This window comes from Cupriavidus sp. H18C1, assembly GCF_049311595.1.
In the GTDB taxonomy this organism is placed as follows: domain Bacteria; phylum Pseudomonadota; class Gammaproteobacteria; order Burkholderiales; family Burkholderiaceae; genus Cupriavidus; species Cupriavidus cauae.
The window spans coordinates 1,954,088-2,068,053 of the sequence record NZ_CP186009.1; the positions used below are offsets into that span (position 1 = coordinate 1,954,088).

General features: G+C 69.8%; 92 protein-coding genes and 20 pseudogenes (2 of these 112 running past the window's edge). 59 read left to right on the forward strand and 53 right to left on the reverse strand.

Going from position 1 to position 113,966, the window contains the following annotated elements; all coding sequences use genetic code 11:
* From OJJOAM_RS24655 to OJJOAM_RS24670, 4 genes are all read left to right on the forward strand, one after another.
* Nucleotides 1–309: the 3' portion of a hemolysin family protein gene (locus OJJOAM_RS24655; protein ID WP_422650208.1), read on the forward strand. It extends 1,005 nt beyond the left edge of the window; 309 of the gene's 1,314 nt are visible here — the last part of the coding sequence; its start codon lies off the left edge, out of view; it ends in the stop codon at nt 307–309.
* Between the two features lie 95 nt (nt 310–404).
* Nucleotides 405–806 (forward strand): DUF6152 family protein, encoded by a 402-nt coding sequence (locus tag OJJOAM_RS24660; protein WP_422650209.1) that lies wholly within the window; start codon nt 405–407, stop codon nt 804–806.
* 19 nt (nt 807–825) lie between these two features.
* Nucleotides 826–1,359: a hypothetical protein gene (locus OJJOAM_RS24665; RefSeq protein WP_422650210.1), complete on the forward strand. Its 534-nt coding sequence runs from the start codon at nt 826–828 to the stop codon at nt 1,357–1,359.
* A 276-nt stretch (nt 1,360–1,635) separates the two neighbouring features.
* Complete coding sequence (locus OJJOAM_RS24670) at nt 1,636–1,767, forward strand: entericidin A/B family lipoprotein (RefSeq protein WP_149318142.1); 132 nt, start codon at nt 1,636–1,638, stop codon at nt 1,765–1,767.
* A 191-nt stretch (nt 1,768–1,958) separates the two neighbouring features.
* Here OJJOAM_RS24670 and OJJOAM_RS24675 read toward each other — a convergent pair whose 3' ends face one another.
* Nucleotides 1,959–2,261, reverse strand: a complete 303-nt coding sequence (locus OJJOAM_RS24675; RefSeq protein ID WP_422650211.1) for a phospholipase D-like domain-containing protein — start codon at nt 2,259–2,261, stop codon at nt 1,959–1,961.
* A gap of 124 nt (nt 2,262–2,385) precedes the next feature.
* Nucleotides 2,386–2,556 (reverse strand): annotated as a pseudogene (locus OJJOAM_RS24680) (phospholipase D-like domain-containing protein); the annotation flags it as partial.
* Here OJJOAM_RS24680 and OJJOAM_RS24685 point away from each other — a divergent pair.
* Nucleotides 2,522–3,037, forward strand: a complete 516-nt coding sequence (locus OJJOAM_RS24685; RefSeq protein ID WP_422650212.1) for a hypothetical protein — start codon at nt 2,522–2,524, stop codon at nt 3,035–3,037. The pseudogene OJJOAM_RS24680 and the gene OJJOAM_RS24685 overlap by 35 nt on opposite strands.
* Before the next feature lie 74 nt (nt 3,038–3,111).
* Here the strand turns inward: OJJOAM_RS24685 and OJJOAM_RS24690 are convergent.
* From OJJOAM_RS24690 to OJJOAM_RS24705, 4 genes and pseudogenes are all read right to left on the reverse strand, one after another.
* A pseudogene (locus tag OJJOAM_RS24690) lies at nt 3,112–3,771 on the reverse strand (phospholipase D-like domain-containing protein); the annotation flags it as partial.
* A 244-nt stretch (nt 3,772–4,015) separates the two neighbouring features.
* On the reverse strand, nt 4,016–4,657 hold the full coding sequence (locus OJJOAM_RS24695; protein ID WP_149318140.1) for a bifunctional 4-hydroxy-2-oxoglutarate aldolase/2-dehydro-3-deoxy-phosphogluconate aldolase: 642 nt from the start codon (nt 4,655–4,657) through the stop codon (nt 4,016–4,018).
* 100 nt (nt 4,658–4,757) lie between these two features.
* Nucleotides 4,758–5,693 carry a sugar kinase gene (locus tag OJJOAM_RS24700; RefSeq protein WP_422650213.1) on the reverse strand — a complete coding sequence of 312 codons (936 nt, stop codon included), beginning with the start codon at nt 5,691–5,693 and terminating at the stop codon, nt 4,758–4,760.
* Between the two features lie 72 nt (nt 5,694–5,765).
* Nucleotides 5,766–7,116, reverse strand: a pseudogene (locus OJJOAM_RS24705) (amino acid deaminase).
* A gap of 177 nt (nt 7,117–7,293) precedes the next feature.
* On the opposite strand from OJJOAM_RS24705, the gene OJJOAM_RS24710 reads away from it, so the two are divergent.
* The 8 genes from OJJOAM_RS24710 (at nt 7,294) to fghA (ending at nt 16,555) form a co-directional block, all read left to right on the forward strand.
* Entirely contained in the window at nt 7,294–8,217 is a 924-nt protein-coding gene (locus OJJOAM_RS24710; RefSeq protein ID WP_422650214.1) for a MurR/RpiR family transcriptional regulator, read from the forward strand.
* A gap of 2 nt (nt 8,218–8,219) precedes the next feature.
* Nucleotides 8,220–9,758 (forward strand): N-acyl-D-amino-acid deacylase family protein, encoded by a 1,539-nt coding sequence (locus tag OJJOAM_RS24715; RefSeq protein ID WP_422650215.1) that lies wholly within the window; start codon nt 8,220–8,222, stop codon nt 9,756–9,758.
* A gap of 65 nt (nt 9,759–9,823) precedes the next feature.
* Nucleotides 9,824–10,216 (forward strand): RidA family protein, encoded by a 393-nt coding sequence (locus OJJOAM_RS24720; RefSeq protein WP_422650216.1) that lies wholly within the window; start codon nt 9,824–9,826, stop codon nt 10,214–10,216.
* A 182-nt stretch (nt 10,217–10,398) separates the two neighbouring features.
* A complete protein-coding gene (locus OJJOAM_RS24725) occupies nt 10,399–11,760 on the forward strand; it encodes a GntP family permease (RefSeq protein ID WP_422650217.1) in 1,362 nt (453 codons plus the stop codon).
* Between the two features lie 276 nt (nt 11,761–12,036).
* Nucleotides 12,037–12,810, forward strand: a complete 774-nt coding sequence (locus OJJOAM_RS24730; protein WP_422650218.1) for an aldo/keto reductase — start codon at nt 12,037–12,039, stop codon at nt 12,808–12,810.
* A gap of 104 nt (nt 12,811–12,914) precedes the next feature.
* Nucleotides 12,915–14,321, forward strand: a complete 1,407-nt coding sequence (locus OJJOAM_RS24735) for an NTP/NDP exchange transporter (protein ID WP_422650219.1) — start codon at nt 12,915–12,917, stop codon at nt 14,319–14,321.
* 247 nt (nt 14,322–14,568) lie between these two features.
* Complete coding sequence (locus OJJOAM_RS24740; RefSeq protein ID WP_422650220.1) at nt 14,569–15,675, forward strand: S-(hydroxymethyl)glutathione dehydrogenase/class III alcohol dehydrogenase; 1,107 nt, start codon at nt 14,569–14,571, stop codon at nt 15,673–15,675.
* Between the two features lie 19 nt (nt 15,676–15,694).
* Entirely contained in the window at nt 15,695–16,555 is an 861-nt protein-coding gene (gene fghA, locus OJJOAM_RS24745) for an S-formylglutathione hydrolase (protein ID WP_422650221.1), read from the forward strand.
* Between the two features lie 94 nt (nt 16,556–16,649).
* Here fghA and OJJOAM_RS24750 read toward each other — a convergent pair whose 3' ends face one another.
* Nucleotides 16,650–17,642: a GlxA family transcriptional regulator gene (locus OJJOAM_RS24750; RefSeq protein ID WP_422650222.1), complete on the reverse strand. Its 993-nt coding sequence runs from the start codon at nt 17,640–17,642 to the stop codon at nt 16,650–16,652.
* A 203-nt stretch (nt 17,643–17,845) separates the two neighbouring features.
* On the opposite strand from OJJOAM_RS24750, the gene ybaL reads away from it, so the two are divergent.
* On the forward strand, nt 17,846–19,750 hold the full coding sequence (ybaL, locus tag OJJOAM_RS24755; protein WP_422650223.1) for a YbaL family putative K(+) efflux transporter: 1,905 nt from the start codon (nt 17,846–17,848) through the stop codon (nt 19,748–19,750).
* Nucleotides 19,751–19,772: 22 nt separating this feature from the next.
* Here ybaL and OJJOAM_RS24760 read toward each other — a convergent pair whose 3' ends face one another.
* Nucleotides 19,773–20,810: an AraC family transcriptional regulator gene (locus OJJOAM_RS24760; protein ID WP_422650224.1), complete on the reverse strand. Its 1,038-nt coding sequence runs from the start codon at nt 20,808–20,810 to the stop codon at nt 19,773–19,775.
* 237 nt (nt 20,811–21,047) lie between these two features.
* Between OJJOAM_RS24760 and OJJOAM_RS24765 the strand changes: the two genes are divergently transcribed.
* The 4 genes and pseudogenes from OJJOAM_RS24765 to OJJOAM_RS24780 all read left to right on the forward strand — a co-directional run bounded on the left by OJJOAM_RS24765 (nt 21,048) and on the right by OJJOAM_RS24780 (nt 25,915).
* Nucleotides 21,048–22,181: an acyl-CoA dehydrogenase family protein gene (locus tag OJJOAM_RS24765; protein WP_422650225.1), complete on the forward strand. Its 1,134-nt coding sequence runs from the start codon at nt 21,048–21,050 to the stop codon at nt 22,179–22,181.
* A 73-nt stretch (nt 22,182–22,254) separates the two neighbouring features.
* The gene (locus OJJOAM_RS24770) at nt 22,255–23,778 is read left to right on the forward strand and encodes a CoA-acylating methylmalonate-semialdehyde dehydrogenase (protein ID WP_422650226.1); all 1,524 of its coding nucleotides are present in this window, start codon (nt 22,255–22,257) and stop codon (nt 23,776–23,778) included.
* Nucleotides 23,779–23,818: 40 nt separating this feature from the next.
* Nucleotides 23,819–24,719: pseudogene (gene mmsB / locus OJJOAM_RS24775) on the forward strand (3-hydroxyisobutyrate dehydrogenase).
* Complete coding sequence (locus OJJOAM_RS24780; protein WP_422650227.1) at nt 24,716–25,915, forward strand: enoyl-CoA hydratase/isomerase family protein; 1,200 nt, start codon at nt 24,716–24,718, stop codon at nt 25,913–25,915. The pseudogene mmsB and the gene OJJOAM_RS24780 overlap by 4 nt, the downstream one beginning before the upstream one ends.
* Nucleotides 25,916–25,942: 27 nt before the next feature.
* Here the strand turns inward: OJJOAM_RS24780 and alaC are convergent.
* The 4 genes and pseudogenes from alaC to OJJOAM_RS24800 all read right to left on the reverse strand — a co-directional run bounded on the left by alaC (nt 25,943) and on the right by OJJOAM_RS24800 (nt 30,290).
* Nucleotides 25,943–27,213, reverse strand: a pseudogene (gene alaC / locus OJJOAM_RS24785) (alanine transaminase).
* Nucleotides 27,214–27,366: 153 nt separating this feature from the next.
* Complete coding sequence (locus OJJOAM_RS24790; protein ID WP_422650228.1) at nt 27,367–28,239, reverse strand: siderophore-interacting protein; 873 nt, start codon at nt 28,237–28,239, stop codon at nt 27,367–27,369.
* A 3-nt stretch (nt 28,240–28,242) separates the two neighbouring features.
* Entirely contained in the window at nt 28,243–28,899 is a 657-nt protein-coding gene (locus OJJOAM_RS24795) for a PadR family transcriptional regulator (protein ID WP_422650229.1), read from the reverse strand.
* Nucleotides 28,900–29,213: 314 nt separating this feature from the next.
* The gene (locus OJJOAM_RS24800; protein WP_422650230.1) at nt 29,214–30,290 is read right to left on the reverse strand and encodes an AI-2E family transporter; all 1,077 of its coding nucleotides are present in this window, start codon (nt 30,288–30,290) and stop codon (nt 29,214–29,216) included.
* 876 nt (nt 30,291–31,166) lie between these two features.
* Here OJJOAM_RS24800 and OJJOAM_RS24805 point away from each other — a divergent pair.
* Nucleotides 31,167–32,289 (forward strand): annotated as a pseudogene (locus OJJOAM_RS24805) (DSD1 family PLP-dependent enzyme).
* A gap of 256 nt (nt 32,290–32,545) precedes the next feature.
* Nucleotides 32,546–33,190, forward strand: coding sequence for a histidine phosphatase family protein (locus OJJOAM_RS24810; RefSeq protein WP_422650231.1), 645 nt, complete (start codon nt 32,546–32,548; stop codon nt 33,188–33,190).
* A 197-nt stretch (nt 33,191–33,387) separates the two neighbouring features.
* On the opposite strand, the gene OJJOAM_RS24815 is transcribed toward OJJOAM_RS24810, so the two are convergent.
* Nucleotides 33,388–33,789, reverse strand: a complete 402-nt coding sequence (locus tag OJJOAM_RS24815) for a tautomerase family protein (RefSeq protein WP_422650232.1) — start codon at nt 33,787–33,789, stop codon at nt 33,388–33,390.
* A gap of 178 nt (nt 33,790–33,967) precedes the next feature.
* Between OJJOAM_RS24815 and OJJOAM_RS24820 the strand changes: the two genes are divergently transcribed.
* From OJJOAM_RS24820 to OJJOAM_RS24830, 3 genes are all read left to right on the forward strand, one after another.
* Nucleotides 33,968–34,873 carry a LysR family transcriptional regulator gene (locus OJJOAM_RS24820; protein WP_422650233.1) on the forward strand — a complete coding sequence of 302 codons (906 nt, stop codon included), beginning with the start codon at nt 33,968–33,970 and terminating at the stop codon, nt 34,871–34,873.
* A gap of 201 nt (nt 34,874–35,074) precedes the next feature.
* Entirely contained in the window at nt 35,075–36,112 is a 1,038-nt protein-coding gene (locus OJJOAM_RS24825; protein WP_422650234.1) for a M14 family zinc carboxypeptidase, read from the forward strand.
* Nucleotides 36,109–36,876, forward strand: coding sequence for an alpha/beta fold hydrolase (locus OJJOAM_RS24830; protein ID WP_422650235.1), 768 nt, complete (start codon nt 36,109–36,111; stop codon nt 36,874–36,876). The genes OJJOAM_RS24825 and OJJOAM_RS24830 overlap by 4 nt, the downstream gene beginning before the upstream one ends.
* A 120-nt stretch (nt 36,877–36,996) precedes the next feature.
* Here OJJOAM_RS24830 and OJJOAM_RS24835 read toward each other — a convergent pair.
* The 9 genes and pseudogenes from OJJOAM_RS24835 to OJJOAM_RS24875 form a co-directional block, all read right to left on the reverse strand.
* Nucleotides 36,997–37,398 (reverse strand): annotated as a pseudogene (locus tag OJJOAM_RS24835) (hypothetical protein); the annotation flags it as partial.
* Between the two features lie 160 nt (nt 37,399–37,558).
* Nucleotides 37,559–37,864 (reverse strand): annotated as a pseudogene (locus OJJOAM_RS24840) (putative DNA-binding domain-containing protein); the annotation flags it as partial.
* Nucleotides 37,779–38,660 carry a DUF692 domain-containing protein gene (locus OJJOAM_RS24845; protein WP_422650236.1) on the reverse strand — a complete coding sequence of 294 codons (882 nt, stop codon included), beginning with the start codon at nt 38,658–38,660 and terminating at the stop codon, nt 37,779–37,781. The gene OJJOAM_RS24845 and the pseudogene OJJOAM_RS24840, both read right to left, overlap by 86 nt.
* Nucleotides 38,661–38,775: 115 nt before the next feature.
* Entirely contained in the window at nt 38,776–39,357 is a 582-nt protein-coding gene (locus OJJOAM_RS24850; RefSeq protein WP_422650237.1) for an EF-hand domain-containing protein, read from the reverse strand.
* Nucleotides 39,358–39,372: 15 nt separating this feature from the next.
* A complete protein-coding gene (locus tag OJJOAM_RS24855) occupies nt 39,373–39,765 on the reverse strand; it encodes a hypothetical protein (protein WP_422650238.1) in 393 nt (130 codons plus the stop codon).
* A complete protein-coding gene (locus tag OJJOAM_RS24860; protein ID WP_422650239.1) occupies nt 39,726–40,184 on the reverse strand; it encodes a DoxX family protein in 459 nt (152 codons plus the stop codon). Before OJJOAM_RS24860 ends, OJJOAM_RS24855 begins: the two co-directional genes overlap by 40 nt.
* Nucleotides 40,185–40,534: 350 nt before the next feature.
* Nucleotides 40,535–40,939: a cytochrome P460 family protein gene (locus tag OJJOAM_RS24865; RefSeq protein ID WP_265635259.1), complete on the reverse strand. Its 405-nt coding sequence runs from the start codon at nt 40,937–40,939 to the stop codon at nt 40,535–40,537.
* Nucleotides 40,940–41,265: 326 nt separating this feature from the next.
* Nucleotides 41,266–42,345, reverse strand: coding sequence for an alpha/beta fold hydrolase (locus OJJOAM_RS24870; protein WP_422650240.1), 1,080 nt, complete (start codon nt 42,343–42,345; stop codon nt 41,266–41,268).
* 168 nt (nt 42,346–42,513) lie between these two features.
* A complete protein-coding gene (locus OJJOAM_RS24875; RefSeq protein ID WP_422650241.1) occupies nt 42,514–42,834 on the reverse strand; it encodes a hypothetical protein in 321 nt (106 codons plus the stop codon).
* Between the two features lie 16 nt (nt 42,835–42,850).
* Here OJJOAM_RS24875 and OJJOAM_RS24880 point away from each other — a divergent pair, with 16 nt between their 5' ends.
* Nucleotides 42,851–43,222: a hypothetical protein gene (locus OJJOAM_RS24880; protein WP_422650242.1), complete on the forward strand. Its 372-nt coding sequence runs from the start codon at nt 42,851–42,853 to the stop codon at nt 43,220–43,222.
* 842 nt (nt 43,223–44,064) lie between these two features.
* Here the strand turns inward: OJJOAM_RS24880 and OJJOAM_RS24885 are convergent.
* The 6 genes and pseudogenes from OJJOAM_RS24885 to OJJOAM_RS24910 form a co-directional block, all read right to left on the reverse strand.
* Nucleotides 44,065–45,486 (reverse strand): hypothetical protein, encoded by a 1,422-nt coding sequence (locus tag OJJOAM_RS24885; protein WP_422650243.1) that lies wholly within the window; start codon nt 45,484–45,486, stop codon nt 44,065–44,067.
* A 421-nt stretch (nt 45,487–45,907) separates the two neighbouring features.
* The gene (locus OJJOAM_RS24890; protein ID WP_422650244.1) at nt 45,908–46,534 is read right to left on the reverse strand and encodes a LysE family translocator; all 627 of its coding nucleotides are present in this window, start codon (nt 46,532–46,534) and stop codon (nt 45,908–45,910) included.
* Nucleotides 46,535–46,709: 175 nt separating this feature from the next.
* Nucleotides 46,710–47,555, reverse strand: a pseudogene (locus OJJOAM_RS24895) (diguanylate cyclase domain-containing protein); the annotation flags it as partial.
* Between the two features lie 76 nt (nt 47,556–47,631).
* Nucleotides 47,632–48,198, reverse strand: a pseudogene (locus OJJOAM_RS24900) (histidine kinase N-terminal 7TM domain-containing protein); the annotation flags it as partial.
* Between the two features lie 218 nt (nt 48,199–48,416).
* Nucleotides 48,417–48,974 (reverse strand): annotated as a pseudogene (locus tag OJJOAM_RS24905) (TetR/AcrR family transcriptional regulator); the annotation flags it as partial.
* A gap of 292 nt (nt 48,975–49,266) precedes the next feature.
* A complete protein-coding gene (locus tag OJJOAM_RS24910) occupies nt 49,267–49,647 on the reverse strand; it encodes a hypothetical protein (RefSeq protein WP_422650245.1) in 381 nt (126 codons plus the stop codon).
* Between the two features lie 520 nt (nt 49,648–50,167).
* Here OJJOAM_RS24910 and OJJOAM_RS24915 point away from each other — a divergent pair.
* The 3 genes from OJJOAM_RS24915 to OJJOAM_RS24925 all read left to right on the forward strand — a co-directional run bounded on the left by OJJOAM_RS24915 (nt 50,168) and on the right by OJJOAM_RS24925 (nt 51,949).
* Nucleotides 50,168–50,527: a hypothetical protein gene (locus tag OJJOAM_RS24915; RefSeq protein WP_422650246.1), complete on the forward strand. Its 360-nt coding sequence runs from the start codon at nt 50,168–50,170 to the stop codon at nt 50,525–50,527.
* A gap of 192 nt (nt 50,528–50,719) precedes the next feature.
* On the forward strand, nt 50,720–51,451 hold the full coding sequence (locus OJJOAM_RS24920) for an alpha/beta hydrolase (RefSeq protein WP_422650247.1): 732 nt from the start codon (nt 50,720–50,722) through the stop codon (nt 51,449–51,451).
* A gap of 96 nt (nt 51,452–51,547) precedes the next feature.
* Complete coding sequence (locus OJJOAM_RS24925; RefSeq protein WP_422651053.1) at nt 51,548–51,949, forward strand: hypothetical protein; 402 nt, start codon at nt 51,548–51,550, stop codon at nt 51,947–51,949.
* 52 nt (nt 51,950–52,001) lie between these two features.
* Here OJJOAM_RS24925 and OJJOAM_RS24930 read toward each other — a convergent pair whose 3' ends face one another.
* Nucleotides 52,002–53,141, reverse strand: a complete 1,140-nt coding sequence (locus OJJOAM_RS24930; RefSeq protein WP_422650248.1) for an AGE family epimerase/isomerase — start codon at nt 53,139–53,141, stop codon at nt 52,002–52,004.
* Between the two features lie 151 nt (nt 53,142–53,292).
* Between OJJOAM_RS24930 and OJJOAM_RS24935 the strand changes: the two genes are divergently transcribed.
* Nucleotides 53,293–53,532, forward strand: a complete 240-nt coding sequence (locus tag OJJOAM_RS24935) for a hypothetical protein (RefSeq protein ID WP_149318102.1) — start codon at nt 53,293–53,295, stop codon at nt 53,530–53,532.
* A gap of 247 nt (nt 53,533–53,779) precedes the next feature.
* Nucleotides 53,780–54,082: a hypothetical protein gene (locus OJJOAM_RS24940; protein WP_422650249.1), complete on the forward strand. Its 303-nt coding sequence runs from the start codon at nt 53,780–53,782 to the stop codon at nt 54,080–54,082.
* A gap of 69 nt (nt 54,083–54,151) precedes the next feature.
* Here the strand turns inward: OJJOAM_RS24940 and mdtD are convergent, their stop codons facing one another.
* Nucleotides 54,152–55,600, reverse strand: a complete 1,449-nt coding sequence (mdtD, locus tag OJJOAM_RS24945; RefSeq protein ID WP_422650250.1) for a multidrug transporter subunit MdtD — start codon at nt 55,598–55,600, stop codon at nt 54,152–54,154.
* Nucleotides 55,601–55,796: 196 nt separating this feature from the next.
* On the opposite strand from mdtD, the gene OJJOAM_RS24950 reads away from it, so the two are divergent.
* Entirely contained in the window at nt 55,797–56,393 is a 597-nt protein-coding gene (locus OJJOAM_RS24950; RefSeq protein WP_422650251.1) for a lipocalin family protein, read from the forward strand.
* A gap of 34 nt (nt 56,394–56,427) precedes the next feature.
* Here the strand turns inward: OJJOAM_RS24950 and OJJOAM_RS24955 are convergent.
* Nucleotides 56,428–56,767 (reverse strand): annotated as a pseudogene (locus OJJOAM_RS24955) (hypothetical protein).
* 264 nt (nt 56,768–57,031) lie between these two features.
* Between OJJOAM_RS24955 and OJJOAM_RS24960 the strand changes: the two are divergent.
* Nucleotides 57,032–57,508, forward strand: coding sequence for a hypothetical protein (locus OJJOAM_RS24960; protein WP_422650252.1), 477 nt, complete (start codon nt 57,032–57,034; stop codon nt 57,506–57,508).
* 151 nt (nt 57,509–57,659) lie between these two features.
* Here OJJOAM_RS24960 and hpnA read toward each other — a convergent pair whose 3' ends face one another.
* Entirely contained in the window at nt 57,660–58,661 is a 1,002-nt protein-coding gene (gene hpnA / locus OJJOAM_RS24965) for a hopanoid-associated sugar epimerase (protein ID WP_422650253.1), read from the reverse strand.
* A 364-nt stretch (nt 58,662–59,025) separates the two neighbouring features.
* Here hpnA and ispH point away from each other — a divergent pair, with 364 nt between their 5' ends.
* The 6 genes from ispH (at nt 59,026) to OJJOAM_RS24995 (ending at nt 65,872) form a co-directional block, all read left to right on the forward strand.
* Entirely contained in the window at nt 59,026–59,961 is a 936-nt protein-coding gene (ispH, locus tag OJJOAM_RS24970; RefSeq protein ID WP_422650254.1) for a 4-hydroxy-3-methylbut-2-enyl diphosphate reductase, read from the forward strand.
* A gap of 46 nt (nt 59,962–60,007) precedes the next feature.
* Nucleotides 60,008–61,282 (forward strand): adenosyl-hopene transferase HpnH, encoded by a 1,275-nt coding sequence (gene hpnH, locus OJJOAM_RS24975; protein ID WP_422651054.1) that lies wholly within the window; start codon nt 60,008–60,010, stop codon nt 61,280–61,282.
* Nucleotides 61,283–61,288: 6 nt separating this feature from the next.
* Nucleotides 61,289–62,485 (forward strand): bacteriohopanetetrol glucosamine biosynthesis glycosyltransferase HpnI, encoded by a 1,197-nt coding sequence (gene hpnI / locus OJJOAM_RS24980; protein ID WP_422650255.1) that lies wholly within the window; start codon nt 61,289–61,291, stop codon nt 62,483–62,485.
* Complete coding sequence (hpnJ, locus tag OJJOAM_RS24985) at nt 62,482–63,903, forward strand: hopanoid biosynthesis associated radical SAM protein HpnJ (protein WP_422650256.1); 1,422 nt, start codon at nt 62,482–62,484, stop codon at nt 63,901–63,903. The genes hpnI and hpnJ overlap by 4 nt, the downstream gene beginning before the upstream one ends.
* Nucleotides 63,904–63,992: 89 nt before the next feature.
* Nucleotides 63,993–64,835, forward strand: coding sequence for a hopanoid biosynthesis-associated protein HpnK (gene hpnK, locus OJJOAM_RS24990; protein WP_422650257.1), 843 nt, complete (start codon nt 63,993–63,995; stop codon nt 64,833–64,835).
* A complete protein-coding gene (locus OJJOAM_RS24995) occupies nt 64,832–65,872 on the forward strand; it encodes a lysylphosphatidylglycerol synthase domain-containing protein (RefSeq protein WP_422650258.1) in 1,041 nt (346 codons plus the stop codon). Before hpnK ends, OJJOAM_RS24995 begins: the two co-directional genes overlap by 4 nt.
* An 11-nt stretch (nt 65,873–65,883) precedes the next feature.
* On the opposite strand, the gene OJJOAM_RS25000 is transcribed toward OJJOAM_RS24995, so the two are convergent.
* Nucleotides 65,884–66,621, reverse strand: coding sequence for an MlaC/ttg2D family ABC transporter substrate-binding protein (locus OJJOAM_RS25000; protein ID WP_422650259.1), 738 nt, complete (start codon nt 66,619–66,621; stop codon nt 65,884–65,886).
* Between the two features lie 104 nt (nt 66,622–66,725).
* On the opposite strand from OJJOAM_RS25000, the gene OJJOAM_RS25005 reads away from it, so the two are divergent.
* From OJJOAM_RS25005 to OJJOAM_RS25015, 3 genes are read left to right on the forward strand one after another with little or no spacing between them, the layout of a single operon-like run.
* Nucleotides 66,726–69,338: an MMPL family transporter gene (locus tag OJJOAM_RS25005; RefSeq protein ID WP_422650260.1), complete on the forward strand. Its 2,613-nt coding sequence runs from the start codon at nt 66,726–66,728 to the stop codon at nt 69,336–69,338.
* A 48-nt stretch (nt 69,339–69,386) separates the two neighbouring features.
* Complete coding sequence (locus OJJOAM_RS25010; RefSeq protein ID WP_422651055.1) at nt 69,387–70,448, forward strand: MlaA family lipoprotein; 1,062 nt, start codon at nt 69,387–69,389, stop codon at nt 70,446–70,448.
* Nucleotides 70,445–70,582: a hypothetical protein gene (locus OJJOAM_RS25015; RefSeq protein WP_422651090.1), complete on the forward strand. Its 138-nt coding sequence runs from the start codon at nt 70,445–70,447 to the stop codon at nt 70,580–70,582. The genes OJJOAM_RS25010 and OJJOAM_RS25015 overlap by 4 nt, the downstream gene beginning before the upstream one ends.
* Before the next feature lie 51 nt (nt 70,583–70,633).
* On the opposite strand, the pseudogene OJJOAM_RS25020 reads toward OJJOAM_RS25015, so the two are convergent.
* Nucleotides 70,634–71,242, reverse strand: a pseudogene (locus tag OJJOAM_RS25020) (hypothetical protein); the annotation flags it as partial.
* Nucleotides 71,230–73,240, reverse strand: a pseudogene (gene shc, locus OJJOAM_RS25025) (squalene--hopene cyclase). The pseudogenes OJJOAM_RS25020 and shc, both read right to left, overlap by 13 nt.
* A 398-nt stretch (nt 73,241–73,638) precedes the next feature.
* Between shc and OJJOAM_RS25030 the strand changes: the two are divergent.
* Both OJJOAM_RS25030 and OJJOAM_RS25035 read left to right on the forward strand, forming a co-directional pair.
* Nucleotides 73,639–74,889 carry a CaiB/BaiF CoA transferase family protein gene (locus OJJOAM_RS25030; RefSeq protein WP_422650261.1) on the forward strand — a complete coding sequence of 417 codons (1,251 nt, stop codon included), beginning with the start codon at nt 73,639–73,641 and terminating at the stop codon, nt 74,887–74,889.
* Nucleotides 74,886–75,731, forward strand: coding sequence for a citryl-CoA lyase (locus tag OJJOAM_RS25035; protein ID WP_422650262.1), 846 nt, complete (start codon nt 74,886–74,888; stop codon nt 75,729–75,731). The genes OJJOAM_RS25030 and OJJOAM_RS25035 overlap by 4 nt, the downstream gene beginning before the upstream one ends.
* A gap of 156 nt (nt 75,732–75,887) precedes the next feature.
* On the opposite strand, the gene OJJOAM_RS25040 is transcribed toward OJJOAM_RS25035, so the two are convergent.
* From OJJOAM_RS25040 to OJJOAM_RS25055, 4 genes and pseudogenes are all read right to left on the reverse strand, one after another.
* Nucleotides 75,888–77,216 carry a diguanylate cyclase gene (locus tag OJJOAM_RS25040; RefSeq protein ID WP_422650263.1) on the reverse strand — a complete coding sequence of 443 codons (1,329 nt, stop codon included), beginning with the start codon at nt 77,214–77,216 and terminating at the stop codon, nt 75,888–75,890.
* Between the two features lie 161 nt (nt 77,217–77,377).
* Complete coding sequence (locus tag OJJOAM_RS25045; protein ID WP_422650264.1) at nt 77,378–78,106, reverse strand: IclR family transcriptional regulator; 729 nt, start codon at nt 78,104–78,106, stop codon at nt 77,378–77,380.
* Nucleotides 78,107–78,347: 241 nt separating this feature from the next.
* Nucleotides 78,348–79,388, reverse strand: coding sequence for an isocitrate/isopropylmalate dehydrogenase family protein (locus tag OJJOAM_RS25050; RefSeq protein WP_422651056.1), 1,041 nt, complete (start codon nt 79,386–79,388; stop codon nt 78,348–78,350).
* A gap of 312 nt (nt 79,389–79,700) precedes the next feature.
* Nucleotides 79,701–80,900 (reverse strand): annotated as a pseudogene (locus tag OJJOAM_RS25055) (alpha/beta fold hydrolase); the annotation flags it as partial.
* Between the two features lie 429 nt (nt 80,901–81,329).
* On the opposite strand from OJJOAM_RS25055, the gene OJJOAM_RS25060 reads away from it, so the two are divergent.
* The 3 genes and pseudogenes from OJJOAM_RS25060 to OJJOAM_RS25070 form a co-directional block, all read left to right on the forward strand.
* Complete coding sequence (locus OJJOAM_RS25060; RefSeq protein ID WP_149318084.1) at nt 81,330–82,454, forward strand: TRAP transporter substrate-binding protein; 1,125 nt, start codon at nt 81,330–81,332, stop codon at nt 82,452–82,454.
* Nucleotides 82,455–82,470: 16 nt separating this feature from the next.
* Nucleotides 82,471–83,106, forward strand: a pseudogene (locus OJJOAM_RS25065) (TRAP transporter small permease subunit); the annotation flags it as partial.
* A gap of 371 nt (nt 83,107–83,477) precedes the next feature.
* A pseudogene (locus OJJOAM_RS25070) lies at nt 83,478–83,927 on the forward strand (TRAP transporter large permease subunit); the annotation flags it as partial.
* Between the two features lie 305 nt (nt 83,928–84,232).
* Here OJJOAM_RS25070 and OJJOAM_RS25075 read toward each other — a convergent pair.
* Nucleotides 84,233–84,487 carry a hypothetical protein gene (locus OJJOAM_RS25075; RefSeq protein WP_422651091.1) on the reverse strand — a complete coding sequence of 85 codons (255 nt, stop codon included), beginning with the start codon at nt 84,485–84,487 and terminating at the stop codon, nt 84,233–84,235.
* Between the two features lie 29 nt (nt 84,488–84,516).
* On the opposite strand from OJJOAM_RS25075, the gene OJJOAM_RS25080 reads away from it, so the two are divergent.
* Both OJJOAM_RS25080 and OJJOAM_RS25085 read left to right on the forward strand, forming a co-directional pair.
* Nucleotides 84,517–85,266: a TRAP transporter large permease subunit gene (locus OJJOAM_RS25080; protein WP_422651057.1), complete on the forward strand. Its 750-nt coding sequence runs from the start codon at nt 84,517–84,519 to the stop codon at nt 85,264–85,266.
* Between the two features lie 125 nt (nt 85,267–85,391).
* Nucleotides 85,392–86,426: an aldo/keto reductase gene (locus OJJOAM_RS25085; RefSeq protein WP_422651058.1), complete on the forward strand. Its 1,035-nt coding sequence runs from the start codon at nt 85,392–85,394 to the stop codon at nt 86,424–86,426.
* Between the two features lie 199 nt (nt 86,427–86,625).
* On the opposite strand, the gene OJJOAM_RS25090 is transcribed toward OJJOAM_RS25085, so the two are convergent.
* The 4 genes from OJJOAM_RS25090 to OJJOAM_RS25105 all read right to left on the reverse strand — a co-directional run bounded on the left by OJJOAM_RS25090 (nt 86,626) and on the right by OJJOAM_RS25105 (nt 91,150).
* Nucleotides 86,626–86,766: a hypothetical protein gene (locus OJJOAM_RS25090; protein WP_422650265.1), complete on the reverse strand. Its 141-nt coding sequence runs from the start codon at nt 86,764–86,766 to the stop codon at nt 86,626–86,628.
* A gap of 830 nt (nt 86,767–87,596) precedes the next feature.
* Complete coding sequence (locus OJJOAM_RS25095; RefSeq protein WP_422650266.1) at nt 87,597–88,259, reverse strand: TetR/AcrR family transcriptional regulator; 663 nt, start codon at nt 88,257–88,259, stop codon at nt 87,597–87,599.
* A complete protein-coding gene (locus OJJOAM_RS25100) occupies nt 88,259–89,911 on the reverse strand; it encodes an MFS transporter (RefSeq protein WP_422650267.1) in 1,653 nt (550 codons plus the stop codon). The genes OJJOAM_RS25095 and OJJOAM_RS25100 overlap by 1 nt, the downstream gene beginning before the upstream one ends.
* Nucleotides 89,912–90,070: 159 nt before the next feature.
* Complete coding sequence (locus tag OJJOAM_RS25105; protein ID WP_422650268.1) at nt 90,071–91,150, reverse strand: LysR family transcriptional regulator; 1,080 nt, start codon at nt 91,148–91,150, stop codon at nt 90,071–90,073.
* A 317-nt stretch (nt 91,151–91,467) separates the two neighbouring features.
* Between OJJOAM_RS25105 and OJJOAM_RS25110 the strand changes: the two genes are divergently transcribed.
* Together OJJOAM_RS25110 and OJJOAM_RS25115 are read left to right on the forward strand one after the other, a co-directional pair.
* Nucleotides 91,468–92,802, forward strand: coding sequence for an MFS transporter (locus OJJOAM_RS25110; RefSeq protein WP_422650269.1), 1,335 nt, complete (start codon nt 91,468–91,470; stop codon nt 92,800–92,802).
* Between the two features lie 217 nt (nt 92,803–93,019).
* A complete protein-coding gene (locus OJJOAM_RS25115) occupies nt 93,020–94,558 on the forward strand; it encodes a M81 family metallopeptidase (RefSeq protein ID WP_422650270.1) in 1,539 nt (512 codons plus the stop codon).
* A 113-nt stretch (nt 94,559–94,671) separates the two neighbouring features.
* Here OJJOAM_RS25115 and OJJOAM_RS25120 read toward each other — a convergent pair whose 3' ends face one another.
* From OJJOAM_RS25120 to OJJOAM_RS25130, 3 genes and pseudogenes are all read right to left on the reverse strand, one after another.
* On the reverse strand, nt 94,672–98,115 hold the full coding sequence (locus OJJOAM_RS25120) for an error-prone DNA polymerase (RefSeq protein WP_422651059.1): 3,444 nt from the start codon (nt 98,113–98,115) through the stop codon (nt 94,672–94,674).
* A gap of 561 nt (nt 98,116–98,676) precedes the next feature.
* The gene (locus tag OJJOAM_RS25125) at nt 98,677–99,003 is read right to left on the reverse strand and encodes a type II toxin-antitoxin system Phd/YefM family antitoxin (RefSeq protein ID WP_422650271.1); all 327 of its coding nucleotides are present in this window, start codon (nt 99,001–99,003) and stop codon (nt 98,677–98,679) included.
* A gap of 345 nt (nt 99,004–99,348) precedes the next feature.
* Nucleotides 99,349–101,059 (reverse strand): annotated as a pseudogene (locus tag OJJOAM_RS25130) (Y-family DNA polymerase).
* Between the two features lie 300 nt (nt 101,060–101,359).
* Between OJJOAM_RS25130 and OJJOAM_RS25135 the strand changes: the two are divergent.
* On the forward strand, nt 101,360–101,617 hold the full coding sequence (locus tag OJJOAM_RS25135) for a hypothetical protein (RefSeq protein ID WP_422650272.1): 258 nt from the start codon (nt 101,360–101,362) through the stop codon (nt 101,615–101,617).
* Between the two features lie 165 nt (nt 101,618–101,782).
* Nucleotides 101,783–102,085: a hypothetical protein gene (locus OJJOAM_RS25140; RefSeq protein WP_422650273.1), complete on the forward strand. Its 303-nt coding sequence runs from the start codon at nt 101,783–101,785 to the stop codon at nt 102,083–102,085.
* A gap of 209 nt (nt 102,086–102,294) precedes the next feature.
* Here OJJOAM_RS25140 and OJJOAM_RS25145 read toward each other — a convergent pair.
* A pseudogene (locus tag OJJOAM_RS25145) lies at nt 102,295–103,210 on the reverse strand (LysR substrate-binding domain-containing protein).
* Between the two features lie 209 nt (nt 103,211–103,419).
* Between OJJOAM_RS25145 and OJJOAM_RS25150 the strand changes: the two are divergent.
* From OJJOAM_RS25150 to serA, 3 genes are all read left to right on the forward strand, one after another.
* Nucleotides 103,420–104,694, forward strand: coding sequence for an MFS transporter (locus OJJOAM_RS25150; RefSeq protein WP_422650274.1), 1,275 nt, complete (start codon nt 103,420–103,422; stop codon nt 104,692–104,694).
* A 121-nt stretch (nt 104,695–104,815) separates the two neighbouring features.
* Nucleotides 104,816–105,541 (forward strand): hypothetical protein, encoded by a 726-nt coding sequence (locus tag OJJOAM_RS25155; RefSeq protein ID WP_422650275.1) that lies wholly within the window; start codon nt 104,816–104,818, stop codon nt 105,539–105,541.
* A gap of 62 nt (nt 105,542–105,603) precedes the next feature.
* Nucleotides 105,604–106,827 (forward strand): phosphoglycerate dehydrogenase, encoded by a 1,224-nt coding sequence (serA, locus tag OJJOAM_RS25160; RefSeq protein WP_150082361.1) that lies wholly within the window; start codon nt 105,604–105,606, stop codon nt 106,825–106,827.
* A 76-nt stretch (nt 106,828–106,903) separates the two neighbouring features.
* Here serA and OJJOAM_RS25165 read toward each other — a convergent pair whose 3' ends face one another.
* Together OJJOAM_RS25165 and OJJOAM_RS25170 are read right to left on the reverse strand one after the other, a co-directional pair.
* Nucleotides 106,904–107,215 carry a hypothetical protein gene (locus OJJOAM_RS25165; RefSeq protein ID WP_422650276.1) on the reverse strand — a complete coding sequence of 104 codons (312 nt, stop codon included), beginning with the start codon at nt 107,213–107,215 and terminating at the stop codon, nt 106,904–106,906.
* Nucleotides 107,216–107,494: 279 nt separating this feature from the next.
* Complete coding sequence (locus OJJOAM_RS25170; RefSeq protein ID WP_422650277.1) at nt 107,495–108,970, reverse strand: BON domain-containing protein; 1,476 nt, start codon at nt 108,968–108,970, stop codon at nt 107,495–107,497.
* A gap of 28 nt (nt 108,971–108,998) precedes the next feature.
* Between OJJOAM_RS25170 and OJJOAM_RS25175 the strand changes: the two genes are divergently transcribed.
* The 4 genes from OJJOAM_RS25175 to OJJOAM_RS25190 all read left to right on the forward strand — a co-directional run bounded on the left by OJJOAM_RS25175 (nt 108,999) and on the right by OJJOAM_RS25190 (nt 111,139).
* On the forward strand, nt 108,999–109,640 hold the full coding sequence (locus OJJOAM_RS25175; protein WP_422650278.1) for a CBS domain-containing protein: 642 nt from the start codon (nt 108,999–109,001) through the stop codon (nt 109,638–109,640).
* Nucleotides 109,641–109,759: 119 nt separating this feature from the next.
* On the forward strand, nt 109,760–109,948 hold the full coding sequence (locus OJJOAM_RS25180) for a DUF3008 family protein (protein ID WP_144833264.1): 189 nt from the start codon (nt 109,760–109,762) through the stop codon (nt 109,946–109,948).
* A 75-nt stretch (nt 109,949–110,023) separates the two neighbouring features.
* A complete protein-coding gene (locus tag OJJOAM_RS25185; RefSeq protein ID WP_422650279.1) occupies nt 110,024–110,656 on the forward strand; it encodes a DUF4142 domain-containing protein in 633 nt (210 codons plus the stop codon).
* 84 nt (nt 110,657–110,740) lie between these two features.
* Complete coding sequence (locus OJJOAM_RS25190) at nt 110,741–111,139, forward strand: BON domain-containing protein (protein ID WP_422650280.1); 399 nt, start codon at nt 110,741–110,743, stop codon at nt 111,137–111,139.
* Between the two features lie 137 nt (nt 111,140–111,276).
* Here OJJOAM_RS25190 and OJJOAM_RS25195 read toward each other — a convergent pair whose 3' ends face one another.
* A complete protein-coding gene (locus OJJOAM_RS25195; RefSeq protein WP_422650281.1) occupies nt 111,277–111,786 on the reverse strand; it encodes a hemerythrin domain-containing protein in 510 nt (169 codons plus the stop codon).
* Nucleotides 111,787–111,914: 128 nt separating this feature from the next.
* Nucleotides 111,915–112,352 (reverse strand): BON domain-containing protein, encoded by a 438-nt coding sequence (locus OJJOAM_RS25200; RefSeq protein WP_422650282.1) that lies wholly within the window; start codon nt 112,350–112,352, stop codon nt 111,915–111,917.
* Between the two features lie 377 nt (nt 112,353–112,729).
* Here OJJOAM_RS25200 and OJJOAM_RS25205 point away from each other — a divergent pair.
* Nucleotides 112,730–113,240 (forward strand): annotated as a pseudogene (locus OJJOAM_RS25205) (CinA family protein).
* Between the two features lie 188 nt (nt 113,241–113,428).
* Here the strand turns inward: OJJOAM_RS25205 and OJJOAM_RS25210 are convergent.
* A protein-coding gene (locus OJJOAM_RS25210) for an ATP-binding protein (protein ID WP_422650283.1) crosses the window boundary here: on the reverse strand, nt 113,429–113,966 show its final stretch. The gene runs 806 nt beyond the window's last position; 538 of the gene's 1,344 nt are visible here — the last part of the coding sequence; its start codon lies beyond the right edge, outside the window; the stop codon is at nt 113,429–113,431.

Consider the following 113,966-nt stretch of genomic DNA (forward strand, 5'->3'; position numbering starts at 1 on the left):
GACATCGCCGGCGACGAATGGGCGGTGCAGCGCGAGGACGGCTCGTGGCTGCTCGACGGCCTGATCCCGATTCCCGAACTGAAGGACCGCATCGGCCTGCGCCTCGTGCCGGAGGAAGACAAGGAGCGCTATCACACGCTGTCCGGCATGCTGTTGCTGCTGCTGGGTCGGCTGCCGCAGATCGCCGATTCGGTCAGCTGGCTGGACTGGAAGTTCGAGATCGTCGATATGGACGGCAAGCGCATCGACAAGGTGCTGGCCACCCCGCTGCCGCCGGAGGAAGGACCGGAGCCGGATACGACCGGCTAGCGGGGGCTATACTGGGCAGCGGACGGCGCCCCGCCGTCCGTTTCCATGGGTTCCGTCCGCTGCCCGCCCGCTGCCTGTTGTTACGGAGATCCGCCATGCCCCGCCTGTCTCGCACGTTCCGCCTGTTCCCGTCGATGCGCGCCGCGCCGCTGGCCGCGCTGTCCTCCGCCGCGGCGCTCGCCGCCCTGCTCGCCGGCCCGGCCGCCGCCCATCACGGCTGGTCCAGCTATGACGACAGCAAGCCCATCACGCTGACCGGCAAGCTGACCGAGGTCAAATACGAGAACCCGCACGCGATGGTGCGGATCGACGCCAACGGCAAGCGCTGGCTGGCCGTGCTGGCGCCGATCTCGCGGATGCAGGCGCGCGGGGCGACCGCCGACAAGGTTGCGGTCGGCCGCGAGGTCACCATCGTCGGCTATCCCAGCAAGGAACACGGCGACGAGATGCGCGCCGAGCGGATCGTGCTCGACGGCCAGACCGTCGAACTGCGCTGACTTCCCCGCATCGCGCGCCGTGGCATCGCTGACCGCGCTGGGCGCGACGCTGGCGGCGCTGCCGCTGTCGAGCGCGCTGCGCGCTTCCGCCTGGGCCTATCCGCTGGTCGAGATCGTGCACCTGGCCGGCATGGCGCTGCTGTTCGGCACCATTGCCGTGGTCGATCTGCGGCTGGCCGGGCTCTGGCGCAATCTGCCGGTCACGGCGCTGCTGCGCCAGGTGCTGCCGCTGACGATGGCGGCCTTCGTCGCGGTCGCCATCAGCGGCATCCTGCTGCTGCTCGCGCATGCCGACGAGCTGGCGACCAATCCCGCGCTGTATGTCAAGTTGGCCCTGATCGCCCTGGGTCTGCTCAATGCCCTGGCGTTTCATCTGTGGCCGTACCGCGCACTGCAGCGGGCGGCCGGCCCGGGCGAGGTCCGCGGCGGCGCGAACGTGGCGGACTGGAACGTCGGCGTCCGGCCGCCGCGCGCGGCGCGCACCGCAGCGGTGCTGTCGCTGCTGACGTGGACGCTGGTGATCGCGGCCGGACGGCTGATCGCCTACGTCTAGGGCGCGTCGCCCTGCCAGGCTCCCCCCGCGCCCCTCCGTACCCCTCGGCCCTTCCGCACCCCTCCGCACCCCTCCGCACCCGGCCGCACCCGGCCGCGCTTGTCCGCGCTTGTCCGTGCCCCTAGGTGCTCCATCCTTACCCGTTCCCTGCCGCTTCCGCGCCGATCCCGTTCGTCCACCCCGCCGGCCGTTACAAATAGCCACACTGCCCTGTGCGCAGCGGGCCGCACCAATTGTAAAATCGCCCCGTTCGCAACATCTCAAAAGGAGCGCAGTGTGAAAAAAGGTTGGATTTTCGGTCTGATGCTGGCTGTGCTGCTGACCGGCTGCAACACGATGGCCGGGCTCGGCCAGGACATCCAGCGCGGCGGCCAGAAGCTCGAAGGCGCGGCGGATCGTCACAAGTAAGCCAGGCGGGGTACCAGGGCAGGCCGCCAGCGAGCTGCGCGGCGGCCTGCCGGCGCCTCCAGCCATCGGTACCTTGCTGCAGCCGGCGCCTTGCAGCCGCGCCGCCTTGCTGCGACGGGCGCCTTGACACAACCAGCGCCTTGACGCAACCGCGGCCTCGACCCACCGGCGCCTTGCAGCAGCCCGGCGCCTTACAGCAGTTCTTCCGGCGTAAAAGGCGTCAGCACGTCGATCCAGAAGCGCTGCGACCAGGTCGTATCCGGCTCGGTATCGAGCACCACCGCCTGCTTGCCCTGCCCGTCCACCCATTGCAGCTTGTCGTCCTCCGACAGCTGCAGCCGCCAGCTGTTGACGCCGATCGCGCCCGTGAACAGCTGCGCCACCTGCCCCGCCAGCCGCTCGTTGCGCACGATGATGCCGGTCTCGGTGTTCTGCGTGATCGAGCGCGGATCGAAGTTCATCGAGCCGACGAACAGCGTGGTGCGGTCCACCACCGCGGCCTTGACGTGCAGGCTCGCCTGCGAGGACTTGAAATCCCCCCACCGCGCGCTGCTGCCGATGCAGTCGTGACTTCAGCTCGTGCAGCTCGATCCCGGCGCGCAGCAGGTCCTTCCGATAGCGCTTGTAGCCGACATGCACGATCGGCGAATCGGTCGCCGCCAGCGAGTTCGTCAGTACGCGTATCTTGACCCCGCGACGTGCCAGGCCGGTCAGCCATTCGACGCCGCGCTTGCCCGGCACCAGGTACGGCGAAATGATGATGATCTCCTGCCGCGCCTCGTTCATCATCCGCGCGACCTCGTCGGCCAGCGTATCGTCGCTGTCCGGCAGCTTGTCTGGCTCGACCTTGGCGGGGTTGTCGACCAGCACGCTGGCGCGCGCCCATTCGAAGTTCAGCTTGCCGCCGCGGATCAGCTCGCGCGCCAGGAAGCTCTTGTTCGGATCGATCTTCTGCGGCGCGGTCATGCCGCTCGCCTCCAGCCGCTTCTGCTCGGCCTCGCGCTGCGCGGCCTCGTCGACCAGCGCCTGCTCGGGCGCGGGCGGCGAAGTCGAACCGCTCGAACCGGTCGATCCGCCGGAGCCCGAACCACCAGAGCCCGATGCACCGGAGGCCGATCCGCCAACGCCCGATCTGCCGGAACCCAAGCCGGCCGATCCACCCGCCCCGTCCGTTTCCCGATTCCCGGCGGCCTGCACGCCCGAGCCCGGCGGCGTGCCCGCCGGCCCCGGCGCCGCCTCGTTCGGATTGGCCAGCGCCTCGACCGGATAGGCGTACTGGCTGTTCCAGTACTCGTCGAAGCCGGCCGACAGCCGGCGCACCGCGGGGCCGGCCACCACCACGTCCAGATCGACGAAGTTGGTATCCGGCGCGCGCAGGAAATACGCGTTGCCGATATTGCGGCCGCCGGTCATCGCCATCGCGTTGTCGGCGATGAAGACCTTGTTGTGCATGCGCCGGTTGACCCGACGGGCATCGCCGGCCACGCTGATGAAGCGGGTCAGCTTGGAGAAGCGCCCCGCCGGAAACGGATTGAAGTAGCGCACCTCGATGTTGGGATGGCGCGCGAAACGCAGGAAGGCCGGGTCCTTGCCGTCACTGTGCAGGTCGTCGACCAGCAGCCGCACATGCACGCCGCGCTCGGCGGCCGCGCGCACGCGGCGCAGGATCTCGCGCGACGATTCGTCGGCGGCGACGATGTAGTACTGCAGGTCGAGGGAACGGGTGGCGCGGTCGGCCAGCGTGATCAGCGTGCCGTAGGCGTCTTCGCCCGACGACACCAGGTGGAAGCCGGACAGTGCCGGGTCCGGCGTACTGCGCGCGACGACCTGGCCCAGCGGGGTATCCGCCCAGCCGGTAAAGGCGGTCGAGGGCCGGCGCGGTACATCCTGCGGCAGGCTGGCGCAGGCGGAAGCGCTGAGCGCCAACGTCACCGTGGCGAGCCAGCGCAGCCAGCTCGCCGTGCGCGGCCTCGCTCTCTCCCACGACACCGCAAACGCCGCCATGCCGACTCCATCAGTCCGGATGCTGTCAGCTTAGGTGTCGCCGCCGGCCCGGACAATCGGCCTTTGTCCGACAGCACGCCAACGGCCGTGCTGCGGCGCGAGGCGCGTCCGGCTAGCGCCTGCCGAGCGCCTGCCGAGCGCTTGCCCAGCGCCGGACGGACCCGGACGGGCGCCGCACGAGCGCGAAAGGCGCTCGAAAGAAGGATCGAAGGAGCGCCGAAAGAGCGCGGCAGGAAGCCCGCGCTCAGCTGCGCCGCAGGGCCGCGGCCTCTTCCGCCAGCGAGCGGATGCGCGCCCAGTCGCCGCTGGCGACCGCGTCCTTGGGCACCACCCAGGAGCCGCCGACGCAGACCACGTTCGGCAGGGCCAGATAGGCCGGCGCGCGCGCCGCGTCGATGCCGCCGGTCGGGCAGAAGCGCAGCCGCGGCAGCGGCCCGTTCAGCGACTTCAGCATCGGCATGCCGCCGGCGGCCTCGGCCGGGAAGAACTTCAGGAAGGTAAAGCCGGCCTCGAGCGCGGCCATCGCCTCGCTGGCGGTGGCCACGCCGGGCAGCAGCGAAATGCCGGCATCGCGCGCGCCTTCGGCCAGCCGCGGCGTCAGCCCGGGCGAGACGGCGAACTGCGCGCCGGCATCGCGCACCGCATGCAGCTGCGCGACATCGAGCACGGTACCGGCGCCGACGACTGCCTGAGGCAACGCGGCGGCGACCGCGCGCATCGCCTCGATGGCGACCGGCGTGCGCAGCGTGATTTCGAGCACCGGCAGGCCGCCGGCCACCAGCGCCTCGGAGACGCGCAGCGCCTCGTCGACGGAGTGGAACTCGAGCACGGGAATGACCGGCACGCCGGCCAGGCGGTCGATCAGCGAGGGAGATTGGCTGGGCATGGCGTTATCGGGAAGGAAGTCGGTACGGGTTGAAAGGAAGCGTCTCCCGCCGTCGCACGGCAACGCCGCACGGCAGGACGGCGAGCGCGGACCGGCGCCATCATCGGATCACCGAGACGGATTCGGCCAGCCGCGCCAGCACCGTTTCCGCCGAGGGAATCGGCGCGACCGCGCCATAGCCGGTGGTCGACAGCGCGGCGGCCACGTTGGCATAGCGGGCCGCCTCGAAGGGATCGTCGCCGGCGGCCAGCCGCGCGATGAAGCTGCCGCCGAAGCAATCGCCGGCGCCGGTGGCGTCGAGCGGCTGCACCGGGTACGCGGGCACGAGCGCGCGCGCATCGGTCGTCGCCACGTAGGCGCCCTCTTCCCCGAGCTTGAGCGCGACCAGTTTCACGCCGCAGCCGAGCAGATGGTCGACGATCGCGTCGCGGTCATCGAGCCCGGTCAGCACCGTGACATCGTCCCAGCTCGGCAGGCAGATATCGGTCATCCCGAGCGCTTCGCGCATGATGCCGCGCGCGCGGGCCAGCGACCACAACCGCAGCCGCAGATTGGTGTCGAGCGAAACCTTGACACCGGCCTTGCGCGCCAGCTCCATCGCCGCGAGCCCGGCATCGCAGGCGCTGTTGCTGATCGCCAGGCTGATGCCGGACAGATGCAGATAGCGCGCTTCGGCGATCGCCTGCTGCGGCAGATCGTCATGGCTGTAGCAGCTCGCCGCCGAGCCGGCGCGCAGATAGTCGAAGCGATGGCCGTGGTTGTCGTGGCTGACGAAGTAGACACCGGTCGGCGCCCGCGGGTCGGTGCGCACATGGCGGGTATCGACACGCTCCTGCGTCCACAGCGCCAGCAGGCGCTCGCCGAAGCTGTCGGCGCCGACCGCGCTGATGAAGCCGGTCTGTGCGCCCTGACGCGCGGCGGCGATGCAGAAGTTGGAGGTATCGCCGCCGAAGCCCTGCAGATAGCGTTCGGGCGCGTCGGGCTGCTGGTTGAACTCGACCAGCGCTTCGCCGAAGGCCAGGATATCGATGCTCATGGTGCGATCGCCGATACGGGAGAAAGGGAAACGGAAGGACCGGAGGACCGGAGGACCGAAAGACGGGAAACCTCAGAAGAAGGTCTGCACGATATCGACCACGCGCAGCTCGTCGTCCAGCACGGGAATATGCCGCCACTTGTCGAAGGTCAGGCAAGGATGCGAGATATCGAAGGCGATCATGTCGCCGACGCGCACGTCGTCGCCCGGCGCGATCCGCAGATAGGCGTGCTGGTCCATCATGCCGATGATCTCCCAGTGAGAAGGTATGGACGGCGTATCGCCAGGCGCGGTTCCCCGCGCGTTTGCCCCGCCCTTTGCGTCGTCCTTTGCGTCGTCCATTGCCCCGCGATCAGCCGAACCGGGACGGAAGTGCCGCGCGGGAATCGGCATGCCCGCATCGAAGGCAGCGTCGCGCTTGCCCATGCCGACGATCGCGCGGTCCGGCTCGGGGGATCGACTGCACATAGGCCCACAGCTGCAAGGCGGGAAGCAAACCCTCTCGCATCTTCCGTGCCACCGGGTTGCTGGCCAGGATGCGCTGCTGCGCCTGCCGGTAGATGCCGACGTCGTGGGTCAGATAGCAGCCGGGCCGCAGCACGATGTCGATGGGCGCGCCGATGTCGGCGCCGGCGAATTCCTCGGCCACCACGTCGTACCAGGCGGAGCCCGCGCCGGACAGCACCACCGGGCGGGATTCGGCACCTGCGCCGAAGCGGCCCTGCGCGGCCAGTTCGCGCGTGACCGCGACGGTGCGGCGCAGGAAGGCGCGGATATCGGCCTCCTGCTGCAGCACCCCCTCGTAGATCTCCACGCCCGCCAGCGTCAGCGCACCGGGCCAGCGGTCCAGCGCGTCCAGCACCTGCTGCTGTTGCGCGGCGTCGCGCACGCCGGTGCGCCCGCCTTCCACGCCCAGTTCCAGCAGCACCTGCAGGCGCTGGCCGCGCGCGCGGAAGAAGCCGCCGAGCTGGTCCACCAGTTCGGCCGAATCGACCAGGCAGAAGAATTCGAAATCGGGATCGCGCAGCAGGTCGGCGACGATCTCCATATTGCGCCGGCCCACCAGCTGGTTGGCCATCAGCACGCGCTTGACGCGGTGCGCATGGGCGGCGGCGGTCTGCTGCGCGGTCGCCAGCGTGATACCCCAGGCGCCGGCCTCGAGCTGCCGCGCGAACAGCTTCGGCGCCATCGTGGTCTTGCCGTGGGGCGCGAGCTTCACGCCGTACTCGTCCATGAACCGGCGCATCCAGGCCAGGTTGTGGGCCAGCCGGCTTTCGTACAGCACCGCGGCCGGCAGGCTCAGTTCCTCGTCCAGCAGGCGCCAGCCGGTGGCCGCCTCGGCGGGCGCCAGCGGCGCCTCCAGCTTGCCGAGCGCCTTGTTCAGCGGATCGATGATCCCGCTTTGGTACTTTATATCACGCATGCCGTTGTCCGCCTTTCCGCGCCCGGCCACACACGGTGGCGCGCTGTCGAAATTTCCGATTGACGTAATGATAGCGGCGAAATTACGATATTTCATCCCTGTTATAAAGTAACACGCCGCGGTGCCCCCGCCTCCCCGGAGGCCAGGCCCGACATCCGGCACCCCTTCGACAAGCCCATGCCCGCTGCCTTCGACATCCTGACCCGCATCGCCGAGCGCGGCCCGACGCTGCGGCTGGCCGAGCAGAAGGTGGCCCAGGTCATCCTGGAGGACGTCGCCGGCGCGGCCTCGGCCAGCATCAATGCGCTGGCGCGCAAGGCCGGCGTCAGCGAGGCCAGCGTGACGCGCTTCGCCAAGGCGCTCGGCTGCCGCGACGTGCGCGACCTGAAGCTGCGTCTGGCGCGCGCGACCGCGGTCGGCCAACGCTTCCTGCAGCACGAGCCCGATACCGCGGGCGCGGAAGCGGCCCCGCCCTCGCTGGCCGATCGCCTGCATGGGGATGTGGTCGCGGTGCTCGAGGCCAACCGCCAGCTGATCGACGAGGCCCAGATCGAACGCGCCGCGCGCCTGTTGCAGGAGGCGCGCATGGTCTACGCTTTCGGCATGGGTGGCGGCTCGACCTGGCTCGCCGACGAGGCGCGCTATCGATTGGCGCGGCTGGGCCGGCCGGTCGCGAGCTACCAGGACGCGGTACTGCAGCAGATGGTCGCGGCCACGCTGGTCAAGGGCGACGTGGTGCTGGCCTTCTCGGTCAGCGGCAGCGTGCCCGAGATGCTGGCGAGCTGCGATGTCGCGCGCGAATACGGCGCGCACGTGATCGCGGTGACCGCGCTGGGCTCGCCGCTGGCCGCGCGCGCCGACGTGCTGCTGCCCGTGCGCGCGCTGGAGACCGATTTCATCTTCAAGCCGTCGGCCTCGCGCTATGCGATGTTGCTGGTGCTGGACGTGCTGGCCACGCGGCTGGCGCTGCTGCAGCAGGACGACAGCCAGGAACGGCTGCGGCGGCTCAAGTACGTGCTGGACGCGCATCGGGGCAGCGGCGAGCGCAGCGAGCGTGGCAGCGCGGGGCTGCGCGACAGTCGTCAGCCGCGCGGAGACTGACCATGGCAGCGAGCTCGGACACCCTCTTCGCCTATGACACGCTGATCCGCGGCGCCACCGTGATCGACGGTTCGGGCGCCGCCGCGCGCGTCGCCGATGTCGGACTGCGCGACGGCCGCATCGCCCGCATCGTCGACATCGATCCCGACGACGATAGTGGCGAACGCATCGGCATCGACACCGCGGACGAGGTCATCGAGGCCGACGGGCTCGTGCTCGCGCCGGGCTTCATCGACGTCCACACGCACGACGACACCAACGTGGTGCGCCAGCCGGAGATGACGCCGAAGCTGTCGCAGGGCGTGACCACCGTGGTGGTCGGCAACTGCGGCATCAGCGCGGCCCCCGTGGCCCTGCGCGGCGAACCGCCCGATCCGATGAACCTGCTGGGCGATGCGAGCGCGTTCCGCTATCCGAGCTTCGCGGCCTACGTCGATGCCATCGCGTCCGCTCGGCCCGCGGTCAACGTGGCCGCGCTGGTCGGCCACACCGCGCTGCGCAGCAATCATCTGGACCGGCTCGACCGCGCCGCGAGCGCCGACGAGATCGCCGCGATGCGCGCGCAATTGCAGGAGGCGCTGGACCACGGCGCGCTCGGCCTGTCGACCGGCCTCGCCTATGCCAACGCCTTTGCCGCGCCGACCGAGGAAGTGCTGGCGCTGGCCGAGCCGCTGGCGCGCGCCGGCGCGGTGTACGCCACGCATCTGCGCAGCGAATTCGCCGAGATCCTCGACGCGATGGACGAGGCCTTCCGCATCGGCCGCCATGCGCGCGTGCCAGTCGTGATCTCGCACCTCAAATGCGCGGGCGTGGACAACTGGGGCCGCAGCGGCGCGGTGCTGGCCGCGCTCGACGCCGCGCAGCGCTGGCAGCCGGTCGGCTGCGACTGCTATCCCTATACCGCCAGTTCGTCGACGCTGGACCTCAAGCAGGTCACCGGCGACTTCGACATCATGGTGACCTGGTCCACGCCGCATCCCGCGATGGGCGGACGCCTGCTCGCCGATATCGCGGCCGAATGGCAGGTCGACCTGCACGAGGCGGCGCGGCGCCTGCAACCGGCGGGCGCGGTCTATCACTGCATGGAGGACGCCGACGTCGACCGCATCCTGGCGCATCCGGCCACGGTGATCGGCTCGGACGGGCTGCCCAACGATCCGCTGCCGCATCCGCGCCTGTGGGGCGCGTTCCCCCGCGTGCTGGGCCACTACGCGCGCGACCGCGAGCTGTTTCCGCTGACGATGGCGATCGCCAAGATGACCGGCCTGTCGGCCGAGCGCTTCGGCCTCGCGGGACGCGGCTTCGTGCGCGAAGGCCATTGGGCCGACCTGGTGCTGTTCGACGCCGCGACGATCCGCGACGCGGCCACGTTTACCGAGCCGATGCAGCCCGCAGAGGGCATCGCCGCGGTTTGGGTCAACGGCACGCTGTCGTGGTCGCAGCGCCGCGCCACCGGCGCGCGCGCCGGACGTTTCCTGCCGCGCGGCGAGACGGCCCGCGCCGCTGCAGACACCACCGCGGACACCATCGCGGACACATAAGCCCGCACGCGTCCTCCCCCTTTTTCAAGCTCACCGTTTCCCGTATTCAGTTCGAAGGAGTCTTCATGGATATCCAACGCTTTGGCGTCGAAGGCGGCACCGGCACCGGCGGCCAGCACATGCCGTTCGCACGCGCGGTCGCCGCCGACGGCTGGCTCTATGTGTCGGGCCAGGTGCCGATGGTCGATGGCGAGGTCGTCGACGGCGGCATCGTCGCGCAGACCCACCAGGTCATCAGGAACGTGCTGGCGATCCTGGCCGAGGCCGGCTACGGCCCGGAGCACGTGGTCCGCTGCGGCGTCTGGCTCGACGACGCGCGCGACTTCGCCTCGTTCAACAAGATCTTCAAGCAGTATTTCGGCGCCAATCCGCCGGCGCGCGCCTGCGTGCAGTCCAGCATGGTGGTCGACTGCAAGGTCGAGATCGACTGCATCGCCTACAAGCGTCCGGGCGGCTGATTCGGCTGAATCCGTCCGCCGAATCCGCTGCTTCGGCCGGTTCGCCAGTTCGGCGAATGTCGCGAGGCCCGCGGATACACGCGGATCCAGCCCACCTCCCTTCCCTTTTCCCAACCGGGCCGCGCCAGCGGCCTCTCATACGCCGCGGCGCCGACCGGCCCCGCGCACCCCAAGGAGACAACATGGTCCCAGTCACCGGAACCACGCTGTTGCTGTATGCGCTGATCGCCGTGATCGCGCTGGTCGTGCTGATCGCGCGATTCAAGCTGAACCCCTTCATCACGCTGGTGGTGGTCTCTGTCCTGCTCGGCTTCTCCGTCGGCATGCCGATGAACGAGATCGTCAAGTCGTTCGAGGCCGGCGTCGGCGGCACGCTCGGCCATATCGCGCTGGTCGTGGGCCTGGGCACGATGCTCGGCAAGATGATGGCCGAGTCCGGCGGCGCCGAGCGGATCGCGCGCACGCTGATCGCCTTCTTCGGCGAGAAGAACGTGCACTGGGCGATGGCGACCATCGCCTTCATCGTCGGCCTGCCGGTGTTCTTCGAGGTCGGCTTCGTGCTGCTGATCCCGATCGCCTTCAATATCGCGCAGCGCACCGGCACCTCGATGATCAAGGTCGGCATCCCGATGGTGGCCGGCCTGTCGGTGGTGCACGGCCTGATCCCGCCGCATCCGGCGGCGCTGCTGGCGGTGACCGCGTACGGCGCCGATATCGGCCGCACGATCCTGTACGCGCTGATCGTCGGCATCCCGACCGCGGCGATCGCCGGTCCGATCTTCGCGAAGCTGATGGACCGCCATATCAAGCTGCCCGCCGACAACCCGCTGGCCGCGCAATTCATCGAGGAGGCGGACGACACCGCGCCGGCCCAGGCGCTGCCGGGCTTCGGCATCACGGTGTTCACGATCCTGCTGCCGGTGATCCTGATGCTGATCGGCAGCGGCGCCGACCTGGTGACGACGCCCAAGACCTGGGCCAACGACTTCCTGAAGCTGATCGGCAACTCGGTGATCGCGCTGCTGATCGCCGCGCTGGTCAGCTTCTACACCTTCGGCAAGGCGCGCGGCTTCAATCGCGAGGCGATCCTGCGCTTCACCAACGAATCGGTGGCGCCCACCGCGATCATCACGCTGGTGGTCGGCGCCGGCGGCGGCTTCGGCCGCATCCTGCGTGACTCGGGCATCTCGAATTCGATCGTGGAAGTGGCCACCGGCGCCAACGTTTCGGTGCTGGTGCTCGGCTGGCTGGTCGCCGTGATGATCCGCATCGCGACCGGCTCGGCCACCGTGGCGATGACCACCGCGGCCGGCATCGTCGCGCCGATCGCGGCGAGCGTCCCGGGCACGCGCCCCGAGCTGCTGGTGCTGGCCACCGGCGCGGGCTCGCTGATCCTGTCGCACGTCAACGATGCGGGCTTCTGGCTGGTCAAGGAGTACTTCAACATGACCGTGGCGCAGACGTTCAAGACCTGGACCGTTTGCGAGACGATCATCTCCGTGGTGGCGCTGCTGCTGACGCTGGGGCTGGCCACCGTAATCTGATCTCCAGGAAAGGCCGCGGCGGCGGCTGTGCCAAATCGGCGCGTCTTACCTACAATGGCCGGGAAGTTGCCGGCTCGCCAGGAGACGCCATGCCCATCGATCGTCGCCGCTTCCTTGCCTGTTCCGCCGCGCTGGCGGGCACGCTGACGTCCGCCGCACGGGCCCAGCCCGGCCCCGCATCGGCATCCGCGTCCACAGCCCCCCGGCACCCCGGCCGCGGGCGGCAGCGCTGGCCCGCTGCGGCGCGCCATCCCCGGCACGCGCGAAACGCTGCCGGTGATCGGCCTGGGCACCGCCGACACCTTCGACGCGCCGACGCAGGGGCTGCCGCAAAGCCCGCTTTCCGAGGTGATGTCGCTGCTGCTGCGGATGCCGGGCGCCGTTCTCGATACCGCGCCCAGCTATGGTGCCGCGGAGGCCGTCACCGGCGAATTGTTGCGCCTGCACAATGGCCGCAGGCAGGTCTTCCTCGCCACCAAGATCTCGGCATCGAGCAGCAGCGCGCCGGCGCAATGGGCGCGCTCGCAGCAGGAGCTGGGCAGCGACACCGTCGACCTGCTGCAGGTCCACAACCTGATCGACTGGGAAGAGAACCTGCGTTTCCTGCGCCGGCTGCAGGAACAGGGCAAGACCCGCTATATCGGCGTCACCCACTATCGCGCCGATGCGCACGAGCGGCTCGAGCAGATCGTGCGCAGCGAGAAGATCGATTTCGTGCAGATCAATTACTCGCTGGGCGAGCGCGAGGCCGAGCGCCGGCTGCTGCCGCTGTGCCGGCAGCGCGGCATCGGCGTGCTGATCAACCGGCCGTTCCAGGATGGGCGGCTGTTCCGCGCGGTGCAAGGACGCCAGCTGCCGCCGTGGGCGGCCGAGCTCGATTGCAGCAGCTGGGGCCAGCTGTTCCTCAAATTCATCGTCAGCCATCCGGCGGTGACCGCGGCGATTCCAGCCACGTCCAATCCGCGCCATATGCGCGACAACCTCGGCGCGGCGCTCGGCCGCATGCCGGACGCGCAGCAGCGCGAACGCATCGCGGCGCTGCTGACCTAGCGCCCCGGCCCCGTACACGTCGGCCATGGCAGCCGCTCCGCCCCCCGCAATCGGGCCCCGGCCGCCTCGGCGCGCTCGGCATCCGCCCGGGCGAACACGCTGCCGTGGTCGCGGCATTCGGATTCTTCTTCTGCCTGTTCGCCAGCTACTTCATGCTGCGGCCGGTGCGCGAAACGATGGGCATCGCCGGCGGCGTGCAGAACCTGCAATGGCTGTTCACCGCGACCTTCGTCGTGATGCTGGCCGCGATTCCGCTGTACGGCCTGTGCAGCTCGCGGCTGCCGCGGCGGCGCTTCGTGCCCTGGGTCTATGCCTTCTTCATCGCCAATCTGCTGGCCTTCGCGCTTGCCACGCGCGCGCGGCCCGACGATGTCTGGCTGGCGCGGGTGTTCTATGTGTGGTTGTCGGTGTTCAATCTGTTCGTGGTGTCGGTCGCGTGGAGCCTGATGGCGGACGTGTTCCGGCCCGAACAGGCGCGCCGGCTGTTTCCGGTGATCGCGGCGGGCGCCAGCGTCGGCGGGCTCGCCGGGCCGCTGCTGTCGGGATGGCTGGTCGAGCCGATCGGGCTGACGGGGCTGATGCTGCTGTCCGCGGTGCTGCTCGCGGCGACGCTGCCGGGTTGCTCGTGGTTGTTTCGGTGGCGGGCGCGGGCGGGTGCCGGGGCCGGTGCCGGTGCCGGTGCCGGTGCCGCAACAGGGACCGCAACCGCAACCGCGACCGGGACCGGGGTTGGGGTTGACATTGGCGCGGGTGCCATCGCGCAGGGCACTGCCGCGGCGAGCGCCGCCACCGCGCACCATGCCGGTGCCGCGCGCGACGATCCGCGCGAACCCATCGGCGGCAGCCTGCTGGCCGGCCTGACGCTGATCGCCCGCTCGCGCTATCTGCTCGGCATCGCGCTGTTCGTGATCCTGCTGTCGACCGCCAGCACCTTCCTGTACTTCGAACAGGCCCGGCTGGTCGCCGAGACCTTCCCCGACCGCACCGAGCAGACGCGCGTGTTCAGCGCGATCGACGCGATCGTGCAGGCCGCCACCATCGCGATCCAGCTGTTCTTCTCGGGCCAGGTGGCGCGGCGCTATGGCGTGATCGCGCTGCTGACCGTGGTGCCCCTGGCCGTGGCCGGCGGCTTCGTGCTGCTGGCGATCTGGCCGGTGTTCGGCGTGCTGGCCGGCGTGATGGTGCTGCGCCGCGTCGGCGAATACGCGCTGGTGCGGCCCGGCCGCGAGATGCTGTTCACCGTGGTCGATGCCGAGACCAAGTACAAGGCCAAGAACGTCATCGACACGATGGTCTACCGCGCCGGCGATGCGGTCAGCGCCTGGGTCAAGACCGGCATCGACGCGCTGGCGGGTCATCCCGCGGTGGTGGCTCTTACCGGCGCCGTGCTGGCGCTGGTCTGGGGCTTGCTTGGCTGGTGGCTGGGCCGGCGCCACCAGGGCGCGGCCGACCTGCCGGCACGGGCGGCGACCTCCACCGCCGAGCCTGCTGCCCGCATGCCGGGCCGCTAGCCCTCGCATTCGGCCAAAATGGCGGCTTGCGGGGCCAAGCGGACAGCATTGCCATGCCGTCCGGATGCCGCAGGCATTACAGTGTCAGCCGAAACCGCGATGCCGCGCGGTACCGCCAGGTGCCGGTACTGCGTGGTGCCGGTACTGCGTAGTGACGGTACTGCGTAGTGCCGGTACTGCGGCCCGCGCCCACCACCGATCGAACCCCGCCACGCGCCCCGCGCGTCGCCACCTTAGGAAAGCCGCCATGAAAACCAAAGCCGCCGTCGCCTGGAAAGCAGGCGCCCCGTTGACCATCGAGGAAGTCGATCTGGCCGGACCGCGCGCCGGCGAGGTGCTGGTCGAGATCAAGGCCACCGGCATCTGCCATACGGATTACTACACGCTGTCGGGCGCGGACCCCGAAGGCATCTTCCCCGCCATCCTCGGCCACGAGGGCGCCGGCGTGGTGACCGAGGTCGGCCCGGGCGTGACGTCGCTCAAGCCCGGCGACCACGTGATTCCGCTCTACACGCCCGAATGCCGCCAGTGCAAGTTCTGCCTGTCGCGCAAGACCAACCTGTGCCAGGCGATCCGCGCGACCCAGGGCAAGGGCCTGATGCCGGACGGCACCTCGCGCTTCTCGCTCGACGGCAAGCCGATCTTCCACTACATGGGCACGTCGACCTTCGCCAATCACATCGTGGTGCCGGAGATCGCGCTGGCGAAGATCCGCGACGACGCCCCGTTCGACAAGGTCTGCTATATCGGCTGCGGCGTGACCACCGGCGTCGGCGCGGTGCTGTTCACGGCCAAGGTCGAGGCCGGCGCCAATGTGGTGGTGTTCGGCCTGGGCGGCATCGGCCTGAACGTGATCCAGGGCGCGAAGATGGTCGGCGCCGACAAGATCATCGGCGTCGACATCAACCCGAACCGCGAGGCGCTGGCCCGGCAATTCGGCATGACGCATTTCGTCAATCCGAACAAGGTCGAGAACGTGGTCGACCACATCGTGCAGCTGACCGACGGCGGCGCCGATTACTCGTTCGAATGCATCGGCAACACCAAGGTCATGCGCCAGGCGCTGGAGTGCTGCCACAAGGGCTGGGGCAAGTCGATCATCATCGGCGTGGCCGAGGCGGGCGCCGAGATCTCGACCCGTCCGTTCCAGCTGGTGACCGGCCGCGAGTGGAAGGGCTCGGCCTTCGGCGGCGCGCGCGGCCGCACCGACGTGCCCAAGATCGTCGACTGGTATATGGACGGCAAGCTGAACATCGACGACCTGATCACGCACACGCTGCCGCTGGAGCGGATCAACGAGGGCTTCGACCTGATGAAGCGCGGCGAGTCGATCCGTTCGGTGGTGCTGTACTAAGGCCGGAGGCGCGACGCTCATGCTCGAACTGCTCTCCGAGCACGGCTGCTTCGGCGGCGTGCAGCGCTTCTACCGGCATGCGTCGACCGCGGTCGGCCTGCCGATGCGCTTCTCGGTCTTCCTGCCGCCGGCGGCGCTGGCCGGTGTCGGCACGCCGCGGCCGGCGCTGTTCTACCTGGCCGGCCTGACCTGCACCGAAGAGACCTTCATGATCAAGGGTGGCGCGCAGCGGCTTGCCGCGCAGCTTGGCCTGATCCTGGTCGCGCCCGATACCAGCCCGCGCGACACCGGCATCGCCGGCGAGGCGGACGCATGGGACTTCGGCGCGGGCGCCGGCTTCTATCTGGATGCGACACAGGCGCCGTGGAGCGCGCACTGGCGCATGGAAAGCTATGTCGCCGGCGAGCTCTACGACCTGGTGGTCGGCGAACTCGGCGCCGATCCGCAGCGCATCGGCATCTTCGGCCATTCGATGGGCGGCCACGGCGCGCTGGTGCTGGCGCAGCGCCATCGCGAGCGCTTCCGCTCGGTGTCGGCGTTCGCGCCGATCGCCGCGCCGTCGCAATGCCCCTGGGGCGAGAAGGCGTTCAGCCGCTATCTCGGCGAGGATCGCGCGCAATGGCTGCAGTACGATGCCAGCGCGCTGATGCAGGCGCAGCCCTCCGCGCCCTTCCCCGGCGGTATCCTGGTCGATCAGGGGCTGGCCGACAAGTTCCTGGCCGATCAACTCCATCCCGAGGCCTTCGAGGCGGCCTGCGCCGCGGTGGGCCAGCCGCTGACGCTGCGGCGGCATCAGGGCTACGACCACGGCTACTACTTCATCGCAACGTGGATGGAGGACCATCTGCGCCATCACGCGGCGCAGTTGCAGGGCGCGTGAATCGGGCGGTGGAAAGCGCTTCGGAGCGGGGGCGTTTCGATGCTTGCGCGTTGGTGCTCGAGCGTTCGGTGCTTCGCGCTTGGCCGCTTCTGCGCTACGCCGCCGCGCCAAACCGCTGCCGATAGTCGCGCGGCGTGATGCCCAGATGGCGCAGGAAGGCGCGCCGCAGCGCTTCGTCCGAACCGAAGCCGCTGCGCGCGGCCACCGCCTTCAGCGGCAGCTCGCCCTGCTCCAGCAGGCGGCGCGCCGCTTCGAGCCGCGCCGATTCGATGAAGCCGGTCGGGCTCGCCCCGGTCTCGCGCGCGAAGACACGGCGGAAATTGCGCTCGCTCATCGCGGCCCGCGCCGCCATCTCGCTCATCGTGAACGCGCGGGTCAGGTCGCGCAGGATCCAGTCCTGCACCTCGCGCACGCCGGCGTGGCCGGTGGTCTGGCTGGCCAGATGCACGCTGAATTGCGACTGCCCGCCCGGACGCTTCAGGAAGACCACCAGCTCGCGCGCCAGATCGAGCGCGATCTCGCGCCCCAGGTCCTCCTCGACGATGGCCAGCGCCAGGTCGATGCCGGCCGTGACGCCGGCCGAGGTCCACAGCCTGCCCTGCCGCACGAAGATTGCATCGGGATCGACCGCCACCGCGGGATAGCGCTGCCGCAGCAGCGGCGCCACGCTCCAGTGGGTGGTCGCGCGCTTGCCGTCGAGCAGCCCGGCGGCGGCCAGGAAGAACGATCCCGAACACAGCGCCACCAGCCGGCCGATGCGCGGCGCCACCGCGCGCGCCCACGGCACGATCTCCCCCGCTTCCTTCAACGCCCCTTCGATATCGCGCGCGCCGACGATCACCGCGGTATCGGGCAGCAGCACCGTGTCGAGCCGCGCGGTGGCCTGCAGCGTCATCAGCGTGTCCGAAGGCACCGGGCCCACACGCGTCGAGACGATGCGGGTCCGGTAGGCAGGCGGCTGGCCGCGCCGGGCCAGCTGCAGGTTCGCATAGTCGAACACCGTCATCGGTCCGACCGCCTCCATGGCCTTGAAGCCGGGATAGACGACGAGATCGATCTGATGGGGTGCGGGGAACGGCTGGGACATGAAGCGGAAACGGCGGGCGGCCGGCGGGAACGACCCGCGCGAAGGACCGCGATCTTTGGAAAAAGAACGAAGGCAACAGTGTAAACGACGCCCCGTTGCCGCCCGTGCTGGCAGCCGGGCCACATCGGCTTGCTATCATGGACTGCAGACCGTTGCGCCACCGATCCATCGATCACCCCTGATCACTTCGCCGCGAGCCGCCCGTGCCCCATGAAGTCAGCCTGATCACCACCATCGCCGCCGGCCTCGGTCTGGCGCTCGTCTTCGGTTTCATCTGTGCCCGCCTCGGCGCGCCGGCGCTGGTCGGCTACCTGCTGGCCGGCATCGTGATCGGCCCGGCCACGCCGGGCTTCGTCGCCGACATGGCGCTGGCCGGCCAGCTGGCGGAGATCGGCGTGATGCTGCTGATGTTCGGCGTCGGCCTGCACTTCTCGCTGGAAGACCTGCTGTCGGTGCGCCGCATCGCGCTCCCGGGTGCGATCGTGCAGATCGCCTTCGCCACCGCGCTCGGGGCCGGCGTCACGCGGCTATGGGGCTGGCCGCTGGCCGACGCGCTGGTGTTCGGCCTGTGCCTGTCGGTCGCCAGCACCGTGGTGCTGCTGCGCGCGCTGGAGCAGCGCGGCACGCTGGAGTCGGTCAACGGCCGGATCGCGGTCGGCTGGCTGGTGGTCGAGGACCTCGTGATGGTGCTGGTGCTGGTGATGCTGCCCGCGCTGGCCGAGGTGTTCGGCACGGTGCCGTCCGGGCAGGCAGCGGCCATCGCGGCGGGCGGCAACGGCGCCGTGCAGCCCGATGCCGGCGCCTCGCTATGGGCGACGGTGGGCGCCACGCTCGGACGCGTCGCGATCTTTATCGCGCTGATGCTGCTGGTGGGCCGCCGCGTGTTTCCATGGCTGCTGTGGCAGGTCGCTCGCACCGGTTCGAACGAGCTGTTCACGCTGTGCCTGATCGCCGCCGCGGTCGGCATCGCCTACGGCTCGGCGGTGCTGTTCGGCGTCTCGTTCGCGCTCGGCGCCTTCTTCGCCGGCATGGTGCTGCGCGGCTCGGCGCTGAGCCATCGCGCCGCGCAGGAGACGCTGCCGCTGCGCGATGCCTTCTCGGTGCTGTTCTTCGTCTCGGTCGGCATGCTGTTCGATCCGCGCGTGCTGGTCGACGCGCCGCTGCAGGTCGTGGCCACGCTGGCCATCGTGATCGTCGGCAAGTCGCTGGCTGCGCTGGCGCTGGTGCTGGCGATGCGCTATCCGCTGAACACCGCGCTGACGGTGTCGGCGAGCCTCGCGCAGATCGGCGAGTTCTCGTTCATCCTGGCCGGGCTCGGCGTCACGCTCGGCATGCTGAGCCCGCAGGGACACAACCTGGTGCTGGCGGCCTCGCTGATCTCCATCGCACTGAATCCGCTGGTGTTTCGCACCGTGGAACCGTTGCAGCGCTGGATCCGCGGGCGTTCCGAACTCGCGCGCAAGCTCGAGCGCAGCGCGGATCCGCTGGCCGAGTTGCCGGCCACGGTCGATCAGGCGCTGCTGACGCGGCAGGTGGTGCTGGTCGGCCACGGCCGCGTCGGCCGCCGTATCGTCGGGGCGCTGCGCGCGCATGGCGTGCCGGTGGTGGTGGCCGACCAGAACCGGGAGATCGTCGAGGCGCTGCGCGAGCAGGGCGTGCCGGCGGTATCGGGCGATGCGGCCGAACCGTCCGTGCTGATCCAGGCCCATATCGCGCGCGCCGGCATGCTGGTGATCGCCACGCCCGATACCGTCGGCGTGCGCCGCATGGTCGAGATCGCGCGCACGCTGAATCCGGGGATCCGCATCCTGGTGCGCACGCACAGCGAGGACGAGGCCGCGCTGCTGCTGAAGGACCGCGTCGGCGAGGTCTTCCTCGGCGAGCACGAACTGGCGACGGCAATGGTCCGGCGCGTACTGGAGAGCGCGCGGCAGGACGCCGCTGCGGCCGTCGATGCCGGCGCGAACATCGGCGTGAACAACAGTGTGAACAACGGCACGAACATCGGCGCAAACAACGGCACGAACGACAGTGCGAACAACGGCGCGAACAACGGCGCGAACCGCGGCGCCGACACCGGCGACCGCCGCGCCGACGCGCCGCACTGACCCCGTCCGCGCCGCCGCGCCCTCAGTCCGCGGCGGCGTGCATGCCGCGATAGACCCCGGGCCGCAGCCCGGTCCAGCGCCGGAACGCGCGATGGAACGCCCCGGGCTCGGCAAACCCCATCTCCGCCGCGATCTCGGTGATCGGCAAGTCGGTATGACTGAGCGCCTCGATCGCCAGGTCGCGCCGCAATTCGTCCTTCAGCTGCTGATAGGTGGCGCCCTCTTCCATCAGCCTGCGCCGCAGCGACGAGGCCGACAGATGCAGCGCGGCCGCGAGCGCCTCGAAGGTCGGCCATCCATCCGGCCGCGACTGCCGCAGCAGCCGGCGCACGCGCGCCACCACGCTGCTGCGGTCCGAGTACTTGACCACCACGTTATGGGGCGCGTCGCGCAGGAAGGCCTTGACGCTGCGCTCGTCGTGCCGCACCGGGTGGTCCAGCCACGCCGCGTCGAAGATCAGCGCGGTGCAAGGCGCAGCGAAGGCGAGCTGGCGCGAGTACATGACGCGGTATTCCGCGCTGTAGTCGGGCTCGGGATAGCGGAAGGCGGCCAGCCGCACCGGCACCCGCCGCCGCGCCAGCCAGCACATCAGCCCGTGCAGCATGATCAGCAGCGTCTCCTGGGCGAACACGCCGGGACGGCGCCGCGACGGCTCGGTCAGCACCAGCGCGGCGCGCTCGGGGCCGGCGCCGGGCGCGGCGCCATCGTAGCGGCGCAGCAGCTGCACGCCGATATCGTCGAGCAGCAGGCCGAAGCCGCGCGCGACGCGGTCGAGCCCCTGCCCCACGGTGCGGCTGCCGGCCACCGCATGGCACAGCAGCGCGAAGCTGCCGGGCTTCATCGCGCGCGAGTCCTGGCCGAAGAACTCGTCGCCAAGCGCCGCCGATACCGCCAGCCACAGCGCGCTGTAACTGGCAGCGGACACGCGCGCCTGCGGTACCGCCAGCATCGCGGGCGCGATACCGGCGGCGCGCAGCACCGGCTCCGCATCGATGCCGTGCGCCCGCAGCCCGGAAATCGCATGGTGGACAAAGCAGATCGCGACGCTACCTTTTTCCATCGGCACGCGAGGCAGGAACGGGACGCAACAGCGAGGGCATGGAGACGATCCGTAGGGGTGGTCGGGATGCCGGCTGCCGCCGTGGCGGCAAGCGGCCGGCAGTGGCAAATCAGTTCAGCACAGTTGGCGGATTTTGGCATAGCGCGCGCCGGCATCGCCTTTCTACACTGCCGTCATTCGACGACCGCCACACGACGACCGCCCCACGACGCCCCCCAACTACGCGACCACAGCGCCATGTACAGCGAATACACCGAGCAGCAACGCATGATCCGCGACACCGCGCGCGCCTTCGCCGAGGAACGGCTCAAGCCCAACGCCGCGCAATGGGACCGCAGCGGCCAACTGCCCGACGAGATCGTGGCCGAGATGGGCGCGCTCGGCCTGCTCGGCATGATCGTGCCCGAGCAATGGGGCGGCACCTATACCGACTACATCGCCTACGCGCTGGCGATCGAGGAGATCGCCGCCGGCTGCGCGGCCTGCGCGACGCTGATGAGCGTGCACAGCTCGGTCGGCTGCGGTCCGATCCTGCACTACGGCAGCGAGGCGCAGAAGCAGCGCTATCTGCCGGCGCTGGCCAGCGGCGAGCTGATCGGCGCGTTCTGCCTGACCGAGCCGCAGGCCGGCTCCGAGGCCCACAACCTGCGCACGCGCGCACGGCCGACCGACGATGGCTGGGTGCTGTCGGGCAACAAGCAGTTCGTCACCAACGGGCAGCGCGCCGGCATCGCCATCGTCTTCGCGGCCACCGAACCGGAGCGCGGCAAGCGCGGATTGTCGGCCTTCCTGGTGCCGACCGGCACGCCGGGCTTTCACGTCCATGCCCCGGAGAAGAAGCTGGGCATCCGTGCTTCGGACACCTGCGCGATCACGCTGGAGGACTGCGTCGTGCCGCACGACGCGCTTCTCGGCGACACCGGCGAGGGCCTGCGCATCGCGCTGTCGAACCTCGAAGGCGGCCGCATCGGCATCGCCGCGCAGGCGATCGGCATCGCCCGCTCGGCCTTCGATGCGGCCTGCCGCTATGCCGCCGAACGCGTGCAGTTCGGCCGGCCGCTGCGCGAGCATGCGCCGATCGCCAACATGCTCGCCGACATGGCGACCGAGCTGAACGCGGCGCGCCTGCTGGTGCATCGCGCCGCGCGCATGCGCAGCGACGGCCAGCCCTGCCTGTCCGAAGCGTCGCAGGCCAAGCTGTATGCGTCCGAGCTGGCCGAACGGGTCTGCTCCAAGGCGCTGCAGATCCATGGCGGCTACGGCTACCTCGAGGACTACCCGGTCGAGCGGCACTACCGGGACGCGCGCATCACCCAGATCTACGAAGGCACCAGCGAGATCCAGCGGATGCTGATCGCCCGCTCGCTGTAGCTGGCCGCGTTGCGGCAGTTCAACCCTCGCCCTTTCTGACGACTTGCCCGACCAAACAAACGACGGAGACACCATGACCACACAGCCCGCCACCGACACCGCGGTTCCGACAGTCAAGCTGCTGATCAACGGCGAATGGGTCGAATCGGCCGCCACCGAATACCGCCAGGTCGTCAATCCGGCCACGCAGCAGGTGCTGGCGCGCGTGCCGCTGGCCACGCAGGCCGAGGTCGACGCCGCCGTCGGCGCGGCGCAGCGCGCCTTCGCCAGCTGGCGCCATACGCCGATCGGCGCGCGGCTGCGCATCATGCTGAAGTACCAGGCGCTGATCCGCGAGCACAGCAAGCGCATCGCCGCGATCCTGACCGCCGAACAGGGCAAGACGCTGTCCGACGCCGAGGGCGACATCTTCCGCGGCCTCGAGGTGGTCGAGCACGCCGCCTCGATCGGCACGCTGCAGCAAGGCGGCTTTGCGGAGAACGTGGCGGCGACCGTGGACACCTACACGCTGCAGCAGCCGATCGGCGTCTGCGTCGGCATCACGCCGTTCAATTTCCCGGCCATGATTCCGCTGTGGATGTTCCCGATGGCGATCGTCTGCGGCAATACCTTCGTGCTCAAGCCCTCCGAGCAGGACCCGCTGTCGACGATGGAACTGGTGGCGCTCGCGCTCGAAGCCGGCGTGCCGCCCGGCGTGCTGAACGTCGTGCATGGCGCCAAGGACGTGGTCGACGCGCTGTGCACGCATCCCGATGTCAAGGCGGTGTCCTTCGTCGGCTCGACGGCGGTCGGCACCCATGTCTACAACCTGGCGGGCAGCCACGGCAAGCGCGTGCAGTCGATGATGGGCGCCAAGAACCATGCGGTGGTGCTGCCCGACGCGCACAAGGAGCAGACGCTGAACGCGCTGGTCGGTGCCGCCTTCGGCGCGGCGGGCCAGCGCTGCATGGCGACCTCGGTGGCGGTGCTGGTCGGCGCGGCGCGCGACTGGGTGCCCGAGCTGATCGCCAAGGCCCGCACGCTGAAGGTCGGCGCGGGCGCCGAGCCTGGCACCGATGTCGGACCGGTGGTGTCGGTCGCGGCGAAGCAGCGCATCCTGGGCCTGATCGAGGCCGGCGTGAAGGAAGGCGCGACGCTCGCGCTCGATGGCCGCGAGGTCAGCGTGCCGGGCTATCCGGACGGCAACTTCATCGGGCCCACCGTATTTACCGACGTCACCACCGAGATGTCGATCTACACGCAGGAGATCTTCGGGCCGGTGCTGGTGGTGATCGGCGTCGACACGCTCGACGAGGCGATCGCGCTGGTCAACCGCAACCCCTTCGGCAACGGCACCGGCGTGTTCACGCAGAGCGGCGCCGCGGCGCGCAAGTTCCAGAGCGAGATCGACGTCGGCCAGGTCGGCATCAATATCCCGATTCCGGTGCCGGTGCCGTATTTCAGCTTCACCGGCTCGCGCGGCTCGAAGCTGGGCGACCTCGGCCCCTACGGCAAGCAGGTGGTGCAGTTCTACACGCAGACCAAGACCGTGACGGCACGCTGGTTCGATGACGAGACCGTCAACCAGGGCGTCAATACCACCATCGCGCTGCGCTGAAACCGGCAACGCACAGGAGACCTCGATGCAGCAGACCTCGATGCATATCGCCTTCATCGGCCTGGGCAACATGGGCGCGCCGATGGCGCGCAACCTGCTGAAGGCCGGCCACACGCTGACGGTATTCGACCTGAACGCGCAGGCGCTGGCCGCGTTGCGCGAAGCCGGCGCCAGCGGCGCCGATTCGCCGCGGCAGGCGGCCGCGGAAGCCGATATCGTGATCACGATGCTGCCGGCCGCGGCCCATGTGCGCGGCGTCTACACCGGCGAGAACGGCGTGCTGGCCGGCGTGCGTCCCGGCGTGCCGCTGGTCGATTCGAGCACGATCGATCCGGCGACGGTACGCGAACTGGCCGCGCTGGCCGCGCGCCAGCACAATCCGTTCGCCGACGCACCGGTGTCAGGGGGGCACCGGCGGCGCGCAGGGCGGCACGCTGACCTTCATGGTCGGCGCCGAGGCGGCGCTGTTCGAGCGGCTGCAGCCGGTACTCTCCGGCATGGGCAAGAACGTGGTCCGCTGCGGCGACACCGGCACGGGCCAGGTCGCGAAGATCTGCAACAACCTGATCCTGGGCATTTCGATGATCGGCGTGTCCGAAGCGATGGCGCTCGGCGCCCGGCTCGGCATCGACACCAGGGTGCTGGCCGGCATCGTCAACACCTCGACCGGGCGCTGCTGGTCCTCCGACACCTACAACCCCTACCCCGGCGTGATCGACACCGCCCCGGCCGCGCGCGGCTACAGCGGCGGCTTCGGCGCCGAGCTGATGCTCAAGGACCTCGGGCTGGCCAACGACGCCGCGCGCGCGGTGCGGCAGCCGCTGTTCCTCGGCGCCCTGGCGCAGCAGCTGTATCAGGCGATGTGCCAGCGCGGCGATGGGCAGCTCGATTTCTCGGGCGTGATTCGGCAGTACCTGGACGCCGAGGGAGGGTTGGCGTGAACGCAAGAGCCGAATCCCTGCCGCCGCGCAGCGAGGCCGAAGGCACCGACGAGGTCCGCTTCGAGGTCATCAATCGCGTCGGACTGGTGACGCTGAACCGGCCGCGCCAGCTCAATGCGCTGTCGTATCCGATGATCCTGGCGCTGCGCGAACGACTGCGGCAATGGGCATCGCGGGACGATGTCGTCGCCGTGGTACTGCGCGGCGCAGGCGACAAGGCGTTCTGCGCCGGTGGCGATATCCGCGCGCTGTACGACAGTTATCGCGACGACGTGGCGCGGCATGGCGGCAACGATGGCGAGCCGCTGTACCGCCGCTTCTTCGTCGACGAATACCAGCTCGATTTCGAACTGCACCGCTATCACAAGCCGGTGGTTGCGCTGATGGATGGCATCGTGATGGGCGGCGGCATGGGGCTGGCGCAGGCCGCGCGGCTGCGCATCGTCACCGAACGCGCGCGCGTCGCGATGCCGGAGACCGGCATCGGCCTGGTGCCCGATGTCGGCGCCAGCCACTTCCTGTCGCGCATGACGCCCGAGCTGGCGCTCTATGTGGGCCTGACCGGGGTGACGCTCGGCGCGGCCGACACGCTGCTGTGCGGGCTCGCGGATGTCGCGGTCGACAGCGCCGCCTTGGCGGACTTGGAGGCGACGCTGGCCAGCATCGACTGGTCCGGCAGCGCCTGGCCCGGCAACGGCGACACGGTGCTCGCAACCCTGCGCCGCGCGCTGGTCCCCGCATCGCCGGTCACCGCGGCCGACGCCCCGCTGCTGAAGATCCTGCCCGCCCTGCTGCGGCATTTCCGCCCCGACGCGACGCCGGCGGAGATCCTGCAGGGACTGGCAGCCGAACAGGATCCCTGCTGCGCCGACCGGGCCGACTGGGCCGCCAAGACCGCCACGCTGCTGCGCGGCCGCTCGCCCCTGATGACGGCCGTCACGCGCGAACTGCTGCTGCGCGGCCGCCGGCTGGACCTGGCCGACTGCTTTCGCATGGAGCTCGACGTCGTCAGCCACGCCTTCACCGACGGCGATTTCATCGAGGGCGTGCGCGCGCTGATCGTCGACAAGGACCAGACCCCGCACTGGCGGGTCGCCAGCCACGACGAGGTCGATGCGCAAGCGGTGCGGGCATTCTTTGAGTCGCCGTGGCAGGGCAAGCGGCATCCGCTGGCGCCGCCTGCCTTGACTTGCTGACTCTCCCGCTCGCGCGGGCGCGACGAATTACCCCTTCGCCCCGCCCCCGCGCGCCGGCTCATGCACGGCCGGCGCGACCAGCCCATCGGCGCGGAACATCGCCTTGATGCCCCGAACCGCCTGCCGAATGCGCGATTCGTTCTCGATCAGCGCGAAGCGGACGTAGTCGTCGCCGAAGTCGCCGAAGCCGATGCCCGGCGATACCGAGACCTTGGCCTTCTCCAGCAGCTGCTTGGCAAATTCCAGCGAGCCCAGCGCGCGATACGGTTCAGGAATCCGCGCCCAGATATACATCGACGCCTTCGGCAGCTCCACCGGCCAGCCGGCTTCGTTCAGGCCGCGCGCCAACACGTCGCGGCGCGACTGGTATTGCGCGGCGATCTCGCGCACGCACTGCTGGTCGCCTTCGAGCGCGGCGATCGCGGCGATCTGCAGCGGCGTGAAGGTGCCGTAGTCGTGATAGCTCTTGATGCGCGCCAGCGCCGTCACCAGGTCGGCGTTGCCGGCCATGAAGCCGATGCGCCAGCCGGCCATGTTGTAGCTCTTGGACAGCGTGAAGAACTCCACCGCGATGTCCTTGGCGCCCGGCACCTGCAGGATCGACGGCGCCTTCCAGCCGTCGAAGACGATGTCGGCATAGGCCAGGTCGTGCACGACCAGGATGTCGTGCTTGCGCGCCAGTGCGATCACGCGCTCGAAGAAATCGAGCTCGACGCATTGCGCGGTGGGGTTGGACGGGAAGCCCAGCACGATCATCTTGGGCTTCGGATAGCTGCCGCGGATGGCGCGCTCGAGTTCGGCGAAGAAATCCACGCCGGGAATCAGCGGCACCGAGCGGATATCGGCGCCGGCGATCACCGCCCCATAGATGTGAATCGGATAGCTCGGGTCCGGCACCAGCACGGTGTCGCCGCGATCGAGCGTGGCCAGCATCAGGTGCGACAGCCCCTCCTTCGAGCCGATCGTCACGATGGCCTCGCGTTCCGGATCGATCTCGACGTCGTAGCGCTCGCGATACCAGTGCGAGATCGCGCGCCGCAGCCGCGGAATGCCGCGCGAGGTCGAGTAGCCGTGGGTATTGGGGCGCTGCGCCGCCTCGGTGAGCTTGGCCACGATATGCGCGGGCGTCGCGCCATCGGGGTTGCCCATGCTCATGTCGATGATGTCCTCGCCGCGACGGCGCGCGGCCATCTTGAGCTCGGCGGTGATATTGAAGACGTAGGGGGAAGACGATCGATGCGCGCGAAGCGGCGCTGGCCCGAAGTGCTCGGGCCCGGGGATGCCGGAATGGCTGACATGGTTGTCCTTGTACGTAAGCGCCCGGAACCGTCCGAGCGACGTTGGCGGTTGTCAGTGCCGCCGGCAACGATGTTAATCGGGTTACGGGTGCGCGTCCATCGCTATCGCGGCGATGGACGCGCACCGGGCACCCGCCGCCAGGGCGTGCCGGCTCAATCGTCGAGCGTCTCGTGCACGCCGACCGCGCCGTGCTTCCAGTAGGCCGACGCGCGGATGCGGCGCTTGTCGATGCCGCGCTCGTCAACCAGGCAAGCGCGCACCGCGCGCATCTCGGCGGCTTCGCCGGCGGCCCAGACATAGCCCTCTCCGGCCGGCAATTCCAGCCGGCGCAGCGTCGTCAGCAATTCGTCCCCTTCGGCGCGATACAGCCAATGCAGTTCGCAGTCGGCATTGCTGCGCAGATCGAGACGCGCCACGCGATCCTCGACCTGGACCACGACCACCACGCGCTTGCCGGCGGGCAATTCCTCGAGACGGCGGGCGATCGCGGGCAGCGCCGCTTCGTCGCCGATCAGCAGGTGCCAGTCGAACGCCGACGGGATCACGAAGGAACCGCGCGGCCCGCCGATGCCCAGCCATTGGCCCGGCTGCGCCTGCGCCGCCCAGCTGGCGCCGGGACCGTCGCCGTGCAGCACGAATTCGATATCGAGCTCGCGCGTCGCGGCGTCGTAGCGGCGCGGCGTGTAGTCGCGCGCGATCGGGCGCGGCTGTCCCTCGGGGAACATCGGACCGTCGGGTCCCATCTCGGGCAGCACCGGGCGCTGCTGTCCGGGCGCGGGCAGGAACACCTTGATGTGGTCGTCGAACGAGGCCGAGACGAAGTCGGCGAGGTCGTCGCCGGTGAAAGTCACGCGCAGCAGCGCCGGTGAGAGCCGCTGCGTGCGGACCACCTGGATGTGGCGGAACTTCAGCGGATGGCGGACGCGTTCGACGGCGAGCGCGGCGGCGCCGCGGCTATCGAGCGGACTGGCGGTATCGCCGGTGTTGGCCGTATTGGCGTTATTGGCGCGATCGGTAGCGGACATGCATTACCTCGGTTGGCGTGGTCGGGCGGGATGCGGCGGCACGGCGGCTGCCTCGGTGTCTTCGATATCGGCGACGGCGCGCAGCAGGATGTCGGCGATGCGCCGTTGTTCGGCCGGCGAGGCATCGGTACGCAGCAGCAGCGCGCGCTTGAGCGCCATGCGCGCCTGCACGAACTCCGGCAGCCAGCCGTTGCCCTGCTCGTCCGGCTCGGGCGGCGGCTCGCCGGCGAGCGCGCGGCGCACCCACTCCATCTTGCGGGCCGCATGGCGCAGCCCGTTCCACAGCAGCGCCAGGCGCTCCCGGTTGGCCTGCAGGAACTCGCGGCCGGGCTCAGCCAACCGATAGCACTTGCGATTGCCGTCGACGTCGACCGCCGCGTGGCCGATCTCCTCCAGATATGTCAGGGCGGGATAGATCACGCCCGGGCTGGGCTTGTAGAAGCCGGCGCTGCGCGCTTCCAGGGCCTTGATCAGCTCGTAGCCGTGGCTGGGCTGCTCGGCCAGCAGGTCGAGCAGCAGCAGTTGCAGATCGTCTGCGCCGAGCTTGCGGCCGCGGCGCAGCCCGTCGGCATCGGAGCCGAAGCCGCCGAATCCCCCGAAGGGGCCGCCGGGTCCGCCGGGGCCGTGGCCGTGCCGGCCGTGAGGATGGCGAGGAGGCATGGGTCAGTCGCTCGTTATATCGAAAAACATATCTTACGATATAATCCAGCGGACTGCAGGTCAAGCCTCGGCCCTGCTCGGGGCAGGGTCTTGCCGGCCGCCCTGTTCCGTCGACCCCTGTGCCGCAGGCCAACCCCGTTCCACCGCCCGCCCCGGGGCCGCAGACCGCCCCCACTTCCACCGCCCGCCCCGTGCCGCAGGCCGACCCCGTTCCACCGCCCACCCCGTGCCGCAGGCCGACACCCTTCTACCGCCCGCCCCGGGCCGCAAGCCGACCCTGTTTCCACCGCCCGCCGCTATTCCGCCCGCCGCCCTTATTCCCCGAGGAACTCCGCTACGACCTCCAGCCCTTCGATATGATCGGCCACCACCTTGGCGATCACAGCCAGGGGAATCGCCAGCAGCATGCCCCAGGCGCCCCACAACCAGGTGAACAGCAGCAGCGCGACGAACACCGCCACCGGATTCATCTTCGCCATCCGTCCGGTCATCCAGGTCTGCACCACCGAGCCGATCAGCGTCGCGATCAGTATCGAGCCCCCGGCCGCCGCGGCGGCCAGACCCAGCGTGCCGAACTGCATGAAGGCCGCCACGCCAAGCGCAATCGCCGTGGCGCCCGAGCCGAAATACGGAATCAGATGCAGCCCCGCCGCGGCCAGCGCCCAGGTGCCGGCATGCTGCAGCCCGATCGCCTTCAGCAGGAACCAGGTACAGACCCCCAGTGCGGCATTGGTGATCAGCAGCATCAGCATGTAGCGCTGGATCGCCCGGTTGATCTCGCCCAGCATATGGACGTTGACCTTCTTCTGCGTCAGCGTGCGGCCCGCCATCTTGACGAACTTGCGCTTGAACATGTCGCCCGACACCAGCAGGAAGAAGGTCAGGAACAGCACCACCACGGCCTGGCCCGCCGCGGCAAAGGCGCTGACCGAGCCGGCCAATACCATGTCGTGCAGCGCGCCGGCGGGCTTTTCGATCACGACGGGCGCGCCGCGCGAGAGCTGCGGCGTGCCGCCGGTCAGCACGGTCGCCGCGCGCTGGATCTTCTGCCACATCGAGTCGTCGCCACTGAGCAGCGCCGACAGGCTGCGCGAGAGCTTGCGCGCGATCTCGGGCAGACGGTCGACGATGGCCTCCACCTGGCCCTGCAGCAGATAGGCGCCGCACAGCAGCACCGCGACCAGGCCCAGCAACACCAGCGTCGCGCCAATCGGGCGCGGCAGCCGCTGCCGATGGAGCGCCGACACCAGCGGATCGAGCAGATAGGTCAGGATCACCGCCAGCACCACCGGAATCACGAAGGCCTTGGCGACATGCAGCGCGTACAGGCAGGCCAGCGTCGCCAGCACCACCAGCGCCAGGCTGCCGCGCTGGATCGCGACCGGCAGCATGCGGGCACTGGTCGGGCCGCGCGCCGGCTCGGCCGCCGATGTGGCGGCCGATGAGGCTGCGGATGAGGCCGCTCCGGACTCGCCCACGGCGATGGCCGATGCGTCCCGCTGTGTGGTCGCCCCAGGCTCGCGATCGCGGGCATTCGCGGAGATGGCCGAAGCGGCCGGCTGTGCGGCCGCCGAAAGCTCGCCATCACCGGCATTCGCGGCGATGGCCGATGCGTCCGGCTGTGTGGCCGCGGCATGGCCCGCCGCCGTCGCCCCGGCCAGCGGCTCGACTGCCGCCTCGTCCCGCGATGGCGCCGCCCGCGCGCCACCCGTGGTCGGTGCGGATGGCGCACCGGACTGCGCGGACGGGTTGGGCGTGGCATGCATGGCGAGGGGGGACGGTGCGGGGGGCTGGGGAGCGCCGCGCGGGAGGCGCGGTGCATCACTGTCAGCATAGTCGTCGGCATCCGTCCCCCGCAGTCGGACGGCCGCCGCAAGCCGTGTAGGACAAGCGCGACAGCGTCTCCCGCGGCCCACGGCGCACGGAACACGGCACGGGAAACCCGGGCAGGGACCCGTGGCACGGGGACCCGTGTAGCGGTCCGGCACCCGCGGCCGCGCGCCACGGCACGGTTTGACAGCCCGTCCCGATCGGCCGATGATGCCCCGCGCCCGACGCCATTCGGCCCACCGCCCCTTATGGAGACATCCCCGTCATGCCAGACCACCGCCCCGTGCCTTCCGCTGCGACCGACCTGCCCGTCTTGCGCGATCCCGCGGGACTGCCCGCCCTGCCCCCCGATCGCCGATCCCGGCCAACCGTGGCAGGCGATCGACACGCCCGCGCTGGTACTGGAGCTCGATGCCTTCGAGCGCAATCTGCAACGGATGCAGCAGGCCGCGGATCGGGCCGGCGTCGCGCTGCGGCCCCATGCCAAGGCGCACAAATGTCCGGACATTGCGCTGGCGCAAATGACGCGCGGCGCCGTCGGCATCTGCTGCCAGAAGGTCAGCGAGGCGCTGCCCTTCCTGCGCGCCGGCGTCGCCGACATCCATATCAGCAACGAGATCGCCGGCCCGGCGAAGGCCATGCTGCTGGCCCGGATGGCGCGCCACGCTCGGATCAGCGTCTGCGTCGACGCCGTCGTCCAGGTGCGCGCGCTGGCCGAGGCCGCCGAACGCGAGCAGAGCGGGCTGACGGTGCTGGTCGAACTCGACATCGGACAGGGCCGTTGCGGCGTGGCGGATGCCGACGCCGCGCTGCGGCTGGCCGAGCGGATCGCCGCGCAGCCGCGGCTGTCGTTCGGCGGATTGCAGGCCTACCATGGGGGCATCCAGCATGTGCGCGACCACGCCGCCCGGCGCGAGGCCGCGGCGCGCGCGGCCGAGCGTGCCGGCGCGGTGGCGGCCCGGCTCGCGGCGGCCGGCGCGCCCTGCCAGGTGGTCACCGGCGGCGGCAGCGGCAGTGTCGAATTCGACCTGGCCAGCGGCGTCTTCACCGAGATCCAGCCCGGGTCGTATGTGTTCATGGACGGCGACTACGGCAGCAACGCGCGCGGTGACGACGGCGCGGCCGAGGCGCTGCGCTTCGAGCACAGCCTGTTTATCGCGACCACGGTGATGAGTACGGCGGCGCAGGGCCAGGTCGTGGTCGATGCCGGATTGAAGTCGATGGCGGTCGACTCGGGGCTGCCGTGGGTATGGGAACGCAACGGCGGGGGAACGCAACGGCGTCGACCACAACGGCGCGGGCCGCAGCGGCGGGGAGCGCAACGGCGGCATGCGCAGCACGCGGCTGGCCTATGTCGCCGCCAACGACGAGCACGGCATCGTGCGGCCGGTGCCGGCAGTCGGCGGCGAGATGCCGGCGCTGCCGCAGCTGGGCGAACCGCTGTGGCTGGTGCCCGGCCATTGCGATCCGACGCTGAACCTGTACGACACGCTGGTCGGCGTGCGCGACGGCAAGGTCGAATCGCTGTGGCAGATTTCGGCGCGCGGGCTCAGCCGTTAAATGCAGCGTTAATCGCAGCCGTTAAATGCAGCCCTTGATCGCAGCCCTTGAACGGAGCCCTTGGCCCGGCCGTTAGAGACAGTCGTTCCAGGCCGCTGTTAGAGGCAGTCGTTCCATGCAGCTGTTGGGGGCGGCCGTGCAAGGCAGCCACAGGAGGCAGCCATTGGAGGCAGCCATTGGAGGCAGCGGTCCTGGGCGAGCCGCCCGATATGGGCTGCGGATCCGAGGCCAGGCGCGCGCAGCAAGGAGGAACAACATGATCGATCGCAGCAGACCGGCCATCGGCACACCCTCCCCGCGGCGACGCGATGCGTTCGGCATTGCGGCCCGCATCGCCTGTTGGGCAATGCTCGCATCGGCGATGCCGGCCAGCGTGTCCAGCGCGCTCGCGCAACCGGTTGGCACGCTTCACGTCTCGGCGCTGGCCCGCCCCAATGTGGTGGTGTTGCTGCGGCATGCCAATGCACCCGGCATCGGCGACCCGCCCGGCTTCGACCTGCAGTCCTGCGCGACGCAGCGCAATCTCGACACGGCCGGCCGCGCCCAGGCGCAGCGCCTGGGCAGCGCGTGGCGTGCGGCGGGCTTTCGTCCCAGCGCCGTCTGGAGCAGCGCCTGGTGCCGCTGCCAGGACACCGCGCGCCTGATGGACCTCGGTCCCGTCACGGTGCTGCCGATGCTCAATTCCTTCTTCGGCGACTCCGGTGCCCGCACGCACCAGACCGCCGCGCTGTCCCGCTTTATCGACCAGCTCGATCCGCGCGGCGGGCCGTATCTGATGGTGACGCATCAGGTCGTCATCACGGCCCTGACGGGACAGGGAGCCGACAGCGGCGGCGGCGTCGTGTTCGAACTGTCGCCGGACGGGCAGCCACGGCGCCTGTATCGGCTGCCGCCCGGCTGAGGTCGGCCGCCGGGTCGGCGAGCCCACTGAGCCCACTGAGCCCACCGAGCCCGCCGAGCCCGCCGAGCCCACCGAGCCCACCGAGCCCACCGAGCCCACCGAGCCCACCAAGTCCACCGGGGCTACCGAGGCCCAGCGGGGCCGCGGGGCCGCAGCGTGAAGCGGATCGACTTGCCGCCGCTCCGGCCAAACTTCAACTACAACGTCGAACCGTGCTGATGGCGGTATTCCTGCGTGCGGCCGCCATAACCGTAGGCCGCGGCCCGGGCGTCGATCACATGGATGTACGAGCAGTCGTGCACATTGCCGATCAACTCGGACAACGCGCGGTGCACCGCCTCGAGGTAGCGCGCCTTCTCGGCCTTGGTATTGGTCTCGTCGGTGACGCTGATATCGAGATGGAAGGCATTGCGCTCGAGCGCCGACAGCGGCTGGCCGTCGATGAACCAGGCGTCGTGCGGCACGTACTGGACCGCCACCGCCATCACCTCGGGCTTCTTGCCCAGCACGGTACGGGTCAGTTCGGCAACGGTGGCGGCGGCCTTGGCGGTCAGCGCGGCGTCGGGGCGGCCGGAGATCTGCAGTTGGAGATGGGGCATCGCGGTTTCCTCTTCGAACGGTCGGTGAAATGGTCGGTACATGGATGGAAGGTGGCACGGGCCGACTCCATATTCCGTGCCGCCCCGCCACTGACTCGATCCTAGTGCCCGCGCTGTCATCGGAAAAGCGGGAAGATTTGATACCATCCATCGGATTATCCGAAACCAGGAGCGGGCGATGCGCGGCTTCGATCTCGAACAATTGCGTACCTTCGTCGCGGTGGCCGACAGCGGCAGCCTGTCGGCCGCGGCACCCCGGCTGTTCCTGTCGCAGTCCTCGGTCAGCGAGCAGCTGCGCAAGCTGGAGGAGCGCGCCGGCGTGCCTTTGCTGCTGCGCGGCCGCCGCGGCGTGCAGCCCACCCCGGCCGGCGAACGGCTGCTCGGCCATGCGCGCCGCATGCTCGATCTGGATGCGCTGGCGATGCAGGACATCCGCGGCGAGACGCTGGCGGGCGAGTTGCGGCTCGCCATCACCGACTACTACCGCACCAGCGAGATCGCCGGCATGCTGCGCCGCCTGCGCGAGCGGCATCCGCAACTGCGGCTGCATGTGACGGTGATGAAGAGCGCGGCGATCGACGCCAGCGTCGACGACGACGCCTTCGACATCGGCCTGACCATGCGCGTCGTCGGAGCGCGCGGCGCCGCCGCCGATCGGTCGCGTGGGTCGCACGGCTCGCGCGCCGGCTGGCGGCCGTTGCGGCGGGAGCCGCTGGCCTGGGTCGCCGCGCGCGGCGAAACGGACGGGATCGGCACGCCGTTGCCGCTGGTGCTGCTGCCCGACACCTGCTCGCTGCACCAGTACGTGGTCCGCATCCTGAAGCGCACCCGCGTGCCGTACCGCGTCTCGCACTCCGCGTCCGGCGTGGCCGGGCTGCAGATGGCGCTCGCCGCCGGGCTTGGCATCTCCTGCCTGAACCGGTCCGCCATTCCGGCCGGCGTGGCCGCGCTCGACGCGGCCACCGCCTCGTCGCTGCGCCTGCCCGCGCTGCCCGAGGTCGAGTTCTGCCTGCTGCCGCCGCGCCGCGGCGAGGCGCCGGTGGTGCAGGCCGCGCGCGAGGTGCTGGCCGAGCAGCTCGGTTGACCGGCGCGGCCGCATGGCGCCGCTCGATGACAGCCTCGTGTCGTCACAAGGCACTGTCATATTGCGCGAGTAGACTCGCAACATCGTTCCGTCATATGGACCGGCGCCGTCGCGGCCCACCGCTCGCCGTCCGCGCAACCGCCGCCCAACCGCCGCGCAACTTCCGCCCAGCTTCGGTCCAACTTCCGCCCAACTGCCCCGATGCCCCTTCCCGCCTCCGACAGTTTCGCCGAGCTCGATCTGCTGCGCGCACTGCTGGAAGTCGGCGCGGCGCATTTCGATATCGAGGTGGTATGCGAGGCCAGCAGCCATGGGCGGCGCTTCCCGGTGTACCTCGCCGGCATCGGCTCGCACGACCCGCGCGCGCCGGCGATCGGCCTGTTCGGCGGCATCCACGGCCTCGAACGGATCGGCACGCAACTGCTGCTGGACTATATGCGGGCGCTGCTCAAGCGCCTCGAATGGGACGAGCTGCTGCATCTGCAATTGCGCAAGGTCCGGCTGTTGTTCATGCCGATCGTCAACCCGGCCGGCATGTGGGCCGGCCGGCGCGCCAATCCGAACGGCGTCGACCTGATGCGCAACGCGCCGCAGGATGCCGAGGGACGCGTGCCCTTCCTCGCCGGCGGCCAGCGCATCGGCCCGTGGCTGCCGTGGTACCGCGGCAGGGCCGGCACGCCGATGGAGGCCGAGAGCACCGCGCTGCTGCGCGTGGTGCAGGCGCAATTGCTGACGCGGCCGCTGAGCTTCGCGGTCGATTGCCATTCCGGCTACGGCTGGCGCGACAGCATCTGGTTTCCCTACGCACGGACGCAGGCCGCGATGCCGCATCTGCCCGAGATGTACGTGCTGAAGACGCTGTTCGAGCAGGCCCACCCGCACCACGGCTACGCCTTCGAGCCGCAGAGCCACCAGTACCTGGTGCACGGCGACCTGTGGGACTACGCCTATGACCGCACGCCCGCGCCGCATATCTTCCTGCCGATGACGCTCGAACTGGGTTCGTGGCTGTGGATCAAGAAGAATCCGCGGCAGCTGTTCTCGCGCGACGGCTTCTTCAATCCGGTCAAGGCGCATCGCACCGCGCGCGTGCTGCGCCGCCATGTCAGCCTGTTCGACTTCCTCGCGCGCGCCGCCTTCGCGCCGGCGCGCTGGCTGCCGACCGGCGCGGCGCGGCAGGCGATCTGGCGCGAGGCCAGCGAGCACTGGCGCGCCCCCGACGGCAGGCCGACACGATGAGCGACTGGATCCTGCTGCGTGGGCTGACGCGCGAGGCGCGCCATTGGGGCGAACTGCCGGCGGCGCTGCGGCGCAGCGGCGCGGTTGGCGATGACGATCGCCTGACGATGCTCGATCTGCCGGGCAACGGCAGCCATGCCGGCCGGCGCTCCCCGGCGACGGTGGCGGACATCGTGTCCCAGCTGCGCAGCGATGCGGCATTGGCCGGCCTGCACGCGCCGTACCGGCTGCTGGCCATGTCGCTGGGGGGCATGGTGGCGACCGCGTGGGCGCAGCAGCATGCCGACGACATCGAACGGCTGGTGCTGATCAACACCAGCATGCGGCCGTTCGGCGCGCCGCATCAGCGCATGCGTGTCGGCGCATGGCCTGCGGTGCTTGGGCTGATGCGATCGTGGCAGGACGGCCGACGCTGCGAGGCCATCATCCATCGGCTGACCTGCGCCCGCACCGACGTGCGCGAGGCCGACGTGGCCCGCTGGGCCGCGATCCGCGCCGAGGCGCCGGTCAGCCGCGCCAATGCGCTGCGCCAATTGCTGGCGGCGGCCCGCTTCCGCGCCGGCACGGCGCCGCCGCGCTGCGCCACGCTGCTGCTGTCGTCGGCGGCCGACCGGCTGGTGTCGCCGGCCTGCTCGGCGCGATTGGCGACGGCGTGGTCGGTCCCGCATCGCGTGCACCCCTGGGCGGGGCACGACCTGCCGCACGACGATCCGGAGTGGGTGGCGCGGGAGGTGGCACGCTGGATGGCGTTGCCGGCAAGCTAGGCATCGCTCTCCAGGCGGGGGATCCTGATGATCGCAAACCGCCGCGACGATCCCGTCGGCGTGCATGTCGTTGAGCAGCGCCATGCCGGCGGCGACGAACGACGGCAAGTCCGGCACGCCGCATTGACGCCCCAGTTCGTGCAGCAGGCTGTCGGCGGTCACCGAACCGGCCGCCTGCCCGATCTCGTGCAGCAGCTGCCAGGCGAGCGGGCTCAGTTCCGAGAATCGCACCTCGTCGTCGGCGGTCCTGCGCACCAGCAGAAAGGTTGCCAGGGCCGGGGGGCTGCGACGGCCGATACGTCGGTCCGAGCCGATGCACCGGCCAGCGATAGGCCAGGAGCCAGGCCAGCGGGCACAGTTGCAGCGGGCGGTCCAGGGCCGGAGCGCGGGTTGGGTCTTGCGTTGGGCCCCGCGTTGTGGCCCGCGTTGTGGCCCGCGTTGTGGCCCGCGTTGTGGCCCGGGCTGGGACCCGGGTCGAGGCCCCGGCAGGGCTGGACAGGTCCGCTCCGAGCGCTTGCGCATCGCTCTGCAGCAGCGCCATTTCGACCCACTCGTAATGCGCCAGCTCGGCGAGGAACGGCCGCCGCATCGGCGCCGGCAAGGACTCGAGATCCAGCGCGTCGACGAAGGCGACGAACTCCTCCGCAATCTCGCCGAAGCGCGGCGTATGCGAGCGGTGGTCGCGCAGGAAGCGCTCGACCAGCAAGCGCCAATGTTCGGCTCCCAGCAACGACACCAGCACGGGAAAAGTCCCGCCCAGCAGCGACACCAGGTTGCCGGTCACCAGTTCGCGATAGATCCGCACGCGGGCCGGGTCCATGCCCGCCGGCGACGGATGGCGCGCCGGATCGCGCAGGTGGCGGGTCAGCGCCAGCTGCTGCTGCAATGAAGTGCGCGCGATCTCAGCCATGGGCGATTCTCCTCGCGGTTCCACCCGCACGGGCCTGCAGCTCGCGGATATGGCGCAGCTCCCTGGCGAGTTCCGCATAGTCGGGAAAGTTGAAGTCGCGTTCGAGCACGGTGGGATGGACGCCGAAGCGGACATAGGCGTATTCCAGCAGCGCCCATACCTCGGCCTTGACCGCGGCGCCGTGCGTGTCGATCTTCAGGTCGTCGGCTTCGTCGTAGTGGCCGGCCACGTGATAGGCGGCCACCCTGCCCGGCTCGAGCGCATCGAGGAAGGCATAGGGATCGAAACCGTGGTTGATCGCGTTGACGTAGACATTGTTGACGTCCAGCAGCAAGGCGCAGTCGGCCTCGCGCAGCACCGCATTGGTGAAGGCGGCCTCGTCCATGTCCTGCCGCGGGGCGGCGTAGTACGACACGTTCTCGATCGCCATCGTCCTGTCGAGGATCTGCTGTGCCCGGCGAATGCGGGCGACGACATGTTCGATGGTCTCCTCCGTGAATGGCAGCGGCAGCAGGTCGTACAGATGCGCGTCGTCGGTGCAGTAGCTCAGGTGCTCGCTGTAGAGCGGCACGCGATGGCCATCGAGGAAGCCGCGGATCTCGGACAGCAGGCCTTCATCGAGCGGCGCGATGCCGCCGAGCGACAGCGACAGTCCATGGCAGTAGAGCGGATACCGCTCGGCCAGACGGCCCAGCGCCTTGCCATGGGCGCCGCCGACGCGCAGCCAGTTCTCGGGCGCCAGCTCGAGAAAATCGAAATCGCCGGGCGGCGCCTGCTCCAGCTGCGGGATCAGGGCCCGGCGCAGCCCGAGGCCGACGCAGGCGGTGGGCGCGGAGCGCGGTGACAGGACGGACGAACGGATCGGCACCGGCACGGTGGATCTCCTTGGCGATCGTTTGGGGGGCATGGGCCACCGGGAGGCCCGATGCAGGGCTTGCGCAGCCGGGCCACACCGGTTCGATCCGGCGCGGCGCGGCCGCACGGGAGGGCTACTTCTTCAGCTTGGCGAACAGGTTCTTCGGTACCGGCTTGCCGTTGGCCTGGTAGGTGGCGCGCAGATACTCGTAGGCCTCGGCCTCGGAGATATTGCCGTCGTGGCTGGTGTCGATCTTGTCGAACTCCGCGGCGCGCGTGGGCGCCACCGCCAGGAACTCGGCGCGCGAGACGAGGCCGTTCTTGTCGGTATCGGTGCGCCCGAAGGAGGCGTCGCCGCACTTGCCTTCGCCACATTTCCCTTCACCGCACTTGCCCTCGCCGCACTTGCCTTCGGCCTGCGCGCCCTTGCTGGCGCCGCGCGACACGCGCGTCGTGTCGGCACCGCACTTGCCTTCGCCGCATTTGCCTTCGGCCTGCGCGCCCTTCTTCGCGCCGCGCGGTGCGCGCGTCGTGTCGGCACCGCACTTGCCTTCGCCGCATTTGCCTTCGGCGGCCTTGCCGTCGGCCGCGGCCACCAGATAGCCCTGCGCCAGCGGCTGCATGGCGAAGACCGGTCCGTTCAGCAGCACGCTGCCGGCCAGCGCGGCACCAAGCAGGCCGAGCGTCGTCTTGCGGGAGGAATGAGCTTGTGACATGGCGAATCTCCTGAGTCAATGCACGCGGACGTGCGGGTCTGTGCCACGGGGTGTGGCGAACGAAATCGTGTCAATTGGGGTGGTGCCGGGTATGGCGGGCTTGCGCAGGGAAGTGCCGCGTATCGATCGGCCGGATGGCCAGACCATCAGGCCCCCCGCCCTGGCCCTGGCCCTGGCACTCGCCCGGCACAGCGCGGCCAACGCGATGCCGATGACAATCAGCGCGCCGCCGGCCCACGGCAGCAACAGCGCCAGCGGCAGGCCAAGCAGGATCAGCACGGCGGACCAGACGGCATGGCCGGCATGGTTGGCGGCGGCGGGCAGCGCGTTGCCATGCGTCCGCCGGTGCATCAGCAGGCCGTCCAGGCTCAGCGGGCCGGCACCGCGCAGCAGCAACGGCAGCAGCATGAGCACATACAACAACGGCAGCTTGAAGTTGCCGTATCCCTTGTCGGTGACGGCGTAGCCCTGCCACAGCTCGGCGAGGCTCGCCCACCCGTTGGCCAATGGACCGCGTAGGTCGCGACCACGGTCAGCACGATCAGCGCGTAGGCGACGAAGCGCGTACCCAGGCCCAGCAGCAGCGCGACGGCGCCCAGCAGTTCGAGCCAGGTCGCCAGCGTCCAGTTGAGGTTGGCGCTCAGCAGCGAGAACGGCAGCGGGAACTGCCCGGCGAGCTGGTCGAACCAGTTCTGTCCGAGCAGCTTCTCGCGGCCCGACTCGAAGAACTCCCAGGCGAGGATCGCGCGCAGTCCGAGCGGCGCCAGCCAGTGGCCGACGGTATCGAGGCGGGTTGTCAGCGGGATGGGGATGGGCCGGTCTTGCACAGTGCGCTCCCTTGAAATGGCGTCGTGGATTCGATGTCGCCATTTCAGGGCGGGCGTGTATCGCGGATGTGTTTGCCGGCGCGCGGGATTGTCACGGAGTTGCATCGCGGGCGGTGGCAGATACAGTGCAATACAAAGCGCGGGCGTTCTCGGTGGTTCGCGGTCCGCGGTCGTTCTCCACGGTTCGCGGCAGTCGCACCGTTGCACCGTTGCACCGTTGCACCGATGCACCGATGCACCGATGCACCGATGCACCGATGCGCTTGCCGATGGCAAAAAAATCCGGATTGGCCTGCCAACGCAACAGGCAAATCCGGATCGGGCACCACGGGGCACAGCCGAAGCCGCGGCTACGGCGCGAAGCGTGTGAACACGTAGTCGCGGTCCTTGACGCGGGCCGCATGGCAGGCGAAGCAGGTCTGATGCTGGGCCGCGTCCACCGCCACGCCGTTGACGAAGCGGCCGAAGCCCCAGCCTCCGGTCGACGCATACCGGCGCGAGTCCTTGACCATCACCTGCACCGTGGTCGGCTGCCCCGGTATCGTCGCGGGCTCGAAGTCGGGCGATGGCTTGCGCTTGTAGGCCAGCTTGACCAGCACGGCCCCGTCCGGGAAGCGCTTCGCGGATCGTTCGATGGCCGCCATCGCTTCCGGGTTGCCCAGCACCACACGCAGCTCATCGAGCGGGGCGGCCTCTTCGGCGGGTGCGATCAACTGCCATTTACGGTAGCCGTGGGGAATGGTGACGCCATAGATGGGGGAGGCCGAGGGCTTGGCGGTCGGCTGTGTGGCGGTCGGCTGTGTGGCGGTCGGCTGCGTGGCGGTTGGCTGCGTGGCGGTCGGCTGCTGGACGCGCTGCTTGGTGGCGGGCTGCTGGGCGGTCTGATGCTCGGCAGGCTGCTTGCCGGTCTGTTGCTGCGCGGTGTCGCTGGCGGCATGGACCGCTGGCTGCGCGGTGTCGCGCGCGCCGTGGACCGATGGCTGCGCCAGGGTCGGCTGGCCGACGGCGGCGCAGGCGAGCAGCGTAAGCCCGGCGAGGGTCGTGGGTAGTCGGAGACGTTGCATGCGAGATCCCCTCCCGCTCAGAGCTGCACGACCTGCAACACCGCGTCGGCGAACGCGCGAGGCGCTTCCTGCGGCAGGTTGTGGCCGATGCCGCCGCCGATGTCCCGATGCTGGTACTTGCCGGTGAACATGCCGGCGTAGGCGGCGGGCTTCGGATGCGGGGCACCGTTCGCGTCGCCTTCCATCGTGATGGTCGGCACGGAGATCTTCGGCGCGGCCGCCAGGCGCTTCTCCAGCGCATCGTATTGCGGCTCGCCCTGGGCCAGCCCGAGACGCCAGCGATAGTTGTGAATGACGATGGCGACGTGATCGGGGTTGTCGAACGACTGCGCCGAACGGCGGTAGGTGGCGTCATCGAACTGCCACTGCGGCGAGGCCAGTTGCCAGATCAGCCGGTTGAAACCATCGAGGTTGGCCGCATAGCCAGCGGCCCCGCGCTCGGTGGCGAAGTAGAACTGGTACCACCATTGCAGCTCGGCCTGGGGCGGCAACGGCTTGCGGTTGGCCTCCTGGCTGCCGATCAGATAGCCGCTGACGGACACCAGGCCGAGACAGCGCTCGGGCCACAGCGCAGCGACGATATTGGCGGTGCGGGCGCCCCAGTCGAAGCCGGCGATGATGGCCTTGTCGATCTTCAGCGCATCCATCAGCGCGATGACGTCGAGCGCGAGCGCGGCCTGCTGGCCGTTGCGCGGCGTCTCGGCCGACAGGAAGCGGGTCGAGCCGTAACCGCGCAGGTACGGCATGATCACGCGATAGCCGGCCGCCGCCAGCAGCGGTGCGACCTCGACGAAGCTGTAGATGTCGTACGGCCAGCCGTGCAGCAGAATCGCGACCGGACCGTTGGCCGGCCCGGCCTCCGCATAGCCGATGTTCAACGTGCCGGCGGCGATCTGGCGAATGGGGCCGAATGACGTGGCACCCGGTGCTTTCTCGGCACCGGTGGCGGCCGGCCGCGCCGACTGCGTCGACGGTCCGGACTGTGGCGACTGTGCCCGGGCCGCGCTGCCCAGGCCCAGTTCCAGCAGGCCGATGCCGGCCAGTACCGTGGTAGAGCCGAGCAAGCGGCGGCGTTGTGCGTTCACCGAATTTGACATGGTCGTTTCTCCGACAGGTAGGTGGGAAACGCCAGTGGACTCCGGCGCGGTATCGGCGGCATGTCCGAATCCCGCCGCTCTCGCATCGCCGTGTATCGATCGACGGGGTCGATACACGGCGATACAAAACTCGCCGCCGGACGGCGTGATGGTTAGACGTGGCCGGTCCTAACGGAGGACGGCACCATCGGCGCGGACCGCGCCGGAGGGGCCGGCGCCCCGTGCCGCCGCGGCATCGACCCGTCCGATGCTCTGCCAGATCTGCTGGGCCTGCGCGCGCACGGTGGACTGCCGGGCCCGCACGCCGGCCATCCCCGCCATGGCATCGCGCAAGGCCTGCTTGCCGGCCTCGTACAGCGCCTCCCGGATGTCCAGCAGCTTGCGGCAGGTGCCCCAGGCTTTCAGATCCAGCCGCTGCAGCGCGTCGCCGAGACGATGCAATTGCGGCTCGCTCAGGCGGCCGCCGGCACGCGCGAGCAGATCGTCCACACGCCGCTCGATCTCCGTGAGCGCCCCCTTCGCCCGGGCGTTGCGGCGCCAGCGTACGCAGGTTGTGGACCAGCGAGTCGAGGGCGGCACCGATCCGGTCGGCATCGCTGCCGGGATCGAGCAGCAGGTCCGTCAATGTCTGCATGGCGGCCGGCGGTGGACCGCTGCAGGCGACCGCTTCCACGCGGCCAGGCTCGGCTGCGGCGGCTGCCGCGGCCTCGTCCGGCCTGGCGGCGCTGGACGAACCCGACGGCGGCGCTTCCGGCGCAATGCCGAGCTGTGCGCGAATCAGCGCCAACGCGGTATCTCGCTCGAGCACGCGCAGCGCATCGGCATGCCGGGTCATGTCGGTCACGGTCAGTTGGCGCGTTTCCAACTCCTCGCATAGCGCTTGCGCGGCCTTTGCCCATTTCGCGGCGAATGCCTGCGTGAGCGCCGCTTCGCCATCCGCCATCGCGAAGCGGCACAACGCCTCGACCGAGCGGCGGAACATGTCGAACGTGTCCGCGGCATGCTGGCCGCCGGCCACAAACTTGCGATCGCGCGGGCGCGGGCTGACCCAGTCATCGCGCAGACGCGCAAGATCCAGGACGCCCTCGCCGTCGCGTATCCTGGCAAGTTCTCGGAGCAGCTGGGTGGACACGTGACTGACACCGGCCGGAGGAACGATGCCGTCCGGCTCGAACCTGCGCAGGGCTTCCTTTGCCGTCGCCTCGATCATGGCCCTCGCCGCCGTTGTCGCGGCCGCATCGCCCCCCAGCGGGGTCGTTGCCGGCGTCGGCTGCGGCATCGTTGCGGGGGTCCTGGCACCAGTCCACCATGGCCTGCAGGGTTTCCCTGCTGCATCGGCTACAGAATGCGGCGAGCGCAGCGGGCGGCATCGGCGCCAGCCTCTCGGCGATCGACTTCGCCGTATCCTGATCGGACAAGGGCGGTGGCGTGGGAACGTAGGTAATTCGCGGCACCGGCTGCTGGCGGCGGCGTTCCGTTCCCACGCGCGGGCCGCGCCAGAAGAACAACGTGCGCAGAAGCCGGGACCAGAGGCTGATCCGCGCGCCCGGCGCACCGCATGCAATGCGCGGAGATGGGGCGGCTTCGGGCCGCGTCTTGTACCGGATGCCCAGGCACGGGCCGAAGAATCTGAACACGACTTGCAACATCCCATCCCCCGCAAACAAACCAGTCAAAAACGGCACGCCACGCAGCCCATCGAGGCCGCGTCCCTACTGCTCATGTGTTTTGGTTCAGGCCCGGACCCAATCGAGCGGCAATTCGGCCGGGGTCGCCGGCGCGGGGGTCGGTGGCGAACAGCTGCCGGAACAGGACGTTCGCCGCGGCGACCGCTGCCGCTTGGGCGGATGCCGATGACGCGCCGTCCGTTGGCTGCCCCGAAGCGGAATCGGCCGGGCCTGCATGGGCGACGCCCTGGTCCGCGGCGGGCGCCTTGCCGGCGGCGCTTGTCTTGGCGTCGCTGGCGCCCGGTGTGGGCGTTGCTCCAGCCTTCGTCTTCTTCTTTCCTGCTTCGCGCTTCGAAGCAGGCTCCTCTTGCAACGCCATGCGCATCGCGAGCAAGGCGGACAACTGGTCATAGGCCGCCATCCAGTCGCCCAGCAGCCGACGTTGGCCGGCGAGCGCGCTCGCAGCGCGCGACGTGCCCGTGTCCTGGCGCTCGCTGGCCCGCGCCGAGCGCTGCACCATGGTGCGCAGTGCGAGCATGGTTGGCGTCGTCATCCAGCGATGCAGATTGGCGATGTCGTTCGGCTTCAACGCCTGCAGCCGCGTCGCCAGCGCGTCCTGCAGCAGACTCTCCTGCGCGCCGCCGACAGTGGAACGATCGGAACCGGTGCCGGCCCGAACCGCATCGCCGATCGGTGGCCGTGCGCTATTGGCGAGCTTGCGGGCACTGGCCCCAAGCGCAGCGAGTTCCGCGAGAAGGACAGCATCGCCGGCGTGCCGGCTCGCGTCGGCCGCACAGTGGCCGGCATGCCGACAGAATCGGTCGAGCGTGTTCGTTGCCACGCTCGAGAACGTGCTGCCCGCTTGCAGCATCGGCTCCAGTTCCGGGCCGAGAACCGGGCACTGCCGCAGCGCCAGGCGCTGCGCGGGACTCAGTCCGTGGCCGCCCTCGAGCACCAGCCGGTGCAGCGCGGCGCGCAGTGCCGGCGGAAAGCGGTCGGCAGGCGGCGCTTGCCCGCCGCCTGCCAGCACCTCGACATGCGCGAGCAGCGTGTCGATCTGCCTGGCGGCCGCCTGGCGATCCGGCAGCCGGTCGCTGTTGATCATTGCGACAAGGTCCCATGGCGGACCACCGACGATCGCGCGAAGCGCGGCATCGGCCTGCTCCCGCAGCGCGGCATGCTCGCGGCCGTAGGGCATCGCCTCCAGCGCGCCGACCAGTTCGTCCACCGCGCGCTGCAGTGTGGCGGCGTCGGCGGACGCGTCGCTGTGCAAGCGGTCGCGCAGCGCAAGCGCCTGCGCGATCGCGTTGCGCCCGGGTTCCGAGGCCGCAAGCGGGCTCGACGAGGCGAGCGGACCGGGCGGCTTGCCATCGGCCAACAGCGCGTCGAGCAACGCGATGGCGGCAGAGCGATCGCTCGGCAGGCCCGTGGCCACACGCTCGCCGAGCGGCACGCCGGTGTGCCGGCGCAGCAAGCTCAGCGCCGCGTCGACATGGCTGGCGGGATCGGGCGCATCGAGCGGGACGTGCGATGGCACGGGCTCTTGCGGAAGCGGTGGCTGGTGCAGGCCCAGTGCCAGGCAGGGATGGATCGAGTCCAGGGCCGGTTCGGCGCGCTGGCCAGCACCGCGGGATTGCCCCGGTTCGGAACGGACGAACGGCTCGCCGGGAGGACGGCCGAAGGAGGGAAAGGAGAATGGAAACACGATGGCGGTCGCCTCGGCAGTCGAGCGGGATGGCGCAATGTAGCGCTTCCGTGCGAGCTTGCTGTCGAGGCTGATCCGGCTCTATAGAATCTCGTCGCCGCCCTTCGAGGCAATGTTTCGGAATCTATACAGACAGCCTCTGCGACGCCGAGTCGCAGTGCATGACGGCTGCTGTCCCCGACGCTTGCCGCTAGCGCTGCGCTGTCGCCAGCCGTACCGCCAGACCGGCGAAGACGGTGCCGGCGAACCAGTTCAGCGCCCGCCGCGCGCGCGCCGAGCGCAGCAGCAACGTGCCGAACAGCCCCGAGAACCACGCGATGGCGCCGAACACGAGCAGCGTGGCCAGCATGAAGACCGCGCCGAGCACCGCGATCTGCATGGCGATCGGTCCCTGCGCCGGCGAGACGAACTGCGGCAGGAAGGCCAGGAAGAAGATCGCGACTTTGGGATTGGTGACGTTCATCACCACACCGCGCCGATACATCTGCCAGCCGTTGCCCGCCCGCTCGCCGGCCTGCACCGGCGCGTCGACCGGCGCGCGAAACGCCTGCCACGCGAGCCACGCCAGGTACAGCGCGCCGCAGATCTTCAGCACGGTGAAGGCGGTGGCCGACGCCGCGAACAACGTCGCCAGTCCCAGCGCCACCGCGGCGGTGTGGAACAGCAGGCCGGTACACAGGCCCAGCACCACGGTCAAACCCGCCCGCGGCCCGCGCATGGCGGACTGCAGCAGCACGAAGACGTTGTCCGGCCCGGGCGCGAGGCCCAGCAGCACGGCAATGCCGAAGAAGGCGACCAGCGTATCGAGCGTGGGCATCTTGTCTCCTGGAAGTCTGGAAGTCTGGAAGGCTGGAAGGCTCGAGGTGCGGCGGCGCCGTCAGACCAGCGGGCGCGCGGAATCGGTTGGGGGGCGCGACGGCCTGGCCGCCGGCCATCACCAGCCGGTTGCGGCCGCCGCGCTTGGCCGCATAGAGCGCGACGTCGGCGGCCGCCACCAGTTCCTCGACCAGCGGCGAGTCCGGAATGCGCGAGACCGCGCCGACGCTGATGCTCAGGAATGGATGCGAGGGGTCCGCGCCCACATGCGGCATCTGCAGCGAGCGCACTGCCTGCAGCATGCGCATGCCGATGGCACGGGTGCGATCCGCATCGGCCTGGTGCAGCACCACGGCGAATTCCTCGCCGCCGACGCGCGCGCAGAAACTGGCCGCCTCGTCGAGCGTCTGCGCCAGCGTCGCGCCGATCGCGCGCAGGCATTCGTCGCCGCGCAGATGGCCGTAGATGTCGTTGTATTGCTTGAAGAAGTCGATGTCGATCAGCATCAGGCCGAGCGGCGTGCCGCGCTCCTGCGCCGCGGCCAGCAGGACCCCGGCCTCGCGCTGGAAGAAGCGCCGGTTGAACAGGCCGGTCAGCGGGTCGCGATACAGATCGCCTTCGATGCGCAGCAACTTGTCGACGGTCTCGTTGAGCCGAACCGCGAGATTGGAGTTCTCCTCCACCAGCGCATGCTCGCGCGTGCGGAAGGCGCTGACATCGCGCACGAAGACGATGCGGCCGATGACGCGCTCCTCCAGATTGCGCACCGGCTCGACCGTCAGCTCGTAGTCCGGCACGCCGGCGACATACGGGCGGGTCGCCAGCCACGAGGCGGGCGCGGGATCGCCGCGCCGCAGTCCGGGCAGCATGCGCTGGGCGGTACGGTTCAGATCGGCGATCCGGTCGCGGTCGTCGACGATCACGCAGCCTTCGCGCAGCGCGTCGAACACGCGCAGCCGCGCATAGTGGCCGACGTCGCCCAGATGCGGTCGCAGCGCGCACAGCCAGACCAGCAGCGCCATCACCGAGAACGTCGCGGGGGGTCAGGTCGCCGCCGACCGGCGTGGTCCAGCCGCGCAGATAGGCGACGTTGGCCAGCACCGGCAGCAGCAGCCCGGCGATCAGCAGCGCCCTGCCCCCGCGCGACAGCTTGCCGCGCGGGTGCGCCATCGCGAGGAAATACAGGCTCGCCAGCAGCAGCCCGTAACTGTAGGCGGCCACGACCCAATAGGCCGGACCGTGGGAGAAGACGGCACGCGTATGCATGCCTTCGCCCCCGAACCACTGGACCTGCGGCCAGACCAGCCCGTGGCGCTCGTTGGTCAGCACCAGCACCATGGTGGCAATGCTGACCGCCAGCGCCATCGTCAGCCAGCCGCGGCCGACCACATGGTCGGGACGCGTCAGCCGCACGACCGACAGCAGCCAGCCCACCGGCACCATCAAGATGCCCGGATATTGCAGCTTGGCCCAGACGAGGCGTTCGGAGACGTTGGGGGCCTGGATTTCCAGCATGCGCCCAGCACACCAGATGCCGGCGCCGACGGTGAGCAGCAGAAAGGCCCGCACGGTGGGATCGTCGCGCCGCGGCCAACTTGCGACAGCGATCGCGGCGCACACCAACAGTGCGCCGGCCATCAGCAGAATCAGCAGGGAGATCGCCATCGGGCAGGATTGCAGCACGGCTGGCCCGAGTGGGCAACCGCCGCGGCACAGGAGTGGGTATCGAGGTCTGTCGGGTGGCAGACCCGAGGTCGCACCGGACGGCCGGTCGCGAACGACCGGCGCCGGCACTGGAGGTCGGCGTTGGGCGCCGCCGCGCTCAACCTGCGGGGGGCTTCGGCCGGCTGCTCGGCGGCCGCCGTTGCGCCGGCGGGCTTGCCGACCGCGGCCAGCAGCATCTGCGCCGCGGCTTCCCAGCGCTGGGGCGAACGGAACAGGCGCGCCGAGATCAGGCCGCTCTGCAGCGCGCCGAAGATCACCATCGCCAGCTCGGAAGCCGGGATCGGCTGGGCCGGTGCGCCTTCGGCACGTGCCTGCTCGATCATGCCGGTCAGCAGGCGCTCGTGCAGCAGGAAAAAATCCTTCAGCACTGCATGGACCGCTTCCGGCAGGCACTCGGTCTCGGTCGCCAGCATGCCGCACATGCAGATCTGGTCCGGATCGAGCTTGCGGCGCCAGCCATTCAGGTAGAGCTCCGCGCGTTCGAGCGGGCTCAGCGCCGGGTCGATATGGCTCAGTTCCTCGGCGATCCTGGCCGTGTATTGCTTGGTCGCTTCCAGCGCCAGGTCTTCCTTGCAAGGGAAGTAATAGTGGATGCTGGACGTCTTGACGCCGACCAGGTCGGCGAGGTCGCGATAGCTGAACCCATTGAAACCGCGCCGGCGGATCAAGGCGAAGGTGTGGTCGAGCAGTTGCTCGCGGACGGATTGCGCTTTCATGACGCCACTTTATCTACCAACAGATAGGTTAGCAATGAGGGATAGCCCCGGATTGCGGGCATGCCCGTCGTCCAAGCGTCATGCAAGATGCGAGCCATTGCCCGGCATCAAGCGGGCAAGACTTGCGCGATCGCCGTGACGAGCCAACCACTTGCCCCGCAGAGCAACAGCCAACCGGACACAATCAGAACACTGTCGCGAATTCCCATGATCGACTCCTGAAAACAAGCCAAGCCGCGGTGCTGGCGGCCCGGCCACGATGAGCGCGCAGCGGGTTGCCCCGCCGCTCCCGTCAGGCGTGGGCGCCGTCGGTGTAGGCGTCCACGCTGCGGGCGCCGTCGGTGTACGAATCGAAGCGGCGCGACGGCGAGGCGGACACGCCGCTGCGATCCAGGCCGGCGCTGCGGAAGCTGTCCGTGAACGGATCGGTCTTGCCGACGCGGGCGCCTTCGGTGAACGGATCGAACTTGCCGGCACGCCCGCCTTCGCTGTAGACGTCGAACTTGCCGGTGCGGGCGCCCTCGCTGTACGGGTCGAACTTGCCGGTACGCAGTTCGTAGCCGTAGCGGTCGGCCGGCACGCTGCCCGCGGAAGCGGCGGCAGCCTGGCCGGCGACGCTAGCGGCGGCGACCGTGGCGATGGCAATCAGGGTCTTGGCGAACTTGGCTTGCATGATGGTTCTCCTGGCTTCGGTGGGCGCGCAGGCAGGTGGTAGTCCCTTGATTCCTGCGTCAGCCCCGGCAACGGGTGCATCGGCGCTTTTTCCGGCATCGGTATCTACTCGTAGATAGATGGCCTCTGTCAAAAAAATAGCCTCGGCGGCTCGGTAATGCTGATGGACCAGGAGTCCGTCGATTTCGTCAACGCACTGCGGGTTCCATGTCCTGCATGTTATCTACCGATAGATAGATAGTCAAGGAAAATATTCAGGCGCCCCTGATGCGACCCGCATCCACGAAGCGCCACGTGAAGCCAAGTTCATAAATCGGCGTGCCAAGGTGCGGCACATCCGACAATCTACCCTGCCCCGCCGCGATCCGACAATCCGTCATGGCGCGTGGTTGTGGGCGATCCGCGACGGATGCGGTGCGCCGCACATGGCCGAGGTGCATTGGCGTCTATATTGGATCGCATGGCCTGAGAGGTTTTTCGACCACAAGGATCATCGAATCCAGTACGGGAGGTACACCGCCATGCGTTCGCTTGCATCACTGTTCATTGCGCCCAGCCCGGAAAAGATCGCCGCCAAGGAGTTGCAGGACATGCGGCTCGCGCTGTTCCAGGCCGAGCGGCGCCTGCTCGAGGCGCAGATGCAGGTCGACTACTACCGCGACATGGTCGGCTTCCTGGAAGAGGTCGCCACCGCCGGAGTCGAACAAGTCGTCGACAAACGCCGCGCCAGCGAGGCCGCGGCGGCCGAGCACGCCGACCAGGCCGATCGGACCGAGGCCGCTGGCTCGCACACCGTGCCGGTGCCGTCGCAGACTGCCACGCAGCCCTCGCGCATCGCGCCCGGCCTGACCACCGTGCCGATCGTGCCGTCCGCGGCCTGATCCCTTGCTGTTGGCGGCGCGCCCCGCGGCGGGCGCCCGCCGCTTCTGTGCGATACTGCGCAGCCGCGCCGCCTGGCGCCGTTGCATTTGCAAAGTGCGGATGCCGGCGTTCCCCCGAAGGTGCCGCACGCCATCCTTGCCGATGCCGTCCAGTCCCCTCCCCCAGCGCGCCGTCGATCCCCGCGCCTTGCCATGACCGAAGCCTTCCACGCCGTTCAATCCGCCGCCGAATCCTCCGCCGACGCCCCGATCGAAATCGAAACCGCGCCGGAGCCGCGCTTTGCCGTGATCTGGATGCACGGCCTGGGCGCCGACGGCGGCGATTTCGTGCCGGTGGTGCCCGAACTGGGGCTGCCGCCCAGCGCCGCGGTGCGCTTCATCTTTCCGCACGCGCCGCTGATTCCGGTGACCTGCAACGGCGGCTATATCATGCGCGCCTGGTACGACATCGTCTCGCTCAACGATGCGCGCCGCCATGCCGACGAGAGCGGCATCCGCGCATCGCGCGACACGATCCGGGCGCTGATCGCCCGCGAAAACGCGCGCGGCATCCCGAGTTCGCACATCGTGCTGGCGGGCTTCTCGCAGGGCGGCGCGATGGCGTATCTGGCCGGACTGACCCATCCCGAGCCGCTGGCCGGCATCATCGCGCTGTCGACCTATCTGGCCTCGCCCACGATGCTCGACGCCGAGGCCGCGCCGGCCAACGCCGCGACGCCGATCTTCGCCGCGCATGGCGCGCAGGACGACGTCGTGCCGCTCACCCTGGGCACGCAGGCGCGCGACCTGCTGCAGCAACGCGGCTATCCGCTGACGTGGCAGACCTATCCGATGCCGCACTCGGTCTGCCTCGAGGAGATCGCGGACATCGGCGTCTGGCTCGGCCAGCGCCTCGCCGCGGCCGGCGCCGGTTCGGCGGCTTGATGCCGTCCACCATGGCCTGACTGCGCCATTTCCGTTGGGTGGTCGCGTCCGTCGCGTCCGTCGCGTCCGTCGTGTCTGCCCGCACGTGCCAATCCGATTCGTTTCCGATGTCAGCGATTCCCCCGCGTCCCCCCGCTCCCCTCCGCACCCCTGCTCGACTTCAATACCCGCAAGGCGCTGCTGTTCGCGCTGGCCGCCGAACGCCTGTCGGCCTACTACGAGCACGGCAAATGGATGACCGACGCCCAGGCCGCCACGCTGGCCGCGCAATGGCTGTCGCGTTCGCGGCTGCAACTGGCGCTGACCGAGCGCCGGCTGCTGTCGGAACTGAGCGACCAGCTCGCACGCCAGCTCGCGGAAACGCTGTCGCGCTCGGCGGGCCTGTACGCCGCGCATGAAATGATGGAGTCGCTGGACCCGAACTATCAGTCGGCCTTCGCGCACGACATGCTCGACGAGTGCGAGCGGCTGCTGCGAGAGAACGGCGTGCAGGATTGAGCGGGCCGCGCTACCGCACCGGAGAGCAAGGGCAGCACGGGCAGCACGGGATTCAATCGACGAGCTCGCGCAGCGCCTCGTAGGCGGTGGCCAGATGGTATGGCGTGGTCGAGGGCATCTCGTCGCGCAGCACCGCGTCGTCGGGACCGATGCACTCGTGCCAGCCGCGTGCATGCAGGAAACGGCCGGGGAACGCGGCCAGCCACTGGGCCAGGGCGGCCCGGCCCTCGACGTCGCCGCGCAGTGCGAGCGCGCGCGCATATTCGGTCTGCGCCCAGATCCGCTGCGTCGCATCGAGGATGCGTCCGTCGGCATCGAGGGCCGCGGCAACGCCCTGCGTGCCGGGTGCCACCCCATGCCGGTGCGCGAAGGCACAGCCGCGCGTCAGCGACTCGGCCAGCTCGCACGCGCCGAACACCGACGGCGCCATCGCCAGCAGCGAATACCACTCGAACTGATGGCCCGGCTCGATCCGGTTGTCGGGCGCGCCCAGCGGCAGCTCGGCGATGCAGCCATTCGCCGGATCGACGAAGGTGCGCTGGACCTGCTGCGCGATCTCCCGCAGCCGCTGCGCGTACCACTCGTCGCCGGTGGCCGCGTACGCGGCCAGATAGGCCTCGGTCAAATGCATCACCGGGTTCTGCAGCACGGCGTCGCGCTCGACGGTGAAGTCGCGCGCCAGCGCGGCGTGGTACAGGCCGCCCGGAATGCCGAACTTCGCCTCGATCAGCGCGACCGTATCGTCCAGCACGGCGCGGGCATCCGCATTGCCGCTGCGGCGCCAGTAGGCAGCGCAGGCGAACACGACGAAGGCGTGCGTGTACAGGTCCTTGCTGGCATCGAGCGGCGCGCCGTCGGCGCCGACGCTGTAGTACCAGCCTCCGTCAGGATCGGCGAACCGTTGGCGCAGCGCGGCGAACAGCGTATCGGCGTGCGCGAGGCCGTCCGGCTGCCGCGAAAACACGTAGAGCTGCCGCGCGCAGGCCATCGCGCGGAAGCGTTGCACCGGCAGCGGGCTGGCATCGCGCCCCGCCAGGGCCTCGTAGGGCAGCCCGATCGATTCGTGCCAGCCGGGGCCGGTCCACAGCGGCAACACCGTGGTGTCGTAGTGCGCCAGCAGCGCGGCGATGGCGCTGCCAAGGCCCGGGATGGTCGTGGCGGAACGGGCGGCGGAGGAAGAAATGCGGCTCATCGAGGCAGAGGGATCGGCGGCGGGCACGGGCAAGCGCAGAAGATACTGTAAATGCCCACGAAACGAAAGCGGCGGCCTCACTGTGCCACCGGCCCGAAATCCCCGCGTCCAACTGCTAGGATGAATCGAGGTAGCAAGGGGGGAACCCGCCATGCCGAACACATCCCTGTCCCTGTCGGACCAGCACCGCACCGTGGTGCTGCACGTGATCGAGCTGCAGCCGCAGGCCTACACCTGGCAGATGGTGCTCGAGGAACACTGCGGCAGCGCCGACTGCGACTGCATCATCGAGGCCCACGCCGAGTGGCCCACGCAGGCGGAGGCGCAAGCGGCCGGCTGGGCCGAATGCAACCGGCTGCTGAACGGTCCCCGCATCGCGACGGAGCACTGAGTCGCGGCGCCGGCGCTTGCACGCCGGCCGATATGCACTACCCTGAAGACGTCGGGCCCTTCGCCCGGCGCGGGTCTGCTGCGCGCTCGCAACCTGGCTTGACGGCACCTTGCCGGCTGGGCGCAGACGCCCTCGGCGTCTCACCGGACCCGATCCGACCGACTCTCACCACGACGGGAGAACCCACTCGCCACCGGCGCCACGGCGCACCGGCAAGAGAGGCTGTTCCGCTCGCAGGGAGACCGCCATGGAAAAGCCAGTCATCAGTCCGCGCCGCTTCGTCGAGATGGTCAATGCGCGGCTGCCGAGCCATCCGCTCTATCGCGAGGGCATGCACGTGTACGCCGTGCCTCGCCATGCCGAGCATCCGCGCAGCCTCGTCTGCGTGGGGCCGAAGGGCACGGTGGGCGTCTGTACCGCGATCGAAACGATCGTGCGCAACGAGTTCGATGTCGAGCCCGACATCCCGCGCGAGTGGCATCACGACATCCCGCCCTGCGCGCCCAATATCCGCCGGGCCCATCTGCCGGCGTCGGCACGCCAATCCTGAACGCGGCTGAACGCGGGCGGACGGACGCGGCGCCGTCCCTGCCCGGTCCGCGGCCTCCGGCCTCCGGCCTCAGACCTCCGCCGCCTCCGCCGTCTCGCGCGTTTCCCTGGTGGCCTGGCCCGTGCCGGTATCGTCCTCCGGCGTCAGCTGCATGAAGATCCAGGCCGACGCCGACGTAATCAGCCCCACGCAGACGAAGGTCGCATGAAACGCCGGCAGCGGCCCGGCCTGCGCATGCTCCTGCAAGACGCGGTTGAAGGTGCCCAGCAGCGCGCCGGCGGACGTGACCGCCAGGCTCATCGCCAGCATCTGCACCATCGACAGCATGCTGTTGCCGCCGCTGGCGCTCGCCCCGCCGAGATCCTTCAGCGTGACCGTATTCATCGCGGTGAACTGGATCGAATTGACGGCGCCGAACAGCGCCAGCTGGCACAGCACCAGGGCCAGCGGCAAGGTCGGCGAAATCAGCCCGAACGAGGCGATCACCAGGCCCACCACGAAGGTATTGGTCACCAGCACGCGACGATAGCCATGCCGCTCGATCAGGCGGGTCGCCAGCCGCTTGGACAGCATGCCGGCCGCGGTCACGGGCAGCATCATCAGGCCCGCGTACAGCGGCGAATAGCCCAGGCACACCTGCAGCGTCAGCGGAATCAGGAACGGCATCGCGCCATTGCCGATGCGCGCGAAAAGATTGCCCAGCAGGCCCACGCTGAAGCTGTGGATGCGGAACAGCGTCAAGGGAAACAGCGGCTGCGCGCGCCGCGCGGCATGCAGGACATAGGCGGTCAGCGCGGCCAGGCTCGCGATCAGCAGCATCAGCACGGTGGCGTGCTCGAAGCCGAAGTCGGCCAGGCCGTCGAGCGCGAAGGAGATCGTCACCATCGCGGTGGCGAGGAAGGCGTAGCCCGCGAGGTCGAAACGGCCGGTTTCGGGCAGACGGCTGTCGGGCATGTAGCGCAGCGTGGCAAGCCCGCCCAGCAGCCCGACCGGCACGTTGATCAGGAAGATCCAGTGCCACGACAGCGCCTGGGTCAACCAGCCGCCCAGCGTCGGCCCGATCAGCGGCCCGATCATGCCGGGGATCGCGACGAAGCTCAGCGCCTGCAGGAACTGCTCGCGCGGAAAGGTCCGCAGCACCGCCAGCCGCCCGACCGGCAGCAGCATCGCGCCGCCGACGCCCTGCACCACGCGAGCGCCCACCAGGAAAGGCAGGCTCTGCGCATAGGCGCACAGCAGCGAGCCCAGCACGAACAGCGCGATCGCCAGCTGGAAGATCCGGCGCGTGCCGAAGCGGTCGGCCAGCCAGCCTGATGCGGGGATGATCACGGCCATCGTCAGCGAGTACGCGATGATCACCGACTGCATCCGCAGCGGACTTTCCCCGAGGCTGGCCGCCATCGCGGGCAGCGCGGTATTGACGATGGTGCTGTCCAGCGTCTGCATGAAGAAGCCGACCGCGACGACCCACAACATCACCTTGCGCGTGCGCGCGTCGCTGTCCGGGGTGGGCGTCATGCGGCTGTCAATCCATGGAGACAAGTCAATTCAGCACGATACGCCACTTCAACGCGCTACGACAAGACCGGGAGCCCGCCCTTTCCGGCGTGCAGGTTCTGGCGCGTAGGACGCGGACCGATGCCGCCCGCCGTCATCGCTGCCTAGACTGGCCGATGACCCGACCCCACGGACCCAAGGACCCAAGGAGGCAGAGATGAACAAGGCTCGCATGACCACGCTGGCCACGCTCGCCGGCGTCGCCAGCGTCGGTGCGGCACTGCTGCTGGCCGCGCGCTCGCGCGAACCCGTGCGCAATCCGCACGTGCCGGAGCCGGACAAGGACGTGGAGCTGGACCCCTACCTGGGCCGCTGGTACGAGATGGCGCGGTACGAAAACCACTTCGAGCAGGGCGCCGACGCGGTTACCGCCGAGTACAGCCTGCGGCCGGACGGGCTGATCGACATCGTCAACCGCGCCGGCCGCGACGCCACCGGCAAGCCCCGCATCTCGCGCGGCAAGGCGCGCGTGGTGCCGGACAGCCGCAACGCCAAGTTCAAGGTGTCGTTCTTCGGACCGTTCTATGTCGGCGACTACTGGATCCTGGACCACGCCGAGGACTACAGTTGGTCGATCGTGGGCGAGCCGTCGGGACGCTATCTATGGATCCTGACGCGGGCGCGCGACCCGGAGCCGGCGCTGCGCTCGCAACTGCTGCATCGGGTCGCCGAGTTGGGCTACGACGTCGAGGCCCTGCGCATGACCGAACACGTGATCCTGCAGGAGGCGCCGGCGCCCGCCGCGCCGGCCTGAGGATGCCGGGCCGGTACGGCGGCGGCGCCGTGGCTCAATGCCAGTGACGATGATCGCGCCAGCGCGCCTCGCGATAGCCGTCGTGGCGATGCCAGCCGCGGGCGTAGCCATACGGCGGGCCGTAACGGACCGGGGCCGGAGCGACCACCACCGGGCGCGGCGCCACGACGACGGGCGCCGGCGCGTAGGCGACCGGAGCCGGTGCATAGACGGGCGCGGGGGGCATAGACCGGAGCCGGCCGGTAGACCGGTGCCGGCGCCACCACCACGCCGGGCACGCCGACGCCGATATGGATGTCCACCCCGGCATGCGCCGCGGCGCTGGCTGCCAGCATGGCACCGCCCACAGCGACCATTGCGAGAATCCGTTTCATGGTTGTCCCCCCTGAGGAGCCGTTGAACATGGCCGTACTGTATGCGGCGGCGCCGTAATATTGGCCGCGCGAAGTGTTGCATTTGTGACGCTGTATTACCGGGTCCGCAGCCAGCCACGGTGCTCCGCGGCAACTCGCAGAACCGGCCGACTCTTGCGCGATCGGCAAGAACACCAAAAAAAACGCCGGCAAATTGCCGGCAAGGCGAGAACAAACCCGGCATCTACATCGTCAAACTGCTATCCCTGTCACAGGAGAACATCGATGAAGACACTGACTCTTGCATCCGAATCGTCCTGCCTTGGCCATTCCGGCCGTTCCGATCCTCCCCGCCACGCTCGCCAACTTTCCCGCCGCCTTGCCCGGCTCGGCGCCGCCGCGCTCGGTGCGCTGGCGTTGAGCGTGCCTGCCCTCGCGGCGGACCTGACGCCGCAGACCGCGGGGCCCTTTACCTATGTGTGCGGCGGCGTCGCCGAAGACGAGCAACAAGCGATGCGCGCCGAGGCCCGCAACTACGACATGGGCCTGCTGATGACCGAAGGCCCGCGCGGCGAATATCTGTCCGATGTCGATATCACGCTGTCGCGCGGCGGCAAGCAGGTGGCGAACTTCCGCTCGACCGGACCGCGCTGCCTGATCAAGGGTCCGAAGGGCACCTACCAGGTCACCGCGGACTATCAGGGCAACACCAAGCGCACCACGCTGAGCGCGGGCCAGCGCAACAAGCAGCTGCGCTGGTAAGTCCCTGCGTTGGTAAGTGAGTTGGTAAGCCACTGCTTCGGTAAGTCCGCCCACATCCGGCGTTGATCGTGAGCGTTGATCGTGAGCATTGATTTTGGATCGGCGGCCTGCGGGCCGCCGATGCATTGGCGCGCCAGCCCTGCTTCTACCCTCAGCGCAGATACCCTGCCCCCCGAAACCACTCCACCGCATCGCGCAGCCCTTCCCGATACGGCCGCGGCCGGTAATCCAGTTCCGTGCGCGCCTTGTCCGAGCTGAAGTACATGCGGTAGCGCGACATCGCCAGCCCGTCGACCGTCAGCAGCGGCTCGGTGCCGCGCCGCCGCGCGATCGCCTCGGACAGATGCGCGAACGGGATCAGCGGCCAGCGCGGCAGCGGCACCAGCGGGCCGCGGCGGCCGGTCAGCTCGGCGATATCGCGCAGCATCTGCCGCAGCGGCACGTCCTCGCCGCCGAGGATGTAGCGCTCGCCGATGCGTCCGCGTTCGAGCGCGAGCCAATGCCCCGCCGCGACGTCGTCCACATGCGCGAGATTGAGCCCGGTATCGACAAAGGCCGGAATGCGCCCGCTGGCCGCTTCGACGATCACCCGGCCGGTCGGCGTCGGCCGGATGTCGCGCGGGCCGATCGGGGTCGAAGGATTGACGATCACGGCCGGCAAGCCCGCGGCGATCTCGCGCTCGACGGCGCGCTCGGCCAGCACCTTGCTGCGCTTGTAGGCGCCGATCGCCTGCTGCGGCGACAGCGTGGCGGTCTCGGTGACCGGAGCGGTCGCGCCCTGCACGCGCAGCGTGGCGACGCTGCTGGTATAGACGACCTTCTCGACGCCGCAGCGCCGGGCCGCGCCCATCATCGTCTCGGCACCGACCACATTGGTGCGGACGATGGCCTCGGGCTCTGGCGCCCACAGCCGGTAGTCGGCCGCCACGTGGAACAGATAGCGGACCCCGCGCATCGCGCGCTCGACCGACTTCGGATCGCACATATCGCCTTCGACGATACGCACCGGCAGGCCCTCCAGATTGCCGCGCGGGCTGCCGGCGCGGACCAGCACGCGCACGCGCCAGCCGCGCGCGAGTCCTTGCCGTGCCACCGCGGAGCCGAGAAAGCCCGATGCCCCGGTGACCAGAATGTCGTCGTCGATGCTTTCCATCGGGCTCTCCATGGTGCTGTGCTGCGCGCTGTCTTTTCGCACAGTCTTTCGCGCGGTCCTTCGTCGGGCGGGACTCCCCGGGCGCGCCGAATCTGCGCCGAATCTGCGCCGAATCTGCGCCGAATCTGCGCCGAATCTGCGTCAGACCTGCGCCAGACCCGCGCCGGACTTGCCCCGGCCCGGCCGGGCAAAGCCGCCAACGCGGGTATATAGTAACCACCGTGCGACGGGAAGCGCTTCCCGCACACCGGACAAGGCGCCGGCTCCACGGCGGCATGCCGGCAACGCTGCGTCAAGGCCCCGCGTCAAGGGCCCGGTGTCAAGGCGCGGTGTCCAGGTTGTATTGCCAGGGGGGAACGTCTCCATGCGGGTGATTCTGGCTCAGCCGCGCGGCTTCTGCGCGGGCGTGGTAAGAGCGATCGAGATCGTCGATCGCGCGCTGGTCAAGCACGGCGCGCCGGTCTACGTACGCCACGAGATCGTCCACAACCGCCATGTGGTCGACACCCTGCGCGACAAGGGCGCGCGTTTCGTCGAGGAGCTCGACGAGGTGCCGGCCGACGCGGTCACGATCTTCAGCGCGCACGGCGTCGCGCGCAGCGTCGAGCAGGAAGCGCGGGCGCGCCAGCTGCATGCGATCGACGCGACCTGCCCGCTGGTCATCAAGGTCCATAACCAGGGCAGGCAATACGCCGCCAGCGGCCGCATCGTCATTCTGATCGGCCATGCCGGCCATCCCGAGGTGGTCGGCACGATGGGCCAGATCCCCGGCCGCGTGATCCTCGTGCAGAACGAGGCCGAGGTCGCGCAGCTCGATCTGGCCGCCGACACGCCGCTTGCCTATGTCACGCAGACCACGCTGAGCGTCGACGATACGCGCGGCATCATCGCGGCGCTGGAACGGCGCTTCCACGATCTGGTCGGACCCGACACGCGCGACATCTGCTATGCCACGCAGAATCGCCAGAGCGCGGTGCGCAAGCTGGCCACGCAGGTCGACGTGCTGCTGGTGATCGGCGCGCCCAACAGTTCCAACTCCAACCGCCTGCGCGAGATCGGCACCGAGAGCGGCGTGCCGTCGTATCTGATCGCCGACGGCAGCGAGCTCGACCCCGCCTGGGTGCGCGATGCCGCCGCGGTGGGCATCACGGCCGGGGCGTCCGCGCCGGAAGCGATGGTCGAGGACGTGCTTGCCGCGCTGCGCCGGCTGGGGCCGGTCGAGGTCAGCACCATGACGGGCCGCGAGGAACACGCGCAATTCCGCCTGCCCGCCGAACTGGCCGGCGTCACCGTGACTTGAAGCCGCCGGGCGAAGCGCGATCCCGCCCAGGCATCCATCCACCCACATCGAAGGAGGAAGCGCGCCTTGGCCATCCCCCCTGCTCCAGGTTGCCCGCGTGGGCGCCTATGTGGTCCGCCAGCGGCTGGCCGGCCGCCAGCGCTATCCGCTCGCGCTGATGCTCGAGCCGCTGTTCCGCTGCAATCTGGCCTGCGCCGGCTGCGGCAAGATCGACTACCCCGAACCCATCCTGAACCAGCGCCTGTCGCTCGACGAATGCCTGGCGGCGGTCGACGAATGCGGGGCGCCGGTGGTCTCGATCGCCGGCGGCGAGCCGCTGCTGCACAAGCAGATGCCGGCCATCGTCGAAGGCATCGTCGCGCGCCGCAAGTTCGTCTACCTGTGCACCAACGCGCTGCTGATGGAGAAGAAGCTCGACGCCTACCGGCCGAGCCCCTACTTCGTCTGGTCCGTGCATCTGGACGGCGACCCAGAGATGCACGACCGCGCGGTCTGCCAGCCCGGCGTCTACGAGCGCGCGGTGGCCGCGATCCGCGCCGCCAAGCAGCGCGGCTTTCGCGTCAACATCAATTGCACGCTGTTCAACGATGCCGATCCGGAGCGCGTGGCCCGTTTCTTCGACTCGGTCAAGGCGATGGGTGTGGACGGCATCACCGTCTCCCCCGGCTATGCCTACGAGCGCGCGCCCGACCAGCAGCACTTCCTGCATCGCGGCAAGACGCGCCAGCTGTTCCGCGACATCCTCGCGCGCGGCCGGCGCGGCCGGCAATGGGCCTTCAGCCAGTCGACGCTGTTCCTCGATTTTTTGGCGGGCAACCAGACCTACCGCTGCACGCCCTGGGGCAATCCGGCGCGCACCGTGTTCGGCTGGCAGCGCCCCTGCTACCTGCTCGGCGAAGGCTATGCCGCGACGTTCCGCGAGCTGATGGAGGACACGGACTGGGACGCCTATGGCACCGGCAACTACGAGAAATGCGCCAACTGCATGGTGCACAGCGGCTATGAGGCCACCGCGGTGGCCGATACCGTCGCGCATCCGCTGAAGGCGATGCGCGTTGCGCTGCGCGGCGTGCGCACCGACGGCCCGATGGCGCCCGATATTGCGCTGGACGGCCAGCGGCCGGCCGAGTACGTGTTCTCGCGCCATGTCGAGATCAAGCTCGAGCAGATCCGGCGCCGCGCCGCCGGGCCGGCCGATTCCGCCGCCGATGCAGCAGGTTCCGCCGGTTCCGCCGGTTCCGCGGGGTATGCGGAGTCCGCCGATCGCGCCGGTTCCACCAACGCCGCGAAGCCGGACCGGCGGGCCACGGCGCTGCATTGAACGCGCATGGACTGGGCAAGACTGGCCGGCGGCATCGTGACCGTGCTGGCGTCGGGCTATGCGGCGGCGGCCTGGTGGGCCAGCCGCCGTCCCGTGCCCGCGCCGCCGGTGCAAGGCGATGACGGCCTCGCGCCGGTGACGGTGCTCAAGCCGCTGTGCGGCGACGAGCCGCGCCTGTACCGCAATCTCGCCGGCTTCTGCCGGCAACGCCATCCCTGCTTCCAGCTGGTGTTTGGCGTGTGGAATCCCGACGATGCCGCGCTGGCCGTGGTGGAGCGCTTGCAGCGGGCGTTCCCCGACTGCGATATCGCCGTGGCGATCGGCGCGCATCAGGGCGCGCCGGCGCTGCCGACCGTCAACCCGAAGGTCGCCAACCTGGCGGCGATGCTGCCGCTGGCGCGCCATGAGCGGCTGGTGATCGCCGACAGCGATATCGCGGTGCGTGCCGACTATCTGCGGCGCGTCACCGCGCCGCTGGCCGATCCGCGCGTCGGCATCGTGACCTGCCTGTATCGCGGCCGGCCGCTGCGCGGCACCTGGGCGCGGCTCGGCGCGCAATTCATCGACGAGTGGTTCGTTCCCGCGGTGCGCGTCGCGCATGCGGCCGGCAGCCAGCGCTTCGGCTTCGGCGCGACCATTGCGTTGCGGCGCGAGGCGCTGCTGCGGATCGGCGGCTTCGCGGCCTTGGCAGACCGGCTCGCCGACGACTACTGGCTCGGCGAGCTGACCCGCCGGCAAGGGCTGCGCACCGTGCTGTCCGAGGTCGTGGTCGGTACCGATATCGCGGAAACCACGCCCCGCGCGCTGTGGTCTCACGAGTTGCGCTGGCTGCGGACGCTGCGCGCGCTCGATCCGGCCGGCTTCGCGCTGGTCTTCCTGACCTTTACCTGGCCGATGCTGGCGTTCGGGCTGCTGCTGGCGTCCTCGCGTGGGCTCGCACTCGTGGCCGCGTTCGGGGCGCTGGCCCGGACGCTGCGTTGCCGCGATGCCGGCGCGGCGCTGCGCGCGCCGTTGCGCGATACGCTGCTGCTGCTCGAATGGACGGTGGCGATGGCGGGCCGGCAGGTGCGCTGGCGCGGCACGCGTCTTGCCATCCAATGGACGCGCGACGGGGTGGCGAGCGCCGCGGCCCGCGCAGAGCCGCCACGTTCGCACGAACTCGCCGACATGCAGCCCCCTTCCGTCTCCCGGAGGACCCGATGAAGACCCTGTTCCTGCAAGCGCCCTCCTTCGACGGCTTCGATGGCGGTGCCGGGTCGCGCTATCAGGCCAGGCGCGAGATCCGCTCGTTCTGGTATCCGACCTGGCTGGCGCAGCCGGCCGCGCTGGTGCCGGACAGCCGCCTGCTCGATGCGCCGGCCGATGGCTTGAGCCTCGAGCAGACGCTGGCCATCGCCAGCGAATACGAGCTGGTGATCGTGCATACCAGCACGCCGTCGTTCCCGGCCGACGTGCGCTTCGCGCAGGCGTTGAAGGCCAGCTATCCGACCATCCGGCTCGGCATGGTCGGCGCCAAGGCCGCGGTCGATCCCGGCGGCACGCTGGCCGCCAGCGAGGCGATCGACTTCGTCTGCCGCGAGGAATTCGACTACACCTGCCGCGACGTCGCCGCCGGCATCCCGTTGCCGCGGATCGCCGGGCTCAGCTATCGGGCGGCCGACGGCACCATCGAACACAACCCGCCGCGGCCGATGATCGAGGACATGGACGCGCTGCCCTTCGTTTCGCCGGTCTACCGGCGCGACCTGAACATTCGCAACTATTTCATCGGCTATCTGCTGCACCCCTACGTATCGATCTACACCGGCCGCGGCTGCCGCTCGCGCTGCACGTTCTGCCTGTGGCCGCAGACGGTCGGCGGCCACCGCTATCGCGTACGCTCGCCGGAGAACGTGCTGGCCGAGGTCGAATGGATCCGCCGCAATATGCCGGAGGTGCGCGAGATCATGTTCGACGACGACACCTTCACCGACTTCAAGCCGCGCGTGGAGGAGATCGCGCGCGGGCTCGGCAAGCTGGGCGTGACATGGTCGTGCAATGCCAAGGCCAACGTCCCCTACAGCACGCTGAAGATCATGAAGGACAACGGCCTGCGCCTGCTGCTGGTCGGCTACGAATCGGGCGACGACCAGATCCTGCTGAACATCAGGAAGGGCCTGCGCACCGATATCGCGCGGCGCTTCACCGAGGACTGCCGCAAGCTCGGCATCACGATCCACGGCACCTTCATCCTCGGCCTGCCGGGCGAGACGCGCGAGACCATCGAGAAGACCATCGCCTTCGCACAGGAGATCAATCCGCATACGATCCAGGTCTCGCTGGCCGCGCCCTACCCCGGCACCGCGCTGTACCGGCAGGCGCTCGAGAACGGCTGGCTGGCCGGCGACAAGGTGATCCCGCTGGTCAACGACCGCGGCGTGCAGCTGGCGGCGATCAGCTATCCGCATCTGTCGCGCGACGAGATCTATCACGGCGTCGAGACCTTCTACCGGCGCTTCTATTTCCGGCCGTCCAAGATCTGGGAGATCACCCGAGAGATGATGGGCAGCTGGGAAATGACGCGCCGCCGGCTGCGCGAGGGCGTCCAGTTCTTCCGCTTCCTGCATACCCACGAGGCTTGATCCTGCCGATCCCGACCACTACCTCGACCACGGCCGCGACCGCAGGCACTGCGACGGCGACGGGCCGGACGCGGCCACGCGCGCTGATCGTGACCGCCGACGACTTCGGCCTGCATCCGGCCGTCAACGAGGCGATCGAGCTGGCTCACCGGCATGGCGTGCTCGACGCCGCCAGCCTGATGGTTGGCGCACCGGCCGCCGCCGATGCGGTATCGCGCGCGCACCGGCTGCCCCAGCTGCGCGTGGGCCTGCATCTGGTGCTGGCCGACGGTCCGTCGGTGCTGCCGCCGGCCGCCATCCCCGACCTGGTCGACGCCGAGGGGCGCTTCGGCTCGGCGATGGCGCGCGACGGGCTGCGTTTCTTCCTGTCCGATGCGGTGCGCCGCCAGCTGGCCGCGGAGACCCGCGCGCAGTTCGCCGCCTTCGCCGCGACCGGCCTGGCGCTCGATCACGTCAATACGCACAAGCATTTCCATCTGCATCCGACCGTGCTGTCGCTGATCCTCGCCATCGGCCGCGACTACGGCCTGCGCGCGATGCGGCTGCCGCGGGAGACGGGCGCGCCGTGGTGGCTGCGCCCGTGGCTCGCGCTGTTGCGCCGCCGGCTCGATGCCGCCGGCATCGCGCACAACGACTACGTGATCGGCATCGCCCGCAGCGGCGCGATGGACGAGAACGCCGTGCTGGCCGCGTTGCGGACGCTGCCGCCCGGCGTGGTCGAGCTCTATCTGCATCCGGCGACGGAATCCGGCGAACGGATCGCGCCGTCGATGCGCGGCTACCGCCATGCCGACGAACTGGCCGCGCTGCTGTCGCCACGTGTGCGCACCGCGCTGGAGCAGGTCGCGCCGCGGCGCGGCGGCTTCGCCGACCAGCTGCCGGCGCGCATCGGCATCGACGGCTCGCGCGGGTCGCCGGGGTGGCGGCGATGAAGCGGCTCGGACTGCTGGCCGGGCTGATCGGGCTGATCGCGCTGGGCGCGCTGATCGTGCATCAGGGCGTCGGCCAGATCGCCAACACCGTCGCCCGCGCCGGCTGGCCGCTGCTGTGGCTGCTGCCGGTGCACGGCGTGGCGATCGCGCTCGACGCACGCGCCTGGCAGGGACTGCTGCGCGCCGCGGCGCCCGCCGCGCATCCTGGCATGCTGTTCCTGTGGTGGGTGGCGAGCGTGCGCGAAGCCGTCAACCGGCTGCTGCCGACCGCCAATGTCGGCGGCGAGCTGGCCGGCATCCGGTTGGGAAGGCTGCAGGTCGGCGACACCAGCGCGGTCACCGCCAGCGTGGTGGTCGAGGTCATGGTCACGCTGTTCTCGCAGTACCTGTTCTGTGTGGTGGGCGTGCTGCTGCTGATCGCCGCGATTCCCGGCGGCCATCAGGAGCAGCGTGCCCTGACGATCGGCGGCGGGCTGCTGCTGTCGCTGCCGCTGCCGGTCGCGTTTGCGCTGGCTCTGCGGCATGGCGCGCTGTTCGCGCGGCTCGAACGGCTGGCCCGGCGCCTGCTGGGCGAGGAGCACCGGATGGTCGATGCAATCGCCGGCGCCGACCTCGGCGCAGGCCTGGACCAGCGCATCCGCTCGCTGCTGGGACGGCTGCGCACGCCGGTCACCGCGGCGGTCTGGCAACTGCTGGGGCTGACCGCAGGCACCGTCGAGACCTGGTTCGCGCTGCGGCTGCTGGGCCATCCGGTGTCGTTCGGCGAGGCGCTGGCGATCGAGTCGTTGACGATGGCGGCGCGCAATATGGCCTTCTTCGTGCCGGGCGGGCTCGGCGTGCAGGAGGCGGTGGTGATGCTGCTCGGCCAGCTGCTCGGCATCGACGCGCAGACCGCGCTGTCGCTGGCGCTGGTGCGCCGCGCGCGCGAGGTGCTGTACGGCGTGCCGGCGCTGCTGTCGTGGCAGTGGTTCGAGGTGCGCCGCTGGCGCGACCGGCACGGCGAACCGGCCGCGGCCGTACGGAGCGGCCGGCGATGAGGCGCGGCGCTTCAGCGGCCGCCGGCCTGGCGCGCGTTGTGCTCGGACAGGTAGCGAATCAGCCCGTCGATGCCGTCGCGCTCGACGATGTCGCCGAACTGGCGGCGATAGACCTCGATCAGCCACGCGCCCATCATGTTGATGTCGTAGATCTTCCAGCCGTCGGCGCCGCGCCGCAGCCGGTAGTCGATCTGGTTCTCGTCGCCCGCGGTGATCACGCGCGTGCGCACCACCACGTCGTCGGCATTGGCGCCGCCCTGCACCGGCGCATAGCGGAATTCGACGTTCTGGCCGCGCAGCTGGGACAGCGACAGCGCATAGGTGTGGACCAGCAGCGTGCGGAACTGCTCGACCAGTTGCTGCTGCTGCGCGGGATTGGCGGTGCGCCAGGCGGGACCGAGCGCGAGCCGCGTGGTGCGCGCGAAATCGGTATAGGGAAGGAACTGGCGCCGTACCACGGCCACGACGCTGGCCTGGTCGCCGGCGCTGGCCGCGGAATCGGCCCGCACCGCGGAAATCACCCCTTCCACCGCGGTGCGCACCAACCGGTCGGGCGCGGCGCGCTCGGCGGCGTTGGCAGGCAGCGGCCAGATCAGCGTGGCGGCCGCGATGGGGAGTGCAAGGGGGAGTGCAATGGGGAGTGCAACGGGCAGCGCAATCGGGAGTGCGATCGGCAGCGCGGCGCGCAGTGCGAGGGGAAGCGCGATGGCCAGCGCGGGAATCGGCGAACGGGAGCGGACAGGGAACATGGCGAGCGATCCGACGGCATGACGACGAACATGGCGATCCGAGCGATCGAGTATAGCCCCGCCGCCAGCGCCGCTGTCGCGGCCTGCGCCCGCGCTGGAGCCGCATGCTGACCGCGGCCATTACCCGCCTGGTGATGCTGGCGACCGCGCGCGCCTGGCTGACGATCGCGCTGGCGGCCGTGGTCTGCGCCGGCAGCGGCTGGTATGCGGCGCGGCACTTCGCGATCAATACCGATATCGGCCGGCTGCTCGACGTCGACGCCCCGTGGGCCCGCTACGATGCCGCGCTGAACCAGGCCTTCCCCGACCGCGACCGCATGATCCTCGCGGTCGTGCAGGCGCCGGTGCCCGAGCTGGCCGAAGCCGCCGCCGATGCGCTGGCACAGTCGCTGCGCAATCAGCCGTCTCACTTCGAGGCGGTGCGCCAGCCGGGCGGCGGCGCCTTCTTCGCGCGCAACGGCCTGCTGTTTCTCGATACGCCGACGCTGGCGCGGGTCACGCGCGATCTGACCGATGCACGGCCGCTGCTCGATGCGCTGGCGCGCGATCCGTCCTTGCGCGGGCTGGCCGACACGCTGTCGGTCACGCTTGGCCTGCCGCTGCAGATGGGCCAGGTCACGCTGGCGCAGATGGCGCCGCTGCTCTCGCGCAGCGCGATGACGCTGGAGCAGGTACTGGCGGGCCGGCCGGCGGCGCTGTCCTGGCGCACGCTGGCCGATCCCACGCCGGCGGCCGGCCCCGCGCTGGCCTTCGTCGCGGTCAGCCCGGTGCTCGATTACGGCGACCTGCAGGCGGGCGCCGATGCCTCGGCCGCGATCCGCGCCAGCGCGGCGCAGCTGCAACTGGCACAGCGCTACGCGGCCGAGGTGCGGCTGACCGGGCCGCAGGCGCTGGCCGACGACGAGTTCGCCTCGGTGGCCGATGGCGCCGCGCTGAACGGCGCGGTCACGGTGCTGGTGGTGATCCTGATCCTGTGGCTGGCGCTGCGTTCGGCGCGGCTGATCGTCGCGGTGCTGCTGAGCCTGTTCGCCGGCCTGGCCGTCACCGCGGCGCTGGGGCTGGCGATGGTCGGCGCGCTGAACATGATCTCGGTCGCCTTCGCGGTGCTGTTCGTCGGCCTCGGCGTCGACTTCGGCATCCAGTTCGGCGTGCGCTACCGCGCCGAGCGCCACGACCGCGACCATATCGTGACGGCGCTGGCCCATACCGCGCAGGCGCTGGCGATCCCGCTGTCGCTGGCGGCCGCGGCCACCGCCGCGGCGTTCTTCGCCTTCCTGCCGACCGACTATCGCGGCGTGGCCGAGCTGGGCCTGATCGCCGGCGTCGGCATGTTCGTCGCGTTCCTGACCACGGTCACGCTGTTGCCGGCGCTGATCCGCGTGCTGCAGCCCAACGGCGAGACCGTGGCGCCCGGCATCCGCTGGCTCGCGCCCGCCGACGAGTTCTTCGAGCGCCATCGCAAACCGGTGCTGTGGGTCACCTGCCTCGCGATCCTGGCCGCCTCGCCGCTGTTGACGCAGCTGCGCTTCGATTTCGATCCGCTGAATTTGAAGGACCCGGCCTCCGAATCGATGGCGACGCTGCGATCGCTGAAGGACGCGCCGCAGGCCGGCACCGAGGATGTCAGCGTGCTGGCGCCCTCGCTCGATGCCGCCCGCAAACTGGCGGCGCGGCTGTTGGCGCGGCCCGAGGTCGAGCGCGTCACCACGCTCGACAGCTTCGTGCCGCCCGATCAGGACGCCAGGCTGTCGTTGATCGCATCGGCGGCGCAGGCGCTGCTGCCGGCGCTGACCCAGCCCACCGCGCCGCCGGCAGCCGATCCGCTGCGCGTGGCCGCGTTGCGCCGCACGGCCGGCCAGCTCGAACTGGCGGCCGACACCCGCTCGGCACCCGGTACCACGCCTGCCGCCGGCGTGACCGAGGCGCGGCGGCTAGCGCAGGCCTTGCGCAAGCTGGCCGATGCCGACGCCGCGACCCGCGATCGCGCCGAACGGGCCATCGCGTTGCCGCTGCGGCTGGGACTGGCGGGCCTGGCGCAGGCGCTGCGGGCCGAGCGCGTCGCCATCGATTCGCTGCCGCGCGAACTGGTGCGCGACTGGCTGACGCCCGACGGCCGCGCGCTGGTCACCGTCAGCCCGCGCCTGCCGCCCGGCGAACGCGCGCGCGAGGCGGCGCTTGACGCCTTCGTGCCGGCGGTACTGGCGATCGCGCCGGAGGCCACCGGCGGCCCGATCGCGGTGCGCGGCTCGGCCCACACCATCCTGAGCGCGTTCGCGCAGGCCGGCGCGTGGGCGGTGCTGTCGATCGCGGTCCTGCTGTGGCTGACGCTGCGCCGCTTCGCCGACGTGCTGCGCACGCTGGTGCCGCTGCTGGTATCGGCGGTGCTGACGCTGGAGCTGTGCGTGGTGTTCGGCATCGCGCTGAACTTCGCCAACGTCATCGCGCTGCCGCTGCTGCTCGGCATCGGCGTCGCCTTCAAGATCTACTATGTGATCGCATGGCGCGAGGGCAAGACCGGCCTGCTGCAGTCCAGCCTGACCCATGCGGTGCTGTTCAGCGCGGCGACCACCGCCACCGCGTTCGGCAGCCTGTGGCTGTCGCACCATGCCGGCACCGCGAGCATGGGCAAGCTGCTGGCGCTGTCGCTGGTCTGCACGCTGGCCGGCGCGGTGTTTTTCCAGCCTATCCTGATGGGACGGCCGCGCCAGTCGCGCTGAATTGTCCGAGGCCGCGGACGGACCGACCACGACGCCACCATGATCGCCATGCCAGAGCCCTCGTCTCCTTCGCCCCTTTCACGCCATTGGCTCCTTTCACGCCATTGGCCCCGTTCACGCCTTTCGCCGCTTTTACGCCTTTCGGACTCTTCATCTCCGCTGACCGCGCCGGCAGCGCTGCGCCGGCTGATCCCGCTTGCCGCGCTGTGCTGCGCGGCCTGCGCGACCGGGCCGAACGCCAACCCGGCCGACCCGCTCGAGCCGCTGAACCGTGCCGTCTATACCGTCAACGACAAGATCGATACCTATGTCGCCGTGCCGGTCGCCAAGGGCTATCGCCGTGTCACGCCGCAGCCGGTGCGCACCGCGGTGACCAATGTCTTCAACAATTTCGGCGACGTCGGCAATGCGATCAACAACCTGCTGCAGGGCAAGGGCGTCGCCGCGGCGGAGAGCGTGATGCGGGTCGCGATCAATACCGTGCTGGGCCTGGGCGGGCTGATCGATATCGCGACGCCGGCCGGGCTGCCGAGGCATCCGCAGGACCTGGGCCTGACGCTGGGCACCTGGGGCGTGCCGTCGGGGCCGTACCTGGTGCTGCCGCTGTTCGGGCCCAGCACCGTGCGCGACGGCATCGGCATGGCCGGCGACGTGTTCGCCGATCCGGTGACCTATATGGATCCGGCCTGGCGCAACAGCCTGTTCGCGCTGCAGTTCGTCAATACGCGCAGCAATCTGCTCGATGCCACCAGCCTGCTGGAGCAGGCCGCACTGGACAAGTACAGCTTCGTGCGCGACGCCTATCTGCAGCAGCGCCGCCAGCGACTGCGCGGTGGGGAGTCCGGCGATCTGCCGGACTATGGCGATGACGGAGACGAAGGCGCCGGCGCGGCCGGCGGAGCGTCGCCAGCGACGGCGACGCCCGGGCCCGAGGTCGGCTCAAGCCCCGCCCCGGCCCCAACTCCAGTGCCAGCCCCGACCTCTGGCCCCGCCCCAACTCCAGCCCACACTCCGGCTCCGGCTCCGGCCCCGGCTCCAGCTCCAGCTCCAGCTCCAGCTCCGGCCCCGGCCCCAGCCCCAGCCCCAGCCCCAGCCCCAGCCCCCCAATGATCGCGCGATTCGCCCGCCGAGCTTGGCAGCACGGCCGCCAGCCGGCGCAGGCCGCGCCGCGCCGCGGCGGCATCGCCGGCAAGCCGCAGCAGCTCGCCCAATTGCGCCGGCTGATTCAGCACGCTCGCGCATAGCGCGCGCATCGCGATGCCGCCGTCGGCACCGAACGCGGCCAGCGCCGCGGGCGGAATGCGGCGCGCCGCCGGATCGGCAATCGCCCGGCACACCACGAACGGCAGCCCCGCCGCTCGCGCCGCGGCGGCAACGCGGTGCGATTCCATGTCGACGGCCACCGCGCCCGTCGCCGCATGCAGCGCGCGCTTGTCGGCAACGGCCGCGGCTGGCGTGTCGACGCCCGCGATCGTGCCGCCAACCGCCCCGGGCAAGGCGAGACGAATCGCGCTGGCCCAGCGGGCGTCGGTATCGAAGCGCGAGCCGCCAGCCGCCACGGCATCGGCGACGATCACGCTGCCGGGTGGCAGCGCGGGATCGAGTCCGCCCGCAACGCCGAAGCTGATCAGCCCGGCGTAGCGGTGCGCCGGTTCCTTGCCGTCGCGCAAAGGGGCCGTCAGCGCGGCCGTAACCGTGGGGCTCAGCGCGGCGGTCAGCGCGACCGTAATCGTGGGGGCGAGCGCGGCGGTGAGCGCATGGTCGAGGGCATCGACGCGCAGGCCGCTCAGTGTCGTTGCGTCTGGCCAGTTCAGCAGCCGCGCCTCGAAGGCCATGCCGGTGACGACGAGCCAGCGCGGCGCATCGGCATCGGGGCAGTTCACGGAATCTGTCACATGCCCCATGGCATGCGGCCCGCGAAATCGTTGGCAACGGCGGCATCGGCCGAACTGCCGAGGCCTCCACGATTGCCGGGATCACCCGGGTCGCCGGGATTGGCAAGGCTGCCGGGATTGCCGAGATTGCGGTAGCGCGCCAGCGCCCACAGCGGGAAATACCGCGCATAGCCGTGATAGCGCAGATAGAACACGCGCGGAAAGCCGACCGCGGTGAAATGCTGCTCGTCCCACAGCCCGTCGGCGCGCTGCTCGCGCAGCAGATAGTCGACGCCGCGCGCGACCGCCAGCAGATCGCGGCAGCCGGCCGCCATCAGCCCCAGCAGCGCCCAGGCGGTCTGGGACGGCGTGCTCGGCGCGCTTTCGTGGCCGCGGTAATCGAGCCGGTAGCTGCTGCCGTCCTCGCCCCAGCCGCCGTCCTCGTTCTGCACCGACAACAGCCACTGCGCGGCGCGGCGCACCGGCGCCGCATCGGGGCGGAGCCCGGCCGCCTGCAGCGCGCACAGCGCGCTCCAGGTGCCATACAGGTAGTTGGTACCCCAGCGCCCATACCAGCTGCCGTTGGCCTCCTGCTGATCGAGCAGATAGCGCAGCGCTTGCGCGGCGGCGCGGCTGTTCGCCGGCAGTTCGCCCAGCTGCGCCAGCATCGACAGGCAGCGCGCCGACACGTCGGCGGTGGGCGGGTCGAGCAGCGCGCCATGATCGGCGAACGGGATGCTGTTCAGATGGCTGTGCGTGTTCTCCGGCTCGAACGCGCCCCAGCCGCCGTCGCTGCTCTGCATGCCCTCGATCCATTCGCGCGCCCGGGCCAGCGCCGGGCCGACGTCACCGCGCCAGCGCGTGTCGCTGCGCGCGGCGCGATCGAGCGCCATCGCGACCACGGCCGTATCGTCGACATCGGGATAGTGGGGGATTGGCATACTGGAAGGCCCAGCCCCCGGGGCGCAGATGCGGGCGGCGCACCGCCCAGTCGCCGCGCACGTCGAGCACCTGCAGGGGCAGCAGCCAGTCGAGCGCGCGCCGCGCCGCCGCCAGCGCGCGTTCGCCACCGGCTTCGAGCATCGCATGGCAGGTCAGCGAGGTGTCCCACACCGGCGAGAAGCAGGGCTGGCAGTACGTCTCGTCGCCGTCGCCGCCATGCTCGACCAGCAGACGGTCCAGCGCCGCGCGGGCCTGCGCGACCGCGGGTTCGTCGCGCGGCACGCCGAGCGCGTCGAACATCATCACCGCATTGACCATCGCCGGAAAGATCGCGCCGAGGCCGTCGTCGCCGTTCAGGCGCTCGCGCACGAAGCGCTCGGCCTGCTGCATCGCGCGCCGGCGCAGCGCCCGCGGCGACAGGGGCTCGAGCACGCGCAGCGCGACATCGACGCCGCGGAACACCGCATACCAGAAGCGGCTCTGGTGCGGCGCCCTGCCCGGCATCCTCGCGGCCTGGCTGGGCCGGCGAAACAGTTCGTCGATGCCGACGCGGCGCGGATTGCGCGCGCACGGACGCAGCGTGTTCAGCACCAGCAGCGGCACGATCACCGTGCGCGCCCAGTACGAGATCTTGGACAGATGAAACGGAAACCACAGCGGCAGCAGCATGATTTCGACCGGCATCAGCGGCACCGCGCGCCACGGCATCACGCCGTACAGGGCCAGCAGCGTGCGCGTGAACACATTGCTCGCTTCGGCGCCGCCCAGCGCCAGGATGCACTCGCGCGCGCGCCGCATCGCCGGCGCATCGACCGGCTCGCCGATCATCTTCAGCGCGAAATACGCCTTGACGCTGGCGCTGATATCGGACGCGCCGCCATGGAACAGCGGCCAGCCGCCGTCATCGTTCTGCCGGCGCAGCAGATAGCGCGCGATGCGCGCCTCCCGCGCGGGATCGGCCGGCTCGCCCAGGTAGTGGACCAGCAGTACGTATTCGGACGGGATCGTGGTATCGGCCTCGAGCTCGAACACCCAATGACCGTCGGGCCTTTGCCGCGCGATCAGTGCGTCGACGGCGTGCGCGATCGCGGCGTCGAGCCGCGAGTCGGCGAGGTCAGTGGGGGCGGTGAACGGAGGGAGGGATGGCGCGAGGGAGACGGCGGAATCCGGCCGATCCTTGGTGTCCACGGGGTCCACGGCGGGCGGCGAACCGGTCAAGGCGATCTGGATTTCAGCCACATCACTCCTCGTCACGCAATGACATCGCGAGGCAGCCGGCGGGGCGGGACCACGACCGGTGCGCGTGCAAACCCGCGATCGGTGTTGGGGGTCGGGCGATTATAGCAACAAGGCCGAATGCAAGCCGGCCGCGCCCGCTCGCCTTGACAGCCCCCGTTCCCCGCTTCTATGCTGGCGCGCATTGTTCCTTTCAAAAGACCGATGTTCTGTTGTACGGAATACAAGCGAACTTCGGCGAGATCGCCATGAATCCCGACTCCTCCAACGGCAGCCCACCCGGGGCCGCGCCGAAAGACCGCCGCAAACCACTGCGCGGCATCCGTGTGCTCGACCTCACCAACGTGCTGGCCGGCCCCTTCTGCTGCCACCAGCTGGCGCATCTGGGCGCGGACGTGATCAAGGTGGAGACGCCCGGCACCGGCGACCTGGCGCGCCAACTGGGCGCCGACGCCGAGCTGAACCGCAGGCTGATGGGCGTGTCCTTCCTCGCGCAGAACCCCGGCAAGCGCTCGATCACGCTGAACCTGAAGCATCCGCTCGGCAAGCAGGCGCTGCGCCGGCTGGTCAGCGAGTCCGACGTGCTGGTCGAGAACTTCCGCCCGGGCGTGATGGCGCGGCTCGGGCTCGGCTACGACACGCTGAAGCAGGACAATGCTCGGCTGATCTATTGCGCGATTTCCGGCTTCGGCCAGGACGGCCCGCTGGCCGACCTGCCGGCCTACGACCAGATCATCCAGGGCATGGCCGGCGTGATGAGCATCACCGGCGATGCCGAGACCGCGCCGTATCGCGTCGGCTATCCGGTCTCGGACACCGTCGGCGGGCTGACGGCGGCGCTGGCGGTGGCCGCGGCGCTAGCGGATCGCGATCGCAGCGAGGGCTATCTGATCGACGTGTCGATGCTCGAATCGACGCTGGCGACAATGGGCTGGGTGGTGTCGAACTACCTGGTGGCCCGGCGCGAACCGGCGCCGATGGGCAACGACAACATGACCGCAAGTCCGTCGGGGACCTTCCGCACCGGCGACGGGCTGATCAATATCGCCGCCAACAAGCAGGAACAGTTCGAGGCGGTCTGCCGCGTGATCGGCCGGCCGAAGCTGGCCACGGACCCGCGCTTTGCCGAGCGGCAGGCGCGGCTGCAGCACCGCGCCGCGCTGCAGCGGGAGTTGGAGGCGGAGCTGACGCGCCAGCCCACCGCGCACTGGTGGCCGCTGCTGAACCAGGCGGGCGTGCCGGCCGGTCCCGTCTATACGGTGCCGCAGACGCTGGCCCATCCGCAGGTCGCCACGCGCGGCATCGTCGCGGAGTTTCCGGATGTTCCCGGCGTGGGGCGCGACCTGCGTCTGCTGCGCACCGGCTTCAAGCTCGACGGGGCCGCGCCGGCCGTCGATGCGCCGCCGCCCGAGCTGGGCCAGCACACGCGCGACATCCTTCTCGAACTCGGCTATACGGCCGAGCAGATCGACACCATGCAGGCGGAGCGCGCCCTATGACCGCATTCGATCCCTCCACCCCGGACGCCGGCCAGCGCCGCGCCGAAGACTGGTGGCACAGCGCCATCATCGACATGCAGCCCGGCGTGATCCGCTATCGCGGCTATCCGATCGAGCAGTTGATCGGGCGCGTGTCGTTCGCGCAGATGATCTGGCTGATGCTGCGCGGCGAGCTGCCGCCGCCAGGCCAGGCGGCGCTGCTCGACGCCGCGCTGATGTCCGCGGTCGACCATGGCCCGCAGGCGCCCAGCATCGCGGTGGCGCGCATGGCGGCGACCTGCGGCGTGGCCCTGAACAATGCGATGGCGTCGGCCGTCAATCTGCTGGGCGACGTGCATGGCGGCGCCGGCGAGCAGGCGGTGGCGCTCTATCTGGATATCGCGGCGCGCGCCGACGCGGGACTGGCGCTGCCGGACGCGGTGCGCGCGGGCCTGCAGGCCTGGCGCGAGCTGCACGGCAAGTACGTCTCGGGGTTCGGCCATCGCTTCCATCCGGTCGATCCGCGCGCGCCCCGGCTGCTCGAACTGGTCGACCAGGCCGCCGCCGACGGCGTGGTCGGCGGACGGTTCGCCGCGATCGCGCGGGCGGTGGAGGTCGAGCTGGGCGCGGGCCGATCGCGGCCGGTGCCGATGAATATCGACGGCGCCACCGCGGTGATCTACGCCGAGCTGGGCTTTCCGCCGCCGCTGGCGCGCGGGCTGTTCTGCCTGTCCCGCTCGGTCGGCATCCTGGCGCACGCGTGGGAGCAGACCGAGCAAGGCGGCCGCAACAAGGGGCCGATGCCGCGGGAATTCATCTGGAGCTATGACGGGCACCCGCCGCGCGATGTGCCGGAGGGCTGACGCCCCGGCAGTCATCGGGTGGTCGGCCGGGTGGTCGGCCGGGGGGGCGGCGAGGTGAACGGTCGGACGAACCGTCGGGCGAACGGTCGGGTGAACGGTCCGACGAACGCTCGGACGGACAGGAGTAGTGCGTTGGGAAGCGCCGCGGCCGGCAGGTCAGCGCGTGTCGGCGGGAAGATCGGCCGCGAGCGCGGGATCCGACGGCGCAGCGGACTCCACGGCGTCAATGGCCGCGTCCAATGCGGACGCCCGCCCCGCTTCCGCCGCCGCGGCGATCGCCTCCTCGCGCTCCAGCGTGGACGCCAGCACATAGCGGTCCCGCCCGCGCCGCTTCGCCTCGTACAGCGCGCGGTCGGCGTTGCCGAACAACTGCTGCCAGAGCCCCACCGAATCGGAACCGTCGTCGCGCAGCTGCGCCACGCCGATGCTGACGCTGGCAAACTTGCCGGCGGGCCCGGGCAGCGGAATCGCGCGCACCTTGCGCAGGATCCGCCGGGCCAGCGCGGTGGCCTGATGCTCGTCGGTATGGGGACACAGCACGCAGAATTCCTCGCCGCCGTAGCGGCCGGCCACGTCGGAGGCGCGGCGCGAGTTGTCCAGCGCCTCGGCGATCGCCTGCAGCACGGCATCGCCGGCGCGATGGCCGCTGCGGTCGTTGACCTGCTTGAAATGATCGACGTCGATGACCAGGCAGGCGACCGCCTGCCGGTTGCGCAGCGCCGACACGATCAGCCGGCTGGCGGCGTTGTCGAGCGCGGCGCGGTTCAGCAGGCCGGTCAGCCCGTCGATGCGGGCGCCGCGCTCCTTGTTGGCGATCACCTGTTCCAGCGCCATCACGGTGAAACCGAACAGCCCCAGCAGCGTCGCCACCAGCGGGGCGAGCACCACCACGGCGTTGTAGGTGGCATCGTGGGCCAGACTGCCCGCGTTGAACGGCGACGCGGAAATCCCACCGTCGGCCTGCCAGGCCGAGGACGCGCCATAGAGCTGCGCGCACAGCTGCACCGCGCTCGCCAACAGCACCAGCGGCAGCCCGATCTCGCTATGGCGCACGCGCGAGCGCAACAGCACCAGGATCGTCGTCAGCGACAGCAGCGCCAGCGCGACATAGGCGACGCGATGCAGCTGCAGCACCGGATGCGCGCCGGTCAGCGCATCGAGCGCGGCGGCGACGGTGACCACCACGGCGGCGCCCTGCATGCGGGTGAATCCGGGCAAACCCTGATGCACGCGCACGCCGCAATAGATCGTCAGCTTGCCGGCCAGATAGACCATCACCGCCACCGCGCCCACTTCGACCAGATGCACCGTGGCCGCGTTGATCGTCAGCGCCAGGCCGCCCGCCGACAGCACCAGGTGGCCGCCGGCCCATAGGCGGCCGGCATCGGTGCGGATCAGCGCGAACACAAGGCCCGTCGAGATCAGCAGCGTGCTGGAAAACACCACCATCATGACGATCACAATGCTGTGCTGGTCTAGCTGCACGGTATCCCTCGGAAAATGCCGCGTTGCATATGCCCCGGCGGCACGGCCGCTCGTCCCAAAAACCTTTGATGATAGCTGGCGCCCCGGCGCCGGGCATCCCCCTTGAGTCGGGCATGGACCGGCGGCGGCATCGGCCGGGCCGCCGGCCGAGCGGCGCGCGCTCAGTCGTCGAAGGGGAAACTGCCGCCCAGCGTTTCGGTCAGCGCGCGGGCGGCGCGCAGCACGTCCACGCGGAAATCCGGCCGGTAGCGCGAGGCCGGGCACGTCAGCGTCAGCGCACCGCGCAGTTCGCCGCCGGGGCCGAACACCGGGGCCGACACGCCGGCGATATCGGGCACGCGGTCGCCGACCAGCGTCGCCACGCCCTCGCGGCGAATGGTGTCGTACAACTGGCCGCGCGCGCCGGCGAAGGCGCGCAGCACGCGCCCGCCAGCGCCGCGGTTGCGCGGCAGCAGATCGCCGGCGCGAGCATGGTCACGCACCGGTTGCGGGGAATCGACGCGATAGAGGCATAGCCGGTGCTCGCCCTGCTCGACATGGAAGGCGGCGCTCTCGCGGGTGTCCTGCACCAGCTGGCGCAGCACCGGCATCACGGCGGTTTCCAGCGAGAACGACGCGGCATAGACGGCATGCAGGCGCGCGACTTCGGGGCCGAGGCCGTAGCGGCCGTCGGCATGCCGCACGACCAGCCGCGCATGCTCGAGCGAGGCGAGCAGCCGCAGCAGCGTACTTTTGTAGAGGCCGGAGCGCTGCGCCAGCTCGGCCAGCGTCAGCGCGGTATCGCCGAGCCGGAATGCCCGCAGCAGGAACAGCGCGCGATCCACCGCCACCGCGCCGCCCTCGGCGGCATGCTTGTCGGCTTCGGAAACCTGGGCGGCTTTACGGGGCATCGGTGATGGGTGAGCGGATCGGCGGGTCGCGGGCGCGGCGGGCGGATGCAGCCGGGCGCGCGGCGACCGTGCACCGTATAGAACGGCGCTTTCTTTGTCAATGCGGACCGCTCCGCCTCGCCGCCTCCCCCCGGACCCGGGCCGCCTCATCACGGCTTCAACGCGGCTGGCCACCTCAGCGGCCGCACCTCGGCAGCCTCACCCCAGCCGCCTCACCCCGGCCGTCTCGCCCCAGCCCCCCTCACCCCAACCGCCGCACCACCGCGTCCGCAAACTCCCGCGTGCTGGCCTTGCCCTTCAGGTCGCCGGTACGGATGTTGTCCTCGTTCAGCGTCTGGTCGATCGCGGTGCGCATCCGCTGCGCCAGGTCCTGGCGGCCGACGTGCTCGAGCATCAGGCCGGCGGCCAGCATCAGTGCGACCGGATTGGCCACGCCCTTGCCCGCGATGTCCGGCGCGGAGCCGTGCACCGCCTCGAAGACCGCCGCGTGATCGCCGATATTGGCGCCGGGCGCCAGGCCCAGCCCGCCGACCAGCCCGGCGATCTGGTCCGACAGGATGTCGCCGAACAGGTTGGTGCACAGCAGCACGTCGAACTTCCACGGGTCCAGCACCAGCTGCATCGCGCAGGCGTCGACGATGCGGTCCTCCATCTCGACCCGTCCCGCATAATCGGCCGCCACCTCGCGCGCGGCCTCCAGGAAGATGCCGGTCAGCGCCTTCAGGATGTTGGCCTTGTGGACCACGGTGACTTTCCTGCGGCCGTTGCGCAGCGCGTATTCGAAGGCGAAGCGGGCGATGCGCAGGCAGTCGGCGCGCGTATTGGTGCCGGTGGACACCGCCACCGCGCGCGGATCGTCGCCGACCGCGATGTAGTAGTCGTGCGCGACATAGAAGCCGCCGACGTTCTCGCGCACCAGCACCAGGTCGATGTCCTGGTAGCGGCCCGGCACCAGCGTGCGCGCCGGCCGCACGTTGGCGTAGAGCTGGAACAGCTCGCGCAGCCTGACATTGACCGAGCGGAAGCCGCCGCCCACCGGCGTGGTCAGCGGCCCCTTCAGCGCCAGGCCGGTACGGCGGATGCTGTCCAGCGTGGCCTCGGGCAGCGGGTCGCCGCTCGCCTCCAGCGCGGCCATGCCGGCCTGCTGCGTCTCCCAGGCGAACGGCGCGCCCAGCGCGTCCAGCACCTGCAAGGTCGCGTCCATGATTTCCGGGCCGATGCCGTCGCCGGGAATCAGCGTGGCCGGGATGGCGGCACCGCCGCCGGGGGTCGTGCTGGCGATCGTGCCGGGCGTCGCGCTGGTGGTCGTCTTGTCGGCCTTGTTGGTCGGATTTGCATCGGTTTGCACAGGCGATCTCCACAAATTGACAATGGCTACGGATGGCGGCGGCACGCCCGCAAGGACCAGCCCGGGCCGGCACAGCCCGGCAGCCCGGGGCCCGATCAGCCGCCAGGCGCCTTGCCGCCAAGGCTCGCGCCCTCCCCCGCCCGGGCCCATGGCCGGTTCGCCGGCCCCTTCCGCCGGCGCCGCGCGCGTGCGCACCACCACCTCCGAATGCAAGGTTCGGTGCACCGGGCACTTGTCCGCGATGGCCAGCAGGGCCTCGCGCTGCTGCGCGTCCAGCGGCCCGCGCAGCGTGACCTCGCGTTCGATCCAGTCGACCTTGCCGTCGCGCGTGTCGCATTCCGCGCAGTCGGCGGCATGGATCTTCTCGTGCCTCAGTGACACGCTGATGTGTTCGAGCGGCCAGCCCTTGCGCTCGGCCACCATCCGGATCGTCATCGAGGTGCAGGCGCCCAGCGCCGCCAGCAGCAGATCGTAGGGCGCCGGTCCGCCGTTCAGGCCGCCGAACGAGACCGGCTCGTCGGCCAGCAACCGATGCTTGCCGACCGTGACCTGCTGCTGGAACTTGCCGGCATGGTTCTCCTCGACCCGCACCAGCCCCTCCTCGACCGCCGCGGCCGGCAGCGTGGCCGCATCGATGCCAAGGTAGCGCTGGCTCCAGGCGGCGATGGTGTTGGCGACATAGGTCGCGTCCTCGCGCCGCGTCAGCAGATGGTCGGCGTGGTCCAGCGAGACGAAGCTCTTCGGATGGCGGGCGGCGATGAACAGCTGCGTGGCATTGTCGATGTCGACCGTGCCGTCGACCGGGGAATGCATCACCAGCAGCGCGCGGCGCAGCTTCGACACCTTGGGCAACAGCGCCTGTTCGGCGACGTCGTCGAGAAACTGCTTGCGGATGCGGAACGGACGGCCGGCCAGCTGTACTTCGGCCTCGCCCTGGGCGGCAATGGTGTCGGCGTGCTCGCGCAGCAGGCCGACCACATGCGACGGATCGCTCGGCGCGGCGATGGTCGCCACCGCCCTCGCCTCGGGAATGCCATCGGCCGCCGCCAGCACGGCGGCGCCGCCCAGGCTATGGCCGATCAGCAGCGCCGGCGCCTGCAGATGCTGGCGCATGTAGTCGGCAGCCGCATGCAGGTCCGCGACGTTGGACGAGAAATTGGTATTGGCGAAATCGCCGCCGCTGCCGCCCAGGCCGGTGAAGTCGAAGCGCAGCACCGCGATGCCGTGCTGGGTCAGCGCCTGGGCGATGCGGCTGGCCGCCACCACGTCCTTGCCGCAGGTGAAGCAGTGCGCGAACAGCGCGTAGGCCTTGACCGGGCCCGCCGGCATGTCGAGGCGGCCCGCCAGCGGCTGACCGTCATGGCCCGGGAACTGGATCTTCTGGTTGGCCTGGCTGGTTGGAGTCGCCGGGCTCGCCGGGCTGGGCTGATTCGAGGGATCGGGCATGCGAGGGCTCCTGGCGAAAAAATGGCGCGATGGCCGGTCTTCGTTACTGTAGCCGCTCCGACCATCGAAGTGGCCGAAAGGTCATGCAAATCGGGCCGCTTCGCCCCCTTGGAAAGGTCCGCGACAGGGCCTTCGCCAGACATGCCGTAGACATGGTGCAGACAAGCAGCAGACATGCCGCGTGTCCCGAAACGGCACGCGATCACAGGGCCGATCCGTCACGGGTAATCCCTACATTGTTGCGCTTGGTTGCAATTCCTAACATGAAGTCAATTACAAACCACTTGCATGCCGCCCCCCTTCCAATTCGGCATTCGCCACCGGGCCGGCCTCCGCATCGCAATTCCAGACGTCGCATCAACGGTTCGAGGCTGGCGCACTCGCGGCGCTGCCTCCGGTGTCGTCAACAGCAGCAAGGGGGAAGACAGCATGGCAGCGAAAAACAAGCGCGGTGCGGTATCGCGACGGGGATTTCTGGGCGGGGCTGGGGCTGCGGTCGGTGCAACGGCGCTGGGATTTCCGGCGATCGTCAAGGCCCAGGGTCCGATCACGATGCGCTGGCAAAGCACCTGGCCCAGCAAGGACATCTTTCACGAGTTCGCCGGCGACTTTGTCGCCAAGGTCAACGACATGTCGGGCGGCGAGCTGAAGATCGAGCTGCTGCCGGCCGGCGCGGTGGTCAAGGCGTTCGATCTGATCGACGCGGTCAGCAAGGGCACGCTCGACGGCGGCCACGGCGTGATCGCCTACTGGTATGGCAAGAACTCCGCGCTGGCGCTGTGGGGTTCGGGACCGGCCTGGGGCATGGACCCCAACATGCTGCTGGCCTGGCACAAGTACGGCGGCGGCAAGGAGCTGCAGCAGGAGATCTACCGCAGCCTGAACCTGGACGTGGTGTCCTTCCTGTATGGACCGATGCCGACGCAGCCGCTCGGCTGGTTCAAGAAGCCGATCACCAAGCCGGAGGACTTCAAGGGCCTGAAGTTCCGCACCGTCGGCCTGTCGATCGATATCTTCACGGGGCTGGGCGCGGCGGTGAACGCGCTGCCCGGGGCCGAGATCGTGCCGGCGCTGGACCGCGGCCTGCTCGATGCGGCCGAGTTCAACAACGCGAGCTCGGATCGCGCGCTGGGGTTCCAGGACGTGTCCAAGGTCTGCATGCTGCGCAGCTTCCACCAGTGCTCGGAACAGTTCGAGATCCTCTTCAACAAGAAGCGCTACGACGCGCTGCCGCCCAAGCTGCGCGCGCTGATCGCCAACGCCGTGGACGCCGCCTCGGCCGACATGTCGATGAAGGCCATCGACCGCTACTCGAAGGACTATCAGGCGCTGCAGCAGCAGGGCGTGAAGTTCTACGCGACGCCCAATTCGGTGCTGCAGGCGCAGCTGAAGATCTGGGACGAAGTCGTGGCGCGCAAGGAAAAGGAAAACCCGATGTTCAAGAAGGTCAACGACTCGATGAAGGCGTTCGCGCAGCGCAGCACCCGCTGGCAGAACGACACCAACGTCGACTATCGGATGGCCGCCACGCACTACTTCAGCAAGCGCAGCTGACCAGCGGGGCGCGATCGTGCAATCCCTGCTGCTTGCGATCGACAGGATCAGCACCCTGATCGGTCAGGCCGCCTCGTGGCTGATCGTCGCATTGACGTTGATGATCAGCTACGAGGTGTTCTCGCGCTATGTCCTGTCGACACCGCATGCCTGGGTGTTCGACGCCAGCAACATGCTGTACGGCGCGCTGTTCATGCTGGCCGGCGCCTACACGCTCGCCAAGCGCGGGCATGTGCGCGGCGACATCCTCTATGGCTTCCTGCCGCCGCGCGCGCAGGCCAGCATCGACCTGGTGCTGTATCTGGCCTTCTTCTTTCCCGGCGTGATCGCGCTGGCCTGGGCCGGCATCGACTTCTTCGAGGTGTCGCTGGCGCAGAACGAGCACTCGTCGATCGCAGCCGACGGTCCGCCGATCTATCCCTTCAAGGCGGTGATTCCGGTCGCGGGCGCCCTGCTGTTGCTGCAGGGCGTGGCGGAGACGATCCGCTGCGTGATCTGCCTGAAGCGCGGTCATTGGCCGATGCGCGAGGGCGACGTCGAGGAAGTCGACGTGGACAAGCTCAAGCAGATGGTCAGCGCCGAGGCCGCTGCGGGGACGGTGGCGACGCCGGCGGTGGCGGAGGGTGGCGCAGAGCGAGACGAGCGCCTTGGTCCCGTTGAAGGCGATGAGCGCGATCCACGCAATGAAGCTGCTGACCGCGCTCCATCCGATGCAACCGTTCGACGCGATGCGCCCACGCCCGACGCGGGCCCGGGCGACCCGCTCGATCCCCGCGTCCCGCGCGACGATCGCAACGATCGCGACGGCCGCGAACACAAGCCAGCGCGCGAAACCGACGGAGCGCCGCGATGAGAAAGGAACTGTGGTTCGGCGCCACGCTGATGGTGCTGATCGTCGCGGCGGTCTTCATCCTGATGCCGTCGCCTTCGGAATGGACCAACGGCCATCTCGGCCTGCTGATGCTGGCGCTGATCGTCGCCGCGATCATGCTGGGCTTTCCGACCGCCTTCACGCTGATGGGCATGGGCGTGCTGTTCGCCTGGCTCGCCTATCGCCATGCCGATCCGAACATCGCCGTGCAGCAGACGCTGGACCTGATGGTGCAGCGGACCTATGCGGTGATGACCAACGACGTGCTGATCTCGGTGCCGCTGTTCGTCTTCATGGGCTACCTGGTCGAGCGCGCCAACCTGATCGAGCGGCTGTTCCGCAGCCTGCATCTGGCGCTGGCCTGGCTGCCCGGCTCGCTGGCCGTCGCCACGGTGATCACCTGCGCGGTGTTCGCGACGGCGACCGGCATCGTCGGCGCGGTGGTCACGCTGATGGGGCTGCTGGCGCTGCCGGCGATGCTGCGCGCCGGCTATAGCGCGTCGCTGTCGGCGGGCGCGGTGACCGCGGGCGGCTGCCTCGGCATCCTGATCCCGCCGTCGGTGCTGCTGATCGTCTATGGCGCGACGGCCGGCGTCTCGGTGGTGCAGCTGTACGCGGGCGCCTTCTTCCCCGGCCTGATGCTGACCGGGCTCTACCTGATCTACGTGATCGTGCTGGCCAAGCTGCGGCCGCGGCTCGCCCCGCCGCTGCCGATGGCCGAGCGCGAGGTCCCGCTGCCGCCGCTGCAGCAGCGGCTGCGCGACACCATCGGCGCGCGCGCCCTGCCCGCGCTGCTGACCGCGCTCAAGGGCCGTCGCAACGCCGCCATCCCGACCGGCCAGCTGATGCGCCAGTTCGGCATCGCGGTCCTGCCCGCGCTGGTGGTGGCGCTGCTGATGGGCTCGATCTATGCCGGCGTCACCGCCGCGCCGCCGGCGGCCATCGACTCGACGCTGATGGAGCTGGGCGCGGCGGGCACCGAAGAGTCCGCCGGGCTCGATACGCTGGCGCCGCCGCCGAGCGAGGACAGCGCGCCTGCCGCAGCCGCGGCCCCGGCCCCAGCCGACTCGGCCGCCCCGGCCACGCCGGCTGCCGAATTGCCGCAGGCCGGCAACGCACCCAGCCCGGGCGCGGCGGCACCCAGCCCTCCCGGTGCCGACACGGCCAATCCCCCCAGCCACCGCGCCGCAGGTGCCAAACTGGTTCTGGATCACGCTGGCCGTGGTCTGCGTGGCGATGGCGTACTTCTACTGGCGCTTCGACTTCGCGCGGATGGAGATCTTCAAGCAACTGCTGTCGTCATTCTTCCCGCTGGCGGTGCTGATCCTCGCCGTGCTCGGCTCGATCGTGTTCGGCCTGGCCACGCCGACCGAGGCCGCGGCGGTCGGCGCGCTTGGCGGCGCGCTGCTGGCGGCAGCCTACGGGCAGCTCAACTATGGCGTCGTCAAGGAGTCGGTGTTCCTGACCGCCAAGACCAGCGCGATGGTCTGCTGGCTGTTCGTCGGCTCGTCGATCTTCTCGGCCGCGTTCGCGCTGCTGGGCGGCCAGGCGCTGGTCGAGCAGTGGGTGATGTCGATGGACCTGACGCCGCTGCAGTTCATGATCCTGGCCCAGGTGATCATCTTCCTGCTGGGCTGGCCGCTGGAATGGACCGAGATCATCATCATCTTCATGCCGATCTTCGTGCCGCTGCTCGACAACTTCGGCATCGATCCGCTGTTCTTCGGCCTGCTGGTCGCGCTGAACCTGCAGACCGCCTTCCTGTCGCCGCCGGTCGCGATGGCCGCCTTCTACCTGAAGGGCGTGGCGCCGCCGCATGTCACGCTGAACCAGATCTTCGGCGGCATGCTGCCGTTCATGGCGATCCAGGTGGTGGCGCTGGTGCTGCTGTACATGTTCCCGGACATCGGGCTGTGGCTGCCGAAGGTGTTGTATCAGTAGATCGTCACGGGGGTATCATGGCCGGGTCGTCAGACTCGCCATCCACAGGGGCACTCCGGTGCCCCTGCGGCTTTCCGGCGTACCGCCTCCCCGTTTCCGTTCGAACCGATCTCCAAGGAATCGCCATGTCCGAATTCAAGATGGAATACCGCCGCCTGGGCCGCAGCAATCTGAAGGTGTCCGCACTGTGCCTGGGCACCATGATGTTCGCCGACCAGACGGACGAGGCCGAGGCCGGCCGCATCGTCGCCAGCGCGCGCGACCATGGCGTCAATTTCATCGACACCGCGGACGTCTACAGCAAGGGCGGCTCCGAGCAGATGGTGGGCCGGCTGATCGAGGCCGATCGGCAGGAATGGATCCTGGCCACCAAGCTGGGCAACGCGATGGGCTCGGCGCCGAACCGCGGCCACTACTCGCGCGTCTGGATGCTGCGCGAGGTCGAGGACAGCCTGCGCCGGCTGGCGACCGACTACATCGACATCCTGTATCTGCATCGGGATTACGCCCACGAGAATCTCGAGGAGGCGGTGCGCGCGATGGGCGATCTGGTGCGCGACGGCAAGATCCGCTACTGGGCGGTGTCGAACTTCCGCGGCTGGCGCATCGCCGAGATCGCGCGGCTGTGCGACCAGCTGGGCGTGCCGCGGCCGGCCGCCTGCCAGCCCTACTACAACCTGCTGAACCGGATGCCCGAGGTCGAGATCCTGCCCGCCTGCGAATACTACGGGCTCGGCGTGGTGCCCTACAGCCCGGTCGCGCGCGGCGTGCTGACCGGCAAGTATCTGCCGGGACAGCCGCCGGAGGCCGGCACCCGCGCCGGACGCGCCGACCGCCGCATGATGCAGACCGAGTTCCGCGAGGAATCGCTGGTCATCGCGCAGCAGCTGAAGGCCCACGCCGAGGGCCGCGGGCTGACCGCCGGCCAGTTCGCCACCGCCTGGGTGCTGGCCAATCCGCTGATCAGCTCGGTGATCGCTGGCCCGCGCACGCTCGCGCAGTTCGAGGATTATTTCGGCGCGATCGGCGCGGCACTGTCGCCCGAGGAAGAAGCGATGGTCGATGCGCTGGTGGCGCCGGGACACCCGTCCACGCCGGGCTATACCGATCCGAGCTATCCGTTCACGGGGCGGCCGGTGAAGGTGGCGGCGGCAGGCTAAGCGCGGCGCGGGACCCGGCGAACCGGGGGAATCGGCGCCCCTGCGACCCGGCGACCCGACGACCCGACGACCCTGCGACCCTGCGCCCCCTGCGACCCGACGACCCTGCGACCCTGCGACCCTGCGACCCTGCGACCCCTGCGACCCTGCGACCCTGCGACCCTGCGACCCTGCGGCATTGCGGCTCGCCGGGTGCGTCTCACCACCCTCGTCCCATGTCCTGGATCGATCGGGACAGTCCCAGCGCGTCGATCCCCGCCAACGTCCCGATGCGGACTACCCCGGCGCCTCCCGACGGCTCGTCCTGGCCGAGTTCGGTCAGGCAACGGGAGATGTGCACGGCGTGCTTCGACAGGCAGGGCTCCCTCCCCCGGCGGAAGATTCCGGGCGGGACGATCGAGGTCCATGCTGGTGTCGCCGGACCTCTGCGGGCCGCGCAACCGGCCGGGACGAAGCGGCCGCGCCGGCGGATTGCGGCGATTGTGCGGGCGTAACGCTTCGCGCCGATCGTGCGATGCCGTGGGAACGCGCGCTTCGCCGCAGCAAGGCGGGGGTTGCCCGCCGGTATCGCCCCCGCCGTTGCCAGTGGGAAGTTGTCCGCCTGCATCGCCACGGCCGCTGCCGGCTGGAGGTTGTCCGCCGGTATCGCCGCGGCCGTTGCCCGCGGTGCAAGACCGCGCGTGCCGGCCGATCTCGGCCTGTGCTGCCAGCCATTCGCCCAAGTATTCCTCGCGGCTCTGCCTGCTCCGGTAGATCGCGACGACGGCCTGTCCGTGCCCGCGCGCCGCGGTGGGCGGCGCGTTGACATCGGCGCGGATGAACGCGATGGAGACCTCGTCGTTGTGCCGCTCGGCCAGCGTCAGGCGGCCGGTGGCGGGTGTGGCGGAGAGATACAGCGGCGCACGGGCGCCAAGGAGCCACGATTTCAGTACGGTGAACATATGCGTCCTCGTCGAGTGAAATGCAGGCGCCATCTTTGCCGGCATTGCCAACGCGGACTACTGGAAACGTGTGCGGAATGTGCGCATAGCGATGTGTTACCGCATCGCCATCCGAGTGTGAAACCGGGCCTGGGTCGCAAACCACGTAGCGATCGACATCGCGACCTACGTCGCAATCTACGTCGCAACGGACGGCAAGACCCACGCCCCCGACGAACCGGCCGCCGGTCTACAGCCCCTTCTCCACCATCGCCAGCACGCGCTCGCCCAGCGCAATCCGTTGCGCTTCGTCGGCATGGCGCAGCGGCCCGTCGATGATCAGCAGCGCGAGCCCGTGCACCGCCGACCAGGCCAGATACTCGGCCCCCGGGCGTCGCTCGGCAGGCAGCACGCCGGTCGCGACCAGCGCGTCCAGCGCGGCGCCGAGCAGCTGGAAGGGATTCAGGCCGCTGGGACCGGCCTTGGCGGGATCGCTGTCGTCTTCCACCATCGTCGGCGTGGCAAAGGCGGTGCGGAACAAACCCGTCTGCGTCTGCGCGAACTTCAGATAGCCGGCGCCGATGGCGCGCAGGTTGGCGCGGGCCTTCGCGACCGGATCATTGCCGTCGACCTGCGCGGCCGCTGCGGCCAGCTCCGCTTCCATTGCCACCGCCAGCGCGGACAGCGCCGCGGCGCGTACTGCCTCGAACAGCGCCTGCCGGTTGGCGAAATGCCGGTAGGCGGCATTGGGCACCACGCCGGCACGGCGCGTGGCCTCGCGCAGCACGACGGCGTCGGGGCCACCGTCGCTGGCCAGCGCGATGCCGGCGTCAATCAGCGCGCGGCGCAGATCGCCGTGGCGATAGGTCGTCCGCGGCGGCGGTTCGACGGAGAACTTCAGCGCGGTGACCATCAGGCTGCATGGCCGCCATGGGGGGCGGCCATGCCCGTGTTGGGCGCATGATCGGCGGCACCACCGGCGGCACCACCGGCGACACCACTGGCGGCACCACCGGCGGCACCACTGGCGACACCACCGGCGGCACCACTGGCGGCACCACTGGCGGCACCACCGGCAAGACCACCGGCAACACCGTCGGCAACACCATTGGCGACACCATCGGCCGCCTCGGCGCCTTCCGGCGTCACCGACACCGGCGCGGTGCGCGTGCGCAGCAGCATGCCGCCCAGCACCGCGGCCACCAGCGCGAAGATGGCGCCGACCAGGAAGGCGGCGTGGTACCCCGCGTTCAATGCCTCGGCCGGCGCGCTGCCGGCAGCCGCCGCGCCCGCGGTGCGACCAGCGGCGAGGCTGGCCAGCACCGCCAGGCCGAGGGCGCCGCCCATCATGAACGAGGTATTGACCACGCCCGACGCCAGGCCGGAATCGCTCGGCTTGACGTCGCTCATCGCGGCCAGCAGCACCGGATTGAACGCGATGCCGGCGCCAAGGCCCAGCAGCAGCATGCCGGGCAGCACGTCGACGACGAAGCCGCCGTCAACCGGCGCGCGCGCGAACAGCAGCAGGCCCAGCGCCGCGAGCAGCAGCCCGGCCGCCAGTGGCACGCGCACGCCGTAGCGCATCACCAGACGCGCCGACAGCCCCAGCGAGAACGCCGCCATGATCAGATTGGCCGGCAGGAACGCCAGGCCGACCTGCATCGGGGTGTAGCCCAGCACCAGCTGCAGGTACAGCGCCGAGATGAAGAACCAGGCGAACATCGCCGCGGCCCACAGCACGCCGACCACGTTGGAGACCGCGACATTGCGCAGCCGGAACAGCCCCAGCGGCATCAGCGGATGGGTGACGCGCGACTCGATCAGCAGGAACACCAGCAGCAGCGCCACCGCGATGCCGAGCATCGACACGGTCTGCGTGGCCAGCCAGCCAACCTCGTTGCCATTGACGACCGCATAGACCGCCAGCATCAGCGAGACGGTGATCGTCACCGCGCCGCCGACGTCGAGCCGCTGCCCATTGGCAGAGCCCGGCAGGTTCGGAATCAGCGCCAGGCACAGCGCGTAGACCGCGACGCCGATCGGCAGGTTGACCAGGAAGATCCAGTGCCAGCTCAACGCGCTGGTCAGCAGGCCGCCGAGCAGCACGCCGATGCTGCCGCCGCCGGCGCAGACGAAGCCATAGACGCCCATCGCCTTGGCGCGGTCGGACGGCGTCGAGAACAGATCCATGATCAGCGACAGCGCCACCGCGGACACCACCGCGCCGCCGACGCCCTGCACCGCGCGCGCGGCGACCAGCAGGCCCTGCGATTGCGCCACGCCGCAGGCCAGCGACGCGAGCGTGAACAGCGTGATGCCGAGCAGGAACAGCCGGCGGTGGCCGAACAGGTCGCCGAGCCGGCCGCCGAGCAGCAGGAAGCCGCCGAAGGTCAGCATATAGGCGTTGACGACCCAGACCAGCGCGGTCTCGGTGAAACCGAGTTCGTTGCGGATCGACGGCAGGGCGACGTTCACGATGGTCGTGTCCAGCACGATCATCAGCTCGCCCAGGCATAGGACCATCAGCGCCAGCCAGCGCTTGCGGTCATCGAGTGTGTGCTGCATGGCGTGTCCTTTTGCGGTTCCTGGTTTTTTGTTTGGGTTCTTTGCTTCGGGAGCATTGACGGGAGGATTGGCGCGCGGGCATTCCGCGCAGTTGTGTACAGCGTTCACAACCATAGCACACAAATGGACAATGTCCACTTCTGCGTTTTCATGTTGGCTTTACGCCACATTCGGACGTCCCGGATAGCAAGCCGCCGTGCGTTGCGTGGCGCTCAAACCGTGCGCCGGTTGCGCCCCCTGCGTGCCCGGCCGGCGCCCTCCCCCGTCGGCCCGCAGCACCGTCATCTCCGCCAGATAGTCGAGCAGCCGCTTGACCGCCGCCGAGCGCGGCCGCTTGTCGCGCACGATCAGCTGCGCGTCGGCGGCCTCCAGCACCGCGTTGCGCACCGGCAGCGCCACCAGCTGGTCGCCCAGCTCGCGCGCGACCGCCAGCGCCGGCAGGAAGGTCACGCCCAGGCCGGTGCTGGCGTAGTGCTTCAGCGCCGCGATCGAGTTGGTGGTCAGCGCCGCGGTGAAGCGGACTTTCTCGGTCAGCTCGACCAGCTGGATCACCTGGCGCAGGCCGAAGCCCGGCGTCATCAGGCCGACGGGATACGGCAGGATGTCCGCGACGGTCAGCGCCTTGCCGCGGCGGGCGAGCGGATGATCGGGGCGTGCGATCACGCAGACCGGCTGGCGTCGCGCCGTCAGCACGCGCAGCGTCGGCTCCGGCGGCGGCGCATAGGCCAGGCCCACGTGCGCCCGATCCTCGGCGACCGCGCGCACCACCTCGTTGACGTTCATCAGCTCGAGCGTGACGTGGATCTTCGGATAGCGCTGGCAGAACTCGTTGAGCACCGCGTGGATCAGCTCGTCGATAAAGCCCTCGCCGGCGACGATATGGATCTGCCCGCGCTGCAGCCCATTCAGTTCCTGCAGCCGAGCCAGCAGCGTCTCCTCGCCGGCCAGCCGCTCGCGGTAGTGGTCGAGCACCAGCTGGGCCGCCTCGGTCGGCATCACGCCGCGGCCACGGCGCTCCAGCAGTGTCGCGCCGAGTTCGCCTTCGAGCTGCTGGATCTGCCGGCTGATCACCGACGGTTCGACATCGAGTTTGTCGGCGGCGGCGCGGATCGAGCCGGCAGCAACGGCCGCATAGAAATAACGCAGCCGGCGTTCGCTGAGTCCGGCCGGCAAGGCGCCGTCGCGGTTCGAGTCGGGGGGATACGGGCACGGGGTGTTTCCTTCGAACGTTGTCTGCATGCGGGGGCGTCGTGGCGGCCAGCAGCGTTGAACGACCAGCGTTGATCGTCCAGCGTCGGCCAAGCGTTGATCGTCCAGCGTCGGCCAAGCGTTGACCGGAGCGTTGACCAAAAAGCAACGGAATCGTACAGCGATGGCTATTGTTCCTCAACGGCCGCGTTGGCAACAATGCGCGAAGGCTGGCGTCGCCCTGGTCGCGAACGCCTGCCGAACGGGACAACAACAGCACGACCACAGCACAACGACAGCACAGCAACTTCATAACAAGCGCCCGTCCTGCCAACCCCGCACCGTGCCCGCGGCACCCGGAGACATCGATGCAACAGACCACCACCTCGTGGAATCCATCCAACGCGATGGCCGCCACGCCCGACGCGCTGGCGCCGATCTATCGCAAGATCAGCCTGCGCGTGCTGCCCTTCCTGCTGCTGTGCTACGTGTTCGCCTACCTGGACCGGGTCAACATCGGCTTTGCCAAGCTGCAGATGCAGCAGGACGTCGGCATCAGCGACGCGGTCTACGGGCTGGGCGCCGGCATCTTCTTCCTCGGCTATGTCATGTTCGAGGTGCCGAGCAATCTGCTGCTGGCACGGATCGGCGCGCGCAAGACCATCAGCCGCATCATGGTGCTGTGGGGCGCGACCTCGGCCTGCATGCTGTTCGTGCGCGACGCCCACAGCTTCTACGCGCTGCGCTTCCTGCTCGGCGTGTTCGAGGCCGGCTTCGCGCCGGGCATGATCTTCTATCTGACCTACTGGTACGGCGGCGCGCGCATGGCGCGCGTGATGGCGATCGTGATGCTGGCCGGCCCGATCGGCGGCATGGCGGGCGGCCCGGTGTCGACCTGGATCATGACCGCGCTGGCCGGCTCGCACGGCCTGGCCGGCTGGCAATGGATGTTCCTGATCGAGGGGCTGCCGTGCGTGCTGCTCGGCGTGGTCGCCTACTTCTTTCTGGACGACACGCCGGCGCAGGCGCGCTGGCTGTCCGACCACGAGCGCCGGCTGCTGGCGCACGACATCGGCGCCGCGCGCGCCGGCGGCGGCCATCACAGCTTCGCCACGGTGCTGCGCGATCCGCGCATCTATGCGCTGGCCTTCGGCTACTTCTGCCTGATCAGCGGCATCTACGCGGTCAGCTTCTGGCTGCCGACAATCCTGAAGGGCGCGGGCGTGACCAGCACGATGGCGATCGGCATGTATTCGGCGCTGCCTTACGTGGCCGCCGCGATCCTGATGTTCCTCGCCGCGCGCAGCTCCGACCGCCGTCAGGAACGGCGCTGGCACAGCGCGACGCTGGCCTTCGTCGGTGCCGCCACGCTGGCGGTCGCGGCCTTCACCGCCGACAACCTGACGCTGTCGCTGCTCAGCATCACCGTCGCGACGGCCGCGATGTGGGCCGCCTACACGGTGTTCTGGGCGATCCCGTCCGAATATCTGCAGGGCACCGCCGCGGCGGGCGGCATCGCGCTGATCAACAGCCTGGGTTTGCTGGGCGGCTTCGTCAGCCCGACGCTGATCGGCGCGGTCAAGGACCTGACCGGTTCGCTGGAGGGCGGACTGCTGGCGATGGTGGCGCTGCTGGCCGCGGGCGGCCTGGCGATCCTGCTGAACCGGCTGCCGAAGGACCGCGCGCCGGCCGGGGTGCGTTGAATGCCCGCCGCGGTGCGCTGATGCGTGCCGCGGTGCGGTGGCGCCCGCTGCGATGGGGCGATGCCGGCCGCGGTGCGCTGGCGCCCGCTGCGATGGGCCGATGCCCGCCACGGTGCGCTGGCGCCCGCCGCGGTGCGCCGCGATGGGCTGATGTGCGCCGTGGCCTTGCTTGCCCCATGCCTCGTTTCCACGTTTCGATTTGACCGACTACCGATCCATGCGCATCCTCCTCGCCGGTTTCCAGCACGAGACCAATACCTTCGCGCCGTCGAAGGCTCACTACGACAACTTCGTCCGCGGCGAAGGCTTTCCCGCGATGGTGCGCGGCGCCGACGTGCTGGCGCTGCGCGACGTCAACATCCCGGCGGGCGGCTTCCTGCGCGCGATCGGCGAGCTGACGCGCGGACTGACGAGCAACGAAGCGGAACTGCTGCCGGTGATCTGGGCCGGCGCCAGCCCTTCGGCGCATGTGGCCACCGACGCGTTCGAACGCATCGCCGGCGAGATCGTCGATGCCGCGCGCGCGCAGCGGCCCGACGCGATCTATCTGGACCTGCATGGCGCGATGGTGACCGACGCGCACGACGACGGCGAAGGCGAGCTGCTGGCGCGGCTGCGCGCGGTGGTGGGCGCCGGCGTGCCGATCGTCGCCAGCCTCGACCTGCATGCCAATGTCACGCAGCGCATGCTGGACAGCGCCGATGCGCTGGTCGCCTACCGAACCTATCCGCACGTCGACATGGCGGACACCGGCGCGCGCGCGGCGCAATTGCTGCAACGCTTGCTCGCCGCGGGCAACGGCCGCCCGCTGCATCGTGCCGCGCGGCGCCTGCCCTTCCTGATTCCGATCAACGGCCAGTGCACCTTCCTCGAACCGGCCCGCGGCATCTACGCGCTGCTGGACGAGCTCGAACGCGAACTGGACGGCGTGGTGTCGCTGTCGTTCACGCCGGGCTTTCCGGCGGCGGACTTCGCCGAATGCGGCGGCGTGGTGTGGGGCTATGGCGACGACGCGGCGCGCATCGAGCAGGCGGTCGCCGCGCTGACCGAGGCCGTGATCGCGCGCGAGCCGGAATGGGCGGTGCCGTTCCTGACACCGGACGAGGCGGTGCAGGAGGCGATGCGGCTGTCGCAAGCGGCGAGCCGCCCGGTGGTGATCGCCGACACGCAGGACAACCCCGGCGCCGGCGGCGACTCGAACACGACCGGCATGCTGCGCGCGCTGGTGCGCGCCGGTGCCACCGATGCCGCAATCGGGCTGATCGTCGATCCCGAGGCCGTGCGCGCCGCGCATGCCGCCGGCGTCGGCAGCGACATCACGATCGCGCTCGGCGGCCAGTCGGGCGTGCCGGGCGACGCGCCGTTCGAGGCGACCTTCCGCGTCGCGCAGCTGTCCGACGGCCGCTGCCGCTTCGACGGTCCGATGATGAACGGCATGGACGTCGACGTCGGCCCGGCGGCGCGGCTGACGATCGGCGGCGTGCACGTAGTGGTCAGCGCGGGCAAGGCCCAGATGCTCGATCGCAATCTGTACCGGATGGCCGGCGTCGAGCCGGAGCGGATGAAGATCCTGGTCAACAAGAGTTCGGTGCATTTCCGCGCCGACTTCCAGCCGATTGCCGAGGCGGTGCTGGTGGCCAAGGCGCCGGGTCCGCTGCTGGCCGATCCGGCCGATCTGCCGTGGAAGAAATTGCCGGCGGGATTGCGGCTGCGGCCGCTGGGGCCGGCTTTCGCGGGGCCGCGCGGAGAAGTTTGAAGACACCGGGTCGCTGCGTTCGCGGGGGACGACAGCATGGTGGCCGATATCGCATGATCCGCGCATGATCCGCGTCGTCCTCGCGAAGGCGCGGGTTTGGTGGCTTTGGTGATTCAGTGAAAATCCCGGCTGCCCGCCACCAGCCGGCCCAGCAGCGGACTGAGGTCGACCAGTTCCTGCGCGATCAGATGGCGGACCTCGCCCTGCCGCTGCCAGGTGCCGACCACGCCGAGCAGGGCCGCGCCCAGCACCTCCTTGCGCTGGCGGTCGACCAGGTCGGGCCACAGGATCACGTTGATCGAACCGGTCTCGTCCTCGATCGACGAAAAGATCGTGCCGCTGGCGGTGCCTGGCCGCTGGCGCACGGTGACGATGCCGCAGGCGCGCACCCGCCGCCCATTGGGTAGCCCGGCCAGGTCGCGCGCGGTGGCATAGCCCATCCCCGCCAGCCGCCGGCGCAGCAGCGTCAGCGGATGGGCCTTCAGCGACAGCCCCAGGCTGGCGTAGTCGTCCACCAGTTCCTGCCCCAGCTTCGGCGCCGGCAGCGCGAGCGCGCCCTCGGCCGGCGGCGCGCTGTGCAGCAGATCGCGATGCGCGGCCTGCACCGCCGCGGCGCGGGCCTGCCAGCGGGCCTGGCGGCGATGTCCGGCCAGCGAGCGCAGCGCATCGGCGGCGGCCAGCACGTCGATATCGTGCCGATCGAGGCCGGCGCGCAGCACCAGGTCCTCGACGCTGGCGAAGGGCCGCTCGAGCCGGGCCTGTTCGATCCGCAGCGCGGCGGCCTCGCGCATGCCCTTGACCCGGTTCAGGCCGAGCCGCACCGCATCGTTCTCCAGCACGCTTTCCCAGCCGCTGACCGTCACGTCGGGCGGCAGCGACCTGACGCCATGGCGGCGCGCGTCCTGCACCAGTTGCGACGGCGAATAGAAACCCATCGGCTGGCTGTTCAGCAGGGCGCAAAGGAAGGCCGCGGGATGATGGTGCTTGATCCAGGCGCTGACATAGACCAGCTTGGCGAAACTGGCGGCATGGCTCTCCGGGAAGCCGTACTCGCCGAAGCCCTCGATCTGCTTGCAGATCGCCTGCGCGAACGCCTCCGGGTAACCGTTGCGGGTCAGCGCCTTGATCAGCGCGTCCTGGTGGCGCTTCAGATCGCCCTTGCGCCGCCACGCGGCCATCGAGCGGCGCAACTGGTCGGCCTGGCCCGGCGTGAAGCCGGCCGCGTCGATGGCCAGCTGCATCACCTGCTCCTGGAAGATCGGCACGCCCAGCGTGCGGCCCAGCACGCGGCGGATCACCTCGTTGTGATAGGTCGGCAGCTTGCCGGTGCGGCGGACCATCTCGCGCCGCTTCAGATAGGGATGGATCATGCCGCCCTGGATCGGCCCCGGCCGCACGATCGCGACCTCGACCACCAGGTCGTAGTATTTGCGCGGCTGCAGCCGCGGCAGCATCGACTGCTGCGCGCGCGACTCGACCTGGAACACGCCGACGGTGTCGGCCTTGCACAGCATCTCGTAGGTGTCCTTGTCGTCCTGCGGAATGTCCTCCATGCGGCAGGGCAGCTCCGGATGCGCGGGATTCGGGATCATCGCCAGCGCGCGGCGGATCGCGGTCAGCATGCCCAGCGCCAGCACATCGACCTTGAGCAGGCCCAGCGATTCGAGATCGTCCTTGTCCCACTGGATCACGCTGCGGTTCTCCATCGCCGCGTTCTCGATCGGCACCAGCCGCGACAGCTTGTCGCGCGCGATCACGAAGCCGCCGACGTGCTGCGACAGATGGCGCGGAAAGCCGCGCAGCTGCGCCACCAGGCTGGCCCACTGGCGCACCGCCGGCGAATCGGGGTCGAGCCCGTAGCGCGAAATGCGCTCGACGAAGCTGTGGCCGCTCTCCCACCACGCCTGCCCCTTGACCACCTGCTCGACCACGCCCGGGTCGATGCCGAGCGCGCGGCCGACGTCGCGCAGCGCGCTGCGGGCGCGATAGGTGATCAGCGTCGCGGCCAGCGCGGCGCGATGGCGGCCGTATCGTTGGTAGATGTACTGGATCACCTCTTCGCGCCGCTGGTGCTCGAAGTCGACGTCGATATCGGGCGGCTCGTCCCGCTCGCGCGAAATGAAGCGGCCGAACAGCAGATTGGTCTGCTCGGGGCTGACCTCGGTGATGTACAGGCAGTAGCAGACCACCGAGTTCGCGGCCGAGCCGCGGCCCTGGCACAGGATGCCTTTGCCGCGGGCAAAGCGGACGATGTCGTAGACCGTCAGGAAGAAATGCTCGTAGCCCTTTTCCTCGATCAGCGCGAACTCGTCCTCCAGCCGCTGCCGCACCGTGGCGGGAACGCCGTCGGGATAGCGTTGCGCGGCGCCGGCCATCGTCTCCTGGCGCAGGTACGAGCTCGGCGTATGGCCCTTCGGCACCAGTTCCTCGGGATATTCGTAGCGCAGCGTATCGAGCGAGAAGTCGCAGGCCTGGGCGATTCTCACCGTCTGCGCCAGCGCCTCGCGCGGATAGAGCCGCGACAGCCGCTGGCGCATGCGCAGATGGCGCTCGGCATTGGGCGCCAGCGCCATGCCGCAGGCGCCCAGCGGCTGGCCCAGCCGGATCGCCGTCAGCACATCGGCCAGCGGCTTGCGCGAGCGCACGTGCATCTGCACCGCGCCGGCTGCCACCAGCGGCACGCCGGTTTCGGCGGCCACCGCCTCGAGCCGCTCGCGATGCAGCGCGTCGGCATGTTCCTGCAGCAGCTCCAGCGCGATCCACACGCGCTCGCCGAAGATCGCGCGGCACCATTGCGCCTGCGCGCGCAGCGTCTCGGGATCGGCGCAGTAGTCCGGCAACAGCAGCGCCAGGCAATGCGGCATGCCGCGCAGATGCGCCTCCTCCGGAGCGGGATCGCTGATGTCGTGCTGGTACAGCTGGTAGCTGCCCTTGTCGGCGCGCCGGCGCCCGAGCGTGATCAGCTCGCACAGGTTGCCGAATCCCTCGCGGTCCTGCGCCAGCAGGATCAGCCGGATACCGGACGGGACTTCGGATGGGACTTCGGATGGGACTTCGGATGGGACTTCGGACGGGTCACCCCGCTGCCGCAAACCCAGGCCGCCCTCGCCCGCCTGCAGCGTCATGCGGCTGCCGATCAGCAGCCGGAAGGCTTCGGCCGCCTCGGCCCGGGCCAGCAGGCGCGCATGCCGGCGCAGGAACTCCGGCTGGACCGCCCCGCCTGCCGGCGAATCGGCCACGGCAGCGGCTGCCCCCGGGCCTGACGATGGCGCCGCGAGCCACATTTCGTTGTCGTCATCGTCGTCCTCGTCATTGTCGTCCGCATCGTCGGCAGCGCCGCCGGCCGCCATCCTGGCCAGCCGCGCCGCACTGCGCTCCACCGCCTCGCGAGTCCGCTCGCGCAAGGTCTTCAGCGCGTGATGCGCCCGCGCCGTGCCGGCCACCGACGCCTCGTCGGTCAACGCCAGCCCGCGATACCCGAGCGCCAACGCCCGCTCGATCAGTTCCTCCGGATGGGAGGCACCGGTCAGGAAGGTGAAGTTGGAAATGCAATGCAGCTCCGCATAGTCCGGCAGGCTGCCAAGCAGCAGCGAGGCGAGCGATGGCGGCAACGAAGACGCGGAAAACGGGGACTGGGGTGGAGCTTGGGACACAGCACTGCGAGGGGAATGCCTGGGATGGATACTGTATGTTTATACAGTACCGACAAGCGTGAAGGCAAGATGAATTGCGGTGCGAGCCTGCGTGCCTTGTCGTCATCCGTCCCGTTGCACCAGCCACAGAAAAAACAATAGCCTCCCGAAGGAGGCTATTTCAAAAAACTTGACGGTATCTCTGCATGGCAACCCGTTGAACACTATCCGGAGCCCTCACGCCACCTCGTTACTTCGCTACCTGATGCGCTCCCAGAGCTTGTACACATCATCGTCGTTGCGCTTGCCGACAACCAGAACCTCAATGACATCGCTCTCTTCCACCGCATAAACGACGCGGTACTCCCCCGATGTCGAGACGGCGCTCCCCCACGGGAGGCACCTTTTAACGGCTGGCTGTCATGGGGCTCGGGATTGCTCATCAAACTCAGGATGGCGGAAACAACCTGGCGATACTGCTTGGCGTCAAGCTTTTCGCAAGCCTTGAGGGCTTGTTTGGTGATTTTCAGGTTCATTGCGATCAGGGTTCCCAGGAGCGTTCAGGAACGCGCTGACCTCTTCTGGACTCGCATACCCTTCATTGCGAGCGATCTGAGCCTTGGCAAGCCAAAGCTGATCTTCGAGTTCCTGGATACGGCTGACGAGCGCTTCGAAGTCGCGCTTCGATACCACATAAGCCGTCAGGCGCTCATGCCGGGTAATCCCGATCGGGCGGCCCAATGCTTCATCCAAGACCTCGCCAAAACGAGTCTTTGCGTCCCTCGCGCTGAAAGTCGTGAGGGCTGCGGTCATATCCATCTCTCCTTGCTGGTTGCTCCCAGAGATCAGGAGCAGGGGGAGGAGCCGCGAAACGGGTTGTCGCTTCTATGACGGTTTCCTCCTGGCGTCAAATTTACGCCGTGACCATATCATAGCAGAAGGGTCCAAGGAAGTTAAAAAGGTCCAAAGTGATCATTTTGTGCTCGAACACGAAAGGATGCGTCCAAAGAAAAACCGGCTTGTGCCGGCTTTTCTCCTCCCAAGTGGACATGTCACACCAGTTTCAGAGGGAATTGTGCTGAGGAAGGTAGCCAGCTCTCTCGCCGGCGTCCACACAGATGGGGAGCGGAGCTATCGTTTTCGGCATATGCGCTGTCCTTACCCAAACAACCCATGCAAAAACCACCGGTACTCCCCTTCCTCCTCCCCCCTCGCGTCCGGGGCGTTCGCGGTAGATCCAGCAGCGCAGGCCGTCGCCGCGTTCGGCGATGAAGTAGTCGCGCGTGGCCAGGGCGCCGTCCCACCAGCCTGACTCGATGCGTTCGGGCCGGGACAGCAGCGTCAGCGGGCTGCCGTGGCAGGGGCGATGCCGGCGCACCGGCAGGCGCAGCGGCGGCTCCAGCAGCCACAGCGGACGGTCGGGCAAGGCGGGATCGGCCGGAGCCGGCGTCGAAACGCGGGGCGCCGCCCCTCGCGGCGTCGAAGCTCCCGGCGTCGAAGCTCCCGGCGTCGAAACTCCCCGCGATGAAACCCCCGGCGATGAAACCCCCGGCGACGAAATGCGCGGCGCCGAACCGCGCGGCGACGCGTTGGCGCGGACCGTGCCGGCTTCGTCGACGGGCCGCCAGCGGTTGGCGCATTCGGGCCGATGGTCCGCCAGCGGATGCGGCTGCAACACGTTCTCGCGGCCCAGCCGCGCCACCAGGGTATCGAGCACGCGGCCGAGTTCGGCCTGCCCGCCGCCCGGCTCGGGAAACAGCGTGTCGCTCTGCGGCAGGCATTCGGCCACGGTGTCGACCTTGAGCATCAGGCCGACCACCGGCGCCTCGAACTGCAGCCGGTCGAGCTTTTCCTGCAGCAGCCGGGACAGATGCACCGGATCGCGGCTGGGCTGGGCCAGGCTGACCGTCACCGGCGTGGCGGCGATGGCGGCGTCGCGCCGCTGGCGTTCGTGTTCGAGCCGCAGCACGAAGCGCGTGACGCCGGCCTGATGCGCCGTCAGCCAGCCGGCCACCGCCTGCAGCAGGCGCTGGGCGCCGGCCAGCACGCCGGCGGCCGATTCGGTCCGTCCCGGCAACTCCATCCGTTCGGCGAAGGTCGGCGGCGCGGTGAACCAGCCCAGGCGCGCCGGCGTCTCGCCATAGGCCTGGTCCAGCCGCGCCAGCAGCTCCGTGCCGAGCCGGCGCTGCAGGCCCGCGCGCGGCAGCCAGCGGACCTCGCCGACGGTGCGGCAGCCGATGCCATCGAGCCAGCGCGGATCGGCCAGGCTCGCCAGCATCTCGACCGGCAGCCGGTCCAGCAGCCGCGCCATCCGCTCGCTGCGCACCGCGCGCCGCGCGGGGCGCAGCACCTGGCCGCGGCGCCCGAGCCGCAGCGGCATCGCGGCCAGCCAGGCGGCGCCATGGGCGGTGGTGCCGCAGCCGATCTGGGCGAAGGTGCCGAGGCTGCGGATGCAGGCGCGCACCGCGCGGCACAGCGCGCGATGGCCGCCGAACAGGCGCAGGCTGGCGGTCACGTCAAGCGCGACGGTGGCGGGGCCGAGTGCCTCGTCCATCGTGACCTGCGGCGTGAAGCGCAGCAGGGCCAGCGCGGCGGCGGTCAGCAGTTGCGCTTCGGCGGCCGGGTCGCGCTCCAGATGCACCACTTCGGCCGACAGCGCCTGCACGCCGCCGCGCCGCATGCCGGCGGACACGCCCAGCGCCATCGCCGGCCGGTTGGCCAGCACCACCCGTTCCTGCTCCAGCACGACCGTCGGCACCGCATGGCTGAGCGTGCCGGCAATGCCGGCAGCGCCCGCGGCCTCAGGCCAGCTGGGGTGCAGCGCGTCCAGCGGCAGGCGCGGCAGATGCACCGCGATCCAGAACGGCATGGTCGGACTCGTGAGGGGGGCTCGTGGGGAGACTCGTTGGCGGATTCGTGAGCGGTTCCGGACCTCGACTCGGACCTCGACTCGGACCTCGACTCGGACCTCGACTCGGACCTCGACTCGGACCTCGACTCGGACCTCGACTCGGACATCGACTCGGACATCGATTCGGACATCAACTCGGATGTCGATCCGGATGTCGATTCCAATACCGATGCCGACAGCGCCGAACGCCCGGCCGGCACCGCCGGCATCGCGCCGAGCGGCAGGATCAGCGGGGTATCGCGCACCGGTCCGCGCCGCTTGTGGAAGACGATCGACAGCGCATTGCCGGGCAGCGGCGACAGCAGCAGCCGCAGCACCGCCGGCGACGATTCGCGCAAGGCCGCGGCCGGACGGCAGACCCAGACCACCGCCTCGCTGGCCTGGGCCAGCACCTGCAGGCGCCGCACCGCCTCGGGACGGGCCGAAGGCAGCCACACCAGCACGCCGCCGAACGCCTGGCTGCGCAGTACCTGCTCGGCGGCCCATAGCAGATCGGCCTGCCTGGTGGCCTGCTGAGTGGCTTGCCGAGCGCCCTGGCCGGCCTGGCGCCCCAGGCGCCTGCCCTTGGTGGCGGCCTGGCGAGCCCCGCCCTCGGCGCCCTCCTGCCCCCTCTTCCGCACGGACCCAATACACCTGCCGTGCCGGCAACCCCCAGGCCGCCAGCGCCGGCGCATTGAGCGCATGCGGCGCGCCGATCCATATCAGCCGGCGCCCGGCCTCGGCCAGCGACTGCAAGGCCGGACGCAACAGGCGGACTTCGCCGACGCCGCTGTCCGGCACCAGCAGTTCGGTCACCGCACCGACCGGCCAGCCGCCGCCGGGCAGCTGTGCCGACAGCGCGTCGTAGCCGGTCGACCATACCGGCAGCGACGCGGCACGGCCGAGCTGGCCGGCCCGCCACAGGTCGGGATGGCGCCGTTCCAGTTCGGCCAGGGCGCGCTGGCGATCCAGCGGCGGTTCCGGGAGGGGAAGGAGGTGACGTGACGGCAACGGCAGGCGGTGACGTGACGGCAGGCGATGACGCAATCATGGTGTTTTCAAGGTCTCTCGATGCGCTTCCCGAGCGCTTCCAAGCACTTCAAGTGCGCTTCCTGTGCACTTCAAGGCGCAGAGAAACTCGGCTTTCGGATACTGTATGTTTATACAGTATTTTGACCGTACTCAAGAGAGACCCACTGCCGGACTCGGGAAAATCAGCCGCCGATCCGATGCCCCGCCGCCTCGGCCCGAATCCACGCCACCACCTTCAGCACATCGGGACGCGGCCGCTCGTCCGCCTGGATCAGCCAGTAGCCGAAGTTCTCCCCCGGCGGCCGGCGCCGGCGCGGCCACCACGCCGAGCTGCCTGTCGTCGAGCAGGTCGCGGATCAGCTCCAGCCGTCCCAGCGCGACGCCCTGCCCTGCCAGCGCGGCATGGATGACCTGATCGTATTGGTTGAACTGCGTCATCGCGCGCGGCTTCGCCCCTTGCCAGCCGCGCTCCTCCAGCCAGTGGCGCCAGCGCAGCCGCGGATTGGTGTCGTCGTCGAGCTCGAGCAGATTCAGGCCCTGCAGCGCCCGCACGCTGTCGATCGCCGCGACGCCCAGCGCGGGATGCGCCACCGGCACGATGGTCTCGCCGAACAGCGCGATCGCGCCCGGCGGCGCATGGTCGGCGGCGCAGTAGCGGATCGCCAGGTCGATCTGCTCGGCGCGCAGGTCCGCCACCCGGTTGCTCGCCGACAGCCGCAACTCCAGCCCCGGATGCGCCTGCTGCAAACGCCCCAGCCGCCGCAGCAGCCACAGCCCGGTGACGCCGACGCTGGCGGTCAGCGTCACGGGCCGCTGCGCGGCCTGCACGCGCAGTTCGCCGACCACGTCCTGGATCTGCTGGACCGCGGCATTGGCGCTGCGGAACAGCCGCTCGCCGGCGCCGGTCAGCACGATCGCCCGATGCCGGCGCACCAGCAGCTGGACGCCGAGCTGCGCCTCCAGCGCGCTGATCTGCCGGCTGACCGCGGACTGGGTCAGGCACAGGTCTTCGGCCGCGAGCGTGATGCTCATGCGCCGGCCCACGGCGACAAAGCCCTTGAGCAGATCGAGCGACGGCAGGCTGACGAGGTTTTGCATGGCGGCCTTTCACATTCCTGTTGCGCATGCGAGCGGACGAAGAAATCAATTGAGCTGCCCGCATGCAGTCGGCTTAATGGAATCCGGTGGTACCCACCGCATGCTAACCGCTCATTCGAAGGCCGTCTCGACCATGTCCCGCTCCCGCTTCCGCTCTCCGCTCGGCTCCGCCTCCCCCAGCTCCCCGGCTCTCCGCCACCGATCCCCTGGTGCTGGTCGTGGCCGGCGGCCTGATCCTCGGCCTCGCGCTCGGCATGCGCCATGTGCAGGGGCTGTTCCTGCTGCCGATCACGATGGAGCGCGGCTGGACGCGCGAGGCGTTCGGCTTCGCGATGGCCGTGCAGAACCTGGTATGGGGGCTGGCGCAGCCCTTCGCCGGCATGATCGCCGACCGCTTCGGCTCGGCGCGCGTGATGCTGGCCGGCCTGCTGCTGTATGCGCTCGGGCTGTACACGATGACGCAGGCGAGCACCACCGCCGCCTTCGTCTGGAGCGCCGGCATCTGCCTGGGCCTGGCGCTGTCGGGCACCACCTTCGGCGTGGTGTTCGCCGCGCTGAGCCGGCTGGTCAGCGCCGAACGGCGCGGCTGGGCGCTGGGCGTGGCCGGTTCGTTCGGCGGCCTCGGCCAGTTCCTGCTGGTGCCGGCGGTGCAGGCCGGCGTCGAACGGATCGGCTGGAGCGCCGCGCTGTGGTCGATGGCCGCGTGCGTGCTGGTGGCCCTGCCGCTGGTGTGGCCGCTGCGCGAGCGGGGCGCTCGGACAGCCGACGCACCGGCCACCGCACCGGCCGCACCGGCCGCACCGACCACGCCGGCCACGCCGGCCACCGCCCCCACCGCAGCAGCGGCCGGCGCGAACGGCAGCCACCAATCGATGCGCGCCGCGATCCGCCAGGCCTGCGGGCATCGCGGCTTCTGGCTGCTGAACATCGGCTTTCTTGCCTGCGGCTTCCAGCTCGCCTTCATCGCCTCGCACCTGCCCGCCTATCTGCTCGACCGTGGGCTGCCCGCGCGCGACGCGGTGATCGCGCTGGCGATCATCGCGCTGGCCAATATCGCCGGCACCTACCTGTGCGGGCTGCTCGGCAACCATGTGCGGCGGCATCGGGCGCTCAGCGGCATCTATCTGCTGCGCACCGCGGCGATCGCGCTGTTCCTGCTGGTGCCGCTCTCGAGCGTCAGCGTCTTCGTGTTCGCCGCGGTGATGGGCTTCGTCTGGCTGGGCACCGTGCCGCTGACCAGCGGCCTGGTCTCGCAGGTGTTCGGCACCCGCTATGTGGCCACGCTGTTCGGCTTCGTCTTTCTCGGCCATCAGCTCGGCTCCTTCCTCGGCGTCTGGCTCGGCGGCTATCTGTTCGATCGGACCGGTTCCTACGACCTGGTGTGGATGGGCGCGATCGTGGTCGGGCTCGGCGCCACCGTGCTGCACTGGCCAATCGACGACCGGCCGGTCGGTCACCACGAGACGGCGATGGCGCCGGCTTGAAACCTGCGACGCAGCCGTCATATCGGGGGGCATCCTTGTCCTCGATTTCCCTTAGTTGCCCTCGAACTGCCATGGTTTTCGTGTACGTTACGCCGTTCAAAAACATGACAGGGAGACATGGATGACGCTGCACCGCAGTGATGCAGGAGAGCCGACGATCGTTGCCCTGGTCGAGGCGATGAAGGCCTGGCAGCGCGCGCTGGATGCGACGCTGTCCACCTCCGGCCTGACCTACGTCAAATGGATCCTGCTGCGGGCTGTCGCGCGCGGCGACTATGTCCGGCACCGGCCGTATCTGGGTGCGATCCTGATCGACGTCGAGATGGGCGAGCATCTGCTGGCCGAGCTGCATCGCGACCGCTGGATCGCCTTCGTCGACGGCGCCGGCATGACCTGCGGCCCGGCACTGCCCGAGGCACAGCCCGTCGTCCCCGAGGCCGAGCGCGCGCGCGTGCAGCGCATCGCGCAGTCGATCAAGGCCCTGCATTCGGTATCGGTCAGCCCGTTCAGCAGCGACGAACGCGCGATGCTGTCCACGCTGCTGCAGCGGATGCAGGCCAACCTGAACGAATTCAGCGACCGGCGCGATGCGCAGCGCGCCGACGCCGGCGACGAGATCCCGCTGATTCGCGCGCATGCGATGCTGGGCGCTTCGGCCAGATCTACCCAAGGGTCCAGATCGTCAACATCGTCCAGATCGCCGAACGCATCCGCATCGCCCGAGCGCGCCGCGAAGGCATCGATCGCCGTCCCGTCCGCAGCCGGCAAGACTGTCGAATGCGGCCCGCTGCCGGCCCGCCCGGCGCGCCGCAAATCGTCGCCTACCTCACTTCCCTGCCGAAGTTGAGGCAAGATAGAGCGCTGCACCGACACCGTCGGGGCCCACCACGACCGCTACACGAGGCCGCGATGACCAAGGTAATGCTGCTCGAGAACATCCATGAAAGCGCCAGCGAACGGCTGGCGGAGGCCGGACTGCAGGTCGACCGCCGCGCCGGCGCGCTGGCCGGCGGCGAACTGCACGAAGTGCTGGCCGCCAACGAGCTGATCGGCATTCGATCGGCGACCCATCTGCATGCCGAGGACATTCGCCACGCGGCGAATCTGCTGTCGATCGGCTGCTTCTGCATCGGCACCTCGCAGGTCGACTTGGCGGCCGCGACCGCGGCCGGCATCCCGGTATTCAACGCCCCGTTCTCGAATACGCGTTCGGTGGCCGAGCTGGTGGTCAGCGAGGCGGTGATGCTGCTGCGCCGGATTCCCGAGAAGAACACGCTGGCGCATGCCGGCAAATGGGCCAAGGGCGCGGCCGGCGCCTTCGAGGCGCGCGGCAAGACGCTGGCCATCGTCGGCTACGGCAACATCGGCTCGCAGGTCGGCGTGCTGGCCGAGGCGATGGGCATGCGGGTGGTCTACTACGACGTGCAGCCGCGGCTGTCGCTGGGCTCGGCCAAGGCGGCCGGCTCGCTGGCCGACGCCGTCGCGCATGCCGACGTGGTGACGCTGCACGTACCGGCGACGCCGCGCACGCGCAACATGATCGACGCCACCGTGCTGGCCGCCTTCAAGCGCGGCGCGATGCTGATCAACGCCTCGCGCGGCAGCGTGGTCGATATTGCCGCGCTGGCGCAGGCGCTGCGCGACGGGCGGGTCGGCGGCGCCGCGATCGATGTCTTTCCCAGCGAGCCCAAGAGCAACAAGGATGCGTTCGTCAGCGAGCTGCAGAATCTGCCCAACGTCCTGCTGACCCCGCATATCGGCGGCAGCACCGAGGAGGCCCAGCAGAACATCGGCGTCGAGGTGGCGGCAAAGCTGGTCAACTACCTGACCACCGGGGCCACGATCGGCGCGGTCAATTTCCCCGAGGTCGATCCCGGGCCGGTCGATTGCCCGGCGCGGCTGTTGAACGTCCACGGCAATGCGCCGGGCGCGCTGGCGGCGTTGAACACGCTGCTCGCGCGCGAGGGCATCAATATCGCGGGGCAGCATCTGGAGACGCGCGGCACCACCGGCTATGTCGTGACCGACCTGGACAAGGCGCCCTCGGCCGAACTCGAACAGGCGCTGGCCGCGCTGCCCGGCGTGCTGCGGCTGCGCGTGCTCAGGCGCGACGAGGCCGGGGCGGCCTCGTAGGCGGGTAATGACGGCTACTGGCCGGTAATGGTAATGGTGAGATCCGCGGGAGAATTCTGCGGGTGAGATCTACGGGTCAGGCCGCCGGCGTCTGGCGCCGGCTGCCCCACAGCAGGATCGCGCTGATGACCCAGCCGCAGAAAAACAGCGCGTCGCCGAGCTGATTCAGGACGAGCGGCATCGATTCGCCGCGGAACATCTGGGACAGCATGTCTTCCGGCAGCCGCGAGGCGATCCACAGAAATACGGCCGGCGCGCTGCAGTAGACGCCCGGCTGCCACCATGGCGCGCGCTTTTTCTCGGTATTGGCCTGCGCCGATGCCGGTGCGCCGGCATCGGGCGGTGCCGCCGGCCGGTTGGCGGCGATGAAACCCTCGTTGGCGGTCATGGCGCCCTCCCTGTTTTGTGAGCGCAGTATTGCCCAGAGGGTGGCGGGGCGCCATCGGCGCCTGTCTGACACGCGTGCGGCAGCGCACGCAAGGCGGTGCGGCGGGATGGAATGGGCGGCCGCCAGGCGGCCGCCCCGCTTCACCGCCCCGCTTCACCGCCCCACTTCACCAGCCCGCTTCACCGCCCGCACTTCACCGCTTTCACCGCTCCACCGCCCGCTGCACCGACCGCCTACGCACCCTGCCGGGGCCTGCCCGCGCGCCGGAGCCTCGGCCGATCAGTCCGGCGTCCAGCCCTTCAGATCATCCATCTTCGCCGGCGATTCGCCGCTGTCGCGGCGAACGCGAATATCGTTCTCCACGTCGGTCACGCCGAAGACATTGTCGACCAGGTCCTCGATGTCGTACTTCTCGTTGCGGTCGCGCACCGTGCCGGCGAGCTTGACGATGCCGCCGTTGACGTCGACCGTCACCTCGCTGACATCGAGCCCCTCGGCATAGGCGAGCCGTTCGCACACCGCCTCGCGGATACGCTCGTCGCTGCGGCGATAGCCCTTCGGGCCGACCCGGCGCTGCGAGCGATCGTCGGTGCCGAAGAACTCGCTGACCGCCTCGCCGATGCGCCGGCCGATGTTGTACAGCGGACCGTGTTCCTCGCGATCGTCATCACGCTCGTCCCGCTCGTCGCGTCCGTAGCGGCTGTAGCTGCCGCCATAGCTCAACTCGCCGGCCGACTGCCGGCCCGCCTCGCGGCCCGACCATTCCTCGCGGTAGTCACCGCCGTAGCGGTGTTCCGGCACGGCGTAGTTGCGGCCGGGCCAGTCGTCGTCGAAGCGGTCCCAGCCGTAGGTCGATGTGCCGGCGTTGCTGTAGCCGCTGCTGCGTTCGGCTTCGCGCAGCCAGTCCTGATCGCGGTTGCGCATGCCCTGGCGCTGGCCGCCGCGCCACGTGGTTGTTCCACCGTAGCGCTCGTCTTCCTCGCGCCATTCGTCGCCGCGCGTGCCGGTACCGTACGAGGGCCCGGTGCCCGTCTCCAGCGCCGCGGCGCCGGAGTAGCCGGACTGCCAGGGGTCGGTGCGATATTCGTTGCGGCGGGTCGACGATTCGCCGCGGCCACGCCAATCGCCGCGCTCCTCGCCGCGGCCATATCCGGCGCCATATCCGGCGCCATACTCGCCGCCATATCCGCCGCCAGATTGGCGCCCGTACTGGCCACCATACTGGCCACCATACTCCGACCCATATTCAGAGCCATAGCCGGACTCGCCACTGTACCCGCCACTGTATCCGCCACCGAATCGGCCACCGCCATGCTCGCGCCCGTACTGGCTGCGCCCATACTGGCTGCCGCCTTGACCGCCGCCTTGACCGCCACCTTGAGCGCGGCCGTATTGACCGCGGCCCGGCTGGCCGCTGGTGTATTGCTCGCCGCTGTAGCGCCCCTCGCCATAGCCGCCGCTGGTGCCGCTGCCGCTGCGGTATGGCTGGCTCTGCCGGCCGGCGTCGCGGCCATAGCCGGTGCCATAGGTGTCGTCGTCCTCGAACGCGCCGCGCGGCGGGCCGCCCTCGCTGAGCTGGTACGGCGTCAGGCGCGCCCGGCGCCAGCGCGACTCCCAGTCGTTGCCGTCCGATTCCGCCTGCCAGTCGTCCTGGGCCCAGCGTTCGGAGCGGTTGTCGCTCCAGCCATCGTCACGTTGATCGTAGCCAGGCCAGGATTGCTCTGGCCGATTGCGTCGCATGGATTCGTTTCGCATATCGATCTCCTGCAGGTGGTCCGGCGCGATGCGCGCCCGTATCCGTCATGCCGCGCAAGAACCGTACCGCCGCGTCGCTCCGCCGCGCCCCGCGTGCCACGGCGGCGTCATCCGGGCGGGCGTTCTGGAACGCATCTTGCGAAACCGTGGATGCGTGCGAAGCGCACGCAGTGCCAACTATCCGCAAGGAGAAACGACGATGGCAACCGAGATGCAAGGCGGCGCCCAGCGGTCTGGCGGCGTTCTACGCGATGTGATGACCGCACAGCCAGCCTTTCTGACCCAGGACGACACGATCAAGCGCGCGGCCGAACTGATGGCCCAGCTCGACGTCGGCGCGCTGCCCGTTTGCGACGGGCGCCGGCTGACCGGCATGGTGACCGACCGCGACATCACCGTGCGCTGCACCGCCGCAGGGGCCGACCCGGCCAACACCAAGGTGACGCAGGCGATGACCGAGGACGTGCAATGGTGCAGCGATGACGAGTCGATCGATACCGCACGCGAAAAGATGGCGGCGCATCAGATCCGCCGCCTGGCGGTGATCGACAAGGATCATCACCTGGTCGGCATGGTGTCGCTGGGCGACCTGGCGGTGAAGACGGGCGATACCGGCGGTACCGGTGAGGCGCTGCAAGGCGTTTCGCAGCCGGCGCAGCCGTCCCGCTGATGTCGCGCTGACGTCGAATGCCGCTTGCCTGCGGGCGCAGGCAACGACCGGGATTTACAAGGCTTGCAAGATTGCACCCATCCCCGGTCGCCCGACTCAATGACTCAACGGAGGACACGATGCCAGCCAAATCGAAATCGCAGCAAATGGCCGCCGGGGCCGCGCTGTCCGCCAAACGTGGCGACAAGAAGGTCGGCGAGCTCAAGGGCGCGTCGAAGTCGATGTACAAGTCGATGAGCGAGAAGGAACTGCACGACATGGCATCGACGCCGCAGAAGGGCAAGCCGGACCACAAGTCCGAGAGCTGATGTACGTCACCAGCGTCCGATGGTTCCGAAGGGTCTGATGAGTCCGATGGATCCGATGACCGGCGGCGTCCGTCGATGGAGATCCGCGATGACGACAATCGCATCCACCCTCGCATGGCGGCCCGGCTGCTGCTGGCCGCCGCCGCGCTGGCCACCGCGCTTGCCGCCGGCCCGGCGCCGGCGCAGCCCGGCGCGACCGCGCCGCTCGCAACGCCTCCGACGGGCGCCTCCAGGCCGCCTGCAACGTCGCTGTCGACCGACGATCTGCGCTTTATCGACGAAGCGATCCTGACCGCCGCGATGGGCGTCGAGACCGCCAGCATGGCGCTCGAGGTCTCCGCCGATCCGACGCTGCTGGCCTACGCCCGCAGCGCCGCGCGCGACTACCGCGCGCTCGCGGCGGAACTGGCGCGCATCGCGCAGAGCAAGGGCGTGCAGCCCGAACAGCGGCTGCCGGAAGCGCCCGAGGTCACCAAGCTGCGCTCGCTCAAGGGCGCGGAGTTCGACCGCATGTTCGTGCAGATCGTCGCGGTCGACGCCAATCGCCAGGCGCTGGCGCTGTTCCAGCGGCAGGCCGAGGTCGGCAAGGACCCGGCGCTGCGGGCCTTCGCCAAGCGGACGCTGCCGATGCTGGAAGAGCGCCTGTCGCAGGGCAAGGCGATGTCCACGCGGACCATGACGTGGCGCAGCGGGATCGCGCAGCGATGATGAGGCGGTCCGCTTTCCTCTTTGCCCCGGCGCGCGGCGACAACGCGCGCCTCTCCTTGCAGTTCTGACCGAGCGAGCACGCCCATGCCAGACTCCAATCCTTCTCGGCCCTCCCCGCCGAACGGCGCCGACACTTCCGCGCAGGACGACGACCTGCTCCGGCAGGCGCGCGACCATATCGCCGAGGAATTCGGCGGCACCATGCCGCAGGGCATCGAGGTGGGCATCGAGGACAAGCGCATCCGGCTGCGCGGACGCGTGGCCGATCTGCCGACCGCCGAGCGCATCGCCAAGGCGGCGGCCATCGGTCCCGGCATCCTCGGCGTCTACAACGAGCTGCAGGCGGCCGATAACAGCGAACCGGCCGGCCCGATCGCGGGCGCCGAGGCCGCCGATGCCATCGACGCGCCCGACCCCGGCGAGCGCGGGGAGCGGGGCGCACCGTTGCCGCCGCCGCCCGGGCCGATCCATCACAAGGTGTGAGACCGCGGGTGTGAGACCGCGGGTGTGAGACCGCGGGTGCGAGGCCGCGCCGCTGTGAGACCGCAGCACGGCCGCTGAAAACGCCTGCGGCGCGGTATGAATCCGCGCCGCACGCAGCCGAGGCCGTGAGACGAGCCTCAGCCGACGAGCCGCGGTGACGAGGCCTTAGTGACGAGCCTTACGCCATGGCCCCCCATCAGCTCTTCCTTGCGGGCCGTCATCTGCTCGGCCATCTCGCCCAGCTCCACGTTCTTGCTGATGACCATCTTGAAGAGTTCGTTCTCCTCTTCCTGCACGTGGTGATTGACGTATTCGGACAGCACCTTGTAGTTGGCCTCCAGCATCTCGCCGCTCAGGTCGCCTTCGATGGCCGCGATCAGGTCCTTGGCGACCTGGTGTTCGACCTTCGCTTCATCGAGCATCTCGTCGAGCTTCTCGTGGACCCCGCGCAAGCCGGGATAGAAGATCTCCTCTTCGATCTGCGCATGCACGGTCAGCTCGTGGCAGGTCTGCTGCGCGATCTGCTCCTTCTCGGAACGCTCCTTCGCGCTCTCGAACGACTTGAACAGCTTCTTGACGTTGCGGTGGTCGTCGAGCAGCAGGCTCAGCGCGGCGCGTTGCGCGGCCGGAATCTTGGACTTGTCCATTCGAAACTCCTTTTATCGTGGTGGGGAACTGCTGTGTGGTTGATGCGTGGGTGCTGCGTGGGTGCTGCGTGGGCCGTTGCCGAAACCCTGCTTCCCTCCGGTCCGTCGATACCCTTGGGCGGATACCCTCAGGACCGGGATTCACTGCGATCCGGCGCGACCCGGATCCGGTTCTCGATATCGGACACGCCTTGGCAGGCGTCGACACACTCTTCGATCTGCCGGCGCGCCGTGCGGCTGCCGACCTGGCCTTCGAGCGTGACGTGGCCGCCTTCGACGCGGACCGATACCTCGCTGACATCGAGCCCCGCGCGCCATAGGCGCTCGCAGACCCGGTCCAGAATGCGATCGTCCGAATAGCTGATGCGGTTGCCCGCACCGCGGCCGGCATCGCCTTGCCGCTGATAGCTCGGGTTCTCGTTCTTGAAGCCGCCGTAACTGCCTTGACCGGGATCGGCACTGCGGCTGCGCACCTCGTCGCCAGACCGGTCGGTGCGGGTCCCCGGCGCGGCAAACGGTGCCCCGGTGACACTGCGTTCTCGCGGATTGCTGGTGGATTGCTGCATGCCTCGACTCCTTGTGCTCCGGTTTGCATCGATCGCCGCGGGCCGGGCGCTGAAGCCCGCCCGCCCACGGCTTCGAGCCAAGACGCAATATCCATACCGCCGGCACGCCGGCCACGTTTGCGCCCGCTGCGGCGCTGAAAAAGCCCGCTGTCGGCGTGTCCCGGCGTTCGGAATTTCATGCGGGGGGCCGCTTTTTACACACTTTCCCGATGTCCGGCGCAGGCCACGTGGCAACGCGTGCAGATTTGACCAAGCCGGCCCGATGGCATGGAATCTGCACACGCGAAGCGCGATGTCGATGTCGATGTCGATGTCGATGTCGATGTCGATGTCGATGTGGATGCGGATGTGGATCGTGAAAGCGGGAGGAACACGAGATGAATGCCCATGAAGAGGCCGCGCGCTTTCTGTTGCGGCATGGCCTGCGCCTGGCCACCGCGGAGTCGTGCACGGCCGGCCTGATCGCCGCGCGCATCGCCGATGTGCCGGGCTGCGGCGAGGCGCTGCGCTGCGCGGTGGTGGCCTACGCGCCGGCGATCAAGCAGCGCGTGCTGGGCGTATCGCCGGAAACGATCCGCCGCTATGGGCTGACCAGCGAAGAGGTATCGCTTGCGATGGCGCGTGGCGTGCTGGCGCTGACCGATGCCAACCTGGCGATCGCTAATACCGGCATTGCGGACGGCAAGGGGGGATGACGGCACGCCGCCCGGCACGCAGTGCTTCGCCTGGATCTTCAGGCAGACCGGCCGCGGCAACGGCCGTACCGTGGAATTCTCGGAGACGGTACGCCTGCGCGGCGGCCGCAACGAGGTCCGCCAGGCGGCCGCCGAATTCGCGCTGGCGCAGATCGGCCGCTATTACGCACTGGCGCAGCAGCGGGAGCGATGACCTTGCCGGCATCGGCGGCCTTGCGGGCTCGGCGGCCCGGCTGACGCGCTGACCCGCTGATCTCGTGTGGCCTCACCGACCTTGCCGACGTCGCCGATCGGGCTTGCGGGGCAACGCGTGCCGCCGCGAGTTCAAGCGGCCGCCGCCAGATCAAGCGGCCGCCGCCGGATCAAGCGGCCGCCGCGAGATCAAGCGCGCCTGGGCGGTTGCGGTTGGCACGCCGGCAGGAACAAGGTCACCGTGGTCCCCCTGCCCGGGGCCGAACGCACCGTGACTGCGCCGCCCGCCTCGCGGCAGAAGTCGCTGACCTGGCTCAGGCCCAGGCCGGTGCCGGCGCCGTCCGGCTTGGTGGTAAACAACGGCTCCAGCGCCCGGTCCGCGACATGGGCCGGCATGCCGATGCCGCTGTCGCTGACCCAGATCCGCACGTAGACGCCGCGCATCGGGGCCGCGGCATCGCGCGGATGGTCTTCGGCACGGTCATCTTCGGCGCGGTCATCTTCGGCGTGATCGTTTTCGCCGCGATCTGCTTCGCCGCGATCTGCTTCGGCGTGGTCTGCTTCGGCGTGGTCTGCTTCGGGGAGATCCTCATCGGCGCGAGCTTCCGCCCGACGATCGGCGCCATCGGCACAATCGGCACGATCCGCACGAAGGCAATCGTCGGACCGCTCCTCCGACCCGCGCCGCGCAGCGAGTCCCGGCGGCAGCGTGGCCCCACCGCCATAG

Excerpts from the sequence above, each read along its gene's own strand:
- OJJOAM_RS24660 (WP_422650209.1), top strand. The coding sequence starts at position 405 with ATGCCCCGCCTGTCTCGCACGTTCCGCCTGTTCCCGTCGATGCGCGCC.
- OJJOAM_RS24685 (WP_422650212.1), top strand. The coding sequence starts at position 2,522 with ATGATGATGATCTCCTGCCGCGCCTCGTTCATCATCCGCGCGACCTCG.
- OJJOAM_RS24695 (WP_149318140.1), bottom strand. The coding sequence starts at position 4,657 with ATGCCCAGCCAATCTCCCTCGCTGATCGACCGCCTGGCCGGCGTGCCG.
- OJJOAM_RS24700 (WP_422650213.1), bottom strand. The coding sequence starts at position 5,693 with ATGAGCATCGATATCCTGGCCTTCGGCGAAGCGCTGGTCGAGTTCAAC.
- OJJOAM_RS24710 (WP_422650214.1), top strand. The coding sequence starts at position 7,294 with ATGCCCGCTGCCTTCGACATCCTGACCCGCATCGCCGAGCGCGGCCCG.
- OJJOAM_RS24715 (WP_422650215.1), top strand. The coding sequence starts at position 8,220 with ATGGCAGCGAGCTCGGACACCCTCTTCGCCTATGACACGCTGATCCGC.
- OJJOAM_RS24720 (WP_422650216.1), top strand. The coding sequence starts at position 9,824 with ATGGATATCCAACGCTTTGGCGTCGAAGGCGGCACCGGCACCGGCGGC.
- OJJOAM_RS24725 (WP_422650217.1), top strand. The coding sequence starts at position 10,399 with ATGGTCCCAGTCACCGGAACCACGCTGTTGCTGTATGCGCTGATCGCC.
- OJJOAM_RS24740 (WP_422650220.1), top strand. The coding sequence starts at position 14,569 with ATGAAAACCAAAGCCGCCGTCGCCTGGAAAGCAGGCGCCCCGTTGACC.
- fghA (WP_422650221.1), top strand. The coding sequence starts at position 15,695 with ATGCTCGAACTGCTCTCCGAGCACGGCTGCTTCGGCGGCGTGCAGCGC.
- OJJOAM_RS24750 (WP_422650222.1), bottom strand. The coding sequence starts at position 17,642 with ATGTCCCAGCCGTTCCCCGCACCCCATCAGATCGATCTCGTCGTCTAT.
- OJJOAM_RS24760 (WP_422650224.1), bottom strand. The coding sequence starts at position 20,810 with ATGGAAAAAGGTAGCGTCGCGATCTGCTTTGTCCACCATGCGATTTCC.
- OJJOAM_RS24765 (WP_422650225.1), top strand. The coding sequence starts at position 21,048 with ATGTACAGCGAATACACCGAGCAGCAACGCATGATCCGCGACACCGCG.
- OJJOAM_RS24770 (WP_422650226.1), top strand. The coding sequence starts at position 22,255 with ATGACCACACAGCCCGCCACCGACACCGCGGTTCCGACAGTCAAGCTG.
- OJJOAM_RS24790 (WP_422650228.1), bottom strand. The coding sequence starts at position 28,239 with ATGTCCGCTACCGATCGCGCCAATAACGCCAATACGGCCAACACCGGC.
- OJJOAM_RS24795 (WP_422650229.1), bottom strand. The coding sequence starts at position 28,899 with ATGCCTCCTCGCCATCCTCACGGCCGGCACGGCCACGGCCCCGGCGGA.
- OJJOAM_RS24800 (WP_422650230.1), bottom strand. The coding sequence starts at position 30,290 with ATGCTGCCGGTCGCGATCCAGCGCGGCAGCCTGGCGCTGGTGGTGCTG.
- OJJOAM_RS24810 (WP_422650231.1), top strand. The coding sequence starts at position 32,546 with ATGATCGATCGCAGCAGACCGGCCATCGGCACACCCTCCCCGCGGCGA.
- OJJOAM_RS24815 (WP_422650232.1), bottom strand. The coding sequence starts at position 33,789 with ATGCCCCATCTCCAACTGCAGATCTCCGGCCGCCCCGACGCCGCGCTG.
- OJJOAM_RS24820 (WP_422650233.1), top strand. The coding sequence starts at position 33,968 with ATGCGCGGCTTCGATCTCGAACAATTGCGTACCTTCGTCGCGGTGGCC.
- OJJOAM_RS24825 (WP_422650234.1), top strand. The coding sequence starts at position 35,075 with ATGCCCCTTCCCGCCTCCGACAGTTTCGCCGAGCTCGATCTGCTGCGC.
- OJJOAM_RS24830 (WP_422650235.1), top strand. The coding sequence starts at position 36,109 with ATGAGCGACTGGATCCTGCTGCGTGGGCTGACGCGCGAGGCGCGCCAT.
- OJJOAM_RS24850 (WP_422650237.1), bottom strand. The coding sequence starts at position 39,357 with ATGTCACAAGCTCATTCCTCCCGCAAGACGACGCTCGGCCTGCTTGGT.
- OJJOAM_RS24855 (WP_422650238.1), bottom strand. The coding sequence starts at position 39,765 with ATGCTGCTGCCGTTGCTGCTGCGCGGTGCCGGCCCGCTGAGCCTGGAC.
- OJJOAM_RS24870 (WP_422650240.1), bottom strand. The coding sequence starts at position 42,345 with ATGTCAAATTCGGTGAACGCACAACGCCGCCGCTTGCTCGGCTCTACC.
- OJJOAM_RS24890 (WP_422650244.1), bottom strand. The coding sequence starts at position 46,534 with ATGCCCACGCTCGATACGCTGGTCGCCTTCTTCGGCATTGCCGTGCTG.
- OJJOAM_RS24910 (WP_422650245.1), bottom strand. The coding sequence starts at position 49,647 with ATGCAAGCCAAGTTCGCCAAGACCCTGATTGCCATCGCCACGGTCGCC.
- OJJOAM_RS24915 (WP_422650246.1), top strand. The coding sequence starts at position 50,168 with ATGCGTTCGCTTGCATCACTGTTCATTGCGCCCAGCCCGGAAAAGATC.
- OJJOAM_RS24920 (WP_422650247.1), top strand. The coding sequence starts at position 50,720 with ATGACCGAAGCCTTCCACGCCGTTCAATCCGCCGCCGAATCCTCCGCC.
- OJJOAM_RS24930 (WP_422650248.1), bottom strand. The coding sequence starts at position 53,141 with ATGAGCCGCATTTCTTCCTCCGCCGCCCGTTCCGCCACGACCATCCCG.
- OJJOAM_RS24935 (WP_149318102.1), top strand. The coding sequence starts at position 53,293 with ATGCCGAACACATCCCTGTCCCTGTCGGACCAGCACCGCACCGTGGTG.
- OJJOAM_RS24940 (WP_422650249.1), top strand. The coding sequence starts at position 53,780 with ATGGAAAAGCCAGTCATCAGTCCGCGCCGCTTCGTCGAGATGGTCAAT.
- mdtD (WP_422650250.1), bottom strand. The coding sequence starts at position 55,600 with ATGACGCCCACCCCGGACAGCGACGCGCGCACGCGCAAGGTGATGTTG.
- OJJOAM_RS24950 (WP_422650251.1), top strand. The coding sequence starts at position 55,797 with ATGAACAAGGCTCGCATGACCACGCTGGCCACGCTCGCCGGCGTCGCC.
- OJJOAM_RS24960 (WP_422650252.1), top strand. The coding sequence starts at position 57,032 with ATGAAGACACTGACTCTTGCATCCGAATCGTCCTGCCTTGGCCATTCC.
- hpnA (WP_422650253.1), bottom strand. The coding sequence starts at position 58,661 with ATGGAAAGCATCGACGACGACATTCTGGTCACCGGGGCATCGGGCTTT.
- ispH (WP_422650254.1), top strand. The coding sequence starts at position 59,026 with ATGCGGGTGATTCTGGCTCAGCCGCGCGGCTTCTGCGCGGGCGTGGTA.
- hpnI (WP_422650255.1), top strand. The coding sequence starts at position 61,289 with ATGGACTGGGCAAGACTGGCCGGCGGCATCGTGACCGTGCTGGCGTCG.
- hpnJ (WP_422650256.1), top strand. The coding sequence starts at position 62,482 with ATGAAGACCCTGTTCCTGCAAGCGCCCTCCTTCGACGGCTTCGATGGC.
- OJJOAM_RS24995 (WP_422650258.1), top strand. The coding sequence starts at position 64,832 with ATGAAGCGGCTCGGACTGCTGGCCGGGCTGATCGGGCTGATCGCGCTG.
- OJJOAM_RS25000 (WP_422650259.1), bottom strand. The coding sequence starts at position 66,621 with ATGTTCCCTGTCCGCTCCCGTTCGCCGATTCCCGCGCTGGCCATCGCG.
- OJJOAM_RS25005 (WP_422650260.1), top strand. The coding sequence starts at position 66,726 with ATGCTGACCGCGGCCATTACCCGCCTGGTGATGCTGGCGACCGCGCGC.
- OJJOAM_RS25010 (WP_422651055.1), top strand. The coding sequence starts at position 69,387 with ATGCCAGAGCCCTCGTCTCCTTCGCCCCTTTCACGCCATTGGCTCCTT.
- OJJOAM_RS25015 (WP_422651090.1), top strand. The coding sequence starts at position 70,445 with ATGATCGCGCGATTCGCCCGCCGAGCTTGGCAGCACGGCCGCCAGCCG.
- OJJOAM_RS25030 (WP_422650261.1), top strand. The coding sequence starts at position 73,639 with ATGAATCCCGACTCCTCCAACGGCAGCCCACCCGGGGCCGCGCCGAAA.
- OJJOAM_RS25035 (WP_422650262.1), top strand. The coding sequence starts at position 74,886 with ATGACCGCATTCGATCCCTCCACCCCGGACGCCGGCCAGCGCCGCGCC.
- OJJOAM_RS25045 (WP_422650264.1), bottom strand. The coding sequence starts at position 78,106 with ATGCCCCGTAAAGCCGCCCAGGTTTCCGAAGCCGACAAGCATGCCGCC.
- OJJOAM_RS25060 (WP_149318084.1), top strand. The coding sequence starts at position 81,330 with ATGGCAGCGAAAAACAAGCGCGGTGCGGTATCGCGACGGGGATTTCTG.
- OJJOAM_RS25085 (WP_422651058.1), top strand. The coding sequence starts at position 85,392 with ATGTCCGAATTCAAGATGGAATACCGCCGCCTGGGCCGCAGCAATCTG.
- OJJOAM_RS25095 (WP_422650266.1), bottom strand. The coding sequence starts at position 88,259 with ATGGTCACCGCGCTGAAGTTCTCCGTCGAACCGCCGCCGCGGACGACC.
- OJJOAM_RS25100 (WP_422650267.1), bottom strand. The coding sequence starts at position 89,911 with ATGCAGCACACACTCGATGACCGCAAGCGCTGGCTGGCGCTGATGGTC.
- OJJOAM_RS25105 (WP_422650268.1), bottom strand. The coding sequence starts at position 91,150 with ATGCAGACAACGTTCGAAGGAAACACCCCGTGCCCGTATCCCCCCGAC.
- OJJOAM_RS25110 (WP_422650269.1), top strand. The coding sequence starts at position 91,468 with ATGCAACAGACCACCACCTCGTGGAATCCATCCAACGCGATGGCCGCC.
- OJJOAM_RS25115 (WP_422650270.1), top strand. The coding sequence starts at position 93,020 with ATGCGCATCCTCCTCGCCGGTTTCCAGCACGAGACCAATACCTTCGCG.
- OJJOAM_RS25125 (WP_422650271.1), bottom strand. The coding sequence starts at position 99,003 with ATGACCGCAGCCCTCACGACTTTCAGCGCGAGGGACGCAAAGACTCGT.
- OJJOAM_RS25140 (WP_422650273.1), top strand. The coding sequence starts at position 101,783 with ATGCGGCGCGCCGATCCATATCAGCCGGCGCCCGGCCTCGGCCAGCGA.
- OJJOAM_RS25155 (WP_422650275.1), top strand. The coding sequence starts at position 104,816 with ATGACGCTGCACCGCAGTGATGCAGGAGAGCCGACGATCGTTGCCCTG.
- serA (WP_150082361.1), top strand. The coding sequence starts at position 105,604 with ATGACCAAGGTAATGCTGCTCGAGAACATCCATGAAAGCGCCAGCGAA.
- OJJOAM_RS25165 (WP_422650276.1), bottom strand. The coding sequence starts at position 107,215 with ATGACCGCCAACGAGGGTTTCATCGCCGCCAACCGGCCGGCGGCACCG.
- OJJOAM_RS25170 (WP_422650277.1), bottom strand. The coding sequence starts at position 108,970 with ATGCGAAACGAATCCATGCGACGCAATCGGCCAGAGCAATCCTGGCCT.
- OJJOAM_RS25175 (WP_422650278.1), top strand. The coding sequence starts at position 108,999 with ATGCGCGCCCGTATCCGTCATGCCGCGCAAGAACCGTACCGCCGCGTC.
- OJJOAM_RS25180 (WP_144833264.1), top strand. The coding sequence starts at position 109,760 with ATGCCAGCCAAATCGAAATCGCAGCAAATGGCCGCCGGGGCCGCGCTG.
- OJJOAM_RS25185 (WP_422650279.1), top strand. The coding sequence starts at position 110,024 with ATGGAGATCCGCGATGACGACAATCGCATCCACCCTCGCATGGCGGCC.
- OJJOAM_RS25190 (WP_422650280.1), top strand. The coding sequence starts at position 110,741 with ATGCCAGACTCCAATCCTTCTCGGCCCTCCCCGCCGAACGGCGCCGAC.
- OJJOAM_RS25195 (WP_422650281.1), bottom strand. The coding sequence starts at position 111,786 with ATGGACAAGTCCAAGATTCCGGCCGCGCAACGCGCCGCGCTGAGCCTG.
- OJJOAM_RS25200 (WP_422650282.1), bottom strand. The coding sequence starts at position 112,352 with ATGCAGCAATCCACCAGCAATCCGCGAGAACGCAGTGTCACCGGGGCA.